This window comes from Arthrobacter sp. R4-81, assembly GCF_054792365.1.
Genome location: NZ_CP096445.1, coordinates 1,947,800 through 2,061,304 on the forward strand (window position 1 = coordinate 1,947,800; position 113,505 = coordinate 2,061,304).

Annotated in this window: 106 protein-coding genes, 6 tRNA genes, 1 other RNA gene, 1 pseudogene and 1 riboswitch (2 of these 115 only partly in view); of the genes and pseudogenes, 72 read left to right on the plus strand and 42 right to left on the minus strand. The window is 62.1% G+C overall.

The genetic code is table 11. The features are described from left to right. Positions 1-445, plus strand: partial view of a hypothetical protein gene (locus M1E05_RS09150; RefSeq protein WP_461165056.1) — the end only. The gene continues 479 nt to the left of window position 1, outside the view; 445 of the gene's 924 nt are visible here — the last part of the coding sequence; its start codon lies off the left edge, out of view; the stop codon is at positions 443-445. A 24-nt stretch (positions 446-469) separates the two neighbouring features. On the opposite strand, the gene M1E05_RS09155 is transcribed toward M1E05_RS09150, so the two are convergent. Both M1E05_RS09155 and M1E05_RS09160 read right to left on the minus strand, forming a co-directional pair. After that, a complete protein-coding gene (locus M1E05_RS09155; protein WP_461165057.1) occupies positions 470-1,525 on the minus strand; it encodes a D-2-hydroxyacid dehydrogenase in 1,056 nt (351 codons plus the stop codon). 69 nt (positions 1,526-1,594) lie between these two features. Continuing rightward, the gene (locus M1E05_RS09160) at positions 1,595-2,320 is read right to left on the minus strand and encodes a FadR/GntR family transcriptional regulator (RefSeq protein ID WP_461165058.1); all 726 of its coding nucleotides are present in this window, start codon (positions 2,318-2,320) and stop codon (positions 1,595-1,597) included. A 239-nt stretch (positions 2,321-2,559) separates the two neighbouring features. On the opposite strand from M1E05_RS09160, the gene gndA reads away from it, so the two are divergent. Further along, positions 2,560-3,996, plus strand: coding sequence for an NADP-dependent phosphogluconate dehydrogenase (gene gndA / locus M1E05_RS09165; RefSeq protein ID WP_461165059.1), 1,437 nt, complete (start codon positions 2,560-2,562; stop codon positions 3,994-3,996). A gap of 92 nt (positions 3,997-4,088) precedes the next feature. Here the strand turns inward: gndA and epsC are convergent, their stop codons facing one another. The 3 genes from epsC to msrA form a co-directional block, all read right to left on the minus strand. Next, a complete protein-coding gene (gene epsC, locus M1E05_RS09170; protein ID WP_309105415.1) occupies positions 4,089-4,673 on the minus strand; it encodes a serine O-acetyltransferase EpsC in 585 nt (194 codons plus the stop codon). Positions 4,674-4,714: 41 nt separating this feature from the next. Then, on the minus strand, positions 4,715-5,650 hold the full coding sequence (gene cysK / locus M1E05_RS09175; protein ID WP_461165060.1) for a cysteine synthase A: 936 nt from the start codon (positions 5,648-5,650) through the stop codon (positions 4,715-4,717). Between the two features lie 65 nt (positions 5,651-5,715). Beyond that, entirely contained in the window at positions 5,716-6,240 is a 525-nt protein-coding gene (gene msrA / locus M1E05_RS09180) for a peptide-methionine (S)-S-oxide reductase MsrA (RefSeq protein ID WP_458111169.1), read from the minus strand. 99 nt (positions 6,241-6,339) lie between these two features. On the opposite strand from msrA, the gene M1E05_RS09185 reads away from it, so the two are divergent. Further along, the gene (locus M1E05_RS09185; RefSeq protein WP_461165061.1) at positions 6,340-7,263 is read left to right on the plus strand and encodes a Nif3-like dinuclear metal center hexameric protein; all 924 of its coding nucleotides are present in this window, start codon (positions 6,340-6,342) and stop codon (positions 7,261-7,263) included. Between the two features lie 120 nt (positions 7,264-7,383). Continuing rightward, on the plus strand, positions 7,384-8,121 hold the full coding sequence (locus tag M1E05_RS09190; RefSeq protein ID WP_458111167.1) for a zinc ribbon domain-containing protein: 738 nt from the start codon (positions 7,384-7,386) through the stop codon (positions 8,119-8,121). A 26-nt stretch (positions 8,122-8,147) separates the two neighbouring features. Here the strand turns inward: M1E05_RS09190 and M1E05_RS09195 are convergent, their stop codons facing one another. Further along, positions 8,148-8,912 (minus strand): YaaA family protein, encoded by a 765-nt coding sequence (locus M1E05_RS09195; RefSeq protein ID WP_458111166.1) that lies wholly within the window; start codon positions 8,910-8,912, stop codon positions 8,148-8,150. Positions 8,913-9,018: 106 nt separating this feature from the next. On the opposite strand from M1E05_RS09195, the gene rnpB reads away from it, so the two are divergent. The 4 genes from rnpB (at position 9,019) to M1E05_RS09215 (ending at position 12,411) form a co-directional block, all read left to right on the plus strand. Beyond that, positions 9,019-9,412: RNase P RNA component class A (gene rnpB, locus M1E05_RS09200), an RNA gene on the plus strand. 315 nt (positions 9,413-9,727) lie between these two features. Beyond that, a complete protein-coding gene (locus tag M1E05_RS09205; protein WP_461165219.1) occupies positions 9,728-11,170 on the plus strand; it encodes a glyceraldehyde-3-phosphate dehydrogenase in 1,443 nt (480 codons plus the stop codon). A gap of 63 nt (positions 11,171-11,233) precedes the next feature. Continuing rightward, on the plus strand, positions 11,234-11,446 hold the full coding sequence (locus tag M1E05_RS09210) for a hypothetical protein (RefSeq protein WP_458111165.1): 213 nt from the start codon (positions 11,234-11,236) through the stop codon (positions 11,444-11,446). A 167-nt stretch (positions 11,447-11,613) separates the two neighbouring features. Further along, a complete protein-coding gene (locus M1E05_RS09215) occupies positions 11,614-12,411 on the plus strand; it encodes an HNH endonuclease family protein (RefSeq protein ID WP_461165062.1) in 798 nt (265 codons plus the stop codon). A gap of 6 nt (positions 12,412-12,417) precedes the next feature. Here M1E05_RS09215 and def read toward each other — a convergent pair whose 3' ends face one another. From def to orn, 3 genes are all read right to left on the minus strand, one after another. Beyond that, complete coding sequence (gene def, locus M1E05_RS09220) at positions 12,418-12,990, minus strand: peptide deformylase (RefSeq protein ID WP_458111163.1); 573 nt, start codon at positions 12,988-12,990, stop codon at positions 12,418-12,420. A 103-nt stretch (positions 12,991-13,093) separates the two neighbouring features. Beyond that, positions 13,094-13,166: transfer RNA gene (locus M1E05_RS09225), tRNA-His, on the minus strand. Positions 13,167-13,297: 131 nt separating this feature from the next. Further along, on the minus strand, positions 13,298-13,927 hold the full coding sequence (gene orn, locus M1E05_RS09230) for an oligoribonuclease (protein ID WP_461165220.1): 630 nt from the start codon (positions 13,925-13,927) through the stop codon (positions 13,298-13,300). A gap of 201 nt (positions 13,928-14,128) precedes the next feature. Here orn and mptB point away from each other — a divergent pair, with 201 nt between their 5' ends. The 3 genes from mptB to M1E05_RS09245 all read left to right on the plus strand — a co-directional run bounded on the left by mptB (position 14,129) and on the right by M1E05_RS09245 (position 17,483). Next, positions 14,129-15,682 (plus strand): polyprenol phosphomannose-dependent alpha 1,6 mannosyltransferase MptB, encoded by a 1,554-nt coding sequence (gene mptB / locus M1E05_RS09235; RefSeq protein WP_461165063.1) that lies wholly within the window; start codon positions 14,129-14,131, stop codon positions 15,680-15,682. A gap of 28 nt (positions 15,683-15,710) precedes the next feature. Beyond that, positions 15,711-16,478: a type I methionyl aminopeptidase gene (gene map, locus M1E05_RS09240; protein ID WP_458111161.1), complete on the plus strand. Its 768-nt coding sequence runs from the start codon at positions 15,711-15,713 to the stop codon at positions 16,476-16,478. Positions 16,479-16,580: 102 nt separating this feature from the next. Beyond that, the gene (locus tag M1E05_RS09245; RefSeq protein WP_461165064.1) at positions 16,581-17,483 is read left to right on the plus strand and encodes an aldose 1-epimerase family protein; all 903 of its coding nucleotides are present in this window, start codon (positions 16,581-16,583) and stop codon (positions 17,481-17,483) included. On the opposite strand, the gene M1E05_RS09250 is transcribed toward M1E05_RS09245, so the two are convergent. From M1E05_RS09250 to M1E05_RS09260, 3 genes are read right to left on the minus strand one after another with little or no spacing between them, the layout of a single operon-like run. Next, on the minus strand, positions 17,473-18,090 hold the full coding sequence (locus tag M1E05_RS09250) for a GNAT family N-acetyltransferase (protein ID WP_461165065.1): 618 nt from the start codon (positions 18,088-18,090) through the stop codon (positions 17,473-17,475). The two genes, M1E05_RS09245 and M1E05_RS09250, sit on opposite strands and share 11 nt — an antisense overlap. Positions 18,091-18,122: 32 nt before the next feature. Further along, positions 18,123-18,941, minus strand: a complete 819-nt coding sequence (locus M1E05_RS09255) for an alpha/beta hydrolase (protein WP_461165066.1) — start codon at positions 18,939-18,941, stop codon at positions 18,123-18,125. After that, positions 18,929-20,092: a LacI family DNA-binding transcriptional regulator gene (locus tag M1E05_RS09260; RefSeq protein ID WP_461165067.1), complete on the minus strand. Its 1,164-nt coding sequence runs from the start codon at positions 20,090-20,092 to the stop codon at positions 18,929-18,931. Before M1E05_RS09260 ends, M1E05_RS09255 begins: the two co-directional genes overlap by 13 nt. Before the next feature lie 166 nt (positions 20,093-20,258). Here M1E05_RS09260 and M1E05_RS09265 point away from each other — a divergent pair, with 166 nt between their 5' ends. The 4 genes from M1E05_RS09265 to M1E05_RS09280 all read left to right on the plus strand — a co-directional run bounded on the left by M1E05_RS09265 (position 20,259) and on the right by M1E05_RS09280 (position 23,798). Then, positions 20,259-21,428 carry a Gfo/Idh/MocA family protein gene (locus M1E05_RS09265; RefSeq protein WP_461165068.1) on the plus strand — a complete coding sequence of 390 codons (1,170 nt, stop codon included), beginning with the start codon at positions 20,259-20,261 and terminating at the stop codon, positions 21,426-21,428. Continuing rightward, positions 21,428-22,642, plus strand: coding sequence for a dihydrodipicolinate synthase family protein (locus M1E05_RS09270; protein ID WP_461165069.1), 1,215 nt, complete (start codon positions 21,428-21,430; stop codon positions 22,640-22,642). Before M1E05_RS09265 ends, M1E05_RS09270 begins: the two co-directional genes overlap by 1 nt. Continuing rightward, positions 22,639-23,478, plus strand: a complete 840-nt coding sequence (locus M1E05_RS09275; protein WP_461165070.1) for a sugar phosphate isomerase/epimerase family protein — start codon at positions 22,639-22,641, stop codon at positions 23,476-23,478. The genes M1E05_RS09270 and M1E05_RS09275 overlap by 4 nt, the downstream gene beginning before the upstream one ends. 188 nt (positions 23,479-23,666) lie before the next feature. Next, on the plus strand, positions 23,667-23,798 hold the full coding sequence (locus M1E05_RS09280; RefSeq protein WP_461165071.1) for a hypothetical protein: 132 nt from the start codon (positions 23,667-23,669) through the stop codon (positions 23,796-23,798). Positions 23,799-23,897: 99 nt separating this feature from the next. Here the strand turns inward: M1E05_RS09280 and M1E05_RS09285 are convergent, their stop codons facing one another. Continuing rightward, complete coding sequence (locus M1E05_RS09285; RefSeq protein WP_458111152.1) at positions 23,898-24,344, minus strand: LapA family protein; 447 nt, start codon at positions 24,342-24,344, stop codon at positions 23,898-23,900. Positions 24,345-24,568: 224 nt separating this feature from the next. Between M1E05_RS09285 and M1E05_RS09290 the strand changes: the two genes are divergently transcribed. After that, positions 24,569-25,105, plus strand: coding sequence for a PRC-barrel domain-containing protein (locus tag M1E05_RS09290; protein ID WP_458111151.1), 537 nt, complete (start codon positions 24,569-24,571; stop codon positions 25,103-25,105). A 39-nt stretch (positions 25,106-25,144) separates the two neighbouring features. Here M1E05_RS09290 and M1E05_RS09295 read toward each other — a convergent pair whose 3' ends face one another. Together M1E05_RS09295 and M1E05_RS09300 are read right to left on the minus strand one after the other, a co-directional pair. Further along, positions 25,145-26,341 carry an MFS transporter gene (locus M1E05_RS09295; RefSeq protein WP_458111150.1) on the minus strand — a complete coding sequence of 399 codons (1,197 nt, stop codon included), beginning with the start codon at positions 26,339-26,341 and terminating at the stop codon, positions 25,145-25,147. Positions 26,342-26,434: 93 nt separating this feature from the next. Next, positions 26,435-26,507 (minus strand) — tRNA-Arg (locus M1E05_RS09300). A 219-nt stretch (positions 26,508-26,726) separates the two neighbouring features. Between M1E05_RS09300 and M1E05_RS09305 the strand changes: the two genes are divergently transcribed. The 3 genes from M1E05_RS09305 to ettA all read left to right on the plus strand — a co-directional run bounded on the left by M1E05_RS09305 (position 26,727) and on the right by ettA (position 29,764). Further along, complete coding sequence (locus M1E05_RS09305) at positions 26,727-27,320, plus strand: single-stranded DNA-binding protein (RefSeq protein WP_461165072.1); 594 nt, start codon at positions 26,727-26,729, stop codon at positions 27,318-27,320. A 192-nt stretch (positions 27,321-27,512) separates the two neighbouring features. Further along, the gene (locus M1E05_RS09310) at positions 27,513-27,998 is read left to right on the plus strand and encodes a DUF6993 domain-containing protein (RefSeq protein WP_461165073.1); all 486 of its coding nucleotides are present in this window, start codon (positions 27,513-27,515) and stop codon (positions 27,996-27,998) included. Between the two features lie 83 nt (positions 27,999-28,081). Then, positions 28,082-29,764: an energy-dependent translational throttle protein EttA gene (gene ettA / locus M1E05_RS09315; RefSeq protein WP_309105393.1), complete on the plus strand. Its 1,683-nt coding sequence runs from the start codon at positions 28,082-28,084 to the stop codon at positions 29,762-29,764. 98 nt (positions 29,765-29,862) lie between these two features. Here ettA and M1E05_RS09320 read toward each other — a convergent pair whose 3' ends face one another. Further along, positions 29,863-30,840 (minus strand): acyl-CoA thioesterase, encoded by a 978-nt coding sequence (locus M1E05_RS09320; protein WP_461165074.1) that lies wholly within the window; start codon positions 30,838-30,840, stop codon positions 29,863-29,865. Positions 30,841-30,903: 63 nt separating this feature from the next. On the opposite strand from M1E05_RS09320, the gene M1E05_RS09325 reads away from it, so the two are divergent. Further along, positions 30,904-31,569, plus strand: coding sequence for a hypothetical protein (locus M1E05_RS09325; RefSeq protein WP_461165075.1), 666 nt, complete (start codon positions 30,904-30,906; stop codon positions 31,567-31,569). Between the two features lie 10 nt (positions 31,570-31,579). Here the strand turns inward: M1E05_RS09325 and M1E05_RS09330 are convergent, their stop codons facing one another. Further along, positions 31,580-32,050, minus strand: a complete 471-nt coding sequence (locus M1E05_RS09330; protein ID WP_461165076.1) for a globin — start codon at positions 32,048-32,050, stop codon at positions 31,580-31,582. Positions 32,051-32,052: 2 nt separating this feature from the next. Next, complete coding sequence (locus tag M1E05_RS09335) at positions 32,053-32,718, minus strand: mechanosensitive ion channel family protein (protein WP_458111144.1); 666 nt, start codon at positions 32,716-32,718, stop codon at positions 32,053-32,055. A gap of 135 nt (positions 32,719-32,853) precedes the next feature. Between M1E05_RS09335 and M1E05_RS09340 the strand changes: the two genes are divergently transcribed. Then, positions 32,854-33,864, plus strand: coding sequence for a Rossmann-fold NAD(P)-binding domain-containing protein (locus M1E05_RS09340; protein WP_461165077.1), 1,011 nt, complete (start codon positions 32,854-32,856; stop codon positions 33,862-33,864). Positions 33,865-33,867: 3 nt separating this feature from the next. Here M1E05_RS09340 and M1E05_RS09345 read toward each other — a convergent pair whose 3' ends face one another. Then, entirely contained in the window at positions 33,868-34,347 is a 480-nt protein-coding gene (locus M1E05_RS09345) for an OsmC family protein (RefSeq protein ID WP_461165078.1), read from the minus strand. A 3-nt stretch (positions 34,348-34,350) separates the two neighbouring features. After that, positions 34,351-36,906, minus strand: coding sequence for an aminopeptidase N (pepN, locus tag M1E05_RS09350; protein WP_458111142.1), 2,556 nt, complete (start codon positions 36,904-36,906; stop codon positions 34,351-34,353). A gap of 145 nt (positions 36,907-37,051) precedes the next feature. Between pepN and M1E05_RS09355 the strand changes: the two genes are divergently transcribed. The 4 genes and pseudogenes from M1E05_RS09355 to M1E05_RS09370 all read left to right on the plus strand — a co-directional run. Continuing rightward, positions 37,052-38,044, plus strand: a complete 993-nt coding sequence (locus M1E05_RS09355; protein WP_458111141.1) for a hypothetical protein — start codon at positions 37,052-37,054, stop codon at positions 38,042-38,044. A gap of 68 nt (positions 38,045-38,112) precedes the next feature. Then, on the plus strand, positions 38,113-38,607 hold the full coding sequence (locus M1E05_RS09360) for a ribose-5-phosphate isomerase (RefSeq protein ID WP_309105384.1): 495 nt from the start codon (positions 38,113-38,115) through the stop codon (positions 38,605-38,607). Beyond that, complete coding sequence (locus tag M1E05_RS09365; RefSeq protein ID WP_461165079.1) at positions 38,607-39,503, plus strand: Fpg/Nei family DNA glycosylase; 897 nt, start codon at positions 38,607-38,609, stop codon at positions 39,501-39,503. Before M1E05_RS09360 ends, M1E05_RS09365 begins: the two co-directional genes overlap by 1 nt. Positions 39,504-39,530: 27 nt before the next feature. Then, positions 39,531-40,093 (plus strand): annotated as a pseudogene (locus M1E05_RS09370) (squalene cyclase); the annotation flags it as partial. Positions 40,094-40,155: 62 nt separating this feature from the next. Here M1E05_RS09370 and M1E05_RS09375 read toward each other — a convergent pair. Continuing rightward, positions 40,156-40,229 (minus strand) — tRNA-Gly (locus M1E05_RS09375). Between the two features lie 147 nt (positions 40,230-40,376). Between M1E05_RS09375 and M1E05_RS09380 the strand changes: the two genes are divergently transcribed. The 6 genes from M1E05_RS09380 (at position 40,377) to M1E05_RS09405 (ending at position 45,607) form a co-directional block, all read left to right on the plus strand. Further along, positions 40,377-40,451 (plus strand) — tRNA-Pro (locus M1E05_RS09380). 80 nt (positions 40,452-40,531) lie between these two features. Then, positions 40,532-41,914 (plus strand): trigger factor, encoded by a 1,383-nt coding sequence (tig, locus tag M1E05_RS09385; RefSeq protein ID WP_458111139.1) that lies wholly within the window; start codon positions 40,532-40,534, stop codon positions 41,912-41,914. Positions 41,915-42,158: 244 nt separating this feature from the next. Next, complete coding sequence (locus M1E05_RS09390) at positions 42,159-42,755, plus strand: ATP-dependent Clp protease proteolytic subunit (RefSeq protein WP_309105495.1); 597 nt, start codon at positions 42,159-42,161, stop codon at positions 42,753-42,755. A gap of 36 nt (positions 42,756-42,791) precedes the next feature. After that, positions 42,792-43,451: an ATP-dependent Clp protease proteolytic subunit gene (locus M1E05_RS09395; protein WP_066291976.1), complete on the plus strand. Its 660-nt coding sequence runs from the start codon at positions 42,792-42,794 to the stop codon at positions 43,449-43,451. Between the two features lie 184 nt (positions 43,452-43,635). Further along, entirely contained in the window at positions 43,636-44,925 is a 1,290-nt protein-coding gene (gene clpX, locus M1E05_RS09400) for an ATP-dependent Clp protease ATP-binding subunit ClpX (RefSeq protein WP_458111138.1), read from the plus strand. A 67-nt stretch (positions 44,926-44,992) separates the two neighbouring features. Further along, positions 44,993-45,607: a mycothiol-dependent nitroreductase Rv2466c family protein gene (locus tag M1E05_RS09405; RefSeq protein ID WP_461165080.1), complete on the plus strand. Its 615-nt coding sequence runs from the start codon at positions 44,993-44,995 to the stop codon at positions 45,605-45,607. Between the two features lie 320 nt (positions 45,608-45,927). Here the strand turns inward: M1E05_RS09405 and valS are convergent, their stop codons facing one another. Continuing rightward, complete coding sequence (valS, locus tag M1E05_RS09410; RefSeq protein ID WP_461165081.1) at positions 45,928-48,606, minus strand: valine--tRNA ligase; 2,679 nt, start codon at positions 48,604-48,606, stop codon at positions 45,928-45,930. A 90-nt stretch (positions 48,607-48,696) separates the two neighbouring features. On the opposite strand from valS, the gene M1E05_RS09415 reads away from it, so the two are divergent. From M1E05_RS09415 to ndk, 5 genes are all read left to right on the plus strand, one after another. Continuing rightward, entirely contained in the window at positions 48,697-49,461 is a 765-nt protein-coding gene (locus M1E05_RS09415) for an SDR family oxidoreductase (protein WP_458111135.1), read from the plus strand. Positions 49,462-49,920: 459 nt separating this feature from the next. Next, positions 49,921-53,259 carry an isoleucine--tRNA ligase gene (gene ileS, locus M1E05_RS09420; RefSeq protein ID WP_461165082.1) on the plus strand — a complete coding sequence of 1,113 codons (3,339 nt, stop codon included), beginning with the start codon at positions 49,921-49,923 and terminating at the stop codon, positions 53,257-53,259. A 3-nt stretch (positions 53,260-53,262) separates the two neighbouring features. After that, positions 53,263-54,624 (plus strand): bifunctional folylpolyglutamate synthase/dihydrofolate synthase, encoded by a 1,362-nt coding sequence (locus M1E05_RS09425; protein ID WP_461165083.1) that lies wholly within the window; start codon positions 53,263-53,265, stop codon positions 54,622-54,624. Positions 54,625-54,627: 3 nt separating this feature from the next. Next, a complete protein-coding gene (locus M1E05_RS09430) occupies positions 54,628-55,092 on the plus strand; it encodes a DUF4233 domain-containing protein (protein WP_458111132.1) in 465 nt (154 codons plus the stop codon). 39 nt (positions 55,093-55,131) lie between these two features. Then, complete coding sequence (ndk, locus tag M1E05_RS09435) at positions 55,132-55,548, plus strand: nucleoside-diphosphate kinase (RefSeq protein WP_458111131.1); 417 nt, start codon at positions 55,132-55,134, stop codon at positions 55,546-55,548. A gap of 112 nt (positions 55,549-55,660) precedes the next feature. On the opposite strand, the gene M1E05_RS09440 is transcribed toward ndk, so the two are convergent. Continuing rightward, complete coding sequence (locus tag M1E05_RS09440) at positions 55,661-56,338, minus strand: vitamin K epoxide reductase family protein (RefSeq protein ID WP_458111130.1); 678 nt, start codon at positions 56,336-56,338, stop codon at positions 55,661-55,663. A 488-nt stretch (positions 56,339-56,826) separates the two neighbouring features. On the opposite strand from M1E05_RS09440, the gene M1E05_RS09445 reads away from it, so the two are divergent. The 16 genes from M1E05_RS09445 to M1E05_RS09520 all read left to right on the plus strand — a co-directional run bounded on the left by M1E05_RS09445 (position 56,827) and on the right by M1E05_RS09520 (position 74,162). Then, on the plus strand, positions 56,827-60,045 hold the full coding sequence (locus tag M1E05_RS09445; protein WP_461165084.1) for an Rne/Rng family ribonuclease: 3,219 nt from the start codon (positions 56,827-56,829) through the stop codon (positions 60,043-60,045). 120 nt (positions 60,046-60,165) lie between these two features. Then, positions 60,166-60,263, plus strand: a riboswitch (TPP riboswitch). Beyond that, a complete protein-coding gene (locus tag M1E05_RS09450; RefSeq protein WP_461165085.1) occupies positions 60,246-61,817 on the plus strand; it encodes a bifunctional hydroxymethylpyrimidine kinase/phosphomethylpyrimidine kinase in 1,572 nt (523 codons plus the stop codon). Its footprint overlaps the riboswitch before it by 18 nt. Positions 61,818-62,159: 342 nt before the next feature. After that, positions 62,160-62,468, plus strand: coding sequence for a 50S ribosomal protein L21 (rplU, locus tag M1E05_RS09455; protein ID WP_247045937.1), 309 nt, complete (start codon positions 62,160-62,162; stop codon positions 62,466-62,468). Positions 62,469-62,528: 60 nt separating this feature from the next. Further along, positions 62,529-62,792 carry a 50S ribosomal protein L27 gene (rpmA, locus tag M1E05_RS09460; RefSeq protein ID WP_247045811.1) on the plus strand — a complete coding sequence of 88 codons (264 nt, stop codon included), beginning with the start codon at positions 62,529-62,531 and terminating at the stop codon, positions 62,790-62,792. A 119-nt stretch (positions 62,793-62,911) separates the two neighbouring features. Then, positions 62,912-64,501, plus strand: a complete 1,590-nt coding sequence (obgE, locus tag M1E05_RS09465) for a GTPase ObgE (RefSeq protein ID WP_458111127.1) — start codon at positions 62,912-62,914, stop codon at positions 64,499-64,501. After that, positions 64,491-65,642 (plus strand): glutamate 5-kinase, encoded by a 1,152-nt coding sequence (gene proB, locus M1E05_RS09470; RefSeq protein WP_458111126.1) that lies wholly within the window; start codon positions 64,491-64,493, stop codon positions 65,640-65,642. The genes obgE and proB overlap by 11 nt, the downstream gene beginning before the upstream one ends. A gap of 26 nt (positions 65,643-65,668) precedes the next feature. Next, positions 65,669-67,024 (plus strand): glutamate-5-semialdehyde dehydrogenase, encoded by a 1,356-nt coding sequence (locus M1E05_RS09475; RefSeq protein ID WP_461165086.1) that lies wholly within the window; start codon positions 65,669-65,671, stop codon positions 67,022-67,024. A gap of 80 nt (positions 67,025-67,104) precedes the next feature. Next, positions 67,105-67,350 carry a hypothetical protein gene (locus M1E05_RS09480; RefSeq protein ID WP_458111124.1) on the plus strand — a complete coding sequence of 82 codons (246 nt, stop codon included), beginning with the start codon at positions 67,105-67,107 and terminating at the stop codon, positions 67,348-67,350. A gap of 55 nt (positions 67,351-67,405) precedes the next feature. Next, positions 67,406-68,020 (plus strand): nicotinate-nucleotide adenylyltransferase, encoded by a 615-nt coding sequence (gene nadD, locus M1E05_RS09485; protein WP_458114513.1) that lies wholly within the window; start codon positions 67,406-67,408, stop codon positions 68,018-68,020. 11 nt (positions 68,021-68,031) lie between these two features. Further along, the gene (locus tag M1E05_RS09490; protein ID WP_461165087.1) at positions 68,032-69,327 is read left to right on the plus strand and encodes a hypothetical protein; all 1,296 of its coding nucleotides are present in this window, start codon (positions 68,032-68,034) and stop codon (positions 69,325-69,327) included. A 30-nt stretch (positions 69,328-69,357) separates the two neighbouring features. Continuing rightward, positions 69,358-69,759, plus strand: a complete 402-nt coding sequence (gene rsfS / locus M1E05_RS09495) for a ribosome silencing factor (RefSeq protein ID WP_309105363.1) — start codon at positions 69,358-69,360, stop codon at positions 69,757-69,759. Positions 69,760-69,906: 147 nt separating this feature from the next. Further along, positions 69,907-69,979 (plus strand) — tRNA-Ala (locus M1E05_RS09500). Positions 69,980-70,166: 187 nt separating this feature from the next. Further along, positions 70,167-70,239: transfer RNA gene (locus M1E05_RS09505), tRNA-Ala, on the plus strand. Positions 70,240-70,468: 229 nt separating this feature from the next. Then, entirely contained in the window at positions 70,469-71,599 is a 1,131-nt protein-coding gene (locus M1E05_RS09510) for an NAD(P)-binding domain-containing protein (protein WP_461165088.1), read from the plus strand. Next, the gene (locus M1E05_RS09515) at positions 71,583-72,770 is read left to right on the plus strand and encodes a class I SAM-dependent methyltransferase (RefSeq protein WP_461165089.1); all 1,188 of its coding nucleotides are present in this window, start codon (positions 71,583-71,585) and stop codon (positions 72,768-72,770) included. Before M1E05_RS09510 ends, M1E05_RS09515 begins: the two co-directional genes overlap by 17 nt. A gap of 186 nt (positions 72,771-72,956) precedes the next feature. Next, entirely contained in the window at positions 72,957-74,162 is a 1,206-nt protein-coding gene (locus M1E05_RS09520) for an ROK family transcriptional regulator (protein ID WP_461165090.1), read from the plus strand. Positions 74,163-74,208: 46 nt separating this feature from the next. Here M1E05_RS09520 and M1E05_RS09525 read toward each other — a convergent pair whose 3' ends face one another. Beyond that, a complete protein-coding gene (locus M1E05_RS09525; RefSeq protein WP_247045837.1) occupies positions 74,209-74,412 on the minus strand; it encodes a hypothetical protein in 204 nt (67 codons plus the stop codon). A gap of 162 nt (positions 74,413-74,574) precedes the next feature. Between M1E05_RS09525 and M1E05_RS09530 the strand changes: the two genes are divergently transcribed. The 8 genes from M1E05_RS09530 to metE all read left to right on the plus strand — a co-directional run bounded on the left by M1E05_RS09530 (position 74,575) and on the right by metE (position 83,509). Continuing rightward, entirely contained in the window at positions 74,575-75,582 is a 1,008-nt protein-coding gene (locus M1E05_RS09530) for an AAA family ATPase (RefSeq protein ID WP_461165091.1), read from the plus strand. Positions 75,583-75,625: 43 nt separating this feature from the next. After that, on the plus strand, positions 75,626-76,465 hold the full coding sequence (locus M1E05_RS09535; protein WP_461165221.1) for a DUF58 domain-containing protein: 840 nt from the start codon (positions 75,626-75,628) through the stop codon (positions 76,463-76,465). After that, positions 76,455-76,919, plus strand: a complete 465-nt coding sequence (locus M1E05_RS09540; protein WP_461165092.1) for a hypothetical protein — start codon at positions 76,455-76,457, stop codon at positions 76,917-76,919. Before M1E05_RS09535 ends, M1E05_RS09540 begins: the two co-directional genes overlap by 11 nt. Beyond that, complete coding sequence (locus M1E05_RS09545; protein WP_461165093.1) at positions 76,910-77,911, plus strand: vWA domain-containing protein; 1,002 nt, start codon at positions 76,910-76,912, stop codon at positions 77,909-77,911. Before M1E05_RS09540 ends, M1E05_RS09545 begins: the two co-directional genes overlap by 10 nt. Beyond that, positions 77,908-78,939: a vWA domain-containing protein gene (locus tag M1E05_RS09550; RefSeq protein ID WP_461165094.1), complete on the plus strand. Its 1,032-nt coding sequence runs from the start codon at positions 77,908-77,910 to the stop codon at positions 78,937-78,939. Before M1E05_RS09545 ends, M1E05_RS09550 begins: the two co-directional genes overlap by 4 nt. Beyond that, complete coding sequence (locus M1E05_RS09555; RefSeq protein WP_461165095.1) at positions 78,929-79,669, plus strand: hypothetical protein; 741 nt, start codon at positions 78,929-78,931, stop codon at positions 79,667-79,669. The genes M1E05_RS09550 and M1E05_RS09555 overlap by 11 nt, the downstream gene beginning before the upstream one ends. Positions 79,670-80,090: 421 nt before the next feature. After that, on the plus strand, positions 80,091-81,059 hold the full coding sequence (locus M1E05_RS09560; RefSeq protein WP_461165096.1) for a methylenetetrahydrofolate reductase: 969 nt from the start codon (positions 80,091-80,093) through the stop codon (positions 81,057-81,059). Between the two features lie 107 nt (positions 81,060-81,166). Further along, positions 81,167-83,509: a 5-methyltetrahydropteroyltriglutamate--homocysteine S-methyltransferase gene (gene metE, locus M1E05_RS09565; RefSeq protein WP_461165097.1), complete on the plus strand. Its 2,343-nt coding sequence runs from the start codon at positions 81,167-81,169 to the stop codon at positions 83,507-83,509. A gap of 78 nt (positions 83,510-83,587) precedes the next feature. Here the strand turns inward: metE and M1E05_RS09570 are convergent, their stop codons facing one another. From M1E05_RS09570 to M1E05_RS09625, 12 genes are all read right to left on the minus strand, one after another. Then, a complete protein-coding gene (locus M1E05_RS09570) occupies positions 83,588-84,094 on the minus strand; it encodes a DUF2004 domain-containing protein (protein WP_458111111.1) in 507 nt (168 codons plus the stop codon). A 46-nt stretch (positions 84,095-84,140) separates the two neighbouring features. Then, positions 84,141-85,058, minus strand: coding sequence for a LysR family transcriptional regulator (locus M1E05_RS09575; RefSeq protein ID WP_458111110.1), 918 nt, complete (start codon positions 85,056-85,058; stop codon positions 84,141-84,143). 87 nt (positions 85,059-85,145) lie between these two features. Further along, a complete protein-coding gene (locus M1E05_RS09580; RefSeq protein ID WP_461165098.1) occupies positions 85,146-86,120 on the minus strand; it encodes a ribokinase in 975 nt (324 codons plus the stop codon). A gap of 19 nt (positions 86,121-86,139) precedes the next feature. Further along, a complete protein-coding gene (locus M1E05_RS09585; RefSeq protein WP_461165099.1) occupies positions 86,140-87,705 on the minus strand; it encodes an FGGY-family carbohydrate kinase in 1,566 nt (521 codons plus the stop codon). A gap of 10 nt (positions 87,706-87,715) precedes the next feature. Then, complete coding sequence (locus tag M1E05_RS09590; RefSeq protein ID WP_461165100.1) at positions 87,716-89,350, minus strand: fucose isomerase; 1,635 nt, start codon at positions 89,348-89,350, stop codon at positions 87,716-87,718. Between the two features lie 43 nt (positions 89,351-89,393). Next, positions 89,394-90,272 carry a dihydrodipicolinate synthase family protein gene (locus tag M1E05_RS09595; RefSeq protein ID WP_458111106.1) on the minus strand — a complete coding sequence of 293 codons (879 nt, stop codon included), beginning with the start codon at positions 90,270-90,272 and terminating at the stop codon, positions 89,394-89,396. Continuing rightward, positions 90,269-91,408 carry a sialidase family protein gene (locus tag M1E05_RS09600; RefSeq protein WP_461165101.1) on the minus strand — a complete coding sequence of 380 codons (1,140 nt, stop codon included), beginning with the start codon at positions 91,406-91,408 and terminating at the stop codon, positions 90,269-90,271. Before M1E05_RS09600 ends, M1E05_RS09595 begins: the two co-directional genes overlap by 4 nt. After that, positions 91,405-92,961 carry a tripartite tricarboxylate transporter permease gene (locus tag M1E05_RS09605; protein ID WP_461165102.1) on the minus strand — a complete coding sequence of 519 codons (1,557 nt, stop codon included), beginning with the start codon at positions 92,959-92,961 and terminating at the stop codon, positions 91,405-91,407. Before M1E05_RS09605 ends, M1E05_RS09600 begins: the two co-directional genes overlap by 4 nt. Beyond that, complete coding sequence (locus tag M1E05_RS09610; RefSeq protein ID WP_458111103.1) at positions 92,958-93,533, minus strand: tripartite tricarboxylate transporter TctB family protein; 576 nt, start codon at positions 93,531-93,533, stop codon at positions 92,958-92,960. Before M1E05_RS09610 ends, M1E05_RS09605 begins: the two co-directional genes overlap by 4 nt. A 2-nt stretch (positions 93,534-93,535) precedes the next feature. Then, on the minus strand, positions 93,536-94,510 hold the full coding sequence (locus tag M1E05_RS09615; RefSeq protein WP_461165103.1) for a tripartite tricarboxylate transporter substrate binding protein: 975 nt from the start codon (positions 94,508-94,510) through the stop codon (positions 93,536-93,538). A 57-nt stretch (positions 94,511-94,567) separates the two neighbouring features. Further along, the gene (locus M1E05_RS09620) at positions 94,568-95,260 is read right to left on the minus strand and encodes a GntR family transcriptional regulator (protein ID WP_458111101.1); all 693 of its coding nucleotides are present in this window, start codon (positions 95,258-95,260) and stop codon (positions 94,568-94,570) included. Between the two features lie 196 nt (positions 95,261-95,456). After that, positions 95,457-96,014, minus strand: coding sequence for a dihydrofolate reductase family protein (locus M1E05_RS09625; protein WP_461165104.1), 558 nt, complete (start codon positions 96,012-96,014; stop codon positions 95,457-95,459). A gap of 460 nt (positions 96,015-96,474) precedes the next feature. Between M1E05_RS09625 and nrdH the strand changes: the two genes are divergently transcribed. The 7 genes from nrdH to M1E05_RS09660 all read left to right on the plus strand — a co-directional run bounded on the left by nrdH (position 96,475) and on the right by M1E05_RS09660 (position 104,248). Continuing rightward, the gene (gene nrdH / locus M1E05_RS09630) at positions 96,475-96,720 is read left to right on the plus strand and encodes a glutaredoxin-like protein NrdH (RefSeq protein WP_247045862.1); all 246 of its coding nucleotides are present in this window, start codon (positions 96,475-96,477) and stop codon (positions 96,718-96,720) included. Positions 96,721-96,764: 44 nt separating this feature from the next. Next, positions 96,765-97,238, plus strand: coding sequence for a class Ib ribonucleoside-diphosphate reductase assembly flavoprotein NrdI (gene nrdI, locus M1E05_RS09635; protein WP_461165105.1), 474 nt, complete (start codon positions 96,765-96,767; stop codon positions 97,236-97,238). Positions 97,239-97,309: 71 nt separating this feature from the next. After that, positions 97,310-99,385: a class 1b ribonucleoside-diphosphate reductase subunit alpha gene (gene nrdE, locus M1E05_RS09640; RefSeq protein ID WP_461165222.1), complete on the plus strand. Its 2,076-nt coding sequence runs from the start codon at positions 97,310-97,312 to the stop codon at positions 99,383-99,385. 85 nt (positions 99,386-99,470) lie between these two features. Further along, a complete protein-coding gene (gene nrdF / locus M1E05_RS09645; protein WP_458111097.1) occupies positions 99,471-100,445 on the plus strand; it encodes a class 1b ribonucleoside-diphosphate reductase subunit beta in 975 nt (324 codons plus the stop codon). 690 nt (positions 100,446-101,135) lie between these two features. Then, positions 101,136-102,491, plus strand: coding sequence for an extracellular solute-binding protein (locus tag M1E05_RS09650; RefSeq protein ID WP_461165106.1), 1,356 nt, complete (start codon positions 101,136-101,138; stop codon positions 102,489-102,491). A 3-nt stretch (positions 102,492-102,494) separates the two neighbouring features. Beyond that, positions 102,495-103,376, plus strand: a complete 882-nt coding sequence (locus M1E05_RS09655) for a carbohydrate ABC transporter permease (protein WP_461165107.1) — start codon at positions 102,495-102,497, stop codon at positions 103,374-103,376. Beyond that, on the plus strand, positions 103,373-104,248 hold the full coding sequence (locus M1E05_RS09660) for a carbohydrate ABC transporter permease (protein WP_461165108.1): 876 nt from the start codon (positions 103,373-103,375) through the stop codon (positions 104,246-104,248). Before M1E05_RS09655 ends, M1E05_RS09660 begins: the two co-directional genes overlap by 4 nt. Positions 104,249-104,460: 212 nt before the next feature. Here M1E05_RS09660 and M1E05_RS09665 read toward each other — a convergent pair whose 3' ends face one another. After that, the gene (locus tag M1E05_RS09665; protein ID WP_309105335.1) at positions 104,461-104,898 is read right to left on the minus strand and encodes a hypothetical protein; all 438 of its coding nucleotides are present in this window, start codon (positions 104,896-104,898) and stop codon (positions 104,461-104,463) included. Between the two features lie 52 nt (positions 104,899-104,950). Between M1E05_RS09665 and M1E05_RS09670 the strand changes: the two genes are divergently transcribed. After that, positions 104,951-105,568, plus strand: a complete 618-nt coding sequence (locus tag M1E05_RS09670; protein WP_461165109.1) for a MerR family transcriptional regulator — start codon at positions 104,951-104,953, stop codon at positions 105,566-105,568. Between the two features lie 452 nt (positions 105,569-106,020). Here M1E05_RS09670 and M1E05_RS09675 read toward each other — a convergent pair whose 3' ends face one another. The 4 genes from M1E05_RS09675 to M1E05_RS09690 all read right to left on the minus strand — a co-directional run bounded on the left by M1E05_RS09675 (position 106,021) and on the right by M1E05_RS09690 (position 110,483). Further along, positions 106,021-106,119, minus strand: coding sequence for a hypothetical protein (locus M1E05_RS09675; RefSeq protein ID WP_461165110.1), 99 nt, complete (start codon positions 106,117-106,119; stop codon positions 106,021-106,023). Between the two features lie 139 nt (positions 106,120-106,258). Next, entirely contained in the window at positions 106,259-107,797 is a 1,539-nt protein-coding gene (gene amaB, locus M1E05_RS09680) for an L-piperidine-6-carboxylate dehydrogenase (protein WP_461165111.1), read from the minus strand. A 26-nt stretch (positions 107,798-107,823) separates the two neighbouring features. After that, positions 107,824-109,236 (minus strand): 2-oxoadipate dioxygenase/decarboxylase, encoded by a 1,413-nt coding sequence (gene hglS / locus M1E05_RS09685; RefSeq protein WP_458111090.1) that lies wholly within the window; start codon positions 109,234-109,236, stop codon positions 107,824-107,826. A gap of 41 nt (positions 109,237-109,277) precedes the next feature. Then, positions 109,278-110,483, minus strand: a complete 1,206-nt coding sequence (locus M1E05_RS09690; protein WP_458111089.1) for an NAD(P)/FAD-dependent oxidoreductase — start codon at positions 110,481-110,483, stop codon at positions 109,278-109,280. 93 nt (positions 110,484-110,576) lie between these two features. Between M1E05_RS09690 and M1E05_RS09695 the strand changes: the two genes are divergently transcribed. The 4 genes from M1E05_RS09695 (at position 110,577) to M1E05_RS09710 (ending at position 112,654) form a co-directional block, all read left to right on the plus strand. Further along, complete coding sequence (locus tag M1E05_RS09695; RefSeq protein WP_461165112.1) at positions 110,577-111,479, plus strand: LysR family transcriptional regulator; 903 nt, start codon at positions 110,577-110,579, stop codon at positions 111,477-111,479. A 71-nt stretch (positions 111,480-111,550) separates the two neighbouring features. Beyond that, positions 111,551-111,967, plus strand: a complete 417-nt coding sequence (locus M1E05_RS09700; protein ID WP_461165113.1) for a hypothetical protein — start codon at positions 111,551-111,553, stop codon at positions 111,965-111,967. Positions 111,968-111,994: 27 nt separating this feature from the next. After that, positions 111,995-112,330: a dienelactone hydrolase family protein gene (locus tag M1E05_RS09705; protein ID WP_461165114.1), complete on the plus strand. Its 336-nt coding sequence runs from the start codon at positions 111,995-111,997 to the stop codon at positions 112,328-112,330. Positions 112,331-112,405: 75 nt separating this feature from the next. Beyond that, complete coding sequence (locus M1E05_RS09710; protein ID WP_247045912.1) at positions 112,406-112,654, plus strand: hypothetical protein; 249 nt, start codon at positions 112,406-112,408, stop codon at positions 112,652-112,654. A gap of 34 nt (positions 112,655-112,688) precedes the next feature. On the opposite strand, the gene M1E05_RS09715 is transcribed toward M1E05_RS09710, so the two are convergent. Continuing rightward, positions 112,689-113,505 carry the 3' portion of an HNH endonuclease gene (locus M1E05_RS09715; RefSeq protein ID WP_461165115.1) on the minus strand. Its footprint extends 737 nt past the window's final position, so only the last 817 of its 1,554 coding nucleotides appear in the window; its start codon lies beyond the right edge, outside the window; it ends in the stop codon at positions 112,689-112,691.

The window sequence follows — 113,505 nt, forward strand, 5'->3', positions numbered from 1 at the left end:
TGTGGCCACTTACACGGACAGCCTGTCGCCTGAGACCGCCACCGATGTCATCTGGGGCACCGCAGGGGAAGGTGGAGAGAGAGCGGGCCTGGTACGCGGCCATGTTTCCGCCGCTGAGGCATGCTTCACTTTCGAAAACAGCACAGAGAAGGTCTACCTGCGCTGGCTGCGGGGATTCACGGCAGCCGTCAGACCAATGTCAGCGGATGCGGAAGGAAACGTTCGCTATCGTGGAGCATTTGAGGTCGACAAAGCAGTCACTCTCAATGAATGGGGATTCATCTCCATGACAGACGGTGACCCGGGGCCGCTGGTCAAGGGACGGTTGAGTCTCGAAACTGCCTCTTGCGCCGGCGAGACCCTCCCGGTTTTCGACGTTATGCCGCCAGGGACAGGGTTCAGCCCCTTCCAGAAGGGCCGCAGAGTGGTGCCGGCGACGCCCTGATTTCCGGGATCTGCCTTCTGAGATTTAGTAGAAGTGCACGGTATCAACCAGGTGCGGGAGTTCCCCGCCGTCGAGGTAGGTGCGCAGGTTGCTGCAGAAGCGTTCGGCGATGAGCCGGTTCTCAGCGGCGCTAAGTGCAGACGTGTGGGGTGAAACCATAACTTTCGGGTGGTTCCACAGCGGACTCTCCTCTGGGAGAGGCTCGACGGCGAAGACGTCCAGGCAAGCATAGGAGACCTGGCCGTTGTTCAGGGCTTCAAGCAGGGCGTCCTCGTCCACCACGGTTCCGCGTCCCACGTTGATGAAGACCGTACCGGGCTTCATGGCCGAGAAGATCTCCCGGTTAAATAGCTTTTCTGTGTAGGGAGTGCCCGGCAGCGTGTTGACGACGGCGTCTGCCGAAGCCACAAGCCTTGCCAGGCCGCTGTTGTCTGCTACTTCCTCAATTCCGTCGATCGGTGCCACCGAGCGCTTGGTGCCACTGACCTTCATGCCCAAGGCCCGGGCGATCCTGGCCGTCTCAAGGCCGATCTCACCCAGTCCTGCCACCACCAGCCGGGAGCCGTTGACCAAGCGGGTGGGAATCCGGAGTTCAGGCCACGCTTTGGCAGCCTGGTCCTGCGCCAGTTCAGCGCTGCGCTTGAATCCGTTGAGGATGCCGAGGGCAGTGAATTCCGCAAGGGGGAGGGCGTGCACGCCGGCAGAGGTGGTGACCTGGAACTTCTGGAGTGTCTGACTGTCCAGTCCCGAGGCCTTGACTGCGCCTCCTGCTCCCGCGGCCATGGCATGGATCCATTGCAGATGGGGGTTGCTGCCGGCGATTCTGGCCAGGCCTCCGGGGCTTTCGTTGGGAAAGCCGTACAGGACCTGGGCCTTATTGAGCATCGCCCAATAGCGTTCTTCCTGCTCCGGGCTTCGCTGAAAATCCGGATCGCCTGAATGGTCCGCCGGGAAACGTTCCGGGGGAAGAAGGTCGGGTTCGTACAGCACAGTCACAGTGGGATCCACGGCACGGATCCGCTCCACATGCTCAGCTTCGAGCGGGACGGCGATCGCGACGATGGTTTCAGGAGGCGTCATGTGTTCATCATACTGAATTCAGTCAAGAATACTGAACACTGGACCAAAGGATGTCCCCAGCTTACGGCCTCATCTGCGAGGCTCCAGAAACACCCGTGGCTGATCCCGCCAATTGGGCTCCAGCTCTGCCAGGGAATGCCGCATGATCTTGTCTGCAGCTTCCCGTGCCGCGGCAGAATCTGCAGCCGCGATCGCCTCCGCCACCTCCCTGTGCCATCCCAAGGCAGCTTCACTCGGGTGATCGGGCATCAACCCAAGGACAGTCCGGCCAGTCAGCGTCTCGGCCACCTGCCCCACAAGATTTGCGAACATCTCATTGCCCGAACCAGTCAGCAGCAAAGAATGAAACCGGATGTCCAGGTTCAGGAACTGGGGGAGGTCGCCTGCCTCGCCTGCGGCTCTCATGGCGTCGGACACCTCAAGGAGCTCCCTACGAAGGGCCTCCGGCGCGTTGAGAGCCGCAAGCTCTGCAGCTATTGGTTCAACCGCCGAGCGGAGCTCCGCAAGTGAGCGGAGCTGAGCTCCGCGCGCGTCCCCGGCCAGGCGCCACCGGATCACTAGCGGATCAAACGGGTTCCAGCGATCGGCGGGAAGGACCCGGATGCCAACTCTCTTAATTGTTTCGACCAAGCCGAGGGACTGCAGGACCCGGACGGCCTCGCGGACCACTGAGCGCGATACTTTGAGTTCATCCTCCAGCTGCTCAGCCAGGACAACATGGCCTGCGGGAAGGCTTCCTCCGACGATGCTGGTCCCCAAATGTTCAATTGCACGATGGTGGAGGCTGGTTGACATAGTGGTAAGCATAATCGTGCCCGTGTTGTTTCCTTCAGCTGGTTGCCGGCAGTTCGGGAGACGTACCCGGGCAGGCCTTGGGCCTTTTTATGACGCAAAGCCTTCCATTACGTGGGCTGAACTTCCCCGTACTGACCGGCAATACATATGCTTTATTCATATCCACTGGTTCTCAAACTGTGTTCCCCAGGAAGTGCGGGACTGGATGCAAACCTGCACATGAATGAATTGGAGTTTTGATGTCTGCACACATCGGTGTCACCGGCCTCGCGGTCATGGGTGCCAACCTGGCCCGAAACCTCGCCAGGAACGGCTTCACCGTTGCCCTGCACAACAGGTCCGTGGAGAAGACGGATGTTCTGCTGGAAAAGCACGGGCACGACGGCGATTTTGTCCGAACCGAAACCCTGCAGGAGCTGGTTGATTCCCTGGAGAAGCCGCGCCGCGTGCTCATCATGGTCAAGGCGGGCAAGCCCGTCGACTCAGTGATCGAGCAGCTGGAGCCCTTGCTTGAGCCCGGCGACATCATCATCGACGCCGGCAACTCCCACTACGAGGACACCCGTCGCCGGGAAGCTGCCCTTGCTGCCAAGGACCTGCACTTTGTGGGCATCGGCGTTTCCGGTGGAGAGGAAGGCGCCCTTAACGGACCCTCCATCATGCCCGGTGGCTCAAAGGAGTCCTACGACGCCCTCGGACCGCTGCTCGAGAAGATCGCAGCCCAGGTCGATGGCAAGCCGTGCTGCGCCTGGATCGGCACGGATGGCGCCGGTCACTTCGTCAAGATGGTCCACAACGGTATCGAATATGCCGACATGCAGGTTATTGGTGAAGCCTTCGACCTGCTCCGTTCAGGGGCGGGCATCGAGCCGGCAGAACAGTCGAAGATCTTCGCTGAGTGGAACCAGGGCGATCTCGCTTCGTTCCTGATCGAGATCTCGGCCGAGGTTTTGGGCCACGTGGATTCCAAGACGGGGAAGCCGTTTGTCGACGTCGTCGTGGATGCCGCCGGCCAAAAGGGGACCGGCCGCTGGACGGTCATTTCCGCGCTCGAACTCGGTTCACCGACGTCGGGCATTGCCGAGTCCGTTTTCGCCCGGGCACTGTCCTCACAGTCGGAGCAGCGCAAGCTGGCGCAGGAGCTCCTCGCCGGCGAGGAAATCGACGTCGAGGTTCCCGCGACGTTCGTTGAGGACGTCAGGCAGGCCCTCTACGCTTCCAAGCTTGTCTCCTACGCCCAGGGCCTGGACATGCTGACTTCCGCTGCCAAGGAATACGGCTGGGACCTGAAGCTGGACGAGATCGCTTCGCTGTGGCGGGGCGGCTGCATCATCCGCGCCGAGCTGCTCAAGGAAATCACCAAGGCCTACGCCGCCGAGGAGAAGCCCGCAAACCTGCTCTTCGCGCCGGCGTTCACCAAGGCAATCGCCGAGGTCCTTCCGGCATGGCGCCGTGTTGTCGCAACCGCCGTTCAGCTGGGTATCCCCGTTCCGGTATTCTCCTCGTCACTGGCTTACTACGACGGCCTGCGCCGCAAGCGCCTCCCGGCCGCTGTGATCCAGGGCCAGCGCGACCTGTTCGGAGCCCACACCTACGGCCGTGTTGACGCCGAAGGTACATTCCACACCCTGTGGGGCGAAGACAAGTCCGAAATCGCGGCCGTGGACACACACTAGTTCCTGCCATAAACAGAACGGCCGGCGACTCCCGAGTGGGAGGCGCCGGCCGTTCTGTTTATGCGTAAGTGGTTCGAGGTTCCGGAAAGCTGTTAGATCCGGTATTCGATGTAGTACTCGGCAGGGTCAACCGCTGCCTTTGTTTCGCGCTGGGCATCCCGGTGGCGCCACGTAGCAGGAACGCCGGTGACGATCGATTCAGCAGGTGCATCCTTGACGACGACGGCGTTGGCACCCACCGCACTGTCGCGCCCGATGGTGATGGGGCCCAGGATCTTGGCCCCCGCACCGATGGTGACGCGGTCGCCAATGGTGGGGTGGCGCTTAACTTTGGCAAGGGAACGCCCGCCGAGGGTCACACCGTGATAGATCATCACATCCTCGCCGATCTCGGCAGTCTCGCCAATGACCACACCCATCCCGTGATCGATAAAGAACCGTCGGCCGATAGTGGCTCCCGGGTGGATTTCGATGCCTGTGAGGAACCGGGCCAGCTGGGAGATCAGCCGGGCCGGAAAGCGCAGCGAAGGAGTTTGCCAGAGCCGGTGGGTCAGGCGATGTGCCCAGATGGCGTGCAAACCCGAATAGGCGAAAAAGTTCTCAAAAGAACCTCGAGCCGCCGGGTCGTGTGACCGGGCGGCGTCGAGGTCTTCCTTAAGTCTTGCGAAAAAGCTCACAAAGGTCTTTCTACAGGAAACGGGGGAGAGCGGGCGAAGTGTCAGCCGCGGATATCGTCATAGAGCACGGTGGAGATGTAACGCTCGCCGAAGTCGCACACGACTGCCACAATCAGCTTGCCTGCGTTTTCCGGGCGCTTCGCCAGTTCGAGCGCACCCCACACGATGGCTCCTGAGGAGATGCCGCCCAGGATGCCTTCCTTGACGCCGAGTTCGCGTGCGACCCGTACGGAGTCTTCGAGGGTTGCGTCCAGGACCTCGTCATAGACGTTGGTGTCCAGGATCTCCGGAACGAAGTTCGCCCCGATTCCCTGGATTTTGTGCGGGCCGGGTGCGCCGCCGTTGAGGATGGCCGAGTCTTTCGGTTCCACAGCGACGATCTGGACGCCGGGGTTACGCTCCTTCAGGACCTGCCCGACGCCGGTGATGGTTCCGCCGGTGCCGATGCCGGATACGAAGATGTCGACCTTGCCGTCGGTGTCCGTCCAGATTTCTTCAGCCGTGGTGGTGCGGTGGATCTCAGGGTTGGCCTCATTGGCGAACTGCTGCGCCCAGATGGAGTTCTCGGTGTTGGCGACAATCTCCTGCGCCTTTTCAACTGCCCCGCGCATTCCCTCAGAACCTGGCGTGAGCACAATCTCTGCACCAAAGGCGCGCAGCATGACACGGCGCTCGGTGGACATGGTTTCCGGCATGGTCAGGATGACCTTGTAGCCGCGGGCTGCGCCCACCATCGCCAGGGCGATGCCGGTGTTGCCCGAGGTTCCCTCGACGATGGTTCCGCCGGGCCTCAGCGCACCGGACTTCTCGGCTGCGTCGATGATGGCAACACCGATGCGGTCCTTGACGCTGTTGGCCGGGTTGTAGAACTCGAGCTTGACCGCCACAGTTGCATCAAGGCCTTCGGTCAGCCGGTTGAGCCTGACCAAGGGGGTGCCGCCTACCAACTGGGTAACGTCGTCATAGATCCGTGCCATGTATCTGAGCCTGTTCTCTGAGGTGGGAATACTGAGGTCAGCCTAACGAGGCCCGGGAACCCTTGCTAAGCGTTAAGCCATGCAGAGTAATATTTCCGGGCCTTTGCCAGCTTCGGGTTGATGATCACCTGGCAATAGCCCTGCTCAGGATGCTTGCCGTAGTAGTTCTGGTGGAACTCCTCCGCGACATAAAATCGCGGCAGCCTGCTGACCTCGGTAACAATCGGATGCGACCACAGCGCCTGGTTGCGCTCAATCGCCTCCTCAAAAAGGATCTTCTCTTCCGTTGTCTGGTAGAACATCGAGGAACGGTACTGGGTGCCGACGTCGTAACCCTGCCTGTTCAGCGTGGTGGGATCATGCAGGGCAAAAAACATGTCAAGAATGACGTCTGCAGGGATCACTTCCTCGTCGAAGGTAACGGCAACAACTTCAGCGTGTCCGGTGGTGCCGGCACACACTGAGTAGTAATCGGGATGGGGATCGTGGCCTCCGGTATAGCCGGAGACAACGGAGCTGACACCCTTGGTTATCTGGTAGACGGCGTCAAGGCACCAGAAGCAGCCTCCGCCAAGTACAAACGTTTTCATGTCCTCTTCAATGGTTGAAGCAGTCCGATGATTCCCGGACAACCTTACGAGAGTGCAACGCGTGCAGTCGAGGCCCTGCAATAGGGTAAAAATGGGGGTATGGAACCAGTGAACATGGATGTTTCAACGGCGCCCTCCGCCCAGGGCTCGCCCACTACGGACCCCACGGGGACCGAGAACGTATCCTTGACACCGACGCTGGGTGAAATTCTGCTCGCCGTGGAGGAACTCTGGCCGGAGTCCCTCGCAGAAGAATGGGACGAAGTGGGCCTTGTGGCCGGGCATCCGTCTGCATCCGTCAAGCGGATCATGTTCGCTGTGGATCCCACCCTTGAAGTCATCGAAGAGGCCATTGAATGGGGTGCCCAGCTCCTGATCACCCACCACCCCCTGCTGCTTAAGGGCGTCAGCTCTGTCGCAGCCACCACGCCCAAGGGTGCAGCCGTCCACCGGCTGATCGAGTCCGGTACCGGGCTTCTCACGGTTCACACAAACGGTGATTCCGCCGTCGGGGGTGTCTCGGACGTCCTTGCTGATGCCCTGGGTCTCCAGAATGTGGTCCCGCTAATGGCCGCTGCAAATGGCCTTCCGGAAGAAGGCATTGGGCGCGTGGGCGATCTCGCCGACGTTATGACCCTGGGGGATTTTGCCGCCCGGGTGTTCGGCATCCTTCCTTCAGTTGCAGGCGGCGTCCGAGTCTCCGGGGACAAGGACGGCCTCATCCGCAGGGTCGCCGTCTGCGGCGGGGCGGGGGACTCTCTTTTCAATGAGGTCAGAGCCAGCAACGCCGATATCTATGTCACGGCCGACCTGCGCCACCACCCTGCCTCAGAAGCGCGCGAGGCCGCTGTTAACGGCAGGCCCTACCTGATTGACGTTTCACACTTCGCCAGCGAGTGGCTGTGGCTGCCGGCGGCCGCGGAAGCACTGGGCAACGTCCTGAACGACCAGGGCCACGAGGTGGAAATCCAGGTGAGCACCACCAACAGTGATCCGTGGGACTTCATTCTGACTCCCGGCTAAGCCTGAGGTGCGAGGGGCCCCGGGTGAGCGCAGCGAGGCAGGGGAGCAGCGCAGGCGCTAGAGTCTAAAGAGCGCCGCACGGCGTCCGGCTCCGGCCGGTTGGAACAAGCGGAGGTAGCAGTGGCCAAGGCAGCACCGGCGGAACAGTTGAAGTTGCTGGAACTTCAGGGGCTTGACGCCAAACTCAAGTCACTGTCCAACCGCCGTCGTACCCTTGAAAACGATCCCCGTATCACGGACCTTGAGGCGGCCCTTAACGTCGCCAACGGCGAGCTGGGGGCGGCAAAGATGGCCGTTCACGACGCCGAGACGGAGCTTAAGCGCGCCGAGGACGACGTCGAGCAGGTTACCTCGCGGATCGCTCGGGACGAAGCGCGGCTCAACAGCGGCACGGGTTTGTCAAAGGATCTTGTGGCGCTTCAGAAAGACATTGCCTCGCTGAACAAGAGGCGGTCAGACCTCGAGGACGTTGAACTCGAGGTAATGGAACGGCTCGACGCCCTGCGGGAACGTCAAGCGGCCCAGCAGCAGATCGTGGACGATATCAAGGCTTCCTTCAGCGTGATCCGGGCAGAACTCGATGCCGCCCTGGCCGAAGTGTCTGCTGAGGAGCACACAGTTTCCGCCCAACGTTCCGCTTTCGCTTCCGGACTCGACGCCGGGATGCTGGCGGTCTATGAAAAGACCCTCGCCAAAAGGGGAGTCGGGGCCGCGCGGCTGTTCCACGGCAAGTCTGAAGGTTCGGGTATGCAGCTCAGCCCGGGCGACCTCGCCGAGATCAAGGCAGCGGCAGAAGACGATATCGTGTTCTGCCCGGACTCAGGCTGCATCCTTGTCCGCTCGGCCGAGTGGGCCTAACGCGGTCACCAGCCTTTACTACTTCCTTAGCCGGGCAGGATGATGTTGAGCGCGTGAGCCTTGCGGGCGGTGCCTTCAACGAGTTCGCAGCTCCACTTCTCGCCCGCAGCTTTCAGCAGCTGCGCCGGGGTGGCGGGAGCGTTCCCTCTACGCGTCAGCAGGTGCCGGGCCACCTCACCACGGGTGTGCTTGGCGAAGTGGCTGACCACCTTGCGCACTCCTGCCACCTCGGTGAGGACATTGACCGCTACGGTCTGGCCGGCCGGCGGCGCCCAGGCCGCGGCGTAGGTGCTTGAGCGGCAGTCCACGAACAACTCGCCGGCTGTCAGGCCGGCCAGGGCTTCCGTAATCCTGGGCTTCCAAAAGGAAGCCAGGCGTCCGACGTCGGGAAGTGCAGTTCCCATGGACAACCGGTAGGCGGGCACCCGGTCATCGAAACGAATGGCTCCCCACAGGGCCGAGATGACCACCACAGAGTCATGCGCCTTTTTCCGTTGCGCCGGAGTGAGGGACTGGTAGCCCAGTGCGTCGTACAGCACGCCCGAGTAGACCTGGTGGGCGGGAGCTGCTGGCTCCCGGTGCAGGCGGGTGTTGCGGTCGACGTCGTCCTTGAGCGATGCCCCAACGCCCAGAAGGGCGAGGGCGTCTTCATGCGCGCTCACAGTACCGAGCGCCTCCAGTACTTCTGCCCGGTGGGTATTCAGTTCGGGGAAACTCAGCGTGGGCCAGTGGACGGCGTCGCCGCGGACGGCGGGGGTCTTGCCTTCGGAAGGGGGGAGCAGAATCAGCACCGTACGATCTTAGGGGCCGCAATGGAGGCCTCCAAAGATGACAAAGGCCAGGCAGTGGATCAGCGGTGCAGCCGCTGGAGCGGCTGCCAGTAGAATGGAACGTGGATGGGTTGACCAGGCGGCCGCGCGTCACGAAAGTGGCTCGAGGAACGTCCGGGCTCCGCAGAGCAGGGTGGTGGGTAACGCCCACTCGGGGTAACCCGCAGGCCAGTGCCACAGAAAACAGACCGCCTGCAGTTCGGTTGTGTCCGCACAGCCGGACGCGCAGGTAAGGGTGAAACGGTGGTGTAAGAGACCACCAGCTTCCCGGGTGACCGGGAAGGCTAGGTAAACCCCACCCGGAGCAAGGCCATACAGGGCGCGTTTGAGGGCTGCTCGCCCGAGTGCCCGGGTAGGCCGCTGGAGGGCGTCGGCAACGGCGTCCGTAGATGGATGGCCGCTACTCCCGTGCCGGTAACAGCACGGGAGCACAGAACCCGGCGTATCGGTCAACCCATCCACATAACGCGCCTGGTTCCCGGTAAGGGAAGGCTACGCACTCCATGTGAGTGACTTCACGCTCAGCCGAGGCAGGAAGTCAAGCCCTTCGCCTCTAGAATGGAGAGTGAACGTAGAAGTTCTGCCGCCGGATCTGCGTTTGCAGCGGCGGTTTTTCTTTGCGCTTCTCCAAGGCACCCGGGGTGGACCGAATCCCCGCTGGTGCCTGTGCCCCGGAATACCTCCGGCGGCCGACATCTTCATACGAAGACGTATGCAGTTGACCCAAGGAAGGTAGTTCTGTGAGCCAGACGTCAGATTCTTGTCTTGATACGTGGATGGGCCGGGAGGCGCTTGCTGAGGCCATGATCCCCGTGATCGGCCGGCTGTACCGCGAGAACAACGTGGTCACCAGCATCCACGGACGCAGCCTGATCAATAAGTCCACCATGAACATCCTGAAGGCACACCGGTTTGCACGCCGGATGAGCAAGGACGAACTGCTTCTCGAAGAGACAGCTCCTCTGCTGAATGTCCTGTCCCAGCTGGAACTTGGGGCTGCGGCAATCGACATCGCCCGCCTCAACCAGAAGTACAAGGTCGAGGGCAACGGCGCCACCCTTGAAGACTTCCTGCGCGACGAGCTTTCGGACATCGTGGGCAAGCGCGGCGGCGACGACCGCACCAGCACCGACGTCGTGCTCTATGGTTTTGGACGCATCGGCCGCCTCCTGGCACGCCTGCTCATCGAAAAGGCCGGTGGAGGCCATGGCCTGCGCTTGCGCGCCATCGTTGTGCGCCGCGGCTCGGACAACGACCTTGCCAAGCGGGCCAGCCTGCTTCGCCGTGATTCAGTGCACGGTTCGTTCGAAGGCACCATCCGTGTTGACGAAGTCAAGAACACCATCACGGCCAACGGTGTCCAGGTTCAGGTCATCTACTCTGACAATCCTGCCACCATCGACTACACCAGCTACGGCATCCACAACGCACTCGTGGTAGACAACACGGGCCGCTGGCGCGACGCAGAGGGCCTGTCCCAGCACCTGCAGAGCAAGGGCGTTTCCCGCGTACTGCTGACAGCCCCGGGCAAAGGCGAGCTGAAGAACATTGTTCACGGCATCAACCACGGGACCATCCTGGACTCGGACAAGATCGTCACCGCGGCATCGTGCACCACCAACGCCATCACTCCGGTCCTGAAGGCCATCAATGACAAGTACGGTGTGGTCCACGGGCACGTCGAGACAGTCCACTCCTTCACCAATGACCAGAACCTGATCGACAACTTCCACAAGGGTGACCGCCGTGGCCGTTCGGCAGCGCTTAACATGGTGATCACCGAGACCGGTGCGGCCAAGGCCGTGGCAAAGGCCCTACCCGAGCTGTTGGGCAAGCTCACCGGCAGCTCCATCCGCGTTCCCACGCCGGATGTCTCCCTCGCCATCCTGAACCTGAGCCTCGAAAACGGCACCACGAAGGAGGAAGTCAACAACTACCTCCGTGAAATGTCCCTGCACTCGGAACTGCGCAAGCAGATTGACTACATTGACTCTCCTGAAGTTGTGTCCACCGACTTCGTCGGATCCCGCCGTGCGGGCATCGTCGACGGTCTCGCGACGATTTCCAATGAAAAGAACCTCGTACTGTACGTCTGGTACGACAACGAATTCGGCTACAGCTGCCAGGTAGTCCGCGTTATGGAGGAGATGGCCGGAGTCAATCCGCCATCGTTCCCGGCCAAAGAGCCGGCCTCTGTGCTTGCGGCCATCGCCGTCTAGCATTTCGGGAGATTCCCGGCTGACACTCTGGTATCAGCCGGGAAAGGTGCCCAGAATGGTGTCATGGATACAGACTCAGCTCTCGGAGAACATGACACCACCCTTGAACATGCGCTTGACGTAGCCCGCGCCAACCATAAAGAAGCCAAACGGCTGTTGGACCAGGCCCGGGCCGCACATGCTGCCGGAGAAATCGGCGACGAGAGGATCAGGCAGCTCGAGGACCTGATGAACCTCGCCGAGGAAGACCTGCGAAGGGTGACAAGGGAGCAGTAATCGGAGGTCGCTGTACCAGGCTGGCCGTACCTTCGCCTGGCACTGTTCCTCCACACTGTGGATAGCGCCGGAATTGTCGGTGGCCTGCCCTAGGCTTTTCGAGTGCCCCACAGACTTCCGCTGAACTTAAAAAGTCCAAATACGCGAACCAGCATGGCGGGACAGCCATGACCATTCACTGGTCGGCTTACCGCCGTGCCCGACGCCGTTCCCGGCAGGCGTGGGCCGTGCTGTCCGTCCTCATTCTGGGAATCGTCTGTGTCATCGGCTGGTTCTTCACCGCTGGACAGTTCGCCATCGCGGAGCCCCGCGTCAATGGGCCTTCGGAAGCTCCGGTGCTGGACCGTGAATGGATGAGACCGGTGGTGCCCGTTCAGCCTGTTCCTGTCGGAAGCGCAGCCGGCGCTCTGGAACAGCTGCCAGTCAAGGGTCGGGCACCCAAGAACGAGTACGATCGCAGCGCGTTCGGACAGGCGTGGTTCGACGCCGACCACAACGGCTGCGACACCCGCAACGATATTCTCAGGCGCGACCTGACAGGGGAGTTGTTCGCGGAGGGTTCAGGCTGCAAGGTGGCAAGCGGCGATTTCCACGAGCCCTACACCGGATCCATGGTCTCCTTTCGCCGAGGCTCGGAGAGCAGCATGGAGGTCCAGATCGATCACGTAGTGGCCTTGGCGGATTCCTGGCAGAAAGGCGCCCAGCAGCTGACGAAGCAACAGCGGCAGAACCTGGCCAACGATCCCCTGAACCTCATCGCGGCTGACGGCCCCGCTAACCAGGAGAAAGGCGCCGGGGACGCAGCAACCTGGCTCCCCGGCAACAAGGCTTTCAGATGCCACTACGTGGCACGGCAGATCTCGGTCAAAGCGGCTTACCGGCTTTGGGTGACGCAGCCCGAGAAGGACGCAATGAAGCGGGTGCTTGATTCCTGCCCGTGGCAGCAGACCATTGTGGCGAAATGAGCCGTGTCAGTGCCCGAACGGGTCAGGGTCCACGCCGGGCATCCAGGTAAGGCCCGGCACGCCCCATCCGCTCTTCTTGGCCTGCTTCAGGGCCTTGCGGGAGTATCTGTCAATCAGGCGGTTCACGTACAGTTTGCCGTCGAGGTGATCGTATTCGTGCTGGATGACGCGTGCGAACCAGTCAGTGGCTTCGAAATCCACAGGCTTGCCGTCGCCGTCGAATCCTTGCACCCGAACCCACTCAGCGCGCTTTAGCGGATACTGCCCACCCGGGAAGGAGAGGCAGCCCTCGACTTCCTCATCCGGATCGGGCAGGGCCCCGGAGACCTTGGACAAGGTCAGGACGGGGTTCACCACCACTCCGGTCGGCGGGACATCGTCATCGTTCGCGAACTTATAGATGAAGACCCGCTTGCCGATGCCGATCTGGGGCGCTGCGAGCCCGACGCCGTTGGCTGCGTCGTTGGTTTCGAACATGTCCGCAATGAGACTGCGGAGTTCGTCGTCGAAGACGTCGACCTCGGCGGCCCGGCGGTGGAGTACCGGCTCGCCCCAGATGGTGATTGGCAGAACGGTCATCTCGGCGGATTCCTTCAGTGCAGGGGCAACAAAAACAACAAAGACCGTACCGGATTCCGGTACGGTCTTTGGCGAAAGCCGGCGAGATGCCGGTCTTCCTGAGGGTGAGCGACGGGGGTTGAACCCGCGACCTCCTGGACCACAACCAGGCGCTCTGCCAACTGAGCTACGCCCACCATGCGCCCTGTCATGCCTTCCGGTGGACCGGCTGGCTGAAAAGGCAACGTCAAATAGTTTACCTGCTGTCAGGGGGTGCTTTTGCCACTTTTGCGTGTTTTGCCAAAAAATCCCTCAAACGTGGTGCACATTACTTTTCCTGTGCTGCCGGGGAGGTGATAGCCGAGGCTGTATCGGGTGCTTCAGTGGCCGGAGTATTGCCCGCCATCACAGCCCTGGAGATCCTCTGGGCCGTGGCGCTGTCTGGTCCGGGGGCGGGAACGAAGACAGCCTCGCGGTAGTACCGGAGCTCATCGATGGAGTCCTTGATGTCGCCGAGGGCCCTGTGGCCGCCAAGCTTCGCGGGCGCCTGGAAGTAGGCGCGCGCGAACCATCGACGGGACAGCTCCTTGATTGTGCTGACGTCGATGACGCGGTAGTGCAGGTGCTCCACCACGGAAGGCATGTCCCGGACCAGGAAGACCCGGTCCGTTCCCACCGAATTCCCTCCCAGTGGTGCCTTGCGCGCATCGGGCACCCATTTCCGGATGTATTCCAGGATGGCGGTTTCGGCTTCGGCCATGGTCTTCCCATGGGGCAGCTCCTCGAGGAGGCCCGATCGGGTATGCATGTCGCGGACAAAGTCGTTCATCTGGGCAAGAGCGGAATCATCCGGCTTGATCACGACATCAACGCCGTCGCCAAGGATGTTCAGCTCGGAATCAGTCACCAGCGCGGCCACTTCAATGAGGGCATCATTGACGGGATCCAGGCCGGTCATTTCGCAGTCGATCCAGACGATGCGTTCGTTAGATATAGGCACCCGTCCAGCCTACCGTTACGCTGCCTAAGGCCCGTCCGATGCTAGGATTTTTGGGTACGCGGCCGGATCAATTACCATGCTGCGCTCAGCTATGAGCCGGTAAGCCCGCCCGGCCTTCCGGCGAACCCTGTACCACCAAACAGATTGGACCCTCCTGAGATGACGGCGCCCGTACCCGCTTCGGGGGAGCTGGCTGCCGTTAAGTCTCCCGAGCCGGCTGTGGTTGAAGTTGACAACCCGGCGTCGCCACTGCTGGCAGGTTTTGTCGGTTCCCTTTTTATGGCTTTTGGATCCGTGGGAGTGGGGTGGCTGGCCCAGGCTTCGGAGCTGTGGCGGCTGCCGCTCTTCATCTGGATGCGCACAGAGGGACTTGGAGTTGCCCTGTCCATTGTTCTGCTGGCGATCGGTGGCATGCTGCTGGTTCGCGCATGGCTTCGACTGGGACAACGCGTGAAGGTCTGGGGACCTGGCGCCCGGAAAGCCACTCTCCAGGCCGTTGCTCTGTGGGGCCTTCCGATGATGTTGTCGGTACCGCTGTTCAGCCGCGACGTCTACGCCTATATCGGCCAGGGCCGGCTCATGGTGGAGGGCTTTAATCCCTATGAGAACGGGATCTCCGCCTTGTCCAACTACTTCCAGCTGGGCGCCGACAAGATGTGGACGGAGGCACCGGTTCCCTACGGTCAACTGTTCCTCTGGATCGAACAGTTCGTGGTGTGGTCCACAAATGTCCACCCGGAGGCGAGCATCATGCTGTTCCGGCTGGTGGCACTGTGCGGCGTCATCCTGTGCATCATTTACGTCCCCAAGCTGGCCGAACTTCACGGCGTCAATCCACACCGCGCATTGTGGCTGACTGCGGCCAACCCGCTCTTCCTGACCAATTTTATTGCCAGCGTCCACAACGATGCGTTGATGATCGGACTGGCCCTGGCCGGGCTCTACTATTGCGCCACCAAGCGGATGTTCCTGGGACTGGTGCTGGTCACCTTGTCCATATCCGTCAAGCCGATCACCATAGTTTTCCTGCCCTTCATAGGGCTGCTCTGGGCAGGAAAGAACGCAGGCTGGGTGAGGAAATTCCTCTTCTGGGGACTCACCGCAGCGATCAGCCTGGGGATTCTGTATGCCCTGAGCCGTGTCAACGGTTTCGGCTTTGGCTGGATCAACGGCCTCTCCGCGCCGGGCAGCATCTGGATCTGGTACGCCCCTGTGGGTCTTTTAGGGCTGATCGTCGCGTCCATCCTGGACGCCTTCGGCCTTGACGGCTGGGCACTGGCGAAATGGGTCTACGACGCCGGCAAGGTCCTGGCGCTCGGAATAGTCGCCTGGCAGATCTTCCGTGGGGACCACGATCGCCTCATGCGGCGCCTTACGCTGGCCTTCGCCGCCATCGTTGTGCTGGCCCCGATGATCCAGTCCTGGTATGTCGTATGGCTGATCCCGCTTTTTGCCGTCACAGGCATCCGTGATGACTGGCAGGTCAAAGCGCTGTATTTCATCGTCTCGTTCTTCATGATCTACGCCATTTCGGACCAGTTGGACGTCTTTCCCTACCAGGCTGAGGATCTGGGCCTTGCTCTTGCATTGGCGCGTATTGCTGCCGCGGTCATTGCTGTGCTGTTTGCCCTGTACCTGATTTTCCTCGATCCCAGAACCAAATGGCTTTTTACCAAAATGCAGGAGCCAATCCCTACGCGCCCTATCATTTGAGCGCCCTTACACGTCCGGAGAACCAGCAATGTCCATGATCAAGAGCCCCGATGAGATCGCGCGGATGCGCGAGGCCGGGAGGGTCGTGGCCAATGCATTGGCCGCCGTGAAATCCGCTGCAGGAGTCGGCGTGGCACTCAAGGAACTGGATGAGGTGGCAGCGGCATTAATTTCCGACGCCGGGGCTGCTCCCGCTTTTCTCAATTACCATCCGCGGTGGGCAAGTGTGCCGTTTTCTGGCGTGATCTGCACCAGCGTTAATGACGCAGTGGTGCACGGCGTGCCAAACGAATACAAGCTCCAGGACGGCGACCTGCTGAGCGTTGACTGCGGAGCGTTCGTGGACGGTTGGTGCGGCGATGCGGCCATCAGTTTCGTCGTGGGTACAGCCAATCCGGAGGACATCGCGCTGATCGAGGCGACAGAGGCAGCACTGGCGCGCGGAATTGATGCCGCCAGGGTCGGCAACAAGATGGGGGACCTGGCGTATGCGATCGGCGGCGCTGCGCGGAGGGCAGGGTACGGCTTGCTGGCGGATCACGGCGGACACGGCATCGGCCGCACTATGCATGCTGATCCTGCCGTCCCCAACGAGGGCAGGCCTGGACGTGGCATCAAGCTCACCAAAGGATTGGTCATTGCCATTGAACCCATGCTGATTCTTGGGGGCAAGGATGATTACTACCACGACGACGACGAATGGACCTTGCGGTCCACCAGCGGCCGCCGCGCCGCCCACAGTGAGCACACCGTGGCCATAACCGCCGACGGCCCTGTCATCCTGACGCTTCCTTAACGCAGCTGGGCCCAGCATTCCTCTCTCGTAACCATTGCAAGGCGGTCTCCCGGTCGCACTATAGTGGTTAGCGCTAACAGCCCTCAGTCACAAAGGAACGCCATGGCACTCACAGAGCACAACATCAGCTTCGGGCCATACACGGCCATTGTGACGTCCAGGAGCGGGGCCCTGCGGGAGCTGCGCCATGAAGGCCGCGACCTGGTGATCAGCTTCGGTCCGGAAGGTGGCATTCCTGACTACCGAGGGACGATCTGTGCCCCTTGGCCCAACCGGCTTGCTGACGGTATGTACAGCTTCCACGGAATGCATTATCAGGCTGAGATCAATGAACCGGAGCGCGGAACGGCGCTCCATGGCCTTGTTATCGGCAAGATCTGGGAAGTGCGTCACGAGGGATCTTCTTCGATCAGTCTGGGCACCACGGTGACGGGCGGGCCAGCTTATCCGGGCGATCTGGACATCAGCGTCACTTATGAGCTCCAGGAAGACGGTCTGCACAGCACGGTCACTACCCGGAATACGGGAGACCAAGCCGCCCCCTATGGTGTTTGTCCCCATCCCTACCTCGTTGCAGGCCCTGCCCCCTTGGACGAATGGACACTGCAAATGCCCGCCGCTGCTTTCCTGGAAGTCACCCAGGACAGGTTGCTGCCTGTGCGGACGGTAACAGTTGAGGGGCATGACTTTGATTTCCGCAGTGAAAGGCTTTTGGGATCGGTGGAGATTGACCATGCCTTCACCGATATCGAAATGTCCTCCGGCTCTGCGTCCGTTCGCGTCTTTGATCCTTCAGGCTCGGGCGTCGAGCTCGAATGGGACCATCAGTGGCCCTGGTTGCAGATCCACACAGCTGACAAGCCCACGGGCCCATCGCGGCTCGGGCTGGCAGTGGAACCCATGACCTGCCCGCCGGATGCCTTCAACACCGGTGTGGACGTCGTCGAATTGGCCCCCGGCGCTACCCACGAGGGTGCCTGGATCATTAGGGCACTTAGCCGCTGACCTTGTCCAGCCTCACCACGGCGCGGCCCGGCGTCGTGGTGTCCACCAGCCTGAAGCCGGCGGTCAAGAACAAGGATAACGGGCCGTGATAAAGGTCGGCGGCACCGGCCTTCGGCCTTGCGGCCGGATCGATCGGGTAGCCCTCCACCATGGCGGCACCATGGGTGAAGGCGTGTTCCACGGCCGCCTGTAGTAAGGCCGCTGCAATTCCCTTGCGGCGGTGTCCGGAGGCGACGACGAAACAAGTGACTGACCATATGTCGCCAGGAACGGGAAGTTCAGCCAGACGCGGAGCCGCATCGCGCATCAGCTGCGAACGTTCGATGCGGGGATAGCAGGAGCGGGGTTCCACCGCGCACCATCCCACCGGCTTGCCCTCGAGGTAGGCCATGACTCCTGGTTCCGGTTTGGGGGAGTCGAAACGGGCGCGTAACTGACTTTTCCGCTCCTCTGGAGAGGTGTTGTTGTATTCAGAGGAAGTCAGGGTGAAAAAACGGCACCAACAGCGGGAGGCGTCACCGCGAATTCCGAACAGGGTCTCAACGTCGGGCCAAAGAGCCGGGCCAGTGGTGACCGCTGAATCCGGAACATCGTTCATCTTCGGCATGCCAAAAGGCTAGACGCCCTGCACGCCGTTGACTACGGCCTGTGTCCCGCGCTGACAGCAGCGGGAGTTGCCTCAGTGACTAATCCTGCTTCCGTTGAGATCCAGCCGCGGCTTAGGAGCCATCGTTCACAGAGCCGGGTCCATTGCCTGACGCTGGCGTCATCGGAAGCCAAGCCCAAACCATGGCGGCCGTGCGGAAACACATGCAGCTCCGTGGGTACGCCGGCCCTGGTCAGGGCTGAGACGTAGCCCAGACTGTGTTCGGCATCCACTGCCGCGTCATCTGCCGTGTGCCAGGCGAACGTGGGGGGTACGGTTGGGGTGACATTCAGCTCTGCTGACAGGTCTATGAGGGAAGGGGCGGAGGGGGAGACGCCCAACAGATTATCCACGCATCCTTGATGCACGGCGGACGTGAACGAAACCACTGGATAGCAGAGGACGGCGAGATCAGGCACAGACGTATCGGTGTCCAGTGAGGCGTCTCCGGTTGCAACGGAGGTGGACAGTGTCGCGGCTACATGGCCCCCGGCAGAAAAGCCCAGAACCCCGACCCTTTCCGCATCCACCGGCAAACCATGTGTGCCTGAGCGGATCCATTGCACTGCACGTTTGGCGTCTATCAGGGGAGCCGGGTGCCGGTGCGGTGCAACTCGGTACCGCAGCACAAAGGCGTGCACACCCAAGGAAGCGAGCCAGCGGGCAACTGGTTCTGCCTCGTGTTCTGCATGATGGGCATAACCGCCGCCTGGGAGCACCAGCATGGCCGGCAGGGCATGAGCTGCCGGAGTGTCCGCAGCCACTACTGTCATTCCTTCCGGCGTGGAGAAAGCCTGGGCTACGGGGTCCATTGCGTGCTCCGACGAAGCTTGACCTCGCCGGTAACCGCTGGCCCCTGACCGTCACCAAGGTGGGCTGCGCCAGTACTTCCTGGCTGGTGCCCCGACTCGTCCGCCGTCTTTGATCTGGCCAAAGTTTCCTTCCGGCTGTGACCGGCGGTGCTCATGGTTGCCAGGCGGCCGATTTCTTCCAAAGGTAGCCGGACCGTGGAGAGTGCGGGACGGAAATCCCTGAGGGTCTCAATGTCGTCGAACCCTGCGACAAGGGTGTCACGGGGAATGCGCAAACCCTCCTCCCGCAATGCAGCAACGACACCTATGGCCATGACATCGTTGGCAGCGAAGATACAAAGCCTGGATTTCTTTGTGTCAGCGGGATCTGCGCCGTCCTGTGCTTCCTGGGAGGAGCGGATGCGATCGGCCAACTGGCCTCCGGCGTCATACCCCCCGGCCCGGTTGAAGGATGTGTTCACAACCTCGGCGGGGGCGCGGCCTGCATTGGCAAGCCCCTTCTGGAAACCGCGAATGCGGTCATCCGAGGTAACGAGTCCCTCCGGGCCACCGACTATTACAAACTCGCCGGTGTGGAGTTTGGCAAGTTGGCCGGCAAGCTCTGAGGCAAGCTGCTCATTGGGAAGCTCCACGAGGTGATAGCCCTCGGATCTCCCCGCCCCGACAATTGCCTGACCGACAATTCCCACATGACCGCCGTTGCGGCAATACCTGTCCAGCTCGGCGGCCAGTTCGCTGTTGGCCTTCTGGTCCTCCGGCCGCGAGGACCGGGAACCGGCTATGACGATCGCATCGGCCCGACGGGCAGCAAAAGCAGCGACGGCCTCCTTTTCGTCTGCCGGAGTTCCTCCAGTGGTTGCAAGAAGCACCATCTTGTTCTGGGTCTTGGCTACGCTTTGGACCCCTCGCGCGATGGCGGAAAAGTAAGGATCTGCAATGTCGTGGACGATGAGTCCGATGAGTCCGGAACTCGACTTCGCCAACGCCTGGGCTTGTGCATTGGGAATGTAGCCCAGCTCCTCAGCGGCCTGACGCACACGTTCGGAAACGCCAGGTCCCGGTTTACGGTCGGATCCGTTGAGCACCCTTGAGGCTGTGGCTGGTGACACGCCAGCCAGGCGCGCCACCTCGGTCAGGGTACTTGCTGCCACGGGGAAATCTCCTGTTCGGCAAAACTTCTGCGTTTTCCACATTATGACAGGTGTGAGGACTTTCAGGAAAGCGCTTGCCAAGTCTGGCTGGAAAGGGCATCATGAATGAAACGGGAATGCGCTTTCCCACCACTACTGCGTTACAGCAATGAGCTGTGGAGGACACATGGGCTACGAAACAAAGACGATCCGCATCGCCATGAACGGCATCACCGGCCGGATGGGATACCGGCAGCACTTGCTCCGTTCCATCCTGCCTATCCGGGACGCCGGGGGATTCACTCTTGAAGATGGCACCAAGGTCCAGGTCGAACCCATCCTGGTAGGCCGAAACGAAGCCAAAATCCGTGAACTTGCCGAGCTCCACAAAGTAGCTGAGTGGAGCACCGATCTGGACGCCGTCATCAATGACCCCACTGTGGACGTTGTCTTCGATGCCTCCATGACCAGCCTGCGTGCTGCCACCCTGAAAAAGGCCATGCGGGCCGGCAAGCACATTTTCACTGAGAAGCCCACGGCCGAGACGCTTGAGGAAGCCATCGAACTGGCACGCATCGGCAGGGAATCCGGCGTTACCGCCGGCGTTGTCCATGACAAGCTCTACCTGCCCGGTCTCGTTAAGCTCCGCCGCCTTGTGGATGAAGGCTTCTTTGGACGCATCCTCTCTATCAGAGGCGAATTCGGATACTGGGTCTTCGAAGGCGACGTCCAGGCTGCGCAGCGGCCTTCCTGGAACTACCGAAAAGAGGACGGCGGCGGAATGACCACCGATATGTTCTGTCACTGGAACTACGTTCTTGAGGGCATCATCGGCAAGGTTAAGAGCGTCAGCGCCAAGACAGCTACCCACATCCCCACCCGCTGGGACGAGTCGGGCAAGGAGTACAAGGCCACCGCAGACGACGCCTCGTACGGCATTTTCGAACTGGAAACGCCTGGTGGCGATGAAGTAATCGGCCAGATCAACTCATCCTGGGCCGTGCGGGTTTACCGCGATGAGCTCGTGGAGTTCCAGATCGACGGAACGCACGGCTCAGCAGTCGCAGGCCTGAACAAGTGTGTTGCCCAGCAGCGTGCGCACACTCCGAAGCCTGTCTGGAACCCGGACCTCCCCGTGACGGAATCCTTCCGCAGCCAGTGGCAGGAAGTTCCGGCAAATGCCGACCTGGACAACGGCTTCAAGCTGCAGTGGGAAGAGTTCCTGCGTGATGTCGTCGCTGGACGGGAGCACCGCTTCGGCCTCCTTTCCGCTGCCCGTGGCGTGCAGCTCGCCGAGCTGGGTCTGCAGTCCTCGGACGAACGTCGCACCATCGACATCCCGGAGATCACCCTCTGATGACTTCCCTGATCCTTCCCACTTCCGACGGCGGAACGCGCGGGTACCGCCTCCAATCGGCTCCTTCCTGGCCTAAGCCGACAGCTCCGCTGACGTCGCGCAGGGCTTACGCTGCAGCCCATGTCATTCCGGAAGTAACGGCCGACAATACCCCCGGCGCGCCTGCCCGCCTCGACTGGGAAGCCACGCTGGCCTACCGCCACGAGCTGTGGTCCTATGGCCTTGGCGTTGCCGATGCCATGGATACGGCGCAACGGGGTATGGGCCTGGACTGGGCAGCGACCCAGCAGCTCATCAAGCGCAGTGGTGCCGAAGCGGCGTCGGTCGTGGCAAGCGGAAACGCAGCCACCGCTGGAAAGTCCGTTCGTGATCTCGTTTCATGCGGCGCCGGCACAGATCAACTGGATCTGGATTCGCTGCTCCCCGGCCCGGAGGGCGTCCAGGCTGTCCTCAACGCCTACCGTGAGCAGATCGCCGTCGTCAGCGAAGCAGGACCTAAAGTCATCCTGATGGCTTCCCGTGCCTTGGCCAAGGTGGCCTCGGGTCCTGATGACTACCTCCACGTGTACGCAACCCTCCTTGCAGAAGTGGACCGGCCAGTTATCCTGCACTGGTTGGGCACCATGTTCGATCCCGCCCTGGCGGGATACTGGGGATCGAATGACGTCGCTCAGGCCACTGAAACCTTCCTGGGCCTTATTCGGGAGCACGCGGACAAGGTGGACGGGGTAAAGGTCTCGCTCCTCGACGCCGGCCATGAAGTGGCCCTGCGTGCGTCGCTGCCTGAAGGAGTCCGCCTCTACACCGGAGACGACTTCAACTACCCTGAGCTCATCCACGGTGATGGCAGCAGCCACTCAGATGCCTTGCTGGGAATTTTCGCCGCCATCTATCCTGCGGCATCGGCCGCCTTGCAGAGCTACGACGCGGGAGATGCGGAGAAGGCCCGGGCCATCCTGGACTCCACCCGGGAGTTGGGCAAGCACATCTTCAGTGCTCCGACTTTCTATTACAAGACCGGTATCGCCTTCATGTCCTGGCTGAACGGCAAGCAGCCTGGTTTCCAAATGGTGGGCGGACTGCATTCGGGTCGTTCCGTGGTCCATCTGGCCCAGACGTTCGAACTCGCTGACCAGGCCGGCCTTTTGAAGGATCCTGCCCTCGCAGCTTTCCGGATGTCCGACTACCTGAGGATCAACGGGGTGGGAGTATGAGCGACTTCTCGAGGCTTTCACTGAACAGTGCCACCACCAAGAAGTGGACGCTGGCCGAGGCTGTGGAGGGTTGTGCCCGGGCCGGAATCCCGGCGATCGGCCCGTGGCGGGACCGCGTTGCCGAGGCAGGGCTGGAAAAATCGGCCAAGCTGATCAAAGACGCCGGGCTGCGGGTTTCATCGCTCTGCCGTGGAGGGTTCCTGACTGCACCGGATGCAGAGGGACAAGCCGCAGCGTTGGCGGATAACCGTGCCGCCATATTGGAGGCAGTTGCCCTGGACACCAGGGAGCTTTTCCTCGTGGTTGGTGGGCTGGCCCCGGGGGAGAAGGATGTTGTGGCCGCCCGCCAGCGTGTGGCCGACCGTTTGGAGGACCTGGTGCCTTTCGCCGTCGAGCACGGCGTTCGGCTCGTGTTGGAGCCTCTTCACCCCATGTACGCCGCGGACCGCGCACTCATCTCCACCCTTGGCCAGGCACTCGATCTTGCGGCACCGTACGGGACGGACGCTGTCGGTGTCGCCGTCGACACTTTCCATGTGTGGTGGGATCCGGAGCTGCATATGCAGATCAAGCGGGCGGGCAGGGAGAACCGCATCGCTTCTTATCAGGTGTGCGACTTCAACCTGCCCATCGCCGCGGACGCCCTGTTGTCCAGGGGCATGATGGGCGACGGCGTCATTGACTTTGCGACTATCGGCACCTGGGTCAGGGATGCCGGTTACACCGGAGACATCGAAGTCGAAATTTTTAATCAGGAGATCTGGGACGCCGATGGTGACAGCGTCCTGGCTTCCATGAAGCAGCGGTACGCGGAGCTTGTTCTCCCGTACGCCTGAGTGGCCTGAGTCAGACTGCGGGCCCTTGCTTCGTCACGGCAAGGGTCCGCACCCCACGAAACGGTCCTGCATCGCCTTTGCGGTGCGGGACCGTTCGCGTTCCCCACGCCGAACTGTCGAGCTCGCCGGTAGAGGAGTCTGCGAGACTCGCCCTCGACATAGCCGCGCCACGGGTTTAGCTTGGGCACATGACTGAGATTCCGGATGAATACCGGGCAGTGAGCGGCGATGGTCAGATTCAGGAAAATGAGGAAGATACTGGCCGTGAATCCCTCGAGGGGGACCTGGCCAGGAATGTTGACCCTGACATCTCCGCTTGACGACGAGGCCCCTGACGGGAATCCGGTGAATCGCGATCCCTGAGCGGCGCTATTTAGTGTCCGGCGTCTTGATGTCCGGCGTAGAGATGTCCGGCGTCGCTATCTGACCGTGGGCGTTCGGACAGCCTGAGCCCGGCGGTGCGCCGCGGTGCGCAGCTGGATGATCCGTGCAGCGCCTGCGATTGCCACTAGTACCCCGCCGGCGACTGCTGCGATGAACAGAGCCATCCCCAAGGACACAGCCCCCTCGAGTCCCAGGAACCTCACCTGCACATAGTCTTGGTTCTGCAGGATGAAGACGATAAGGAGCACCAGGACCACGAGGGCCGTGGCCACGGAAACCCACACCATTCCGGCTCGGGTAACCCGTCTCTCAGCCGGCGCCGCAGCCGGGACCGGGCGCTCGGAAGCCTGGATGCGGCTGGCTTCGGTGCCGCCTGCCGTCCCTGCCGCAGGTACACTTCGGCCTGGACTTTCCGGCGTGACATAGCCCGCCCGGGCTTCGCGAGGCTCGGGCGGATCCTGATGGTTGGGTTGTTGTGTCATGGCTTTTCATCCTCCCCAAAGGCAGCTCTCCAGAGGCAGCTACCCCTGGAATGGCGGGGTTGCCGGCGGCGGCCCGACCGCCCTACTTCGAATCATAAGCCCAATCAATGAAATTACTAAGCATGCTTGCCAATAGGATGATAAGCATGCTTATTATGGATGTCCGGACCGGGGGAGGCTGCCTCATTTTCCAAGCTGGAAAGACGAGATCCAAGGAGAGAAACATGCTCACCAGGGACAATATCGACGAACTGCTTGACAGGGGCGGCAGTGTGCTCACCACTGACGGAGACAAGATTGGCTCCATCGGGCAGGTGTATATCGACGATGACAACGATCAGCCCACCTGGGTCACTGTAAAGACCGGGCTGTTCGGTACATCGGAGTCATTCGTCCCCCTTGAGGGCGCTCGTCTTGAAGGCAACGACATCCTTGTGCCTTACTCAAAGGACCAGGTGAAGGACGCTCCGCGCGTCGAGAACGATGGCCACTTGGAGCCCACCGATGAAGACCGGCTCTACGAGCACTACAGCCTGGGCCGCACCTACAGCGAAGCAAAGGCCGGTATAGGTGGCGTCGGGCCCGCTGAGGCAGACGATGACAGAACAAATGCAGCCGGCACCGTCGGCCGCGACACGTCCGGACCTACCACCGACGACGCCATAACGCGCTCCGAGGAGCGGCCCCATGGTGAGACCGGACGCCCGGAGACTGGCAGGGCAAGGTTGCGTAAGTATGTGACCACCGAAAAGCGTGACTAAAACAGTTCCCGTCCAAAACGAGGCCTCTGCTGTTGGTGGTCAGACCAGAGACTGGTCGTCGGTTTGCGTCCGGCGGTCCCCGGCGAGTCGTGGGAGACTTGCCGCCGCAACCACTAGTGCGAGCGCACCAAGCCCGAGTGGAAGACTGGTGAGCGTCGCGATTCCGCCTACCAGCAAAGGCCCGCCGGCATCTCCAAGTTCCCGGCCGAGCTCGGCGGAACCCATGGTCCTGCCGATCCGTTCAGGTGGAGTGGTATCTGCCAGGTGGGCAAAGCCAATTGGTGTGGCGGCGCCGACCCCGGCGCCAATCGCCACTGCTGCGATGAAGATCGTTATAGGCCCTGGGGCGACCGCCAGGACCCCGACTCCTCCTGCCGTCAGCAAAAGTCCTGCTGTCATGCCCTGGGTGTCGGAGATGCTTCCCCTGTCGCGGAGGTGGCCGACCCTTGGCTGGATGAGTACTGAGGCGATGGCCAGGACGCTCACTGCAGCAGTGCCGGCAAGGGGATCAAGGCCATGGCGGGTAGCCAATGCGGGAAGAAACCCAATAGCCGCACCGAGCGCCGACGTCGACGCCGCCAGCCCCAGTGTGGGGACGAGGAACCGCCGTTCCGTGGCCTGGCGTGCCAGATCCAGCACTGTGTAGCGGTGCCGGGGAAGCGGCGGAAGGTTGGGTACGGCCACCACCACCCACACGGCCGTGGCAGCTGCCAGTACTGACAATGCGCCAAACAAAAGGGCAAAGCCGCCCGCGAGAATCAAACCGGCTCCCAGCAGCGGCCCGATGACGTATCCCAGGCTCTTCCAGGAACCGTAACGGCCGAAAAAGGTTCCGGCATTCTTTCCTCGGGCCAGTCTGGCAACCATGGCGGAGGACGCGGGGGAGAAGGCCGAAGCAGCCGCTCCCTGCCCAAGACGGGCAAGACCCAGCATGAGCGGATCGGCTCCCCACAGCCCGATAAGTGAGAGTGCGGCGAAGGCCAGGAGCCCCCCGACAATAACGGGCTTCGTGCCTATCCGGTCGCTGAGGGCGCCGAAGACTGGTTTGAGGAATACCTCCGAGATGTCGTACACGGCGAGGAGGATGCCCAGGTTGAGCAAGGTCAGGCCGATGTTTTCGCTTTGTGCACCCATTCCGGCGGCAATGCTGTGGGCGCCAAAAGCGGTCACAAAACCTGCCGCATACAAAGCGGCCGGGGGTTTCCGTGCGGTCAGTTCGGGAGCAGCCGACTTCATAAGGGGCAGCTCCTGGTTGGACGAGGGAGGCACGAACGTATTCAACGGAATCGGCTCTGGCCTGTGTCTCCACAGGCCAGAGCCTCATTCCTGTGCCCCAGGAGGGAATCGAACCCCCGACCGGCGGATTAGAAGGCCGCTGCTCTATCCCCTGAGCTACTGGGGCAGTACGTGTCCTCGAGGCTGTCCAAGAGGCAACTCAAAAAGTTTACAGTGACTTGCTCCCGGAAACCGCCAGCTGTCCCATGCGATTTTCACTTGTCCCCAACACACTCTCATGAGCGGAGTTTTGCACATAGCCACGTTGATCCCTCGCTGCGGCTGACACCCTCGATGAAGCTGGAAGTGCCCGCTTGGGCAGCACACTTCGAGACAGGACATCACCATGACTGACAACATTACGGTCCGTGGCTTCGTGGTCACCGAGATCAAGACTTCAACGACGCCAGGCGGAACGGCCACCGCGTCCTTTCGGATTGGCTCCACGGACCGCCGCTTTGACCGCGCCACCAGCGCCTGGGTGGACGGCAATACCAACTGGTTCACTGTGCAGGGGTACCGGCAACTGGCAGGCAACCTGGCCTGCAGCATCAAGAAGGGGCAGCGCGTCATCGTGGTTGGCCGCCTCAAAATGCGCAGTTGGGAGAAGGACGGGCGTATCTACCACGTGGCGGAAATTGACGCCGAATCCGTCGGTCACGACCTCATGTGGGGTTCAGCCAACTTCATCCGGACCTCTGGGCAGAACGGACAATCCAGTACCCAGGCTGTGCAGATTGCCCCTGAGGGAGATTCCGGGCGCGCGTCCGGCGAATTCGTTGCAGAGCCGGACGACGACGGCCCGGGACGCGAACCCGGCGACGCTTCCGACGTGCCGCCAGGGATGGAAGAACCACCCTCAGTTTTCGTCGATGAGGAAAGCGGAGAGCTGTTCGCCGTTGATTCCAGTACTGGCGAGCTGACGGGCGCCGCGGCCTGATAAAGAACAGGATCGCTGTGTCACGGCTTCTCAAGGCAGTTTCGGTGAAAGGCGGCGCCGCAGCTGCAGCGGCGTCGCCGGGCGCAGGGCGCCCGGGTGCCGAAAGGGGCGCGAACTGCATGGCAGAATGGCAAGGTGATGCGAGCGACTAAACCTCTGAGGCCGACCCGTCGTACGCCAACCCTTCGTATTTTGCCCGCACGCCATCAGCGCGCAACAGTTCTGGCATTTCTCGTGCTCATCGCGTCGTCTGCCTGCACGCCCCCCGCCGGTACGGATGTGGGCGGCCCGGCTTCTCCTGGGGGCTCCGCCACGCCGAATGCTGGTTCTCCCTCGGGTGCAGGCTCCGCGCTCCCCACTCCTTCCGCCGCAGCCCCGGCCCCCGCCACCGCCCTCCTGAGGGACAAGGTTGAACACGCCCTCAAGAATCTGGCGGCCGGTTCGGCCAAGCCCACGAGGGACCAGATGGTTGCCGCGCTTACTGCTGCAGGGGTGTCGTCGTCCGCGTTGGAAGTGTCAGCCAGCCAGACTCCTACAGGCCTGGAAGTTGATGCGATAGAAGCTGCGGCGCTTCAGGATAAGGACTGCGTGATCGGCCAAGTACGCGAGGGAAAGGTCACGGTGATCATTCTGCCCGTGCTCTCTACCGGCAAATGCTTCGCAGGTACACAGCTCTGAACTGTCAGGACGCCTGGTTCCTTCCATGTCCTTAGACCGTCCCGAATGTGAGTTATCCCGGCCGACCCACTAGATTTGGAACCATGGCGGAATTTATCTACACAATGACCAAGGCCCGTAAGGCTGTTGGCGAAAAGCTCATTCTCGACGACGTCAGCATGTCGTTCTTTCCCGGAGCCAAGATCGGTGTGGTCGGCCCCAACGGCGCCGGTAAATCCACCATTCTCAAGATCATGGCCGGCTTGGACACACCTTCCAATGGCGAAGCGCGGCTCAGCCCCGGCTACTCTGTGGGCATCCTGCTTCAGGAACCGCCGCTGAACGAAGAGAAGACAGTCCTCGGCAACGTCCAGGAGGGCGTCGGCGAAATCATCGGAAAGATCGAGCGTTTCAACGCCATCTCCGAGGAAATGGCCAGCCCCGACGCCGACTATGACTCCCTGCTCGAGGAAATGGGCCACCTCCAGGAAGCGATTGACGCCGCCGACGCCTGGGACCTGGATTCACAGCTGGAACAGGCAATGGATGCTCTTCGGTGCCCGCCAGCGGACGCCAACGTGACGCTCCTTTCCGGCGGTGAGCGCCGCCGCGTGGCCTTGTGCAAGCTGCTGTTGCAGAAGCCTGACCTGCTGCTTCTCGATGAGCCCACCAACCACCTCGACGCCGAGAGCGTGCTATGGCTCGAGCAGCACCTTTCCAACTATCACGGCGCTGTTCTGGCCGTAACCCACGACCGTTACTTCCTTGACCACGTAGCCCAGTGGATCGCCGAAGTGGACCGCGGGCACCTCTACCCGTATGAAGGCAACTACTCCACCTACCTGGAGAAGAAGCGTGCGCGCCTGGAAGTTCAAGGCAAAAAGGACGCCAAGCAGGCCAAGCGACTGACAGAAGAGCTTGAGTGGGTCCGCTCGAACGCCAAGGGCCGCCAGACCAAGTCGAAAGCCCGCCTGGCTCGGTACGAGGAAATGGCGGCGGAAGCTGACCGCACGCGCAAGCTCGACTTCGAAGAGATCCAGATTCCGCCCGGACCGCGCCTGGGCGGACTTGTGCTCGAAGCCAAGAACCTGCAGAAGGGCTTCGAGGACAGGACCCTCATTGACGGACTGTCCTTCTCGCTGCCCCGCAACGGCATTGTCGGCGTCATCGGCCCGAATGGTGTGGGTAAGACCACCTTGTTCAAGACCATCGTCGGGCTTGAGCCCCTCGACGGCGGCGACCTGAAGATCGGTGACTCCGTCAAGATTTCCTATGCGGACCAGAGCCGCGGTGGGATCGATCCCAACAAGACGCTGTGGGAGGTAGTTTCCGATGGTTTGGACTACATCCAGGTAGGCCACGTCGAAATGCCCTCCCGGGCATACGTGGCAGCTTTCGGATTCAAGGGCCCGGACCAGCAGAAGAAAGCAGGAGTGCTTTCCGGCGGTGAGCGTAACCGTTTGAACCTGGCTCTGACCCTCAAGCAGGGTGGAAACCTTCTGCTCCTTGACGAGCCCACTAACGACCTCGACGTCGAAACGCTCAGCAGCCTTGAAAACGCCCTCCTGGAATTCCCTGGCTGCGCTGTGGTCGTCTCTCACGACCGCTGGTTCCTCGACCGGGTGGCAACCCACATCCTGGCCTACGAAGGTGATGAGGAGAACCCGTCCAAGTGGTACTGGTTCGAGGGCAACTTCGAGTCCTATGAGGAGAACAAGGTGGAGCGGCTCGGTCCCGATGCCGCGAAGCCGCACCGTGTGACTCACCGGCGCCTCACGCGCGACTGATCCTTACGGGAAAAGTCCGGAAACGAAGAAGGCCGGCTTGGCGGATATCACCCGCCGAGCCGGCCTTTCGTTTTGCCCAATGCTGTTGCCTGACTGTTTTACCGTTCGGCTTTTCGCATCTGGTGCTTGAGAACCTTGGACTGGACAGCACCCACCACCTTATTCTTCAGGTCGGTAGGGATCCGGACCATGCCTTCCTGCGCCACCGAAGCAACATGGCGGCCTTCCCGGTCGAAGATCTTGCCGGTGGCCAGGCCCCGTGCACCCTGGGCGCTGGGAGACTCCTGCACGTAGAGCAGCCACTGGTCAACCCGTACCGGGCGGTGCCACCACATGGCATGGTCAAGGCTGGCGACGCTCATTCCGGGGGTGACCCAGCTCAGGCCGTGCTTTCGCAGGATCGATTCCAGGATGGTGTAATCGCTGGCGTAAGCGAGGGCGGCCCGGTGCATGTTGGCGTCATCCGGCATGGGTCCGAACGTTTTCATCCAGACCGCGTTCCTGGCTTCTTTGGTGCCGTTGGCTGACACATACAGTGCGGGGTCGACGTGCCGGATGTCTATGGGACGCTCGTAGGCCCAATGCCTGGCGACGGGATGATCGTACTTGCCCAGGAGGTCGGCGGTGCTGGGCAGCGATTCAGGTTCCGGAATTCCCAGCGGCATCTCGGACTGGTGGTCAAGGCCCTCGTCGTCCTCCTGAAAGGAGGCGATCATCGAGAGGATCGGTGTGCCGTCCTGGTAAGCGTGGACACGGCGGGCCGAGAACGACCTCCCGTCGCGGAGACGTTGCACGCCGAAAGTGATGGGTTGGTTTGCATCCCCGGGACGGAGGAAATAACCGTGCATCGAATGCACATGGCGGGCCGGATCCACGGTGCGGTTTGCGGCAATGAGCGATTGGGCCAGAACCTGGCCTCCGAAAACACGTTGCCGCGGCTGCCGCTGTGACGGACCCATAAAGATGTCCTCATCCGTCCGGGCACCTTCGAGTTCCCCCAGATCAAGAAGTTCGATCAAGGAGGTGGTGGGGTCCTGCGTGGGCAATGCCTGCAATCCGGCTTCCGCTTCAGTCATGGTTTGACTCTAGACGTCACCCCGGTACTGCTCAACCGGACACCTGGCGGTAGAGTCCTTAAGGTGTCAGATGTTCTCACCCAACCTTTCCGCTTCGCCGATCCCCAGGATCTGGCGGACCTCCGTACGTACGTGACCCGTGCAAAGGCGGTGGACGACGGCGCCATCCGGCTGCAGGCGTCCGGATCGGTCCTTGCTGCTTATGTGTGCGTATTGCGGCCGAGGCTGCTCGGCGAAGCCACGCCCACCATCCTCGGCCTGCGCACTATGGCTTTGGCGGAGCCAGCCGAAGCTGACGTTACTGTCACACTCGCGGCGGTCCTTGACCGTCTGGCACGGGCAGGGGAGTCCGACGTCGAACTCCCGGTCCCGCCGTCGACGGTCACCGAGTCCTGGGCGGGGGTCGGCGCGCCGCGGACCGGCTGGGAGCTCCTGGGCTCACTGACAGACTCTGCGCTGAAGGATGCCGCGCAATCCGGGATCGCCGAGGTCGCGCAGATTGTTCCGGATAAGCCCGGTGCCCTCATCGTCAACAACGCAAGGGCATCCGTCTGGGGGCGTGATCTTCCCGGGGCCGGGGGACTCCCCACCGGAGCGGCCTTCGCCGCCCTGACTTTGGGTTTTCTCGGCAGCGGTGAGCACCAGCTTTACCGCGCCGGGCGCTGGTTCAGGCTCAGCAGCCCCAGGGGGCATGTCCTTGCCCGGAGCGGCGCGGGACTCGGGCTCTGACCGTTACTCTCTAAGCGCGTGAGGGGCCGTTGCCGGAAGGGCTGTTAACCATGGACAGTGCGGCGCGCTCCATGTAGTCCCACAGGGTATTTTCGTACAGCGGCGGAAGTTCGAGGGAGTCAACAGCCGTCCGCATGTGGAGCAGCCACCGGTCCTTCGCTTCAGGAGTGACGCTGAACGGCATGTGCCGCATCCGGAGCCTGGGGTGGCCGCGTTCTTCGCCGTAGGTGGTGGGCCCACCCCAATACTGTTCCAGGAACATCAGGAAGCGGCGCTTGGCCGGTTCAAGATCCTCTTCGGGATACATCGGCCGCAGGATCGGGTCCGTTGCAACGCCGTCGTAGAAGACGTCAATGAGCTTCACGAACGTGTCGTGGCCCCCTACGGCATCGTAAAAGTTGTCAGTGTAGCCCGGCTGGCTGAATGGATCATTCTGCATCAGCATCTTCGGCTGCCCGGGCTCGACGGGGGGATTGGTCATAACTACTCTCCGGCTTTCTGCGATGTTGGTGCTTCATCGTCGTCTGCAACTTCCGGCTGCGGTTCCGGGGGAACATAGGTCCCCTGCGACCGGTTGCCCACCCGGAGGATCTCGCCATTGCGCAGGTACCAGATGGTGCCGTCCTCGGCGAGTACCCTGGTGATCCGCAAGCCCATGGACTCCACTGTGCCCACCACTTCGCTGGTCTCGATGACGTCACCGATTCCGTACTGGTCCTCAATGGTGATGAAGATCCCGGCGAGGAAGTCACGGATCAGCTGCTGGGCGCCGAAGCCGATGGCGATACCCAGGATGCCGACACTCGTCAGCAGTGGCGCGATGTCGATATCCAGGTTGCGGAGCACATACATGGTGGTGATGGTTGCGACGAGCACCCCCACCACGCTGTTGAGCAGGGAACCGATGGTGTTTGCCCTCTGCACTCGCCGCTCATGGTCAAGGGCACGCAACGCCGGCGCCACCCACCGGAAATGGGGCTTCTTAAAGAAACTGCTCCCGGATGCGACGCGTCGGGAGATCCGGGAAATCACGAAGGTCGCCGCCAGCCAGATGGCGACACCAACACCCAGGCTGATCACAATTCCCGGAACGCTGATTCCGTCCGTGGCGGACGTAAGGGGCGGTGCGATCGACAACGTGCTGTACATCTGTGGATGTTCTCCTCACTGCACCGGCTGGTGCCGGGCGTACTTCTACGGGGGGTATTTCTACCGGACTTCACCGGCGTTCACCCGGCGCATAAACTCTGGTTACTTTCAACACTAGCGCCGTAGCGTGGCCACATGCGCATCCTGATTCTTGGCGGTACAGCTTTCCTTTCGGCGGAAATTGCCCGGCAAGCGGTAGCAGGCGGCCACAACGTGACGTGCCTGGCACGGGGCTCAACCGCGGAACCCCCGGCCGGCTCCCACTGGATCTCAGCGGACCGCAGCGAAGGAACTTCCGCCTATGCTGAAGCCGCCCGGGAATGGGACGCAGTCATCGACGTGGCACGCGATCCGTACCAAGCGGGGGCTGCCCTGGAGTCGTTGGGGGACCGGGCTGCGCATTGGACCTTTGTGTCGAGTTGTTCAGTCTATGCAGATCATTCAGTACTGGGAGCCGGCGAGGACGCGAGGCTGCTGGACCCGCTGCCCGACAGCACACCATTCTCTCCCGAAGTCTATGGAGAGGCCAAGTCGGCCATCGAGGCGCTGACCCTCAGGATGCGTCCAGCCCATCTCTGCAGGGCAGGCCTGATCGGCGGCCCAGGCGACGAAACCGACCGCTACGGGTACTGGCCTGCCCGGTTTGCGCGGGCCGCCGCCGAGCGCACCGGGCCCGCTTTGGTGCCGGACATTCCCGACGCAGCCACCCAGATAATCGACGTCAGGGATCTCGCCGCGTGGGTCCTCTATGCAGCCCGGCAGGGGATCACCGAACCCTTGAATGCGGTTGGCGCAGTGGTCCCCTTCCGGGAGTACATTGAGGAATCGCAAAGGCTGACCGGTGCCACGGATACAGTCAAAGCCCCCGAAGACTGGCTCATCAATCAAGGAGTTGCTCCTTGGGCTGGCCAGGATTCGCTCCCGCAGTGGCTGCCGCCGGACCACGAAGGATTTTGTGCCCGCAGCAACTCAGCCGCCGTTGCGCGCGGGCTTACCCTGAGGCCCTGGCAGGACACCCTCCGTGACACGCTTGAGGATGAACGGAGCCGCGGACTGGACAGGGAGCGGAAAGCCGGGCTCAGTCCCGCGACTGAACACCGTCTGGTAGCAAGCCTGCTCCCTGCGGGCCAGGGCCGGGCGTATTGACGACTAGGCAGCGGCGACCTCGGAAGTCGGGGAATGACGAACGGGAAAGTTCACGCTCCGTGCGATGAAGCACAACTGGTTGGCTTCGTGATGCATGTCCGCCAGCAGCCCGTCCGGCGTAGCCTCAGCTGTGGTCACATGGGGATTGAGGGTGGCCTCCTCGAACTGGCCGCTGCCGTCCCGGTTGAGGCGCATCATGGCGTCGGCATGGTCCTCGTAGGCCGTCACTACAACCCCGCGCTTCACTGCCACGTGAAGGAAGGAAAGCATATGGCATTGTGACAGGGCGGTGAGCAACAGCTGTTCGGGGTTGTAGCGGGTCCTGTCCCCGTGGAACGTGGGGTCCGCCGAACCCTTCAGGACGGGCAACCCCTCAATCCGGATGTCGTGGTCGCGGGAATACGCCCGGTAGGCCGATGTTCCGGTACCGAGGTTGCCTGTCCAGCGGACAGTGACGGAATAGCGGTGTTCAGCCAATGTCATGTCCTAATCCTCATCAGCCTTCCGGGCTCGCAGTGCCCGGGCCACGGCGTCGCGGTTTTCCAGCATCATGCGCCTGAGCGCTGCGCTTTCTTCGGGAAGGGCGGCGATGAACTCGTCCGTCCTGTCCACCGTGGCCTGCGTTGTCAGCTGGGAGGGGTAGAGCCCGACGACGATCTGCTGGGCCAGCGCATGGGTGCGGGACGCCACGATGCCGGGGACGGCGTCGAAATACTTCTCCACGTACGGCTCGAGGAGCGAGGAGTCCAGGACCCGGGAGAAGCCGGCAACAGCCGAGGCCTGCAAGGCGTTGGAGAGCTCTCCGTTGACCACGATCGAATCCCAGGCCGCCGCTTTGGCTTCCGGGGTGGGAATGGCCGCTTTAGCCAGTGCTGCTGCGTTCTGGCCATTGGAGGTGTTGTCACGTTCAAGTTCCTCGTCAATCCGGCCCTGATCAGCCCTGCCACCGGCAACCAGCGAAACCAGGAGCTCCCACCGGAGGTCCTGGTCAACGGTAAGCCCGTCAAGGACCACGGAACCCTCCAGCAGTCCGGCCACGGTGTCCAGTTGACCGGCGCTCCTGGCGAGGAGGGCGTAGGACTTGACGAACTGCAGCTGGGCGTCGGAGGCCGGCGGGACCGCACCTGCGAGTTCCCACAACCGGTCCGCTGCCGAAATTGCCGTTGCTTCCTTGTGGGCTTCTGCCACGTAGAAGTTCAATGTAGTGGCAAGCTGGCGCAACTGGACCAGGATGACCGACGAGTCCGATTCCTGAGCGATGTTGGCGAGAACGAGCTCAACGTAACCGCGGGCGGGGGTTTCGCCGTCGCGGGCGGCGTCCCAGGCTGAACCCCAGACCAGCGTGCGTGGAAGGCTCTCGCTGAAGTCCTTGAGGTGCGCCGTGGCCGTGGCCAGGGATTTAGGGTCCAGACGGACCTTGGCATAGGCCAGGTCATCATCGTTCAGCAGGATGAGGTCAGGCTGCTGCAATCCGGCCAGGGCGGAAACTTCCGTGCGCTCGCCGTCGACGTCGAGCTCTGCGCGGTGGACCCGTTCCAGCTTGCCGGCGTCCGTGAGGTTGTAGAACCCCACAGCCAGCCTGTGCGGCCGGATGGTGGGCTGGTCCTCAACAGCGGACTGGAGGATGGCGAACGAGGTGACGGCGCCTTCGTCGTCGACTTCCAGTTCGGGCTTGAGCGTGTTCACTCCAGCCGTTTCGAGCCAGAGCCGGCCCCAGGCGTCCAGATCCCGCCCGCTGGCAGTCTCCAGCTCAGCCATCAGGTCGCTGAGCTCCGTGTTCTGCCAGGCGTACTTACGGAAATACTCCCGCACGCCAGCCATGAACTGTTCCGGGCCCACCCAGGCCACCAGCTGGCGCAGTACCGACGCTCCCTTGGCGTAGGTGATGCCGTCGAAGTTCACCTCAACGTCCTGCAGGTCGTTGATTTCGGCAAAAATGGGGTGCGTGGTGGGCAGCTGGTCCTGACGGTACGCCCAGGATTTCTCCACGGAAGCGAACGTGGTCCAGGCGCGATCGAACTTGGTGTTCTCCACCGCCGCGAGATGGGACATGTACTCGGCGAAGGACTCATTCAGCCACAGGTCGTTCCACCACCGCATGGTCACGAGGTCTCCGAACCACATGTGGGCCAGTTCGTGCAGCACAGTGATGGCACGGCGCTCCACCTGCGCTTCGGCCACCTTGCCCCGGAAGATATAGCCCTCCAGGATGGTCACCGCGCCGGCGTTCTCCATGGCTCCCGCATTGAATTCGGGAACAAAGAGCTGATCGTACTTATCGAAGGGATACGGGCAGCCAAACTGGGTTTCGAAAAACTCGAAGCCCTGCCGGGTCAGGTCGAAGATGTTATCGGCGTCGAGGTACTGCATCAGCGATTTCCGGGCGTAGATTCCCAGGGGAACAACCCTGCCGTCGGAGCTCTTCACCTCGCTGCTGACTGACTGGTACGGCCCGGCGATGAGGGCAGTGACGTAGGACGACAGCCGTGGTGTCGCGGCGAATTCCCACACGGACCGGGCACCGCCGTCGACGGCCGGGATGGTCTCCACCGGCGCTGGTGTGGGCGAGTTGGACACCACATTCCAGTGTGAAGGGGCAGTGACAGTGAACGTGAAGGTCGCTTTGAGGTCCGGCTGTTCGAACACAGCGAACATTCTCCGTGAATCCGGGACCTCGAACTGGGTGTAGAGGTAGACCTCGTTGTCTACCGGATCGACAAAACGGTGGAGGCCTTCGCCCGTGTTCATGTAGGGCGCATCCGCAACAACCAGGAGTTCGTTCCGCTCCGCAAGTTCGGGGAGCTGGATCCGGACACCGTCGGCCACAACGGAAGGATCCAGGGCCAGCCCGTTGAGGGTGACACTGTGGACAGTCTCCGTCACTGCATCGATAAAGGTGGACGAACCGGGTCTTGCAGCGAAATTCACGGCGGTGGTGGTGCCGAAGACCTTGTCCCCTTTGGTCAGGTCCAGGCTGACTTCGTACGACTCGACGGTGATCAGTTCGGCGCGCTCGCGCGCTTCGGCGCGCGTCAGGTTCATACCTGGCAAAGTGTTGCCTCCAAAAAGGTTGCGGCTGCCGGTGGGAAACTGCCTCCACCAAGCACTGTGAAGTCATTCTTTCATTTAGGGCAGCGTTGGCAAGTTACACAGCTCACACGCCCGCCGGCAGGGGTAGCGTTGAACCATGGGAACGTTCCGTGACGCTGTGGATGCCAAGGCTCTGCGGTTCGCTTTGGGATTTCCGGTGTTGTTGGCCGCGGCATTCGTGGTCTGCGCCGTTCTCCTCCGTCCTGACCTGCCCGAGCCCTTGGCTGTCCTGTGGACGTCCGACGGCGTTACGGGCTTTGCGCCGTTTCCTGCCTTTGTGGGGGTCGGCGGAGGCCTCATTGTGATCATCAGCTGGCTGGTCCTGCTCCAGGCCGTCCCCGTCTCCAGGCCGGTGCTCATGCGCAGGATCATGATGGGAACAGGTATCTCACTGAGCCTGTTCATAACCGCTGTCCTGGCTGCGGTGCTGGTTGGCCAGGCAGGCGTGGCTGACGCCCGGGCGGCGCAGGTTGACGCCATTGTGCTCGCGATGGGAAGCGGCTTTGCCCTTGCCATGGGTGTGGTGGTGGGCTTTGTCTTCAAGGCAGATGAGCAGTGGTCGGTTGACGATGACCGCGCGCTGGAACAGGCCCTCGAGCAGCAACTCGATCCTGATCTTGCGCGCGACAACGTCAGGCTTTGGGTCCATGCCCGCAGTTCGGTCTTTGTGATGCTCATTGTGGCCACGCTGTTCCCGGCGTCGCTGATTGCACTGGCCCTGCCATGGCTTAGCGGCCTGCTGGTGGCGGTGGCGGCAGTGCTGGCAGCGTTTCTGTTTGCGCGTATCACTGCTGACCGGAGCGGCCTTCGCGTCTTTGTGGCCGGTTTCGTCCGCGTTATGAACGTGCCCGCAGCCACGATTTCCTCTGCCGCCGCCTCCAACGTACGGGCCGCCGAATACGGGGGATGGGGATACCGGAGCCACGGGGACACTACAGCAGTGCTGGTCAGCAGTGGTCCCGCTGTGGTGCTGAAGCAAACTGACGGACAAAGGGCAGTTGTCAGCGGCGGCAATCCGGATTCCGCACAGAGGCTGGCCGAGGTGTTGTCACGAGTGGCCGCACGGGCGCGGGGGGAGGGCCGTTCCTAGTAGTCTTAGCTTCAACCCCAAGACAGCCCGGACGCTTCCCGGTGCTCACGACCAGAACGGACAACGCCGTGACCACATCCCCTTCATTTCCGCGGGTTCATATCGCCACAGACCACGCCGGTATGGAGCTCAGCGCCCACCTCGTCCGCCACCTCACCTCGCAGGGGTATGACGTAGTGGATCACGGACCCAAGGTCTACGACGCACTCGACGATTACCCGTCCTTCTGCATCAACGCAGCCCTGGCTGTTGTTGCAGACCAGCAGGCGGGTGTCCACGCTCTCGGGATTGTCCTGGGCGGTTCCGGGAACGGTGAACAGATCGCGGCAAACAAGGTCAAGGGCGTAAGGGCCGCACTGGCCTGGAACCACTCCACGGCCACCCTCGCCCGCGAACACAATGACGCGAACGTCGTCGCAGTCGGTGGACGCCAGCACAGTGTCGAGGAAGCCACCGCGCTCATCGAGGCATTTCTCAAGGAACCTTTCAGCAACGACGAACGGCATGTCCGCAGAATCTCGAAGATCGCCGCCTACGAGACCACCGGTGAGGTCATCGACTAGTGCCCGAAGGGCATTCGGTACACCGCCTCGCCCGGCAGTTCCGGGACATCTTCCTGGGAAAACAGCTCAGCGTCAGCAGCCCCCAGGGAAGGTTCTCCGCCGGTGCCAGGCTCCTGGACGGACACACGCTCTCCGCTTCGCAGGCTCACGGAAAGCATCTCTTCCTTGAGTTCAGCCATGGCCTTTTCCTGCACGTCCACCTGGGCCTGTACGGGGCCTGGAACTTTGGTGGAGATGATTCCTTCCGTGGCGCCTCGAGTATCGGTGCTCCCCGCACAGTGGGGGAGCAGGAAGTGTTCGACGACGGCGCTCCCGTCATATATGCCGGCCCGCCGGAACCGGTAGGCGCTGTCAGGGTACGGCTGGTGGACAGCCACGGCTGGGCTGATCTCAGGGGAGCCACGACGTGTGCCGTCATTACGGCGGAGGACCTCGCCACTGTGCTCAAGCGGCTGGGCCCTGACCCGCTGCGGAACATGCCGGGGGACAGGGAAACCTTCGTTCGTGGCGTGCTGACCAGACGAACCCCCATTGCGGCGTTACTTATGGACCAAAAGGTGATTGCCGGCGTCGGAAATGTCTACCGGGCGGAACTGCTCTTCAGGCAGCGGCTAAACCCTTGGCTGCCCGGGACGTCGCTGACACCTGCCGCTGCTGAAGAGTTGTGGGATGACGCAGTGTCGATGATGTCCGACGGTGCCCGGGACGGGAGGATCATCACCACCCCTTCCGCATACTGGTCCGCCGGGCCCGATCTCCTGCCGGATCAGGAGGAGGCCCATTTCACTTATCGCCGCCAGGGCCTCGAGTGCCGGGTCTGCGGCACGCCCATAGCAATGACCGAACTCTCGGCCAGAAAACTTTATTGGTGCCCTGTCTGCCAGCAAACCGGTTGAGGTAGCCTGACAACGATGGCCCCCGAACCAGCCCTGCTCGAGGATGCAGGGCAACCGTGGACCGCGACGACTTATGCACTCAACACTCTCCGGGACTGCGGGCTGGATGCTGGCGGGCTCGCCGGTACAGCCGGGCTGCTGGCGGCCAACAGCCGGTGGGAGTATGACAACCTCCCGTATTGGGGCGGAGAGGTGGACTGCTGCATCAATGCATTCACACTTTCCAACGGTCTCTGGCTCGGGGCCGACGTCTCCGGGGTCGCCCAGTGGTTTCTCGACCACCGGATGGCCGACGCCGGCTGGAACTGCGAGTGGATGGAGGGCTCCACCCGCTCCTCCTTCCATTCCACGCTTAACTCGCTGAAGGGCCACGATGGCAAAGCACCCGATCCGCGGCTCGCAGAAGCGATGGGAGTGATCCGCGCAGCCCGACGTCCCGACGGAACGTGGCTGCAGGAACGCCGTCATCCAGGGCGGTGTGGTTCGAGGTCGACGTGCCTCCTGGCCAGCCGTCCAAGTGGCTCACTTTCTACGGCACCCGCGTACTTGCTTGGTGGGACGAGGAGAACGGCGCGAGTCAACCAGCCTGATTTCAGCCACTGATTTTAGGCAAAAAAAAACACCCTGGTCCGGGGACCAGGGTGTTGGCAACTGGAGGGGACGACGGGAATCGAACCCGCGTAATCAGTTTGGAAGACTGAGGCTTTACCATTAAGCTACGTCCCCGGGAAGGCGCAACAACAGCGTCTGTAGCCATTCTCGCAGATCTTTCCGGTGGCTTCTTCAAGCCGGATACAACTAAACCTAATTCATGCCCCAAGTGTCAAATGTGCATTCCAAGCCAAAATCCCCGTAGACTGTCCTGTGCACTAACGGGGTGTAGCTCAGCTTGGCTAGAGCGCCTGCTTTGGGAGCAGGAAGTCGCAGGTTCAAATCCTGTCACCCCGACTCTGCAGTCCCGGCCGACGGCCGGACAGGACCTTGAGTTCGCAGAAATCCATCCCACAAAAACCAGGAGTACTTAGACTGTGAAGAGCGCTGTCGAGAACCTCACCCCTACACGGGTCAAGCTCAATGTTGAGGTCCCTTTTGAGGAATTGAAGCCCAGCATCGAAGAGGCATACAAGACTGTCGCTTCGCAGATCCAGGTCCCCGGTTTCCGTAAGGGCAAGGTTCCTTCCAAGCTGATCGATCAGCGCGTCGGCCGCGGCTACGTGCTGGAGACTGCCATCAACGAAGGCCTCAACGGCTGGTACCAGGCTGCTGTTCAGGAGTCGGGAATCCGTCCCCTGAGCCGTCCCGAGGTTGAAATCACCGAGGTGCCGGACCCGTCCTCCACCGACGGCGAACTGAAGTTCCACGCCGAGGTTGACGTTCGTCCCGAGGTTGAACTTCCTGACTACGCCGGCATCAAGGTTGAGGTCGCTGCCGCTGCTTCTTCGGACGCCGATGTCGACAAGGCCCTTGATGAGCTTCGCGGCCGCTTCGGTACCCTGAAGCCCGTTGACCGCCCGGCCGCTGATGGTGACTTCCTCACAATCGACATCACAGCCACCATTGATGGCGCTGAAGTCGATTCGGCTTCCGGCCTTTCCTACCAGGTGGGAACCGGCACCATGCTCGAAGGCCTCGACGAGGCCGTCACCGGCCTGAGTGCCGATGAGGACGCCATTTTCGAAACCACCCTCGTTGGCGGTGACCACGCCGGTGAATCCGCGCAGGTCAAGGTAGTAGTCAAGTCCGTGAAGGAGCGCGAGCTCCCTGAGGCCGACGACGACTTCGCCCAGCTTGCATCGGAGTTCGACACTCTTGCAGAACTGCGTGAGGACCTTGCCAAGCAGGCAGCTGAGTCCAAGGTTGTGGAGCAGGGCGTAGAGGCCCGCGACAAGGTCCTTGACAAGCTGGTCGAGCTGGTTGAGGTTCCCGTTCCGGACTCCGTAGTGGAAGAGCAGCTCGAAGCCCACTTCAAGGCTGAGAACTCCCACGGTGAAGGCGATCACGACACCGAAGAGCACCGCGCCGAAGTAAAGGCCAACACGGAGCGGGCGTTCCAGAACGAGATCATTCTTGACGCCATTGCGGACAAAGAAGAGGTCGGGGTCAGCCAGAACGAGCTCATCGACTACATCGTGACCACTGCCAGCCAGTACGGCATGGACCCGAACCAGTTCGCGCAGATCATCGATCAGAGCGGCCAGGTGCCCATGATGGTTTCCGAGGTCCGCCGTCGCAAGGCTCTCGCTGTTGTGCTGGGCCAGGCGGAGGTAACCGACACCGACGGCAAGGCTGTTGACCTGAGTGACTTCGTGCGCCCCGGTACCGAAGAGGCACCTGTCGCCGAAGGCGAAGAGACCGATGCCCCGGCAACCGAGGTCGCTGCCAGCGACGACCCGGCAGCCGTAAAGTTCTAAGCTATGTTGCAAGGCAGCCCCTGGATTCCTGATCCGGGGGCTGCCGCATTTAACCACCGTTTTGACGCACGGAACCAACTGCGTGAGTACGATGCGCCGTCAGCGAACAGCGCGATTCCTGAGAACAAAACGGCCGCGAAAACGGTTAGTGTCCAAGTAGTGAAGTTCAGTGATGTCGTTCAGTGACGTCACCGTCACCAGCGAGAGGTAAGCACATATGTCACAGCAATCAGCGGCTCCGAGAATGGCCACTGTCGATCCGGCCGCCCAGGACAACTACATCTACAACCGACTGCTGAAAGAGCGCATCATCTGGCTCGGCTCCGAGGTCCGTGACGAGAACGCCAACGCGATCTGCTCCCAGCTGCTGCTCCTCTCGGCAGAGGATCCCGATAAGGACATCTACCTCTACATCAACTCTCCCGGCGGCTCCGTCACCGCCGGCATGGCTATCTACGACACCATGCAGTTCATCCCGAATGATGTTGTCACCGTGGCTACAGGCCTCGCGGCTTCCATGGGCCAGTTCCTGCTGTCCTCGGGCACCAAGGGCAAGCGCTACGCCACACCGAATGCCCGCATCCTGATGCACCAGCCTTCAGGCGGCATCGGCGGCACGGCCTCGGACATCAAGATCCAGGCGGAACTCATTCTGCACATGAAGAAAGTCATGGCCGAACTCACGGCAGAGCAGACCGGCCAGACCGTCGACACCATCCTCAAGGACAACGACCGCGACAAGTGGTTCACCGCCGTAGAGGCCCTGGAATACGGCTTCTTCGACAGAATCTCCGCCCACGCCGGATCCGTTGCCGGTGGCGGCGGAACCGCGCAGAACTAACCGGTACAGACAGAACTGAATTCAGGAGCAATGGACATGACTTACAACTTCGGATCGTCTGCCGGTAATTTGCCTACCAGCCGCTACGTACTGCCGCAGTTCGAAGAGCGCACCCCCTATGGCTTCAAACGGCAGGATCCTTACACCAAACTGTTCGAGGACCGTATTATCTTCCTCGGCGTCCAGGTTGACGACGCTTCGGCCGACGACGTCATGGCACAGTTGCTCGTACTCGAGTCCACCGACCCGGACCGCGACATCACGCTGTACATCAACTCGCCGGGCGGCTCCTTCACGGCCATGACAGCCATCTATGACACCATGCAGTACATCCGTCCCGAGATCCAGACCGTGTGCTTGGGGCAGGCTGCCAGCGCCGCAGCAGTGCTCCTCGCCGCAGGAACCCCGGGCAAGCGCCTCGCTCTGCCGAACGCCAGGGTCCTCATCCACCAGCCCGCCCTCTCCGGCGGACAGGGCGGCCAGGCTTCGGACCTCGAAATCCAGGCCGCGGAGGTCATGCGCATGCGCTCCTGGCTTGAGGATACCCTCGCCCACCACTCGGGCCGGACGTCCGAGCAGGTCAACAATGACATCGAGCGCGACAAGATCCTCACCGCAGAGGAGGCCATGAATTACGGCCTCATCGACCAGGTTCTTGACTCACGCAAGATCAAGCCGCAGGCTATCACGCGGTAGCAATTCCGCCCGACGCCGGTACGGTTCAGATTTTTTTGGACCGTATCGGCGTCCGGTTTCCACCCTTCAGGCCCAATGTGACCTAGAGTGGATGTTGTCACTGCGGGGCTTGTCTCAGGCACGTCGGTGATTCCAACAACCGGTGCAAAGCTGCTTTCGCGGCAAGATACTAAGGGGTTTCCATATGGCTCGGATTGGCGAGAGCACCGATTTGCTGAAGTGTTCTTTCTGCGGAAAGAGCCAGAAGCAGGTGCGCAAGCTCATTGCCGGGCCGGGTGTCTATATCTGCGACGAATGTATCGAGCTTTGCAACGAGATCATTGAGGAAGAACTTGCGGAAGTAGCTGATCTTGGCAGCTTCGAGCTTCCCAAGCCCCGCGAGATCTTCGACTTCCTGCAGGAATACGTCATCGGCCAGGAGCCGGCCAAGCGATCGCTGGCAGTGGCTGTCTACAACCACTACAAGCGCATCCAGGCCGGGCACGCACCCAAGAGCGGCAGCCTTGCGGAAGGCGTCCACCATGACGACGTAGAGATTTCAAAGTCCAACATCCTGCTGATCGGTCCCACCGGCTGCGGAAAAACCTACCTTGCCCAGACCCTTGCACGCCGGCTTAATGTTCCGTTCGCCGTCGCCGATGCAACGGCGCTGACCGAGGCCGGCTACGTTGGCGAGGACGTCGAGAACATCCTGCTGAAGCTGATCCAGGCAGCGGACTATGACGTCAAGAAGGCCGAGCAGGGCATTATCTACATTGACGAGATCGATAAGATCTCGCGGAAGAGCGAGAACCCGTCCATCACCCGTGACGTCTCCGGTGAAGGCGTGCAGCAGGCGCTCCTGAAGATCCTGGAAGGAACTGTCGCGTCAGTTCCGCCGCAGGGCGGACGCAAGCACCCGCACCAGGAGTTCATCCAGATAGACACGACGAACGTTCTGTTCATCGTCGCCGGCGCGTTCGCTGGCCTGGAGGAAATCATCGGTTCCCGCTCCGGGCGCAAGGGCATAGGATTTGGTGCCCCGCTGAACGAGGTCAAGAACAAGGTCGACTCCTACGGCGAAGTCATGCCTGAGGACCTGTTGAAGTTCGGGCTTATCCCGGAGTTCATTGGCAGGCTCCCCGTTATCACCACCGTCTCCCACCTGGACCGTTCGGCGCTGATCCAGATCCTCTCCACCCCCAAGAACGCCCTCATCAAGCAGTACCAGAAGATGTTCCAGCTGGACGGCGTGGAGCTCGTGTTCGATGACGAGGCCCTGAACATCATCGCCGATCAGGCTTTGGAGCGGGGCACCGGAGCCCGCGGCCTGCGTGCCATCCTGGAGGAAGTCCTGCTTCCCGTGATGTTCGATCTGCCCAGCCGTGATGACATCGCCAGCGTTGTCATCACGGCCGACGTTGTCTCCAAGAAGGCCCAACCCACCATGATCGCCCATGACGTGGTGGCGAAACGGCGGAATAAATCCGCCTAGGCCTTCGCTGTGCTGAGCGTGCGCCTGTATCGTGCCATGCCCTGACGCCTTTTCGAGGAGATTCACTGTGCCTGAAACCACTGCCAGTAAAGCCGACTTCTGGTTCGACCCCGTCTGCCCCTTCGCCTGGATCACGTCCCGGTGGATCGGTGAGGTGGAGGAAGTCCGCGACATCGCCACGGAATGGCACGTCATGAGCCTGGCCGTCCTGAACGAGGGCCGCGATCTTGACGGCGGCTACCGCGAACTGATGGACAAGGCATGGGGTCCGGTCCGCGTCATCATTGCCGCCAGCGAGCAGCATGGGGCTCAGGTTATCAAGCCGTTGTATGACGCGATGGGCACCTTGATCCACGACGGCGGCGAGAAGGACTACGGGCTCGTGATCGCGAAAGCACTGGCAGAATGCGGCCTGCCGTCGGATCTTGCCAAGGCGGCCGCTTCGGATGACTTCGATTCGCAATTGCGTGCAAGCCACGAAGCCGGAATCTCCCTCGTGGGCCAGGACGTCGGAACCCCGGTTGTTGCCTTCAACGGCACCGCCTTCTTCGGCCCGGTCCTGACTCGGATACCGCGGGGTGAGGAAGCAGGCCGGCTGTGGGATGCAACGGTAACTCTTGCAGGGTTCCCGCATTTCTTCGAGCTCAAGCGGAGCCGGACGGAACGCCCGGAGTTCAACTGAAGCTGTCGCAAGGGCACCGGAAAACTACCATGTTGTAGTTCTCCCGGTGCCCTTGCGCATCACTGACCGCGGGACAACAATAGGTCTTACCCACTTCGAAAGAAGTGGGACGCAAGAACCAAAGATTCAGTGACATGCATCTGACGCAGCCTTCGGCAAAGTCAGAAGCAGACTACCAGTGACGGGGTAGGAAGACCTGAAAATCTGAGGATCTTGCCAGACTGTCAAAGACGTCACCAGACAGCCGAAAAGTCGAAGCCCCACCAACGGCAAAACGCTGATGGGGCTTCCCCTTTGCCCAAAAATAGCTCCTGACGCTCCTAGGCCTTCTGCACCTCTTCAGCGGGAGCCAACTCCACGGCACTCACAGTCAATTCGCCGTTCGAGGCTTCGAGGGTCAGTTCGCGGGCATTCGAGGCAGCTTTCAAGTCGCCAAGGCCAGCCCGCAGCTGCGCTGTCAGGGCCTCGGACGCAGTGATCGTTGCGGAAAGAACCTCGGTGCGCTGTTTGACCTTGGCCTCGGACTTCGCCTTGCGGATTCCGCTCAGTGCTGTGCCCACGGTTGCGAGCATGGTGGTGTCGCCGTCGGAAACCTCCAAGGCTGACGGCCAGGCTGCACGGTGAACTGAACCTGAGCGCCACCAGCTCCACACGTCCTCGGTTGCGAAGGGCAGGAAGGGGGCGAACAGGCGCAGCAGCGTGTCCAGGGTGGTAGCGAGGGCAGCAAGAACTGATGCCTGTTCCGTAGGCCCGGACGCACCGTAGGCCCGGTCCTTAATGAGCTCCACGTAATCGTCTGTGAACTGCCAGAAGAAGCTCTCGGTAATCTGCAGCGCACGCGCGTAGTCGTAGTTCTCAAAAGCCTTGGTGGCCTGCTGCACCACGTCCGAAAGCTGCGCGAGCACTGCCCGGTCCAAGGGGTTGGTCAGGGCTCCCGACGCGGGTGCTTTTTCCGGGGCGGGCAGACCAACCCCGGGATTGGTCAGCACCGACAGGTCGCCGGAAACCACGGAGTTCTCGGTGGCGCCAAGGTTGAGGACGAACTTGGAGGCGTTCAGCAGCTTGATGGCCAGCCTGCGGCCGATCTTCATCTGCGCGATCTCGTAGGCCGTATCCGCTCCCAGCTTCGCTGACGTAGCCCAGTACCTGACGGCATCGGAGCCGAACTCTTCCAGGATGTCGGTGGGAACCACCACGTTGCCCTTGGACTTGGACATCTTCTTCCGCTCCGGGTCCAGGATCCAGCCGGAGATTGCAGCGTGCTTCCAGGGTGCGGTGTTCTGCAGGGCATCGGCGCGGACGGCGGAGGAAAAGAGCCAGGTCCGGATGATGTCGTGGCCCTGGGGGCGGAGATCGAACGGGAAGACCTTGGCGAAGAGTTCCTCGTCACGGCTCCAGCCGCCCACGATCTGCGGCGTCAGGCAGGAAGTCGCCCAGGTGTCCAGGATATCTGCGTCTCCGGTAAAGCCGCCCGGAACGTCGCGCTGGGCTTCTTCATAGCCGGGTGCCGCATCGGCTGCCGGGTCCACCGGCAGCTGCTCGTCCGCCGGAAGGATCGGCGCGTCATACTGCGGGTTGCCGTCAACATCCAGCGGGTACCAGACAGGAATGGGTACGCCGAAGAAGCGCTGACGGGAAACCAGCCAGTCTCCGTTCAGCCCGGAGATCCAGTTCTCGTAACGTGAACGCATGAATGAGGGGTGGAATTCGATCTCACGCCCGCGGGCTATGAGGCGTTCGCGGCGGTCCTCGTCGCGTCCGCCGTTGCGGATGTACCACTGGCGGGAGGTGACCACTTCGAGGGGCTTGTCGCCCTTTTCGTAGAAGTTGACCGGGTGCATGATCTTCTTGGGCTCGCCGTCGAGCAGGTCAGCCTCGGAAAGGAGTTTCACTACCGATTCCTTCGCGCTGAACACCGTCTTGCCGGAGATGGCTTCAAATGCTTCACGGCCCGCGTCTGTGGTGATCCATTCCGGCGTCTCGCCGATGATCCGGCCGTCCCGGCCAACAATGGCGCGGGTGGGCAGCTGGAGCTCCCGCCACCAGGTAACGTCGGTGAGATCACCAAAGGTGCAGACCATGGCAATGCCTGAACCCTTGTCCGCTTTGGCGAGATGATGGGCCTTCACCTCCACCTCCACTCCGAACAGGGGCGAGGTGACCTTCTTGCCGAACAGCGGCTGGTAGCGCTCGTCGTCGGGGTTTGCCACCAATGCGGCACACGCGGCCAGAAGTTCCGGGCGGGTGGTCTCGATGTAGATCTTTTCGCCGTCTTCAGTGAAGAACGGGTAGCGGTAGTACGCGCCGGCCACCTCGCGGTCCTCCAGCTCAGCCTGCGCCACAGCAGTGCGGAAAGTCACGTCCCACAGCGTGGGGGCCTCGGCCATGTAGGCGTCACCGGCGGTCAGGTTGGCCAGGAAAGCTCGCTGGGAGACGGCGCGGGAGTTGTCGTCAATCGTCCGGTAGGTGAGGTTCCAGTCGACGGACAGCCCCAGGGTCTGAAAGAGGTTCTCGAAGACTTTCTCGTCCTCAACCGCCAGCTCCTCGCATAGCTCAATGAAGTTCCGGCGCGAGACGACGTCGAAATCGCGCTGGTTCTTGGCTGGCACCGCCGGCGGCTGGTAATCGGCATTATAGGGAACGGCAGGATCGCAGCGCACGCCGTAGAAATTCTGCACGCGGCGTTCCGTGGGCAGGCCGTTGTCGTCCCAGCCCATGGGGTAGAAGACGTTCTTGCCGGACATCCGCTGATAGCGTGCCAGCGCGTCTGTCTGCGTATACGAGAACATGTGGCCCACGTGAAGGGACCCTGATGCCGTCGGCGGGGGAGTGTCTATGGAATAGACCTGTTCACGCGTCGTCTGCGGATCGAACTTGTACGTACCTTCGTTCAGCCAGCGCTGCGTGAGGGCAGCTTCCAGCCCTTCCAGCGCGGGCTTGTCGGGAACGTTAATAGGGGCAGTGGTGGGCGTGTCTGTACCCTGATTTGCTTGAGCCATGGAGCAATTGTTTCATGGTCTCTTCCATGGCCCGCACGGGAGCTGGTCACACTCGAATCGCGGAGCGCGCAATCCCGCTAGGGTGGTGCCATGACTGAGGAGACACCGAACAAGACGGCAGTGGTTACCGGGGCAAGCACAGGGATCGGCGAGGCTACCGTCCGTGCGCTCCGAAAGCAGGGCTGGAACGTTTTCGCGGTAGCCCGCCGGGAGGAAAGGCTGGCCTCACTGGCGGCCGAGACTGGTGCGGTCGCTATCGCGGCGGATATTACCCAGGACGCCGACGTCGCACGGTTGCTGGCTGTGGTCACTGAGGCCGGAGGCGCTGACACGCTGGTCAATATTGCCGGCGGTGCCCGCGGCACCGACAAGGTCGGGGAGGCAAAGACTGAAGAGTGGACCTGGATGTTCGAGGTGAATGTCCTGGGAACCATGAAACTTACACGCGCCTTCCTGCCGATGCTCCGGGCCAACGGCAAAGGCACAGTGCTGAACCTCACATCCACCGCCGGGCTGGTCGCCTATGAGGGCGGTGCGGGCTACAACGCAGCGAAGTTCGGGCAGCACGCCCTGACCGGGGCACTCAGGCTGGAAGAGGCAGAGCACAACATCCGCGTCATCGAAATTGCGCCTGGGATGGTCCAGACCGAGGAATTTTCCCTCAACCGCCTCGGTGGAGACCGCACCGCCGCCGAAAATGTCTACCAGGGCGTCGAGAACCCGTTGACAGCCGAAGACGTGGCCGACGTCGTCCGCTATGCAGTCACGGCCCCGCACCATGTGAATCTGGATCAGATTGTGATCCGGCCGGTAGCGCAGGCTGCCAATCACAAAGTCATCCGGAAGAGCCCCTGATCCTCGTCAGCCGACCCCCGGGACCCGGAGGGTAGCGCTTTGCACGTGTCCGCTTTGCACGTGTCATAGGCACGAGCCCAAGGATGATTGCCTCGTCACCACCTCCCTCGCCGGGAGGAATTCCGGTTAGCAGGGCCCCGGCGGGAACAGTTAGACTTGCTGCAACAGCTTTGACCCGGCAATCACCGGCGAGCTTCCGGAAGAACGCCTTCACCGAACGTCATGCGCGGAGAAGGTCAGTAGAGCCGGACGGGTAAGCCCGTTACAGCAGTAATGAGCGGCCGACGCCGGCCAGCTCCTCCACGGGGGAGCCAGACGGTGGAGGTAAGTGAGGTGGTACCGCGGTGCCGGGCTACGTTGGAAAGTATCGCAGGACAGCGAGACTGGACAATCTGCCAGGAGCCGTCCTCGCATCCTGAATGAATCCACTTATTCACCAGCTCAACCCAGGATGTCGAAATGACCCATTACCCCAAGGCCTTGGCCGCACCCGCCGGTGCAGCTTCCCCTACCTCAGGTGTCTCCGCCTCCGTGAAGTTCCCGGAAATTGAAGAGCGGATCCTGAAGTACTGGGACCAGGACGGGACATTCCAGGCGAGCATCGACCAGCGCCCTTCGGATCTCCCGGACGGTGCCCCAGGCAGCAACGAGTTCGTTTTTTACGACGGCCCGCCCTTCGCCAACGGCCTGCCTCACTACGGCCACTTGCTCACAGGCTATGCCAAGGACCTGGTGGGCCGTTACCAGACCCAGCGCGGGAAGCGCGTCGAACGCCGTTTCGGCTGGGACACCCACGGGCTTCCTGCCGAGCTCGAAGCCATGAAGCAACTGGGTATGACGGACAAGACCCAGATCGAAGCCATGGGCATCGATAAATTCAACGAGGCCTGCCGGGCCTCCGTAATGAAGTACGCCGATGAGTGGAAGAACTACGTCACCCGCCAGGCCCGCTGGGTGGACTTTGAAAACGACTACAAGACGCTCAACGTCGAATACATGGAGTCTGTGCTCTGGGCGTTCAAGCAGCTTCACGAAAAAGGCCTCACCTATAACGGTTACAGGGTGCTGCCCTATTGCTGGAAGGACGAGACACCGCTCTCCAACCACGAACTGCGTATGGACGACGACGTTTACAAGAACCGCCAGGACCAGACCGTCACCGTGACGTTCCCCATCAAGGCCGGAGCATCGGAACTGTCCCGGCGCCTCGAAGGGGTGCAGGCGCTCGCCTGGACCACCACCCCCTGGACGCTGCCCACCAACCTGGCCCTCGCCGTCGGGCCGTCCATCACGTATGCCGTGCTTCCGGCCGGTCCCAACGGGATCAAGGCCGCCTCCCCGGAAGCTCCCGTTACGGGAAGTTTCCTTCTCGCTGCCGATCTTCTGGGCATGTACGCAAAAGACCTCGGATACGGCGACGGCACGGCGGGTGTTGAAGCTGCCGAGGCCGCGGTGACAGCAACTGTCACGGGCGCTGAGCTTGACGGCGTTGAGTACCAGCCGCTCTGGAACGACTTCAGTGACGCCGAAAAATTCGGCACGGAGAATGCCTGGCGGTTCCTGGTGGCCGATTACGTCACCACCACCGACGGCACGGGTATCGTCCACCAGGCCCCGGCCTACGGTGAAGATGACCAGAAGGTCTGTGAAGAGGCCGGCATTCCAGTGGTCCTGTCCGTGGATGAGGGCGCCAAATTCCTGCCGCTGTTCTCCCACGGAGACCTTCACGACATTGTCGGGCTACAGGTGTTCGACGCCAACAAGCCCATCACGCAGGTGCTCCGGGCACAGGGCCGCCTGGTCCGCCAGGCCAGCTATGAGCACAGCTACCCGCACTGCTGGCGCTGCCGCAACCCCCTGATCTACCGCGCCGTGTCCTCCTGGTACGTGGAAGTCACCAAATTCAAAGACCGGATGTCAGAGCTCAACCAGGAAATCAACTGGATCCCGGGCAACGTCAAGGACGGGCAGTTCGGCAAGTGGCTGGAAAACGCCCGCGACTGGTCCATCAGCCGGAACCGCTACTGGGGCAGCCCCATCCCGGTGTGGCAGTCGACTGACCCCGAGTACCCGCGCACCGACGTCTACGGCTCCCTAGCTGAAATCGAGGCCGATTTCGGCCGGCTGCCGCTGAACAAGGACGGCCAGGTTGACCTGCACCGGCCCTTCATCGACGAGCTGACCAGGCCCAACCCGGACGATCCCCGGACCCCGGAAGAGGGCCAGTCGGTCATGCGCCGTGTCGAGGACGTCCTGGACGTCTGGTTCGACTCCGGTTCCATGCCCTACGGCCAGGTCCACTACCCGTTCCAGAACGAGGAATGGTTCGATACCCACAACCCCGCAGATTTCATCGTGGAGTACATCGGGCAGACACGCGGCTGGTTCTACATGCTGCACATCCTGTCCACGGCACTGTTTGACCGCCCGGCTTTTCGGAACGTCATCAGCCACGGCATCGTGCTGGGCTCTGACGGGCAGAAGATGTCCAAGAGCCTGCGAAACTACCCCGACGTGTCCGAGGTTCTGGACCGCGACGGCTCTGACGCGATGCGCTGGTTCCTGATGTCCAGCCCCATCCTGCGCGGTGGCAATCTTGTAGTCACTGAACAGGGAATCCGCGACGGCGTCCGCCAGGTCATCCTGCCGCTCTGGAACGTTTACAGCTTCTTCACGCTGTACACGAATGCCTCCGCTGGTGGCGACGGCTACGAAGCCAGGCTCCGCTACGACGGCTACTCCGACACCCTGGACCAGTACCTGATGGCCAACACCGGTGACCTGGTGGGGAATATGACCACACAGCTGGACAGCTACGACATCTCCGGTGCCTGCGATGAACTGCGCAGTTACCTGGATATGCTCACCAACTGGTACGTCCGCCGCAGCCGCCAGCGGTTCTTCGACGAGAACGTTGATGCCTTCGACGCGCTCTACACCGCGCTTGAGGCTGTCTGCCGCGTCTCAGCATCCTTGCTGCCGCTCGTGTCCGAGGAGATCTGGCGCGGACTGACAGGCGGACGTTCCGTGCATCTGGCCGACTGGCCGGACGCGGGGCTGTTTCCGGCAAACGGGGGCCTCGTCGAGGCCATGAACCGCGTGCAGCAGATCTGCTCCACGGGCTCGTCCCTGCGCAAGGCAGCGAACCTCCGTGTCCGCCTGCCGCTGCAGGAACTCACTGTGGTGGCACCCGGCGCGGACGCGCTGGAAGGTTTCGCCGCCGTCGTCGCCGATGAACTGAACCTGCGCTCAGTGCGGTTGCTAGACGCCGCCAGCGCCTCCCCGGAGGAGTTCGGCATCGAGCAGAAGCTCGTGGTCAACGCCCGGGCCGCGGGTCCGCGTCTTGGGAAAAACGTCCAGCAGGCCATCAAGGGCTCAAAGTCGGGAGACTGGTCGGTAGATGAAGCCGGGGTTGTTACTGCTGGTGGGCTGGAACTTGAGCCGCAGGAGTACACGCTGGAGACTGTCGTGGCGGAATCCGCAGCAGGCACCGGCTCCCGGGCAGCCGGGGTTCTGCCAGGAGGCGGATTCGTGGTCCTCAACACCGAGGTCACGCCCGAACTCGAGGCCGAGGGACTGGCTCGCGACATGGTCCGCGCCATCCAGCAGGCACGCAAGGATGCCGGACTGAATGTCAGTGACCGTATCCGGACCACTGTCACAGCCGCCCAGGGCGTAGTTGACTCCCTGCTGGCAAATGCGGTTCTGGTCAAGACCGAGACGCTGACTGTTGATCTCGTCGCCACTCCCGCTGACTCAGCAGAACCGCAAATTTCCGTCGAAAAAATAGGGGCCTGAGCAATGACCGACGAATTTTCCGTGGAGAGTGTCTACGCCGAACTGTTGGGCCGAGCCCCCGAAAACAAGATGGAGCCGCGGCTTGCTCCCTTGTTCCGGGCGATGGAAATCCTGGGGGAGCCTAACAAGGCTTTCCCGATCATCCACATCACCGGTACCAACGGTAAGACGTCCACCGCCCGCATGATCGAGGCGGGCCTGCGCGCCCATGGCCTCAGCACCGGCCGTTACACCAGTCCGCACCTTTCCAAGGTGACGGAGCGGATCAGCATTGACGGCTCGCCGGTACCGGATGACACCTTCGTGCGGATCTGGGATGAGATCAGGCCCTACCTGGAGATAGTGGACAAAGAACTCGTTGCCGAAGGGCAGCCCCGGCTGACCTACTTCGAATGCCTCACCATCCTCGGGTTCGCCGTTTTTGCCGACCAGCCGGTCAACGTTGCGGTCATGGAAGTCGGCTTGGGCGGCATCACCGACGCGACGAACGTGGGCGACGGTCAGGTCGCCGTCATCACACCGATCTCGCTGGACCACACCGACCTTCTCGGTGACACCACCGAGGACATCGCCTACGAGAAAGCGGGCATCATCAAGCCCGGCGGATTCCTGATCAGCGCAGGCCAGCCAGTGGACGCCGCACAGGTGCTGCTGGAAAAGGCGAAGGAAGTCCAGGTTCCCTTCCGGTTCGAGGGCGTTGAGTTCGGTGTAGCGTCACGCACCGTTGCTGTCGGCGGCCAGGTTGTCACCATCCAGGGACTCGCAGGGCGTTACGAGGACCTGCTGTTGCCGCTGCACGGCTCGCATCAGGCAGAGAATGCCGCAGTGGCAGTGGCAGCGCTCGAAGCATTCCTCGGCGGAGGGGAGAAAGAGCTCGACGCCGAGATCCTCCAGGAGGCCTTCGCCTCCGTGACCTCGCCCGGCCGCCTGGAAGTGGTACGGACTGCGCCCACCATCATCGTGGATGCCGCTCATAATCCCGAAGGGATCCGGGTCTCGGCCGAAGCCATCCATGAAGCCTTTACCCTGACCAAGCTCGTGGTGGTGGTCGGAGTGCTCAAGGAGAAGGATGCGGAGGAGATTCTCCGCCAGCTCAAAGAGTCGCTGGGAGACCTCGCCGCTGAATATTGCTTTACGCAATCCAACTCGCCCCGCGCCGTCCCGGCAGAAGACCTCGAAGAGCTGGCCCTGGACCTGGGATTCGGCGAGGACAACGTCCACGTCGCCGCCCAGTTGGACGACGCCCTCGAATGGGCCGTGGAGCGCGCCGAGTCTAATGACGACCTCTCCGGCGGCGTCCTGGTGACCGGCTCCATCACCCTCGTTGCAGAAGCCCGCATCCTGCTGGGGAAGACGGAGGTATAAGCGGTGGCCAGACTCACCAAGGCCCAGCGTGAATGGCAGCCAGGCATGCCCAAAAAACGCCGCTCCACGAAAGTGATGTTCGCCTCGACAGTCCTGTTACTTGAGGGTTTCGTGGCGTTCTTCGCCACACTCGCGGTATTCGGGCTCAGGCGCGGGGAGATTTCACCCGTGCTCATTCTCTCCGTCGGCATCGGGCTAAGCCTCGTCCTGGTTTTCACGTGCGCTGTGCTGTCCAAACCCTGGGGCGTAGGCCTGGGCTGGGCCCTGCAGCTCGTGCTGATCCTTACCGGAATCGTGGAACCCATGATGTTCCTCGTTGGGGGGCTGTTCGCGCTTGCCTGGTGGTACGGCATCCGCACAGGCATCCGGCTTGATTCGGAAGCCGCCCAACGGGAGCGCGAACAAGCCGAATGGGAGGCCTCCCATCCCGTCGGGAGCGAGCCCGAAGCCGGCAGCGAAACCCCGTAGACTTACCGGGAACCCCACAACCACTACCTTGGAGCAACTGTGAGCGTTGAGCGCACCCTCGTTTTGATCAAGCCCGACGGCGTAGTCCGTAACCTGAGCGGCATCATCCTGAGCCGGATTGAGGCCAAGGGCTATACTCTGGCCGAGCTGAAAAAGGTCAACGCCAGCAGGGAGCTGCTCGAGCAGCACTATGCCGAGCACGCCGGCAAGCCTTTCTATGAGCCCCTCGTGGAGTTCATGCTCAGCGGCCCGGTCGTGGCTGCCATCTTTGAAGGCCACAAAGTGATCGAGGGCTTCCGTTCACTGGCGGGCACCACGGATCCCACCACCGCGGCCCCCGGAACCATCCGCGGCGACTTTGGCCGTGACTGGGGCCTGAAGGTCCAGCAGAACCTGGTCCATGGCTCCGATTCCGTCGACTCGGCCGAACGCGAGATCGGCATCTGGTTCCCGTAGGCAAGCAATCTTCTGGGGCCACTAGACCACCCCGCGAGATGACAGATAAGGCCAATGTTCGTAAAGAACATTGGCCTTATCTGTCATCTGAGCGCCTTAGAGGGAAGCCCGGTTACATACCGCCGTTGCCAACAAACATGTTGAGGAACGCAAAAAAGATCGAGGCGATCACGGCTACATACAGGAGTGCCGTGATAATCCAGCCATAATCGCCGAGTGTCTTGGCCAGACCGGCGGGAACGGGAATGACTTTGTGGCTGACGTTGCGGACCGTCACCCAGACGAACAGCGGAATCATGGCGGCCCAGACAACCATGCAGAAGGGGCACAGGACGTGGATGTCGTAGAGCGCCTGAGACCAGAGCCAGATCACGAAGATGAAGCCTGATGTCACGCCGGTCTGAAGGCCCAGCCAGTACCACCGGCCGAAAGTGGCCCCGGCGAGCAGTCCCACGCCCGTGGTGATAATGATGGCGAACGCCACGATCCCAATGAACATGTTGGGGAATCCGAAGACAGAGCTTTGCCACGTCTGCATGACCTGACCACAAGAGATCCAAGGGTTGACGTCGCAGACAGTGGTGTAGTTGGCGTCTTTGAGAGTTTCGAGTTTCTCGAGAACCAGGATTCCGGAGGCTATCCAGCCGATGATGCCCGTGGTGACCAGGAGCCAGGCGAACGGGCGGGCACGGGTCATCGGAGGCAACCCCTGCTCCTCGGGGCTTCCGGCGGAGTCGGCGAAACCCTGTGCAGGCGCAGCGCCGCCAGTGGTCTTGGAGATGCTGGGCATGAGCTTGATGCGTCCTTTGTGTTGAATGGTCCTTGCCCGATTGTAACGCCGGACTCTGGGTGCGGGGTGTGACGGCGGTGTACCGGTGTGATAGTCCACCCAGAGTCCTTGCACCGTGGCCCCTGTTGTGCGCGTCCCCGGTGAATCGACTTCCCATGTGAGAGAATGAACGTGGCTGGAAGACGAACCACATTCGGATTCCGGTCCGGTGACTTGTTTCCCAAGACCGCCAATGATGAGCAGGGCACGCCGGGGATCCTTCGATCACGGCCTATCCCGCAATGCCATTGGACGGCACCTGGTTGTGGCTGGTAGAACAACGGGTTTTCAGAACAATTTCGCCGGCTCTCCAGGGCTGCCGCACCCCACTGCCGGTGCGAACCTGAGGGTATTCAATTGACTTCTGTCAATGCCTGCGGGTTTTGACAATAAGTGCCCCAATGGGTGCCGAATGTGGCGGTACGTCAGGGGCAGGAGTATCGCCACATATGGATAAAGACCAAGTTGCAGCCGTTAACGTCGAAGCTGCGGAAGCACCCGAAGCGCCAAAGAAGGCCACCCGGACCCGCCGCAAGGCCATCCCCAAGACCCAGGCCGTCACCGCAGAGGGCATCCCCATCGATCCCGACGCGACCCGCACGGACACGGGCGAAGCAGCGGCACCGGAAAAGGCTGCCCCCGCCAAACGGAGCCGTGCACGCAAACCTGTTGAGTCCGCCGTCGCCGAGGAAGCAGCCGTCGCTGGGGAAGCAGCTGCCGCCGACGAACCCGCAGTGACAGACCCTGCGCTGGAAGACGCCCCGAAGAAGAAGCCCGTACGTCGGCGCGCCAGCCGCGCAAAAGCAGCTGTTGCCGAGGTGGAAGACGAAACCACCGAGACCGCTCCGGAGGCTGAAGAAGCACCAACTGACGCCGTCCAGTCTGCCGGTGCGGCTGTTACTGCTCCCGGACAGGAAACCGAAGCTGCCGAGGAACAACCGGAAGCCCAGGAAGCTGCGGACGATGAGCAGCCCAAAGCTGAGACCCCCGCGGTGGGCTCCCTCTTCCTGGAACCCGGCTCGGTAACCTCCATGATTTTCCAGGCACCCGATCTCAGTACGGTTGTCAGGCCTGTCCCGGCACCTGTTGTCGAGGATGACGATGAAACCGAGAACACCTCTGACGAGGGCGAGCTGGACGAATCCGGCAACCGTCGCCGTCGCCGCAGCCGCGGCCGCCGTGGCCGCAGCCGCGGAACCGAGCGTGAAGCCGGAGACGAGACAGAGGACACCGACGGTGACGCCGGTGAAGCGGAAGCTGATGAGCAGGGAACTGCAGGTTTGGGCGACGGCGTCACCTCGCGCCGCCGTCGTCGTCGCCGCCGTGGTGACCAGGACATCGAACTTACCGGCGGGGGAGACGACGATCCTCCCAACACCGTAACGAGGGTCCGCGCACCCCGGGCCGTCACCGAGGCGCCGGTGAGCAACCGCGTCACCAGCGTCAAGGGTTCTACCCGCCTTGAGGCGAAGAAGCAGCGCCGGCGCGAGTCGCGCGACACGGGCCGTCGTCGCACGGTCATCACTGAAGCTGAATTCCTGGCACGCCGTGAATCAGTTGACCGGCAGATGATCGTCCGCCAGCGCGATGACAGAATTCAGATCGCCGTTCTCGAAGACGGCGTCCTGGCCGAGCACTTCGTGTCCAAGACCCAGCAGGATTCACTGATCGGCAACGTCTACCTGGGCAAGGTCCAGAACGTGTTGCCGTCCATGGAGGCTGCCTTCGTCGACATTGGCCGCGGCCGTAATGCCGTGCTGTACGCCGGCGAGGTCAACTGGGATGTGGCCAGCCTGGAAGGCAAGCAGCGCCGCATCGAGAACGCCCTTAAATCAGGCGACTCCGTGTTGGTCCAGGTCACCAAGGACCCCGTAGGGCACAAGGGCGCACGCCTGACCAGCCAGATTTCCCTTCCCGGACGCTACCTGGTCTACGTGCCTGGCGGCTCCATGACCGGAATCTCCCGCAAGCTTCCCGACGTCGAACGGAACCGGCTCAAGCGAATCCTCAAGGACCGCCTGCCCGAAGATGCGGGCGTCATCGTCCGCACCGCTGCCGAGGGGGCTTCCGAAGAGGAGCTGACCCACGACATCAACCGCCTTCGGGCGCAGTGGGAAGGCATCGAAAGCCAGGCGACCTCCACGAAGGTCCTGGCACCGGAACTGCTTTACGGGGAGCCGGACCTCACCATCAAGGTTGTCCGCGACGTCTTCAACGAGGACTTCTCCAAGCTGATCGTCTCCGGCGAGGAAGCCTGGGACACCATCGAGGCCTACGTGACCTACGTGGCTCCGGACCTTGTTGGCCGCCTGGAAAAGTGGACCAAGGACCAGGACATCTTCTCGGCCTGGCGCATCGATGAGCAGATCCACAAGGCACTGGACCGCAAGGTCTTCCTGCCGTCAGGCGGCTCCCTGGTGATCGACCGTACCGAGGCGATGACGGTAGTCGACGTCAACACGGGCAAGTTCACGGGCAGCGGCGGAAACCTCGAAGAGACCGTCACCAAGAACAACCTGGAAGCCGCCGAGGAAGTAGTGCGCCAACTGCGCCTGCGGGACATCGGCGGCATCATCGTGATCGACTTCATCGACATGGTCCTGGAGTCCAACAGGGATCTGGTGCTCCGCCGGATGGTCGAGTGCCTGGGCCGGGACCGGACCAAGCACCAGGTGGCTGAAGTTACCTCCCTCGGCCTGGTCCAGATGACACGCAAGCGTATGGGCACAGGCCTCCTGGAGGTCTTCGGCGAGCAATGCGAACATTGCACCGGCCGCGGCGTGGTCACCCACGACGAGCCAGTGGAGCACCGCAGGGCCAACACCGTCGCCGCGGAGCACTACGTGCCGCGCGCCGAAGTGCAGCCCGCTGCGCGGACTGAGCGCAAGCGGCGTCGCGGCAAAGGCGGGCAGGCCCTGGGAGAGCCGCTGACGCTTCCGGCACCCGTTCACGCCGAACCCACCGACGCCGAGCGTCACGCTAAGGCTGAAGCAACCCGGGCAGCGTTGGCCAACATCGCCGCCGCAGCCCACGCCGCCCACCTTCATGACGACGACGTTCAGGCCGCCCGGGCCAGCGCAACCGGGGCGGAACGGGAAGCTGTCCGGTCAGAACCCGCTGCCCAGGCACCGTCCCGCTCCCGTGAAACCTCACGCCCGCAGGCCACAGAGCCTGTTCAGGCAGGTTCCGACGCCGGGCGCACCGGCCAGGGCGACGACACGTCAGGCGGACGTCCCGCTACTGTCCTTACTTTCGGTGGTGAACGAGTGGTTCTTCCGTTCGTGGACCACGCTGGTGAAGCGTCAACGGGGACACCGGAGTTGACCCTGGACCTGCTGGCCGAGGCCTTCGCCCACTTGGGTGAACAGAGCGATCAGCCACAGGAGACTGAGGAAACCCGGAAGCCTGTCACAGCGCCGGTCACTGCCCCCGAGGTCCACGCCGCTCCGATCGCAGCAGGATCCTCCTCAAGGCGCGGACGCCGTAACCGCAGCGCCAGCCGCGCGCAGGGAGCTGCGAACGAGACCGCCGTCGAGCAGAACCAGGATGCGCCTGCCGCCACAGGTTCCACTCACGCGGCCAAGGCCCCGGCAGCGCCGGCCAAGCCTGCCACCACTGCAAGCGAGCCCATCATCCTGGGTGTGGGAGTGCCTGCCTCAGAGCTGTGAAGGTGAGTTGTCCCAAGGGGAACTGCAGCCAATAGGCGACAGTCAATGTCTGAAGCCCGGACCGGATTATCCCGGACCGGGCTTCGGCTGTTTAACACTCACCTACACCCGCTAGGCTGGGATCCTGACACGGGGTGCCGCGCAAAGGGCCGGCTGAGATCCACACCCGTTGAACCTGTCCGGTTAGCACCGGCGAAGGGATGTCTCCTTTGTCCTCAACGTTTTTGCCGTCACCTGCGGCTGCCGATTCCGCCAGCGCAGTTCTCCGCACTATTCCCCGGGTACTGGCGATAGCCGGCTCTGATCCTTCCGGCGGCGCAGGGATACAGGCAGACCTCAAGAGCATCGCCGCCAATGGCGGCTACGGGATGGCCGTCGTAACGGCCCTTACGGCGCAGAACACCCAAGGCGTCCGTGCCGTCCATGTGCCGCCCGCCTCCTTTCTGGCCGAACAGCTGGAGGCCATTAGCGACGATATCGTCGTAGACGCCGTGAAAATCGGGATGCTCGGAGACGCGGACGTCATTGGTGTGGTCAGGGCCTGGCTCACGAAGGTCCGTCCCGGCGTCGTCGTCCTGGATCCTGTCATGGTGGCCACCAGCGGGGACCGGCTGCTGCAGGAATCCGCCGAAACAGCACTCCGGGCGCTGCTGCCGCTGGCTGATTTGCTCACGCCGAACCTCCCCGAGCTGGCCATGCTGCTTCAGGAGCCCCTGGCAAAGGACTGGAAAGCGGCACTCGAGCAGGGCAAACGCCTTGCAGCCGTCACCGGCGCCACGGTATTGGTAAAGGGCGGGCATCTCGACGGCGGGGAGTGCCCCGATGCCCTCGTGAGTGTTTCGGCTGGGTTTCAGGCGAAGGTGGTGGTGGTTCCGGGCGAGCGTGTGCCCACGCGAAACAGCCACGGTACTGGATGTTCACTTTCATCAGCTTTGGCGACAAGCCAGGCGCGGCTGGGAAACTGGGAAGAGGCCCTGCGGGAGGTCAAGCCCTGGCTGCGCGGAGCCCTGGAAGGATCAGACATCCTGGAAGTGGGCAGGGGAGCCGGCCCTGTTCATCACTTTCACCACTTTCCGGCCATGCCCGTAACGGAGCCCAAAGGACAGACAGAAGTGCAGTCCGGAAGAGCCTTCATGGAGGAACTGCGCGAGAGCGCCGATCATCATTTGGCGTCCATCTACCGCCTCGAGTTCATCCGTGGCCTGGTTGAAGGCTCACTGCCTGAACAGCAGTTCGCTTACTACCTCAGCCAGGACGCGATCTACCTGAATGGATACTCAAGGGTGCTCTCAAGGGCCTCCGCAATGGCTCCCACCGAAGAGGAACAATTGTTCTGGGCGCGGTCCGCACAGCAGTGTCTGGAAGTCGAATCCGAGCTCCACCGCAATTGGCTCAGCACCCGCCCTGTTCAATCTGAGCTGGGACCAGTGACAAAGTCGTACGTGGACCACCTCCTTGCCAGCTCTCTGGCGGGAAGCTACGGAGTGCTTGTTGCTGCTGCTTTGCCATGCTTCTGGCTCTATGCAGAAGTAGGGGCCACCCTTCACTTGGAATTCCAGGCCAACGGAGCTCCGGCGGAACATGCCTACGCCGACTGGCTACGGACGTACGCGGACGAGGATTTTGCCGCCGCCACGCGTCAGGCCATCGGGTTTACGGAACGCGCTGCTCTCGCAGGTTCCGAAGCCGAGCGCCGAGCCATGGCGGTGGCGTTCGGGCAGTCCTCCCGCTACGAGGTGGAATTCTTTGACGCGCCGCGCCTGCACGCATGAACGTGAAGCGGGCGGAGAGCCTGTAAGATCATGGGGCAAGGTTCGGGAAGTCGTGAGGTAAGCCCATGTGGCCCCTATCACGTACTCAGCCCCGGAACCAGCCTCATTTGCGACCGAAGGCAAAATTAGCGTAAACTAGATCTTCGGTGCTTACGCCAACACTTGGGTTTTGACCTCGGGAACGGGCCACTTAGAAAACGGGTGGACATTGTTTCCGGGCTAGCTCACGGATTTCCTTGAGGAATCCACGGCGTTGAGGCACAGCGTGAGCCAGGCCAAACAACCGGACCCAGGTTCCGCACGCAAATTTAGTAAGAAACGTCGAGAGAAGTGAGTTCCCAAGTGGTGTACGCGATTGTCCGCGCAGGCGGCCGCCAAGAGAAGGTTTCCGTTGGAGACTTCGTTACCCTGAACCGCGTCACCGGTGGAGCCGGCAGCACCATTCAGCTGCCCGCACTGCTCCTGGTAGACGGTGACAAGATCACGTCCGCAGCTGCGGACCTGGCTAAGGTAACGGTTACGGCTGAAATCCTTCAGGACCTCCGTGGTCCGAAGATTGTCATCCAGAAGTTCAAGAACAAGACCGGCTACAAGAAGCGCCAGGGTCACCGTCAGGAATTGACCAAGGTCAAGATCACCGGTATCAAGTAGCCACTGGTTACTGTTCAGGTTTTCAGCAGATTCCCCAGAATTTAGAGGCAGGCATTTCAAATGGCACATAAAAAAGGCGCGAGCTCCACTCGCAACGGTCGTGACTCGAACGCACAGTACCTTGGCGTCAAGCGCTTCGGTGGCCAGGTCGTTTCGGCTGGCGAAATCATCGTCCGCCAGCGTGGCACCCACTTCCACCCGGGCGCCGGCGTAGGACGCGGCGGCGACGACACCCTGTTCGCACTGCAGGCAGGCGCTGTTGAATTCGGCACCCGCCGCGGCCGTCGGGTCGTGAACATCGTTACTGCTGCAGCTGCAGAGTAACAAATAGTTTTTGAACCGGTGGAGCGGGCCATATGGTCCGCTCCACCGGTGTTTTAACCGCATTACAATCATCTTGGGCATCTTTCGGACGTCCGGAAATCAGCACTGAGGAGATCCACGTGGCGAGCTTTGTAGACCGGGTAGTACTGCACGTATCCGGCGGTACCGGCGGCCATGGCTGTGTTTCCGTTCACCGTGAAAAGTTCAAGCCCCTCGGCGGTCCCGACGGAGGCAACGGCGGCAATGGCGGCGATGTCATCCTGCGCGTTGACCACCAGACCACCACCCTGCTGGACTACCACCACGCACCCCACCGCCACGCGACCAATGGCGGTCCTGGCATGGGCGACTGGCGCGGCGGGAAGAACGGCGAAACTCTGATCCTTCCCGTTCCGGATGGCACCGTGGTCAAATCCAAGGACGGCAAAGTCCTCGCTGACCTCGTAGGAGAAGGTGCAGAGTACATTGCGGCAGCCGGCGGAATCGGTGGCCTGGGAAATGCTTCGCTCTCCTCCCAAAAGCGCCGTGCGCCGGGCTTCGCCCTCCTCGGCATCGAAGGCGAGTCCAGCGATATCGTCCTGGAACTCAAGTCCATCGCGGACATCGCACTTGTCGGCTTCCCATCGGCGGGCAAGTCCAGCCTGATCGCAGCCATGTCTGCGGCCCGGCCCAAGATCGCCGATTACCCCTTCACCACTCTCATCCCCAACCTGGGCGTGGTCCAGGCCGGCGACGTCCGTTTCACCATCGCCGATGTTCCCGGCCTCATCGAAGGCGCCAGCGAAGGTAAGGGCCTGGGCCATAACTTCCTCAGGCATGTCGAACGCTGCGCGGCCCTGGTTCACGTCCTCGATTGCGGCACACTGGAATCGGATCGCGATCCGTTGTCAGACCTCGCCATCATTGAAGCTGAACTTGAGAAGTACGCCGTCGACATGAGCTACGCGGGAACCGACGGCGAGGTTGTTCCGCTGAACCACCGTCCGCGCCTGGTTGCGCTGAACAAGGTGGACCTCCCGGACGGCAAGGACATGGCCGAATTTGTGCGCCCCGAGCTGGAATCGCGTGGATACCGTGTGTTCGAGATTTCCGCGACAAGCCACGAGGGACTCCGCCAGCTGGGGTTTGCAATGGCTGAAATCGTCAAGGCAGCCCGTGACGCCATCGCCGCCACCCCGCCGAAGGTTCACGCGCCCGTGCTGCGTCCCCGCGCCGTCAATGAAGCAGGATTCAAGATCCGCCGGGAAGAGAAGAACCTGGAACCGCTTTTCCGCGTGCTTGGCGACAAGCCGGTGCGCTGGGTTAAGCAGACGGACTTCACCAACGAGGAAGCCATCGGCTACCTCGCCGACCGCCTGGCCAAGCTTGGCGTGGAAAACGAACTGTTCAAACAGGGCGCTAAGCCCGGTGACACCGTGGTGATCGGCGAAGATGACGGTGTGGTCTTCGATTGGGAGCCCACCATGATGGCGGGTGCAGAGTTGCTGGCATCACCGCGCGGCACCGATGTCCGCTTTGCCGACATTGGCGACCGCCCCACGCGTGGCCAGAAGCGCGATGAGCAACAGGAACGTAAGGACGCCAAGGCCGCCGCCCGCGCCGAACTGGAAGCAGAACGCAAGGCTGGTATCTGGACCGAATCCGTGAGCGGCCGCCGTGTCGCACGCCCGCTCAAGGAGAGTGGACTGGGCGCAGAAGATGACGACTAAGGCGGTGAGCCCGGTCAGGACCTCAACGGTTCCTGACCGGAGCGTCCTTTCGGGTGCCCGCCGCATTGTGGTCAAGGTGGGTTCGTCCTCCCTTACCAGCATCAAAGGCGGTATTTCCGAAGAAGCCCTGACCGGCCTTGCTGATGCTCTGGCCCACAAACGGAACGCCGGAACTGAGATCATCCTGGTCTCTTCAGGGGCCATCGCCGCGGGCCTGGCGCCCCTCGGCTTGGCGAAACGGCCCAGGGATCTTGCCACCCAGCAGGCTGCTGCTAGCGTTGGCCAGGGGCTCCTGATGGCCCGTTACACCCAAGCTTTCGGAGCCCACGGGGTAACGGTGAGCCAGGTGCTCCTGACCGCCGATGACTTCATGCGCCGCAGCCAGCACACCAATGCCTTCCGTGCCCTCGACAGGCTCCTGAATCTCGGCGTGGTTCCGGTGGTCAACGAAAACGACACCGTGGCCACCCATGAGATCCGGTTCGGTGACAACGACCGCCTCGCTGCCCTGGTAGCCCACCTCGTGCGCGCCGACGTGCTGGTATTGCTGTCCGACGTTGACTCCCTCTACGACGGGCCGCCTTCGCACGGTGCCCTGCGGATCCCGCACGTCGCCGGCCCGCACGACCTTGACGGGGTTTCTATCGGCAGCGCCGGCAAGGCAGGAGTAGGAACCGGGGGGATGCTCACGAAGGTGGAAGCGGCATCAATTGCCGCAGGCTCCGGGATCCACGCGCTTGTTACCTCCACCCGGAACGCTGCCGCAGCGCTGGCTGGGGAGGATGTTGGCACCTGGTTCTCCGTCAACGGCTCCCGGAAGCCCATTCGGCTCCTCTGGCTGGCCCACCTCGCCTCAGTGCAGGGGCGCCTGGTTCTCGACGACGGCGCGGTGCTGGCTGTCCGGGACCGCCGGACCTCGCTGCTCCCTGCCGGCATTTCCGCCGTGCACGGCGACTTTGAAGCGGGCGACGCCGTCGAAATGGTTTCCGCCGACAACACCGTAATTGCGCGCGGACTCGTTAACTACTCTGCCTCCGAACTTCCCCAGATGTTGGGCCGCTCCACGAAGGAACTCGGCAAGGCCCTGGGGCGAGGTTATGACCGTGAAGTTGTTCACGTTGACGATCTGGTGCTGGTTTAGCCCGCCCGCTCGCCTAAACTTGAACCATGACTGAGGCCCTGATTCCCACTGCACCTGCGATTTCCGAGGAAACCCCTGTGGTTGCCCCGGTTCCGGACGCTGGAATTACGCCGTCGACTCCTGCCGAAGTAGAAGCCGCCGTCCACGCCATCGCAGACCGCTCCCGCCACGCCGCGCGGCGGATGGCGCGCGCCAATCGTGCGTGGAAAGACAAGGCGCTCCGGGCCATCGGCGATGCCCTGCTCGAGCACCGCGGCCGGATTCTGGCCGCTAACGCAAACGATGTAGCCGCCGGAAAAGCCAACGGCACCTCAATTGCGCTGCTGGACAGGCTGACACTGGACGAGAAGCGCATTGAAGCCCTCGCCGCGGCCCTGGACAGCCTCGCCAATCTGCCTGATCCCGTGGGAAACGTGGTGCGGGGGCAGACACTGCCCAACGGTTTGCGCCTGCGCCAGATTAACGTCCCCATGGGAGTGGTGGCCGCTATTTACGAGGCCCGCCCCAACGTCACCGTTGATATCGCAGGCCTAGCCCTCAAGAGTGGAAACGCCGTCATCCTTCGTGGCGGAACGGCAGCAGCCTCAACCAACGACGCCTTGGTGCAGATCCTGCGCGACGCCCTCGAATCAGTAGGCCTGCCGGCCGACGCCGTCCAGACTGTTGACCAGTTCGGGCGTGAAGGCGCGAATGCACTGATGCGTGCGCGTGGGCGTGTGGACGTGCTTATTCCCCGCGGCGGCCGGGAGCTCATCCAGACGGTCGTGGCGAACTCCTCAGTTCCGGTCATTGAGACCGGCGAAGGAAACGTCCACATCTTCATCGACGAATCCGCCGACGAAGAGATGGCAACCGAGATCCTCCTCAACGCCAAGACGCAGCGCCCCAGCGTCTGCAACACCGTGGAGACCCTCCTGGTGCATTCCGGATCGACTGTCCTTCCCGCTGTTGCAGCGGCGCTCCGCAAGGCAGGTGTCACCCTTCACACCGATGAAAGGACCCGTGCAGCTTTGCCTGCCTCGGTTGACACTGTCCCTGCCACCGACGAGGACTGGGCCACCGAGTACATGGACCTGGACCTCGCAGTGGCAATCGTAGACACCCTGGATGACGCGGTGAAGCACATCCGGACGTGGTCAACAGGCCACACCGAGGCCATTCTGACGAACAACCTCGCTAACGCGGAGCGGTTTATCGCCGAGGTGGATTCGGCCGCAGTGATCGTCAACGCGTCAACGCGCTTTACCGACGGCGGTGAGTTTGGTCTCGGGGCAGAGGTGGGAATTTCCACCCAAAAACTGCACGCGCGCGGACCGATGGGGCTGCCTGAACTGACCACCACCAAGTGGATCGTTCAGGGCGAGGGCCAAATCCGCAGCTAGCAAAGCTGTAACATAGAACAGAAGTCCTGAACGGCGGGACCGCCCGCCGTCGTCATCCTTTGTACTCAGTAGGGGAGAAAATGCTGCTTCAGCAGATCGCCACGTCCATCGCTGCCACCGCCGGCGGCGAAGCCGGCCATGAGGAGCTCGCTCCATTGTGGGCCGAGCCCTGGGTATTCGGCGCGGTGATGTTTGCCATCCTCCTGGCGCTGATGTTTGTGACCCTCTCCTACACGAACCTCGGCAGGCGCCACGAAGCTGTTGACGAACATGCCGATCCCCACCGCCAGCACCCGAACAAGCACGATCACGGCCAAGGTCACTAACATTTCCGCCAAACTGCAGCAGACCGGCGCGAAGCGCCGTCTGCGTCTGGGCGTGATGGGCGGCACCTTTGATCCCATCCATCACGGGCACCTTGTCGCGGCCAGCGAAGTTGCCGCACAGTTTGGCTTGGACGAAGTTGTTTTTGTGCCCACCGGGCAGCCTTGGCAGAAAATGACTAAGAAAGTCAGTGAGCCGGAGCATCGTTACCTCATGACGGTCATTGCCACGGCATCCAATCCCCGCTTCACTGTCAGCCGTGTCGACGTCGACAGGCCGGGACCGACCTACACGATCGACACCCTCCGCGACCTGCACATCCAGCGTCCCGATGCTGATCTCTTCTTCATCACCGGTGCGGACGCCATGGCCCAGATCCTTTCATGGAAGAACATCGAGGAACTCTGGTCGCTTGCCCACTTTGTGGGAGTGACCAGGCCAGGTCATGTGTTGGATGGAATGGGGCGCGATGACGTCAGTCTCCTTGAGGTGCCTGCCATGGCTATTTCTTCAACGGACTGCCGCACCAGGGTCGCCGCAGGGGAGCCGGTCTGGTACCTCGTACCCGATGGGGTTGTCCAATACATTGCAAAATACGGGCTCTACGCCGGGACGCAGCCCGGCAACGAGCACCGCGCAGAATCCACCGCCAGACAAACCAGCAAGCACTGAATGAGTTTTAAATGAGTCAGGAACAGCCACCCGTCCGCAGCCGTCGTGAACTACGTCAGGCAAGAGATGCGCGTCTGGAAGAAACCCGCGACGCCGGAGCACAGGCACCCGGTCAGGCTCCTCTTGTCTCGAAACAGCCGGCAGCCCCCCAGCCCGAAGAGAGCCCGGCCACGAACACCCCGGCCACAGATCCCTTGGACACTGGGAGCACCGGCCGCGTGAGGCGGGTTGCGCCTGAGCCGGTGGATTCGGTCAGGACATCGGCCGAGCGTTCTTCCCAGATCCGCGCCCGGGACCGTGCTGCCCTGCGGACGATTAAGGAATTGGCCGAGAAGGAAGAGCAGCTTTCAGCCGGCGGACCGCCCACGCGGCGTCAGTTGAGGCTTCAGCAGTTGAGGGCTGAGGCGTCTCCTCCAACGGCTGCGAATCCCGTGATCTCCCCACCGCGAGGTAGTACGGATGCCCAGGCCGAGGGCCATAGGCCGCGGCGCCAGGAATCAGCTGGTTCGCCTGCCGAGCGTCAGGACGGCGGCTTGGATGGTTTGAATGTTCCGAACGGCATGACTGTCGAGCAGGCTTTGGCCACGCGCACGCTCATTGCTGAACAGGCCAAGAACCAGTTGGCCAAAATGGAGCACATCGCGGCGAACGATCCGGAGGCCGTTGACCCCGAGATCCTGGCCCAGCAGATTGCCCTTGCAGAGCGCGCCGCCGTGCTCAATAAGCGTGCCATGGCGAAGCAGAAGCTTGCCGAACAAGCGACGGCCCCTCAACAACCACGCCATGATCCAACAGCTGCCAGCAACCTTGCCATGGTGACGCCACTCGAATTTGTGCAGGTTCCCGGCATCGACCGCCCGGTCATGAAGAAGCCGGCTACGTCCTACGTTCCGGTGGTAACCCACCCCGGGCCCCGTGTACCGGCGGAACGGCAGGCCGGTCCACGCAGGCCGGGCCCGCCCCGGCTGAACAGCAGCGGTCCCATCACGGGGCGCTCCGGCGTGTTGGCTCGGGCTGAGGCCGTGGCACAGGCAGCCGCCCCACCAGCCCCTGCAGCCCCCCAGACAACCCCTGTCAGCGTTCAGCGCAGACAGACACAGACCTGGGACGCAGAGGCAGAAGATAATTTCACCGAGCATCCGCGTGTCAGCGCAAATGCAGCGTATGGCCTTGAACCGCTGGATGCCGTCACAGCAGGCCTGGGAAGGGCCCACCGCCTGCGCCTGCTTCAGTTGGCTGTACTTGCCATTGGCATCGTTGCCCTGATTGCCGGCGTCACCATGATTATCAGCGGCCTGACCCGCTGAACCCGCTTTAACCCACTAAAAGGAGTCCCCGTGACTGCATCTGAATCATCCATCGCCACAGCCCGCCTCGCAGCCAAGGCTGCGGCGGAGAAAATCGCCGAGGACATCGTTGCCCTCGACGTCAGTGAGCGACTGGCTCTCGCCGACGTGTTCCTGATCGCGTCGGCACCGAGCGAGCGTCAGGTCAATGCCATCGTTGACGGCATCGAAGAGGAGCTCTCCAAGCAGGAGCTCCGCCCGGTCCGCCGCGAAGGCAGGTCCGGCGGCCGCTGGGTGCTGCTGGATTACTCCGACATTGTCATCCACGTCCAGCACGAGGAAGACCGGGTCTTCTACGCCCTGGAGCGCCTGTGGAAGGACTGCCCTGTGGTGGATCTGCAGCTGGGAAATGACACGTCAGCCAAAGCTGCTGTCTCCTCCGATACGGAGTAACCGCTCGGAAAAGACGAATATGCCCGATTTGGAATTTTCGGAAGGGCTGATCTAAGATATTTGAGTTGCTCCGGAGAAATCCGGACAGGAAATCAGCTGAATGAAACCGATTCACCGGTCGAATTTATGCAGGGGCAACGAAAATTCGGGGCTGTGGCGCAGCTGGTAGCGCACCTGCATGGCATGCAGGGGGTCAGGGGTTCGAGTCCCCTCAGCTCCACCGGATGTCCGCCGGAACCGCAAGGTTCCGGCGGATTTTTTGTTTCCCGGTTTTTGTTCCGGGGCCGGTGGTTTCGATCTGCGCATCCCGTCGTGCAGGTTCCTGCCGGATTCGCATCCCGCCAGTTTGTGCATTAAGCTGATCGAGTTGCTTCCGCGAAGGATAAATCTTCACGGGTCGGCAATGAGGGGCTGTGGCGCAGCTGGTAGCGCACCTGCATGGCATGCAGGGGGTCAGGGGTTCGAGTCCCCTCAGCTCCACCCATCACCGCTGGAACCATGGATTGTCCTTGGTTCTGGCGGTTTTTCTTTGTCTCATTAGCCCCGTCCTGGATCCGCAACCGGCATGCCGTCATTGAGGCACTGGACTACGATGGCAAGGTGAATGAAGCATTGCCCCCTTGCCCTGAACGCCCAAAGTCGACGGCGTGGGTCCCATGCAGCTCAAATCGGGCGTGGTGAAAGAGGTCTGACCACAACCCAGCCGGACGTGGAGGCCGACGTCCTTGTTATCGGCGCCGGCCAGGCGGGCCTGTCCGCTGCCTACCATTTGGCCCGCCGCGGTGTTGTTCCGGCCGCCAGCGTCGTTCCGGCGGCTGGTGTCGCTCCGGCCACCAGCGCGCCAACTGCACCTTGGACTTACGCAGTGCTGGACGCCGAAGAAGGACCCGGGGGAGCATGGCGACACCGTTGGAAGAGCCTCCGCATGGCTACCGTCAACGGGATCAGTGACCTTCCTGGCATCCCGAAACCGGAAGCGGACCCGTCAGAACCAAGCTCCGAGTTCCTCACCCGCTACTTCAGCGACTACGAGCACCAACTGGGCCTGGCGATTCAGCGTCCTGTCAAAGTGCGAACCGTGTCCCGGCAGGACGCTGACCCTTCCGGGCGCCTCCGGATCGAAACATCCGCAGGATTGTGGAACGCACGCACTGTCATCAATGCGACGGGAACGTGGAGCCGGCCCTTCTGGCCGGTGTATCCGGGCCAGTTCACCTTCCGTGGCAGGCAACTGCACGTGGCTGACTACGTCTCCGCAGAGGAATTCCGCGGGCAGCACGTTCTGGTGGTGGGCGGCGGAATCTCGGCCGTAGGGCTTCTGGACGAGATTTCCAAAGTCACCAGCACCAGCTGGTTCACCCGCAGGGAGCCAGTCTGGCGGGACGACGACTTCGACCAGAAGGCAGGCCACGACGCCGTCGCGCTTGTGGAAGAGCGGGTCAGGCTGGGCTTGCCGCCGCAAAGCGTCGTGGCGGTAACCGGCCTTCTGTGGACTCCGACGCTCAGGGCCGCTGAGAAGCGTGGTGCTCTCAACCGCAAGCAGATGTTTACTGCCATTGAACCTGGCGGAGTCCGACTGGCTGACGGCGGTTTCCTCGCCGCCGACGTCATTTTATGGGCCACGGGGTTCAGGGCAGAACTGGAGCACCTGGCCCCGCTGCATCTTCGAGGCCCTGGCGGCGGAATCGCCATGGATGGAACGCAGGTGGCTGCAGAGCCCAGGGTTCACCTGGTGGGCTATGGCCCGTCGTCGTCCACCATTGGGGCCAACCGCGCAGGCAGGGCTGCTGTTGCAGCGATTCTGCGTTTTCTTGAAGGGCAACATGAACCACACAGCTGAGAGCGGCGTTCCCCTGCTGAACCGCCTCCGCAGGTTCCCCGACGTGGAGGCCGCCAACCTGCAGGCGTGGGATGCCACGGACAGCCTGCTGCTCGACACGGCAGCCGGTTTCCTGCCGGAGGACGGAAACGTAACGGTGATCGGCGACCGCTACGGGGCGCTCACTCTTTCGCTGGCACGAACTCATTCACTGGCGCAGCCCCTTGCCGCGCCAGGTTCCCCGGAAGCCACCATGCTTGGCACAATTCGTGTCCACCAGGACCTGGTCACGGGGGAGAAAGCCCTGCGAAACAACGCTGCCAGCCTTGGCATCGGCGGATTTGAGCAATTGCCGTTGGGCCCGTCCCTTCTCTCGGGAGCGCGCCTTGTCCTGATGCAGCTCCCCAGGACCCTGGCCGAACTCGAAGAAGCTGCCGATGCCGTGGCGCGCTATGCCGAACCGGACGTGGTTCTCCTGGCCGGCGGCCGGATCAAACACATGAGCCTGAGTATGAACGAGGTTCTTGCCCGCTGTTTCGAAGATGTGGAGCCGCAGCTGGCACGGCAGAAATCCCGCGTGCTGGTGGCGCGTACTCCCAAGCTCCGGACCGCACCCCTGCCATATCCGGTTGTTGAGGAGAACACCGAGCTCGGCATTACTGTCTGCGCCCACGGCGCCGTGTTCTCCGGCACCAAACTGGACATCGGAACAAGGTTCCTTCTGACGTTCCTTCCCAGAATGGCCTCTGCTTCCCATGCAGTGGACCTGGGCTGCGGAACGGGAATTTTGGCGGCCATGTATGCCCGAAGCCATCCCGATGCCCAGGTCACTGCGACCGATCGTTCCGCTGCGGCAGTCGCTTCGGCCACTTGCACCGCTCAGGCAAACGGACTGTCGGGTCGCATTAGAGTGCTGCAGGATGACGCCATGGAATCACTGCCTGAGGCCAGCGCCGGACTCATCCTGCTCAACCCGCCCTTCCACCTGGGAGCAAGCGTGCATGCAGGCGCCGGCATCAAGCTGTTTGAGGCCGCGGCAAGGGTGCTGGAACCCGGCGGCGAACTGTGGACCGTCTTCAACAGCCACCTGCCGTACTTACCGGCTTTGGAACGGCTGGTGGGGCGAACAACAGTGCAGGGAAGGAACCCAAAATTCACTGTCGCCAGGAGCATTTCGCGGAGAGGAACCTGAAACCGGACAACCGACTTTTCGGTCGGTGCCAGACTGCATGGTCAAGTGCGTGCGGGGGGTCGTGCCGGGACCCCCGGGAGTAACGTACGATGCAGACATCACTAATAAATTTGCCGAGAAAGTGTAGGGGAATCCTTGACTGAGATCCGCCAGCCGTCCCCAAGGCGCGGAACCAATCTGCCCCGGATGGGCGACTTTAATCTCACAGTCATCCTGGACGCCATTCGCCGGTCAACAGCCGGACTGAGCCGGGTGGAACTTGCCCAGATTGTCGGACTTTCCCCGCAGACCATCTCCAACATTTCGCGTCGCCTGCTGGATCAGCATCTGATCATCGAGGCCGGTAAAGAGGGTAATGGGCCTGGGAAACCAAGGACCATCCTGCAGCTTAATCCTTCGGGAATGTACGCGGTGGGCGTTCACCTTGACCCCGCGGTAACCACCTTCGTGGTCCTGGACCTTGTCGGTGCTGTGGTGAAACATTCCAAGATCAACACGCCTGGAGGATCCGACCCCACTGCTGTGATTGCGACGATCGCAGGCGAAATTAGGAAACTCGTGGACGAATCAGGAGTGGATGCCTCAAAGATTGCCGGACTTGGCGTCGCTGCGCCCGGGCCTATAGACCTGGAGCACGGCACCGTTGTGGCCCCTCCGCTGCTGGCCGGCTGGGACCGGGTGCCCCTACGTGATGCTCTTGCCGAGGCCACTGGGCTGTCCACCCTGGTGGATAAGGACGTTACGAGCGCTGCTGTGGCGGAGACCTGGGCGGGTGGTCCCAGCGGCTCGGGGAGTTTCGTCTTTATGTATATGGGCACGGGCATCGGCTGCGGAATTGTGCTCAATGACGAGTTGGTAAGAGGAACGTCAGGAAACGCGGGAGAAATCGGCCACATCGTAGTCGATCCTGACGGCCCGCCCTGTGATTGCGGCCTCCGCGGCTGCGTCAAGTCTTCCTGCATCCCTCAAGTGCTTGTCGCGCAGGCAGTGGAGGCTGGGGTGCTGGAGCACGACGCCGGGAATTCCGGCGCGGCGTCCGCAATTCAGAACAGCTTTGCCAAACTGTTCGAGGCAGCTGAGGCAGGAAACAGTGCCGCGGCGGAGATCATTGACCGGTCGGCAGTCCTGGTCTCGCGGGCTGTGGCGGTCATCACCAACACCCTGGACGTTGAACGTGTTGTGTTCGGCGGCCCCTTCTGGAACCTCCTGTCAGAGCGCTATCTCAACCGGATTCCGGAACTGCTTCAAAGCAACAGCGCTGCGCGGCAGATCCACGGCATCGAGGTAGTGGGCACCGGCGTCGGTGAGGATGTAGGCGCGGTGGGAGCCGCGTGCCTGGTCCTCGAGCACACCCTTGCACCGCGTTCACAGCGATTGTTGCTCGAGGGCTGACACGGCGCGAGGGCCTAACACGCGGGCTCTCCAGGGCTAACCCGCTCTAGTCGATATCCTCCACAATCGTTCCATAAGGCACCGTCTCATCGAGATGGGCCTGGTGGCCGGTGGCCCCGGCGTTGTAGACCACCCGGACGCCATACTTCTGGTCGGCTGCTGACTGCATCAGGATGGGGCGGATCGTGTCCACAACGTGCTGGTCCTGCGCGGCGAGATACTGCTGGTAGCTGGCTGGAAGCTGAATCATGCCATCAGGATAGACCTGTGGCCCGCGCATGGGGAGAGGTCCCCATTGCCCAAAATTGCTGGTCCCGTTTGGATAGGATGGCCGGTGGCGGCGCTTGATGCCGCCGTCGCGCCGCCGGGAGGCACCTCCCCTCGGCTACCAGCAGCTTTCAGGGGGACTTCAGTGCTTCAGACCACGGCGCCCGTCAGGATCGAACCCGCTGAACTCTCCCGGGCCAAGCAGATCATGGGGGACATTTCCCGCAGTTTTGAAGCGAAAGTAGTGGGACAGGCCAGGCTGCGGGAATCGCTCCTCATCGGCCTGATGACCGGCGGGCACATTCTTCTTGAGAGTGTGCCCGGGCTGGCCAAAACAACTGCCGCCCAGACCGTTGCCGACGCCGTCAGCGCTGACTTCCGCCGCATCCAGTGCACGCCGGACCTGCTGCCCAGCGACATCACCGGCACCCAGATCTACGACGCCGCCAAGGGAACGTTCATCACCCAGCTGGGGCCGGTGCATGCCAACATCGTGCTCCTGGATGAAATTAACCGGTCGAGCGCCAAAACCCAGAGCGCCATGCTGGAAGCCATGCAGGAACGGCAGACCACCATCGGGGGAACGGTCCATCGTTTGCCCTCGCCGTTCCTCGTGCTGGCCACGCAGAACCCGATTGAGCAGGAGGGGACCTACGTTCTCCCCGAAGCCCAAATGGACCGGTTCATGCTCAAGGACGTACTGGACTATCCAACGCCTGCCGAAGAGGCTGAAATTATCCGCCGGGTCGATGCCGGGATCTTCACTGATGAACAGAAGCCTGCCGCAGCCGCATCCTTGGGCGCCATTTCAGAGGTCCAGGAGCTGGTCCGCCGCGTATATATCGATCCCGCGATCGTCCGCTACATTGTGGGACTGGTCTACGTCACGCGGAACGCCGCCCAGTACATCGATGCCAGGCTTGCCGGCTTCATCGAGTTCGGCGCCAGCCCCCGTGCCAGCATCGCGTTCAGTCAGGCAGCGCGGGCGGTTTCTTTGCTGAACGGCCGCGACCACGTGATCCCTGAGGACGTAAAGTCCCTGGCACACCGTGTGTTCAGGCACCGGTTGATCCTGGGCTTTGAAGCTGTTGCCGAGCAGGTCCGGGTGGAAACAGTGATCGACGCCATTGTCGCTTCCGTCCAGACACCCTGAGTCCGCCGTGACCACCAGCCTTGTGCAGCGGGTGAAGTCGAAGATGTCCATCTTCGCCCACCGTAAAGCCCGTGGAATGCTCGACGGCGAGTACGGTTCTGTCTTCAAGGGCCGCAGCCTCGACTTCGAGGACCTGCGGGCCTACGTTCCCGGTGATGAAGTCCGCGACATCGACTGGAAAGCCACGGCCCGCCACGGCTCACCGCTGATCCGGCGCTACGTTGCTGTCCGGCGCCAGACACTGCTGCTGGTGACTGATACCGGCCGCAACATGGCAGCCACGGCGGCTGACGGTGAGGACAAGAAGGACATCGCGGCAATGGCCCTCGGGGTCCTGGGATACCTTGCCCTCCGCCACCGCGACGTCGTCGGGCTCGTGGCAGGGGACTCGGCCGGATCACGCTCGCTGCCTGCAAAAGGTGGAGAAGCCCATCTTGAACGGCTTCTTCGCGACGTGCATGCCAGCGCGGGGCTGACCGTTCCTCCGAGTGATCTGCGCGTTCAGCTGGAACATGTGGCGCGGAACTATCGGCAGCGGATGTTGCTGTTCGTCGTGGCCGACGAGTTGCTCGCGGATCCAGGAATGGAGAGGCTGCTCCGACGGCTCCGGGCGCAGCACGAGATCCTGTGGCTGACCATACGTGACGCTGACCTGGGCGCGCCGGGGGAGCAGTATGACGTCGCGGATTCGCGCGTCCTCCTGAGCCATCTGGCGGGATCAGAAGAAGTCAGCCGCGCCTACGGGCTTGCCTGTGCCGAGCGGACAGCCGCACGGGTCGGAATGTTCCGGCGGCTGGGGATAGCTGAAGTGACCGCCGGAAGCAGCCACGAGGTTGTTCCTGCGATTTTCTCCCTGCTGGAACGGCACCGCCATGGACGGTAAGGCGGACTTCTACGGGCCGCTGCTTTACAGTCCCTGGCTGCTGTGGCTCGGGGTCGGCCTGGTGGCCCTGGTAACAGGGTGGTTCCTGTTTGTGTTCCTGAGTACCAGGCGTCCGCAGGTTCAAACGGAGCATCTCCTGCCGGCGTCGGACCTGACCGCATTACAGAAGGACTTTCTGGAACGCATCAACAAGGTGGCCGGTGACGCCCATACGGGCCGGTTGCCGGCACGGCAGGCCCATCAGGAACTCAGTCTCCTGGTCCGGATATTTGTGCAAAGCGCTTCAGGCGTCGCTGCTCCCCGGATGACCCTTGCCGAGTTGCAGGAGAAGGGCCCGCCCCATCTGGCCGCAGCCATCGCGCGGCTCTACCCTGGCGAGTTCGCAGCGGATCCACAGGAATCGCCGGCGGCTGCCGCGGAGACTGCCCGCGAGGTGGTCCGATCATGGAGCTGACTTTCTGGTGGGTTCTCCCTGCGGCACTGGTGATGGCTGGAGCCGCAGTCTGGTGGGAACTAACGCGATCCAAGCACGGGAACGCCCGACGGCGGCCGGTGGCCTATGGCGATCGGCTCACCGCCCTGCCCGAATACCAGTCGGCGCTCCGGCGGTATCGGCGCTGGCTCACGGTGATGGCGGTGGCGGCAGGGATGCTGATCACCGCATGTGCTGTCGCAGCGGCGAGGCCGGCCGAGCGCAGCACCGTCCGGCCCGAACAGCAGAACCGGGATATCGTGCTCTGCCTCGATGCTTCGGGTTCGATGAGCAGTGCCGACTCGGCAGTGGTAGAGACCTTCGGCCGCCTCGCTCAGGAGTTCGACGGCGAGCGGATAGGGCTGACCATCTTCGACAGCACCGCCGTCCAGGTTTTCCCGCTGACTGATGACTACGAGTACGTCGCCGATCAGCTCAAGGAAGCCCGACGGGCGTTTGATGGGGAATCAGAGGCCACCGGCTTCCTCGACGGAACATGGGGCGGTGAGGGGTCATCACTCATCGGAGACGGCCTGGCGTCCTGCGTGCGGAGCTTCCCCGAGGCTGACGGTCAACAGGGGGCTGCGCAACAGCGGTCCCGGTCCATCATTCTGGCAACCGACAACTATCTGTCGGGAAACCCGATCTTCACCCTCGCCGAAGCGGGCGCGTTCGCCCAGGAAAACGGCGTGCGAATCTATGCGGTGAATCCCGGCGACTACGATTTTGGCAGCGATCCCGGGCAGCCGGGAGCCCAGCTGCGGTCTGTTGCCGAGAAAAGCAACGGCGGCTATTTCGTTCTGGACGATCCCCAAGCCGTGGCAGGCATTATCCAGCAGGTGCAGGCCACGGAGGCTTCCAGGTTCCAGGGGTCGCCGCGGGCAGTGATTGCAGACCGGGCGGAGGTTCCGCTGGCTGTTGCGCTGGTGTCCGGATTGGTGCTCGCAGGGGCCTCGTGGCGGCTGAAGCGATGACGTTCAGTCCGATTGTTCCGTGGTGGATGCTGGGCGTGGTCTTCCTGGCCTCCATGGTGCTCGTTTTCCGGATGCTTCCGAGAGGGAGGGTCGGCAGGGGAAGCCCCGCCCAGGCAGCAACCCGCAGGGCAGATGTCAGGGACGGGTTGTTCCGTGGTGGTCTTGTGATCCTGCTGATCCTTGCAGCCCTTCGCCCGGGACTGCCGGGCGGCCACCTGACTGCTGCCGCCTCCAACCTGAACGTCTTCTTTGTCGTGGACACCACCAGCAGCATGGTCGCGGAGGATTTCGGAAGTTCGGAGCCGCGGCTGCAGGGAGTGAAGGCGGACATCCTGTCCATCGCCGGGGAGCTCAGCGGGGCACGCTATTCGGTCATCACCTTCGACTCGTCGGCCGCAGTACGGATGCCGCTGACGGTCGATTTTTCGGCACTGGAAACGGTCATTTCCATATTGGGTCCCCAGGTCACAAATTACTCCACCGGAAGCAGCGTCACCATGGCGGGGAAGGCGCTGCAGGCAAGACTCCAGGCGGCCAGGGAAAGCCATCCCGAAAGGCCCCGGATTGTCTACTACCTGGGCGACGGCGAACAGACCAGTGCCGAGCGGCCCACGCCGCTGGGAGTGGAGACCAGCCTTGTGGACGGCGGGGCGGTACTGGGATACGGCACGCCGGAAGGCGGAAAAATGAGGGAAAACACCGGCGCAGCGGACGACTCCGAAGCGGGCTACATCAAGGACAGGACCGGCGGCGAATCCCGTGATGCCATCTCCAAAATTGATGAGGACCAGCTACGGAAAATTGCGGACCAGCTCGGGGTCCCCTATGTGCACCGCACGGCTGGAGCTTCCGCTGCCCCGATGCTTCAGGATGCCAGTCTCGGCAACCTGGACCGTACCGAACAGGTCCTCGACGGCCGGACCGAGCTGTACTGGATCCCGGCGCTCGCAGCTCTTCTGCTTGCCCTGCGCGAGGGCATTCTGGTCATAGGGCAATTGAGGATGTTGAGGCCGCTCCGTGAGGGATAGGAATTACTGCGCCGACGGGACGAAACGGCTCAGCCGGCGGCGCAAGCTGCTGTTGTGGTCTGCGGTCCCAGTCCTTCTGGTGATGCTTGTCACAGCCAAAATCTTCAGCCTCGGAGCACTTGGGAACGCCGCGGCGGACGGTTTTGACCGGGGCGATTCTGCGGCCGTGGCTTCAGCTGCGTCAGGGTTGGCCATCGCCAACATTTTCGAGCCGCACAAGGCACTCTTTGCCGCCGGGGACGCTTTGGTATTGGAACAGGACTATGCAGGTGCGCGTGGAAAGTTCTCGGAGGCACTGGCAGCAGCTCCGGCGTCGGACGCGTGCCGGATCCGCGTGAACCTTGTGCTGGCCATCGAAGCGCTCGGAGACACTGCGCTGGAGGCCGGGGACAGCATTGAAGCTGCGCGGCTCTATGCAGAAGGGCTCGCAGTGATCAAAGAAGCACCACCGGAATGTTTTCCAGAATCCTCGAGCGCGCAGGGCAGCGAAGGTGAGAAGCTCAATCGTGCCGGCGCACGCCTGAAAGAGAAATCCGGGCAGGGTTCCCAGCAGCAACCGGAGCAAGGCGACGGGGACGACGCCCAGCCAGAGCCTTCCGATGGGGCCAGGCAGAGTCAGCTCCAGAAGCTCGAGCAAAGGGGAAAGACAGCCCAGCAGGAACGCAATACCGGCCGGCAAAGGGACGAGTACCTCGACAGCGACGGCGCCGGCACCGACCGGCCGTGGTGACCTGTGGCCCTGCAGCGCTGGCGGAAAAAGGTCACCATAACCAATCAGCCTGATTCGGTCGAAGATTCTTCTGCTTGCCGCGCCAATGGACCGTAAAACTGCGTCTTAATTCGGAGGTCAACTTGAAGCCGTCCTGCGGGGCCCATAGAGTTCTATACAAGTTACCGAGGTAACGTGTCAGCGATCCTCCGCAGTGCCCGTCGCAAATGCGGCGTGTGAGGAGGGTGTGGGTGCCCCCATGTGGGCCTGACATTTGCTCACGGAGAACTTCCTTCCAGGCGTAACAGTCGCGGCTGCGTCCTGCGGAAGTCTTTTCGTGTTCCCCAAACTCCATTCATTGACGGCACTGCCGTACTGGTATCGGGCTTTCCAGCCACAGGACCGGACGAACGTATCACCAATGTCAAAGCCAAGGACGCAAATGTCACCACCAAGCCTTATAGAGGCACATTCAAATCTTTCGGAAACCGCTCCGGTGGCGCTCTCCTACGAGCTCTTCCCTCCCCGGTCGCCCGCTGCCGCCGAGTCGCTCTGGACCACCATTGGAGAACTGGAGTCCACGGACCCCGACTACGTCTCCGTGACCTACGGGGCAAGCGGCTCCAACCGGGACACCGCCGTCGAACTGATCAACCGGCTCATCCTCGAAACCACGCTCCGCCCGTTGGCGCACCTGACTTGCGTGGGCAATACGCCCGAGGAACTTGCCGGGATCATCGGTGAACTGCTCGACGTCGGCGTCCGCGGCATCTTGGCCCTGCGGGGAGACGAGCCCAAGGACGGCGCAGCGCCGGCCAACGGTTCCCTCCGTTACGCCCAGGACCTCATCGAACTGATCCGCCGCGTGGAGCAGCGCCGTTCTGCCCTGCTCTGTGCAGGCAAGGTGGCTGTCGGCGTCGCTGCTTACCCCACAAGGCACCCTGAATCGCCGAACGAGGCCCATGACGTCGAGGTGCTGCTTGCCAAGCAGCGCTCAGGGGCCGATTTCGCTATTACCCAGGTGTTCTTCCACTCCGAGCAGTACGCGGACCTGATGACAAGGGCACGCCGCGCCGGCGTCACCATCCCCATCATCCCCGGCGTTATGCCGCTGACCAGCCTCCGCCGGGTCACGCGGCTCGGCGAGCTTGCAGGTGTCGCACCGGATCCACGGCTGATGGAACGCCTCGGGTCCGCGGACAGCGACATCGAGCGCCGAAGGATTGGTGTGGCCGCCACAGTAGACCTCGCCAATGCTGCCCTGGACGCCGGTGCCCCTGGCATCCACCTCTACACCTTCAATGAGCATGCGTGTGCCCTCGATGTCCTGGACAAGCTGGCCTTGCCCCGCCCGGCCCGTCCGGCCCGCAGACTAAGTGCAATCGCACGCCGGCAGGTTCTCGCCAGCTGAATACCCGCTGGCACGTGCGGATGAACACCGTCTCCTGACGGGTGAACACCCGTCCGCTTCTTCATACCCTCCAAGAACTTCACCAACACACTTCAAGGAATCCTCACATGACTGAACAGACTGCCACCGCAGCCACAGCCTTCCCGTCCGCCTCGATCCTGGGCTACCCTCGCATCGGCCGCCGCCGCGAGCTGAAGAAAGCCGTTGAAGCCTACTGGGCCGGCAAGATCGATGCCGCTGCCCTGGACGCCGCAGCCAAGGAGATTCAGCTCGGAACGGCCAAGCGTCTGCAGGGCCTGGGGCTCAATGAGGCAGCTGCCGTTCCCGGCACCTTCTCCTTCTACGACCAGGTGCTCGACGCCGCTGCGCACCTCGGAGCGGTCCCGGCACGTTTCGGTCAGCTCCTCAACGCCGACGGCCAGCTGGACATCGACGGTTACTTCACCCTTGCCCGTGGCAACAAGGAACAGCAGCCCCTGGAAATGACCAAGTGGTTCGACACCAACTACCACTACCTCGTGCCCGAAATCGGCCCGGAGACCAACTTCGCCCTCACCTCCAACCGCATCGTTGAAGAGTTCGAGTACGCCCTGGCCAACGGCGTCGAAACCCGCCCGTACATTGTGGGTCCGGTCACCTTCCTGCTGCTCAGCAAGGCTTCCGACGACGCGCCGGCCGGCTTCAGCCCGCTGTCACGCCTCGAGGATGTCCTGCCGGTCTACACCGCTCTGCTGGAGAAGCTGGCTGCTGCCGGCGCCAGCTGGGTCCAGCTCGACGAGCCCGCCCTGGTGGTGGATCAGGACACCCCGGCCGAGGAGATCCAGGCCGCCGTCGCCCGCTCCTACGAGGTCCTTTCCGCCGCGGTCAACCGCCCACAGCTGTTCGTGTCCACGCCGTACGGTGCCCTCAACGGCCAGTTCGCAACGCTTGCCGCCACCGGCATCGACGCCCTGCACATTGACGCCTTCAAGGGCGCTGTTCCCTCCGCCGAAGAGCTCGCCGCCCTGGGCAGCAAGACCCTCGTTGCCGGCGTGGTTGACGGCCACAACATCTGGCGCAACGACCTCCAGGCCTCCGCAGACAAGATCGCTGAGCTGAAGAAGTCCGTGGCCAAGCTGGCTATCAGCACCTCCACCTCCACCCAGCACGTCCCGCACGACGTCGAGGAAGAGACCCAGCTGCCCGAACAGCTCCGCAGCTGGTTGGCCTTCGCCGACCAGAAGGCAGTGGAAGTTGTTACCCTCGCCGGCCTGCTGACCGACGCCGCTGCTGTTCAGCCCGCCATCGACGAAGCCACCCGCATCATTGCTTCCCGCGCGGAGACCGAAGGCGTCCGCCGCGCCGACGTCCGTGCCCGCACCGCGGCCCTGACTGCCGCTGACTTCAACCGCTCCGAGTACTCGGTCAGGGAAGCAGCCCAGGAAGAGGCCCTGCACCTGCCGCCGCTGCCCACCACCACCATCGGTTCGTTCCCGCAGACGTCCGAAATCCGTTCCGCCCGTGCCCGCAACAACAAGGGTGACCTCACCAACGAGCAGTACGAGACGCTCATGAAGGACGAGATCAAGCGCGTCGTGGAGCTCCAGGAAGAGCTCGGCTACGACGTCCTGGTGCACGGCGAGCCCGAGCGCAACGACATGGTCCAGTACTTCGCCGAGAACCTCGAAGGCTTCGACGTAACCGTCCACGGCTGGGTCCAGTCCTACGGCTCACGCTGCACGCGTCCGTCCATCCTGTGGGGGGACGTCACCCGCAGCGCCCCCATCACGGTGGAATGGGCCAAGTACGCCCAGTCATTGACCAGCAAGCCGATGAAGGGCATGCTCACCGGTCCGGTCACCATCCTGGCCTGGTCCTTCGTCCGCGATGACCAGCCCTTGGGCGAGACCGCCAACCAGGTTGGCCTGGCACTCCGCGACGAGATCGCCGACCTCGAAGCCGCAGGCATCAAGGTCATCCAGGTGGACGAGCCCGCACTGCGCGAGCTCCTGCCGCTTCGGAAGGCAGACCAGGCCGCTTACCTTGACTGGTCCGTGAACTCGTTCCGCCTGTCCACAGCCGGAGCTGCGGATGCAACACAGATCCACACCCACCTGTGCTACTCGGAGTTCGGCGCCATCATCGACGCCATCGACGGGCTGGACGCGGACGTCACCTCCATCGAGGCTGCCCGCTCCCGTATGGAGGTCGTCCACGACCTCGAGTCCCATGGCTTCGGCCGCGGTGTTGGCCCGGGCGTTTACGACATCCACTCGCCCCGCGTTCCGGGCAAGCAGGAAGTCACCGAACTGCTGAGCACCGCCGTCAAGCATGTCCCGTCCCGCCAGCTCTGGGTCAACCCGGACTGTGGCCTGAAGACACGTGGCTACGCCGAAACTGAAGAGTCCCTGCGCAACCTGGTTGAGGCCACCAAGACGGTTCGCGCCGAGTTGCTGGAAACCGCCAAGTAGTAATTGACTAAGTACGACGCCGGCCGGTCACCTCACAAGGTGACCGGCCGGCGTCGTACTTAACGTGACTGGTTGAGGTCAGGACTCCCAGACGATTTCGTCGTCCACTACGCCGTCTTCATCCGCCGAGGCAACCAGGACTTCATCAGTGAAGTGCTGGCCGAGGGTGAAATCGAGGACGAAATACCGCTCAGGTTGCCCAGGATAGATCCCTACGTGGCCCAGTTTCAGCGCCTTGAGGAAAACGGCGTTAGTGAGCTCGCTCTTATCCGAGACGCCGAACACCTTCTGGAGGTGCTCCTCTTTGAGTGCGTTGCTGTGGAAGCGGAGGTATTCCTGGGGGCTGGTTCCTTCTTGCTCAAGTTCGATGGCGATCATGTCCCGCACCTCGTCTACGAGCTCGGGAAGGAAGCGCAGCCGGTAGTCCACCTTGTGCATGGCAGCTTCGTCGAAATGGTCATGTGCGTTGATGTTCAGGTCCAGCTCAAGGGTCTGACCCGCCAGCTCGTGTCTGGCCGCGATATTGTGATCCCGGCCGTGATTCAGTTCAATCTCACCAAAGTGCTGGCTCGCTACCTTGTTCATGAGTTCAACATAGCCCCCAAAAGCACCGTATTTCCAGCATCCGGGATTATTTCCCCTTCGCGCCCAGACTGCTGAGTGTTTCGGCCAGAAGATCCACGAAGAGCTGGACGCGGGCGGTCTTCTTTTCGTTGAACAACAGGGCAAAGACGTTCCGGGCAAGTCGGATTTCAGGGACGTCGAGCACGACGACGCCCGGTGGCTGGCGCAGGAGGGCGAGCTCCGGAACAAGGGCGGCGCCGAGTCCCGCAGCGGCCATCTCCAGGCTCGCATGGAAATCGTCGCTGTACGCCACTACTCGCGGATGCAGGTTGCAGCCGGCGAACAGCCGCTCGATAACCGTGGCGTCACTGGTTCCCGGATGGTGCACGATCCAAGGCATCTCGGACAGGTGGTCAGCGGCCATTTTCGCGTCCGTGCGGATTCCCCAGGCGGCAGGGAGCACCACCCTGAAGTTGTCGTCACCGATCCATTGGCGGTTCAAAGTGTGGGGCCAGGCCAGCCCGGACTGACCCACCTGATAGACGAGGGCCAGGTCCAGCTCGCCGCCGGTCCGCAGGCCCTGGATCGTCTGTGACGGTTCTGCCACCGAGACGCGCAGGTCTATGCCGAGATCTTTCCAGGCCGGCTTCTGCAGGATCTTGGGGAGAACGTAGGTGGCCAGGCTGGGGAAGATGCCAAGCCTCAGTTCCTGGCTCGTGACATCGTGCGTCCTGGTGGCTGCTGCCATGAGAGCCTCAATGTCAGTCAGCACTTTGGAAGCATGCCGGGTCATCACCACTGCAGCCTCGGTGGGCAGGATGCTCTTGGCTGAACGATGGAACAGGTCCACCCCGGTGTCGCGCTCCAGGGCAGACATTTGCTGGGAGACGGCGGACGCCGTGTAGCCCAGGCGGGTGGCGGCCGCCGCAAAAGATCCCAGCCGAACCACTTCGACCAGGGTGCGGAGGTGGACGGGGTTGACCATCAGAAGTCCTTTCCTTGGCTACCTACTTGCACCAGACATGCTGATGCAACGCGCCGTCCGATCATCCTAGTTCAAAGACGCGGCGCGTTAGCTCAGAGCCGGTGAACTTCCCGACCGCCAGGGGTACGACTGCTGGGCGCCGTACGAGACCACGGATTCTGCCGCGACAGCAACGGCCAATTCCGCAGCTGCGTGCAGGCTCAAACCTTCTGCCAGTCCGGCAGCAACGGCGCCTACAAAAGCATCGCCCGCGCCGGTCGTGTCTACCGCATCAACGGCTACCGGCGGAACGTGGACGGAGCCCCGTGTCTCGCCGACGACTGCCCCGCGGGCGCCCAGCGTGACGACGACGGATTGAACGCCTGCGGAAACCAGCGAGTCCGCCAGGGCCAACCCGCTCCGCACGGCGTCGGCGTCGTGCATGAAATCGTCGTCGTGCATCTCAGGCCACGTTTGGACTTTTGCCTCCCTGGTGAGCAGCCGCAGGGCTTCGATGGCCTCATGTTCGTTAACGATCAGCACGTCAGCCGAGCGGATGCTTTCGGCTGAAAGGGGGATCACCGGAGCAAGATTCAAAACAATCAGGACTTCCGAGTCCCGCAATTCCCGGACCGTGAAATCCGTCGTGGCCAGAGGCAGTTCGCCTTGGAGCACTATCACATCACACGAGCGCAGGCGAGGAAGCGCAGCCGATACCACCGTGGCATCCACGTGATTGTTAGCCCCGGGAATCACCACGATGCTGTTCTCTGCGTTGCTGTCCACGCTCACCACCGCCAACCCGGTGGGGCCTTCAACTGCAGCTACCAGCTCAAGGCTCACTCCGCTGTCCTGGAGCAGCCTCGTTGCTTCGGAGGCGTTGGCATCACTGCCCACCGCGCCCACCATCAGCACCGTGGCTCCTTGGCGGGCAGCAGCGACCGCCTGGTTGGCGCCTTTCCCGCCCGGCGAAAGTGTCCCGCCAGTGCCCAAGACGGTTTCGCCCGCTGCAGGAAGGCGGTCCACCATCAGCAGAAGGTCGGTATTGATGGAGCCGACAACGGCAACAGTTCCCTTTGACATTGTCATGGCTTCTTTTCCCTTAATGTTGCGTTGCTGGGGGTGCTTCATGGTGGGCTTCGCGATTGCTGGACAGGCGCTGCTGGCGCTCCGCCAGGCGGTGCTGAAGCTCACGGGTTGCCGGATACAGTTCACGGTACAGGCCATAGAGCTCGTCGTAGTTCTGCCTGAGCGCAGGCTGCGGGCATACAACATGGGACGCGGGGTTCCATTCAGCGATCGAAGCGGCTGTACCAGCCTCACCGGCGGTGCCCGTGAAAAACCGCCCTGTGACGGCCTGGGCTGCGAGGAAAGCTGCACCGTAACTCGCGCCGATGGTTTTGGCCGGAACAATTTGCTCGCGTCCGGTGACGTCGGAGACAATCTGGGTCCACAGCCCGCCTTGCGTGCCGCCGCCAACGGCTATCAGTCGATCAATGGAGGCCCCGGCCTCCTCCATTCTGTCGATGTTGTGGCGTACGCCCATGGCTGTAGCCTCCAACGCTGCCCGGTAGAGATCGCCGCGGCCATGGGTGAGGGTCAATCCAGCCATAATCCCGCGCGCTTCAGGGTCGGCGATGGGCGTCCGTTCGCCGGCGAAGTAGGGCAGCATGAGCAGGCCTTTGGCACCAGGCCCGGACTCTTCTGCTTCAGCAAGCAGCTGCGGGTAATCCACCGCACCGAAGAGTTCTTTTAGCCAGCTGGTGATCGCTCCCGACGTCGCCATCCCGCCCGCAAGGGAACGCGTCCCCTCATAGGCGCCCACGGTTCCCCACAGTTCCGGCACGGCGATGCGTTTGGCCGTGGTGTGGACGAGGAACATGGTGGTGCCGTACATCAGCATGAGGTCACCCGGTTCCTGCGCTCCAACACTGACCGATTCCGTCCAGGCATCGATGGTCCCCGTTATCACCGGAATTCCCTGGGGCAGCCCGGTCTGTGCGGCCGCCTCCTCCGTCACTTGTCCGGCTGCTTCCGAGGGCCAGCGCAGCGGCGGCAGGGCAAGGCGCGGTGCAATCTCCTTGACCCAGGGCTGATACCAGTCGAGGGCTCCGGCATCGTAGAGCGGCGTGCATTGGCTGGCCGAGTGATGATCAAGTACGTATTCGCCTGTTAGCTGATACGCCAGCCAGGAAGCCGGCATGAACAGCATCCGTGCTTCCCGGGCAACCTCCGGCTCGAGTTCTTCTATCCAGGCGATTTTCGGACCCACGGCCTGCGTAGACAGCACGGAGCCGCACCTGTCCAGGATCTTGTCCGCGCCGCCGAGGCGTTCCGTCAGCTCCGCGATCTGGACGGTGGCCCGTGTGTCCACGCCGTACAGAATCGCAGGACGCAGGGGAGTGCCGCCGGCGTCGGCCAAAAGGACACACGGCCCCATCCCGCTGACGCCGACGGCGATAACAGAATCCTCGGGCGTGACGACGCTGCGGGCGATCGTCACGAACTCCTCCCACCACACGCCTGCGTCCATTTCGACCCAGCCTGGCTGCGGCCGATCGACCCGGTGCTCCAGGGTCTCGCTGCGCAGCACATTGCCGGCCAGGTCAACCAGCACGCCCTTGCTGCTGGAGGTGCCGATATCGACGCCGAGTACTACGTCCGCCATGACGGATCCCCTAAAGGTTTACGTCGCCGCAAAGGTGCACCTGGACGCCCAGTTCCTGGAAGAGGGCGGCTTTGGCCACCAGGGCCTTGTCTGCAGTCTCCGCGTCGGGCGCATAAACGACCTGCACATGGTTGGCCTTGTGCCGCGCCATGAGCTGGTCGCGCGAGACGCCATGGAGTATCGCGTGCATGATGGGCCATTCCTTGTTTGTCGCATTGAGCCGACGTTGGGTTTCTTCGTCAGGCAGCTCAATCGCGTGGCCCCGGCCAAGGTCCACATGGAGTGCACCGTCCATGATGAAAACCCGGGACCAGACAATTTCGCCGGCTTTCGATGTCCCTGACAGTGTGGAGCCGCCCTTGGGGAAGAACATAGCGGGCTGCCTGAGGCCGTGGGATTTGTCGTAGCCGCCATTGTGCGAGGCAGGAACCGAACCGGAGATCTCGAAGACCCACACGAATTCGCCGTCGTATTCCTCACCCCAGCGGATGTCATGAAGGGTGGTGGCAGGATCCAGGCCCATGGCCGTCCAGATGCGGTTGGTGACCAGCGCATCTACAGCCACACCTTCGTCCACTTCGTTGAAGTGTGGCAGCGCCGCTCCTTCGTACAGTTCCCGGGATCCGTCCCGGGATAGCACGGGCGGGCGGGAGACGTTGTTGAGCAGCCCTTCCACCAGGTCCGAGGCCGGGGTCATGTCCTTGAGGCCCTGCTGGTACTGGATGCCGATCGCGTCAACCCCGAAGTCGTCCGCAATCCTCATTGCAGCGATGTACATCTTCAGCTGTTCATGTACCTGGGCTTCCGTGAGTTCAGTGGCGTCGTCAGTGCCGAAGTGGAAAGTGAACCCCGCATCGTCCAGCCAGGTACGGATTTTCTGCGCCTCATCATCGGCAACCTTCCGCATTTCGGCCACCAGTCCCGACTGCGAAAGGCGCTCCTTGTAGATACCCAGCGGGTTCAGCAGCTCGTCGTCGATGATTGCGTTGTACATGCCCATGCAGCCTTCATCGAACACGCCGATGATGGCCTTTTCCTGCCGCAGCTGCTGTGCCAGGGCCTGGCCCAATCGTGCCTCGTCGGAGTCCGGGAGCCCTCCCAGATCGCGAACATGGCTGACGTCATGCCGGATAGTGCCCGTTTCAAGCCATTCCCCCACTTTTTCCGTTGCCCACTCGTCAGTGAAGTCTTTGCTCCACAGCGAGGAGTACGCCACCCCTGCCTTGGTCAGCGAAGCGGTCAGGTTCAGCAGGCCGACCAGGCCCGGGAAATCGCCGGCCCAGTTGGCCACGATCAGAATGGGTCCCTGGTGTGAGCGCAGCCCGGCCAACACATGATGGCTGTACTGCCACACGGCATCAACCACCACCAGGGGAGCCGTGGCGGGAACGTTCCGGAAAACCTCCAGCCCGGCGCGCTGGCTGTCGATGAAACCGTGGCCGGTCTCCGGATCCACTTCGTGTGCCCGGTGGACCTGGAAACCGAAGCGTTCGACGGCGGCGGAGAAGTCCGCTTCCAGCTTCTGCTGGGTGGGCCAGCCGGCCGTGTTGGCGCTGAGGCGGAGGTCCCCGCTTGCGACGGTGTAGACGGTCTTTTCCTGAAGGGCCGGCAACTGGAGCTGCTCGGGGAATGCGTAGGTGGTCACGTAAATCTCCTCGGGTTTGGAACGGTTTAGGCGCTCGCAGGGTTCAGGAATTGAGGGCAGCGGCCTGGTGGAGCTCGCTGCGCAGAGAGTCATCGATTGCCGGCATCGGCATGCGCGAGGCCCATTCGCCGTCGACGTTTACCGAGACCGCCTCCTTCAGGCGGATGATGGACGGCCCAGCCAAGCGGACCAGCTCCACTACGGTCTTCTGCACGGATTGCGCTTCGTCGCTAATTCCGTCACCCTTCTGCGGGGAGGCGTCGAGGGCAGCGGCGAGGCGGGCGAAGGTCTCCGGGAATGCAGCGGACACGCCGGACACCACTCCAGTGCCGCCGTTTTCAAGGACCTGCGGCAGGGTGGAATCGTCGCCGGAATATACTTCCTGCCCGGGTTGGAGCTCAGCGGAATAGGCCACCAGATCCAAGGTGGCAGCTCCCGAGAGTTTTGTGCCGCGAACCCCTGGCAGTGCCATGATTTCCCGGAACGCACCAGTGGAGACGGTGATGCCTGTGCGCTCTGGGAAGAGATAGACGTAATGATCGATCCCGGGGAGGGAAGCTGTAACGCCGCGGAAGAATTCGACGACGGCGGCGTCATCGGCAGGCAGGTAATAGGGGCTGAGGGTTGCCATCCGGGTAATCCCGAGTGCCGCGGCGGCCTTGCCGAGCCGGACCACCTGGCGGAGGCTGGGGTGGCCGATGTGGCCGATCACGCGTTCCGTGCCGAGAACCAGGCAGGCGCGGCGGAAGGCTTCGAGCCGTTCGTCGTCGTCCAGAGCCGGGAACTCGCCGGTGGTTCCGGCAACCAGGGCTCCGTGCACATGCGGGGAAATGCGTTGCAGCAGGGCGTCGTAGCTGTCCCACTCGATGGTGCCTTCGGCAGTGAAGGGAACGGGGAGGGCGCTGATAATCTGCGCGGTCATGAGGAAGCCTCTCGGTGTGGTTCAGAATGCTGTTGTTCTGGGTCGGTTAACAATTTGAGGGGTACGGTCGCGCAGGCAATGGCCCTGCGCTGCCAGGTGTAGGTAATGATCAGATCCTCGCCGAGCACCACCGCGGCCGGGTAGGAGTATTCGCCGGTACCGTCCGTGCGCACTCCTTCATCCCTAGGCTGGAAGCCCGTGGCGGATTCTCCGGGGAGGCTTGGTTCAAAGCCGTCCAAAGGCGTCAGGCCATCTTCGACGACGACGGCAGGCTCCCAGTGGCGGCCTTCGTCGGAGACGGAGACAACAAGTGGGCACCGTGAGCCCCAGTTTGCGTTGGTGGGGTTGTGGACGCAGGCGAGGGTCCAGTCAGGTAACCGGGCCACCGTGAGGCCGCTGTTGTTGTTGGGCAGCGCGCTCGGTTCTGCAAACGAGAAGGTCCGTCCGCCGTCGTCCGAGAAGGAGACGTAGGCCCGGCCCTCGGTGGACCGCATCAGCGCGCCGACTGAGCTGCCATTGGCCCAGAGCGCCGGCTGGATGATCCCTGCACCTGTAAGCCCATTGCGGGGGAGTGGAATGGGCGAGGAAGTCCACGTCGAGCCGCCGTCAGTGGAGCGGTCAACGAAACACTCCCATACAGCCCCGGCGGGATCCCACTTCTCGGTGGAGCCCGGTGCCAGCCAAGCTCCGTCCGCCGTCTGGATGGGAGGGTTCTTAACCGGTCCGCGCCCACCGCTGTCACCTGGAACAAGTTCCCTGGCCTCGCCCCAGGTGGTGCCTTCATCTGTGCTTGTGCACACCCAGGTGCTCCAGGAGGAGATGCGATCCCCGCGTTTGTGGAAAAGCCAGACTTCGCCGTTGGGGGCGAGGGCAAGCACTGGATTCCAATGGGCAATGTGGGTAGTCCCTGCGATGATGCGCGGCTCACTCCAGATGCCGTCGCTGTCACGTCTGGAGCTCCAGATCCGGTTGTCGGCAGTGCCCTCTTCGGTTCCAGCGAACCAGGCGCACAACAGCCGATCTCCAATAGCGAGCACTGTTGATGCATGGCACTGGCGCCACAGCCTCCCGAACGCATGGTGCGGGGACGCCACCCACTCACGCGCCACCCCGGAGGTGATGGTGGCAGTACTCATTTCTTTTCCGTCACCTGACCGGCTGCTTCCCGCCGCGTCCGCTCTGCGAGCTGTTCTTCGAGGGAGGCAGCGCCGCCCATGCCCTGACGCGCACTGCGAACCTTGGCAATGATGGGCAGAGCCAACGAGACAGTGGCCAGCAACAGCAGCACCAAGGATATGGGATGGGTGACGAGGATCTCAGGACCATCGATCAGGAGTGCACGGCGCAGGTTGGATTCGGCCAGGGGACCAAGCAGCAGCCCCAGCACTACAGGGCCGGCGGGGAACCCGGTCCGCTTCATGATCAGGCCAATGACGCCGGCTATGAGCATGACGATCACGGTGTACATGTTGTTGGTGACGGTGTAGGTCCCTACCAGGCAGAAAATCAGGATGGCTGACCAAATGTAGTGGTTCGGCAAATCCATGAGCCTGACCATCCCACGCATGCGCACTAGGCTCACGATCAGCGAGACAACCGTGGCGATGATCATGATTGCCGCGATCGAGACCACGAGTTCAGGACTGTTGCTGAACAGCTGCGGCCCGGGCTGGAGACCCCAGATGACCATGGATCCGATCATCACTGCCATCACGGAATCACCGGGGATACCCAATGCCATGGTGGTGGTGAGGGATCCTCCCAGCGTGCCGCTGGAAGCGCTGTCTGCGGCGGTAATGCCTTCGATGGAGCCTTTGCCGAACTTGTCCTTTTCTTTCGAGATTGCCCGCGCCCGGTCCCAGCCGATCAGGCCGGCGATATCCCCGCCGGCAGCCGGCACGACCCCCACGAATACACCTATGCCGGTGCCCAGGGCCATGGGCTTGCCCATCTGCTTGTACTCCGCCTTGTTGGGCCACCACCTCCCCAAGGAGGAAATGGGCTTGATCTTGTGCTCGTGGTGGGTGAGGAGCTGGTCAAAGAGCTCCGCGATACCGAAGAGGCCGATGATGATGGCGATGAAGTCCAGCCCACCGGCAAGATCATTGATGCCAAAAGTGAATCGTCGGTCCCCGGTGATCGGGTCCCGGCCGACGGCGCCGAGCACCAGGCCGACGATGCCCGCGAGAAGCCCCTTAATAATGGATTTCGACGAGATAGACACCATGATGGTCAAACCGAAGACCACGAGTGCGAACATTTCCGCTGGACCAAAGTTCAAGGCGACCGCGGCCACAGGTTGCGCCGCCACGATGAAGACAACGATCGAAACGAGGATGGCCACGGTCGACGCGATCGACGAGATGACAAGAGCCAATCCCGCACGGCCATCTTTCGCCATCGGATAGCCGTCGAAGGTGGTGGCTATGGCCGCCGGAGTTCCGGGGGTGTTGACCAGGATGGACGGGACGCGGTCCCCATAGTTGGCTCCGACATAGATGCTGAGGAGTACCGCAAGACCTTGCACGGGTTCCAGCGTCAGCGTGAATCCGGATGCCAGTGCGACGGCCATCGATCCGGTGACACCTGGGAAGACCCCCACGAGTGTTCCCACGGCGAGGCCGATGATCAGGCACAGCAGGGTAACGGGATCCGTGACGGCGCTGAGTCCAGCTTCCAAAGCATTCATAGCGGCACTTTCAGCAGTAGGTTGAACAGGGCATAGATCAGGGCTGCCATTACAACCGGGTAGATGAGCAGCGCCCGGACTCCCCGTCCGCCCCCAATGGCGGTCACCACGGCAATGAACACCGGGGCCGTAAAGACGAAGCCGAGAAGGGGCCATGCCGCGAGGAACGCGATGGTGGCGGCCACTGTGAGGAGCAGCCGCAGCCATCCTGGCCGGGTGGAGGCTTCGAGTTCGGATCGTGATTGTGGCGGACGGAGAACAGCGATGAGCAGCAGCACGATGGAGAGTGCAAGTCCCAGTCCGCCCAGCAACTGCGGCCAGGACCGCGGCGTCATGCCCGGCTGTTCAATCCGAAGCTCGATGGCCCCGCCCAGCAGGTAGACCGCGGCTGTGAGGCCGACGGCGGCAGCAGCCACTGCGATTTCGAGCCACTTTGAGGGGCTGGCGGAGGCAGAAGCAACCGGTGCTTCTGCCTCCTCGCCCGGCGCGACAGTCATACCAGCCGGCTCGACGCCGTTAGGCACCTGCGCCTCGGCCTTACGGTCCCGGCGATTGAGGGGACTGGCGTTCATGATCAGCTCTTCTTCAGGAGCTTGCCGAAGCGCTCGTACTCGCTGTCAATGAAGGAAGTGAAGTCCTCAGGCGACTTGTAGACCGGCAGAGCCCCGCCCTTGGAGATCGTGTTGATGAAGCCTTCTGACTTGGCTGACTTCTCGATTGCACTTGCAAGGCGGTCACGGACTTCAGCGGGCAGATCCTTGGGAGCATAGACACCACCCCAGCCACCGAATTCAAGGTCATATCCAAGTTCCTTTGCGGTGGGGACGTCCTTGATCAGCGGGTGACGCTCGTTGTGGAGCACAGCGAGGGCACGGATCTGGCCGGCATTGTGCGCAGCCTGTGATTCAGAGGTCCCGCCTACTGCCCCGTCCACTTGTTTGCCGATGACGGCTGCAACTGCTGGGGCACCGCCGTCGAACGGTACAGGAACTATCTGGGCACCGGTGGCTTCGGCGAGGCCCAGCTCTGCTGCTTCCCAGATCGAACCGGGGCCTGAGTTTGCCATGTTCAGCGGCTCGTTCTTACCGGCAGCCACCAGGTCGTCGAGTGTCTTAATGGGGCTGTCCGTGGGAACAGAAACGACGCCGGGTGCGAGCATGATCTGTCCGAGGAAGTCATAGTTCGCTGGATCGACGTCGAAGCCCTGGTGTCCGAGCATGGAGATTTCCACCGGGACGAAGCCGATGGTGTAGCCGTCAGGATTAGCATCCGCAACGTACTGCATGGCTGTGGAACCGGAAGCACCTGGACGGTTTTCCACGATTACGGACACGCCGAGGTCCTTCTCAAGCTCGGCAGCGAGGGCGCGGGAGGCAAGGTCGGAACCGCCACCAGCCGCAGCCTGGACTATGAAGGTGATGTCCTTTTCCGGATAGTTAGCCGCAGCGGGCGCACCACCGGTTCCGCCACCTCCTCCCTGGCATGCTGTGAGCGCGAGGGCAGCAGCGGAAAAAACGCTGGCAAAGGTGAGACTGCGAGACTTTTTCATGATCCAACTTCCTTGTTGTTGCGGTGCGGGTGGTGCTTGGCTCTGAGAGCCGTTGTTTCAGGATTCGTTGTGGAGCCGGCTGAAGGCCTTGGTTAGGCGGTCGCGGGAACCCTGCAAATGGAGTCGAAGCATGTCCACAGCCTTTTGCAGCTCGCCCTCGCGCAGCGTTGTATAGAGATCGAGGTGGTCCTGATAGATGGGTTCAAGGTCGCGCTCTTCAGCATTGGTCAGCTGAAGCATCACCGAGAACGTGGGTTCGTATTGCTTCCACATACTCTCCAATCGCTTGGTGCCGCTAACTGTGTAAAACGCCGAGTGGAAGCTGAGATCGGCTCGGGCGAATCCAAGAGAATCCTTCGCCTGTGCACGGTCCTTCATGGCCTCCAGGCTTTGCAGCACTGGCTCCCAGTCGGCATCCTCGGATTTTCCGTAGGCCAGTTCCATAGCTTTGACTTCGAGAAGCTCCCGCAGCTCGTAGAGCTCCTCAACATCTGAGGCACGGAGGCCCACGGCAAAGACACCCCGCCGCCGGCTTTCAACCAGCCCCTCCGCCTCGAGCTGACGGAAGGCATCGCGGATGGGACCGCGGCTAACGCCGAAACTGGCGGACACTTGCGACTCAACCAAGTGAGTTCCGGGAGGGATTTCGCTGGCCACGATTGCGTGGCGCAACTGTGAAACCACTTGGGCGCCCAAGCCCTCTGCTTGGGATATGGGGCGTTCCCCATTGGTGAAAAGCAGGCTCGTCATCGTTGACTACTTCCTCCGTCGCTCTTGGCTTGGCGCTCGGTTTACGGTTAACCGTTTACTGTTTACCAATTTAGAGCGTGACATGAGACACGTCAAGGGTGAAGGGCTACGAACCCTAGGCAAGTTAGAAAGGCCAAGGCGAAGGGAGGGATGCGTCGCGGGTGGGGTCACCCGCCGAACGTCAAAAGCGTTCTTTTCAGGACCTTTTGCGGTACCTGAGATAGACCACGCCGCAGGCGAAGCGGCGCTCCTCCAGCAATTCGACCCCAAGGCGGACGTCGTCGGGCAGGAACTGCTTGCCCCCTCCGACGATCATGGGCGTGACATAGACACGGTATTCATCCACCAGCCCTGCCCTGATGGCCTGGGCAGCAAGAACCGGACCGGAAACAGAGATATCCCGGTCCGCCGTTTCCTTCAACTGCCGGACTGCTGCGGGGTCGAAACTCCGCTCGATTCTGGTCCTGGTGCTGGATACGGTGTCGAGCGTAGTGGAGTAGAGCACCTTATCCGCCTGCTTCCAGATCCGGGCGAAATCCCGTATGGCAGGGGGCTCGTCGTCTAGCTGAAGAGTCTCCCACCAGACCATCACTTCGTACATTCGGCGCCCCAGGAGGAACGTGCCAACGAGCCCTTCATTGTGGTTGATGAACGTGTGGACTTCTTCGTCCGGAGCACTCCAGTCGAAGTTTCCATCGCGGTCCGCTATGTAGCCGTCGAGGGACGTGATCCCGCTGTAGATCAATTTCGCCATGGCCACTCGGCCTTCCTTGTCGGTTCCAGGCTTATCGGTTGCAGGCTCGTGCAGGTGGTTCGACCCTAGGCCAGGGCAACAGTGGCGTCCAGCGTTTCAAGGGGAGGGCCGCGACACGCCGTCCACGAAGCGACACGCTGGGGTTTAAATGTGGCTAAGTACTCCACAGGGTGTGGATTAAGTCCGCCAAAACAGGAGAAATACGGACATTTTGAAGGACCTTGCCTGTGGATTAACGGTGCATTAAATGACATACTTGTAATACATCATCTTGGGGTTCCGCAGAGGAACGTGCACTACATGTAGTATCGAGTTACTGATTGATCGGGGAATCAGCGAAGACAACAAACTGGTTCAGTGTGGCTCAGGCAGCTTGAACCAGGGGCAGTAACGGACAAGGAATCCCAGTTCCGGTTGCGGCCTACGGATAACGAAGAGTTCAACAAAGGGGACAGGGACCATGACCGTTACGGTTTACACGAAACCGGCCTGTGTTCAGTGCAACGCGACATACCGCGCGCTGGACAAGAAGGGCATCACATACCAGAGCGTCGACATTTCGCAGGATGCGGATGCCCTCGAGCGCCTGAAGGCCCTCGGCTACATGCAGGCACCAGTTGTGGTCACCGACCAGGATCACTGGTCCGGCTTCCGTCCGGACAAGATCGAGGAACTGGCCATGCTGGCCACTTCCTCCGTCGCATAGCACGGGCTCAAGCGCCCGAAACAAGCACAGGTGAGGTGACTCCCATGGCAGCACTGGCAATGGCCGATGCTCGGGTTGGAGCACAGGCCGTCAACACCACTCACAGCGCACTTATCTATTTTTCCTCCACGTCGGAGAACACCAAGCGCTTCGTCGACAAGCTTGGACGGGATTCGGCGCGGATTCCGCTCTACGCGAGCGAGAGTCCGTTGGTCGCTACTGAACCTTTTGTGCTGGTGTTGCCAACGTATGGCGGGACCGGGGGAGAGGGCTCGGTTCCCAAGCAGGTTATCCGTTTCCTCAACAATCCGCAGAACAGGAACCTCATCCGCGGGGTTATTGGCGCGGGAAACACGAATTTCGGGGACAACTACTGCATGGCGGGCGACATCGTCGCCGCCAAGTGCAAGGTCCCACACCTCTATCGATTTGAACTTATGGGGACGCCAGACGACGTCCGCCTGGTCAACCAAGGATTGGACAAGTTTTGGACACGACTGTCGCAGACACAGAAGTAACCGCCGTCGCCCCCACTAAGCCGGCGCTGCCGGCTGCCTACAAAGGCCTCGGCTATCACGAACTGAACGCGATGCTGAACCTCTACGGTCCCAACGGAGAGATCCAGTTCGAGGCAGACCGCGAAGCGGCTCACCAATACTTCCTGCAGCACGTGAACAACAACACGGTCTTCTTCCATGACCTTGAGGAGAAGCTCGACTACCTGGTGAAGAACCAGTACTACGAGCGCGAAACTCTCGACCAGTACACGATGAACTTCATCCGCGAACTCTACAAGCGCGCGTACCAGAAGAAGTTCCGCTTTGAAACCTTCCTTGGCGCATTCAAGTTCTATACCTCATACACGCTGAAGACGTTCGACGGCAAGCGTTTCCTGGAGCGCTACGAGGACCGCGTCTGCATGGTGGCCCTGCACCTCGCCCGAGGCGACGAGCAGCTTGCCCTCCAGATGGCGGACGAGATCATAGAGGGGCGTTTCCAGCCTGCGACTCCTACCTTCCTGAATGCAGGCAAGCGCCAGCGCGGCGAGTTGGTGTCCTGCTTCCTGTTGCGTATCGAAGACAACATGGAATCGATCGGCCGCTCCATCAACTCGGCCCTGCAGCTGTCCAAGCGCGGCGGCGGCGTGGCTTTCGCGCTGACCAACATCCGCGAAGTGGGAGCGCCCATCAAGCAGATTGAGAACCAGTCCTCCGGCGTCATCCCTGTGATGAAGCTCCTCGAGGACAGCTTCTCCTACGCAAACCAGCTCGGTGCCCGCCAGGGTGCCGGAGCGGTGTACCTGCACGCCCACCACCCGGACATCTACCGGTTCCTGGACACCAAGCGGGAGAACGCGGACGAGAAGATCCGCATCAAGACCCTCTCCCTCGGCGTCGTGATTCCTGACATCACCTTCGAGCTGGCCAAGAAGGACGAGGACATGTACCTGTTCTCGCCGTACGACGTCGAACGCGTCTACGGGATGCCGTTCTCTGACGTCTCGGTCACCGAGAAGTACTACGAGATGGTGGACGATTCCCGGATCAAGAAGACCAAGATCAAGGCGCGCGAGTTCTTCCAGACCCTCGCCGAGATCCAGTTCGAATCCGGCTACCCGTACATCATGTTCGAGGACACCGTGAACCGGGCCAACCCGATCGACGGCAAGATCATCATGTCCAACCTGTGCTCGGAGATCCTCCAGGTCTCCCAGCCCACCACGTACAACGACGACCTCTCCTATGCCGAGACCGGCAAGGACATCTCCTGCAACCTGGGCTCGCTGAACATCGCGAAGACCATGGATTCACCGGACTTCGGCCTGACCATCGAGACGGCCATCCGGTCCCTCTCAGCCGTTTCGGACATGTCCAACATCACCTCGGTGCCCTCCATCGCCAAGGGCAACGACCAGTCGCACGCCATCGGCCTGGGCCAGATGAACCTGCACGGTTACCTTGCCCGCGAGCGGGTCCACTACGGCTCCGAAGAGGGCTTGGACTTCACCAACATCTACTTCTACTCGGTTGTGTACCACGCAGTCCGCGCCTCCAATAAGCTGGCCATCCAGACCGGCCAGACTTTCGGCGGCTTCGAGAAGTCCAAGTACGCTTCGGGCGAGTTCTTCGACAAGTACACCGAGCAGGAATGGGTTCCGAAGACTGAGAAGGTCAAGGAGCTCTTCAAGAACGTCCACATTCCCACGCAGGATGACTGGCGCGAACTGAAGGCTTCGGTCATGGAGCACGGCATCTACAACCAGAACCTGCAGGCTGTTCCGCCCACGGGCTCCATCAGCTACATCAACAACTCCACCTCCTCGATCCACCCGGTGGCATCCAAGATCGAAATCCGCAAGGAAGGCAAGCTGGGACGCGTGTACTACCCGGCGCCCTACCTCACCAACGACAACCTGGAGTACTACCAGGACGCGTATGAGATCGGCTACGAGAAGGTTATCGACACCTACGCCGCTGCCACCCAGCACGTGGACCAGGGCCTGAGCCTGACGCTGTTCTTCAAGGACACCGCCACCACCCGCGACATCAACAAGGCGCAGATCTACGCGTGGCGCAAGGGCATCAAGACCATCTACTACATCCGTCTCCGCCAGCTCGCGCTGGAGGGCACCGAGGTGGAAAACTGCGTCTCGTGTATGTTGTAACCGAAATCGGTTGATTACGACGGCGGGCCACCGCCCGCCGTCGTACGCTTTACCTTAAGAAGAAACCCAACCTTTAGGGGACGAAATGACCGAGAAGGTCAAGCTGCTGACGCACGTCGAAGCCATCAACTGGAACCGTATTCAGGACGACAAGGACGTTGACGTCTGGAACCGCCTGGTCAACAACTTCTGGCTGCCGGAGAAGGTGCCGCTGTCCAACGACATTCAGTCCTGGGCAACGCTCACCCCGGACGAGCAGCAGCTCACCATGCGTGTGTTCACTGGACTGACCCTGCTGGACACCATCCAGGGCACCGTTGGCGCTGTCTCTCTGATTCCGGACGCCATCACCCCGCATGAAGAGGCCGTCTACACGAACATCGCGTTCATGGAGTCCGTGCACGCCAAGAGCTATTCGTCCATCTTCTCCACTCTGGCCTCCACCAAGGAGATCGACGAGGCATTCCGCTGGTCCACCGAGAACGAGAACCTTCAGAAGAAGGCTCAGATCGTCATGGACTACTACCAGGGCGATGACCCCCTGAAGCGCAAGGTAGCCTCCACTCTGCTGGAGAGCTTCCTGTTCTACTCGGGCTTCTACCTGCCCATGTACTGGTCCTCACGGGCGAAGCTGACGAACACGGCTGACCTGATCCGCCTCATCATCCGCGACGAGGCAGTGCACGGCTACTACATTGGCTACAAGTTCCAGAAGGGCCTCGAGGGACTTTCCGAGGAGCGCAAGCAGGAGATCAAGGACTACACGTTCGAGCTGCTCTTCGAGCTGTATGAGAACGAAGTCCAGTACACACACGACCTCTACGACTCCGTTGGCCTGGCCGAAGACGTCAAGAAGTTCCTGCACTACAACGCCAACAAGGCGCTGATGAACCTGGGCTACGAGGCCATGTTCCCGGCTTCCGTCACCGATGTGAATCCGGCCATCCTCTCGGCTCTGTCCCCGAACGCGGATGAGAACCACGACTTCTTCTCGGGGTCAGGATCCTCGTATGTGATCGGCAAGGCTGTTAACACCGAGGACGAGGACTGGGACTTCTAGTTCCCCTGTTAGCTCGGGGCAATAAGACGCAGCAGTTGGCACCGCGGCATCGTATCGTGGTGCCAACCCTTCGCTCATTGGCGGAGTTCGCAAATAGGCAGGACTCGCAAGGCTGAAGATGTGAGGGCTGGTTGCTCGCGACTGTACCCGCCAGTCGTGCCGGCTTTAGTACCGATGCGATGATGGCCAGCCTGGGGAAGGGGGATCCTCGCATGGACTGAGGCAGAGGATCGTAGCTACCCTCGAGCTTGTGTTTCTTTGATTGGCGCGGCCAACTAACTTGGCCAGCTTATTCGCTTGGCCACTTTCAGCACCGCTTCACGTCCTACTTCGGGGCGCGTTTGCTGCTTGGACTTCCAGGGGCGGCCGCAAGCTTTCCTGGGTGGTCGGAAACTGAAGGCTAGAGGGGGCCAGCTGGTGCCAAGCAGTGCGGGAATGTCGATGACAGTCAAACCAGGGAACGACTCAGGGGAGAGGTCCAACGACCACGCCCTGGAGGACACGGGTTCCGGCGCGAGAGAATCGATGATTCCCAGGTTCTTCCCGGTCTATTCTTTTTATCTGAGTGCTTGAAGGCTGAGGACCGGCTCCCGCCGCTTTGTTTGTGGGTGATATTCAACTGAAATTGCATACAGGCTGGGGCCAGCTGGAGGATATTGGGGGCTGCAGCCGCTCGAAGATTGGAGCGTCATGCACCGCCCTGCCAGATTACTCGTGGCACTGTTGTCTGCGGCAGTGCTGCTGGCATCATCGGCCTGTTCCCCGGAACAGCCGGCCGCAGAAAACCGGACATTGAAGATCGTCTACCAAAAGACAGACTCCTTTACCGCCCTCGACACCCTGTTCAAGGATGCCAAGAAGGATTTTGAAGCTGCCAATCAAGGCACCACCGTTGAGCTGCAGCCCATCGAGGCGAACGACGACGACTATGGCACCAAGCTTGCACTGGCCCTGAGGTCCCCGGAAACCGCACCTGACGTCTTTTACGAGGACACCTTCAAAGTGCGATCGGACGTCGACGCCGGATACCTCCTGAAGCTGGACAGTTATCTCGAGAAGTGGGACGACTGGAAAGCCTACAGTGAAGCCGTCAAAGCTGCCGGCACCGGTGACGACGGCGGAATCTACGCTGTCCCGCTGGGCACTGACACCCGCGGCATCTGGTACAACAAGAAGGTCCTGCAAAAGGCAGGGATCGCCGTGCCCTGGCAGCCCCGGACCTGGGATGAAATCCTCGACGCTGCCCGCAAAATGAAGGCTGCGGATCCGTCCGTGGTTCCCTTCAACATGTACGCCGGCAAGGCGTCCGGTGAAGGTAGCGTGATGCAAAGCTTCTACGAGCTGTTGTATGGCACGGACAGTGAGCTGTATGCCCAGCAGGAGAAGAAGTGGGTGGTCGGTTCGCAGGGCTTCACCGATTCGCTGGCCTTCCTGAAAACCCTCTACGACGAAAAACTGGCTGTTACGCCTGCCGAGGCGCTCGACGCGAATGTCTGGAAGAAGGTCTTCGGCGAATGGTTGCCGCAGGGCAAAATGGGGGCCGTCGTGGAAGGTTCCTACTCGCCGTCGTTCTGGCAGAAGGGCGGCAGCTACGAGTGGGCAGGCTACGCCGAAGATATGGGCGTGGCTAAGTTCCCCACCCAGCGCGGCCAGGAGCCGGGCGGCGTCAGCATGTCGGGCGGCTGGACCCTGGCCGTCGGTGCTGACTCCAAGAATCCGGACCAGGCGTTCCAGTTCCTTGCAACGGCCCTGAACAAGAAGAACTCACTGGCGTTCACCATTGCGAGTTCCCAAATCGCAGTCCGGTCAGACGTTGCCGCCGAACCCGACTATCTGGCGGCCAACCCGTTCGTCAAGGACGTGTCAGAACTCGTTTCCGTCACCCACTACCGGCCCGCAACAGCGGACTACCCACGGATCTCCGCGGCCGTGCAGGTTGCCACTGAAGCAGTGATCACGGGTACGCTCTCGCCGCGGGAGGCAGCCGAGCAATACGACAAGACAGTCAGGGACCTGGTGGGTGACGCCAAGGTTCTGCAGAAATAACGCATGAGTGCACGCAAGTCCATCCGGCAGCAGCTCCGGCTGCTGCCGGTTGTGCCGTCCGTCCTGCTGCTCCTTCTTTTCCTCGCGGCGCCCGTCCTGTGGTCCTTCCACGCCTCCTTCACGAATGCGGCCCTTACCGGCCGGAACGCCAGGAATCCGGCCTGGACCGGCGTCGACAACTACGCGCGGCTGCTGACCGACTCCGCGTTCCCGGCCTCAGTTGTCTTGACGGTTGTCTTCGTGGTGGCGTCCGCGATAGTAGGCCAGAACCTGCTGGGACTGCTGATTGCCGGACTGATGACGCGTGCCCGGAAGCCCGTTTCCGCCGTCGTGGGAACCGCCGTGGTGGCGGCCTGGGTGCTTCCCGAGATTGTTGCTGCTTTCGCCGCTTACGCCTATTTCAGCAAGGACGGGACGCTCAACCAGCTGCTCGCGGGTGCGGGCTGGGCCGGTGCCGACTGGCTGTACGCGTTCCCCATGGTGGCCGTGGTGCTCGCCAACATCTGGCGCGGCACCGCTTTCTCTATGCTGGTTTACCGGGCGGCCCTCGCCGACGTGCCGCAGGAGATCTCCGAAGCCGCCCTCATGGACGGCGCATCCAACCGGCAGCGGCTGGTGTTCATCACGCTGCCATTGATCCGGTCCAGCATTGCCACCAACCTGATGCTCGTGACCCTCCAGACGTTGGCGGTCTTCACCCTGATCTGGGTGATGACGGCCGGCGGACCGTCCAATGCGAGCACCACTTTGCCGGTCCTTGCCTATCAGGAGGCCTTCAAGTTCGGCGACATCGGCTACGGCACCGCCATCGCCTCCGTGCTCATTGTCCTGGGCCTGGTGTTCGGGATTGCATACGTCCGGCTGCTCAAGGGGGCCAATCGATGACGACGGCGGAACAGGCGGCCCGGCGGACCGCTAACCGGAGGTTAACCCCGCCGGAACGCCGCAGGGCCAGTGCTCCGGCAGATGCCGCACTGCTGCTGATCGGCGCCTGCTTTCTGCTGCCGTTACTGTGGCTGGTATTCGCTTCGCTGGATACCAACGCCGGTTACCAGACACAGCTGCCCGCCAACCCCTCGCTCACCAACTTTGCGGCGGTCCTCACGCCGGAGTTGCTGCTCAGGCCGCTATGGAACAGCCTGCTGCTCTCCGGAGGGACGGCAACGGTGACCCTGGCGGCTGCCGTGCTGGCCGCCTACCCGCTTTCCCGGTTCCAGTCCAGGTTCAACAAGCCGTTCCTATATTCGATCCTGTGCGGGACCTGCCTGCCCATCACTGCGATCATGGTTCCCGTCTACGGCCTGTTCGTCCAGTTGCGGCTGCTGGACTCCGTGCCGTCAACCGTTCTCTTTATGGCGGCAACGGCCCTGCCAATGGCCATCTGGATGACCAAGAACTTCATGGACACGGTGCCCGTCTCGCTGGAAGAAGCCGCCTGGATGGACGGTGCCTCCGGGCTGACGGCCCTGCGCACCGTGGTGCTGCCCCTAATGCGCCAGGGCCTGGGCGTGGTATTCATCTTCGTTTTCATCCAGACCTGGGGCAACTTCTTCGTGCCCTTCATACTCCTGCTGTCCCCGTCGAAACAGCCTGCGTCCGTTTCGATCTTCAGCTTCTTCGGCCAGCATGGAGCCATCGCCTACGGCCAGCTGGCCGCATTCTCCATCCTTTATTCGGTGCCGGTCCTGGTCCTGTACGTTCTGGTCGCGCGCGGGGCCGGCGGATCGTTCGCGTTGTCCGGGGCGGTCAAGGGCTAAGCGCGCGGTCGGTCGATTGCCTCGACGACGTTGCGAACGGAGTGGTGTCGTCCACATGTGCCTGGTGACCGGGGTGGGTCCGGGTTGTAGAGAACCCCAGATCCGTGCAGCTTGTCGGCCCGGCCTGGCGGGTCATCGCCTCCCACGTAGCTGAAGGCCCCGCCGGTGGGGAACCGGAATTGTGGGGCACAAAAAGCCACTAGCTCACGGCGTCAAGAGGCCACGCCCTGAAGTCCGCTGGCTCCGGCTATCACCAGGCTGATCCCGGCAGCGAGCAGGCCTGCCGTGAGGCTGGCAGCACCAAGCCACAACAGGGCGATAAGCCTGTTGGGCCGCTGTGGATCCTTGCCCGTCACGGAGAGGAAGAAGCCCGCAGGCATGAGGATCGCCGCGAGGGGCACGCCGTTGCGCGCGACGAGTTCCAGCGGCGTCACTGGTTGAACCTGGTCCAAGACCAGCAGGATCAAGATGCTCAGCATCAGCAGCACCGCCGCGTGGGCGTGGCCCGCGCGGAAGAAGCCCTTCTGCAGGTCGTTCGCCGGAACGTGCTGGCGTACAACCTTCGTGAGGAAGTATCCGCCCGACTCCACGGTCACAAGGAACAGCAGCAGGACTCCAATAAGCAGGACAGTTTGTGGTTGGATAGTCATAGTATCCAGTATTGGATATTAGAACTATCTAATCAAGGGGAACACTTTGCGCATGTCAGAGATAGTCGAACGGTCCGGCGTGCCGGTGGCAACCGTGAAGTACTACCTGCGTGAGGGTTTGCTGCCTCCGGGCGAGTCGACCGGCGCGACGTCGGCGCTCTATGGAGAGGACCACGTCCGTCGACTCGCCTTGATCCGGGCATTGACAGACGTCGTGGGGCTGAGCGTCGCGAAGACCAAAGTGGTGCTGGGCCTCATCGACTCCCCACGGACCGACCTGTATGTAACGCTTGGGGAGGCCGTTGCGGCGCTTCCGCCCTATGCCGAGGACGACGTGGAAGACCTCGCGAGGGCGCGATCGGCGATCGAGACGCTCGGTTGGATCTACGACCCCTCGTATCCCGCTGTTGCCCAGCTCGAGCGCGCCCTCGCTGCTGCCGAGTCTGTAGGGATGCCAATGAGCGCGGAAAGGCTGCAAGGCTATGGTGAGCACCTGCGTGCCATTGCGCAGATTGATATTGCTCAGGTTCCTTCCGGCGACGCAAAGGCTGCGATCCAGTACGCCGTGCTCGGCACAGCCCTCTACGAACCGATTCTCGCGGCGCTGCGGCGCCTCGCCCACCAGGATGTCAGCAGCTCCGAACTCGGCGGCCGCCCCGGTGGGGCATAATCCCCGGCTTATTGTCAGTCCCTTCCCATAAGCTTCAGAAATGCGTCCTACACAGCTTTTGCATATGCGAAGTTCACTCCAACCATTCGGTGCGGACACCTGTCCCGAACCCAGGTTCCCGCAGTTGTGTTGACAGTACGGGGGCTGATTTCGAGCCCCAGCTCACTGAGGAAAAACCCGTCCGCACGGAGAGCAGCAGCCCTTCTCCTGGCAGCGGGGGCGCTGCTTCTGACTGGGTGCCAGACAGTACCGGTGCTGAACCGAACAGTTCATGTCACCCCAGTTGCCCCTCCGACTGCCGATGAAGGCTCCGGACATTCGGCCGGCATGGACGTACCTTTCGGATCCGTCACATTCGGAATCACTTGCGGCGCGGATTCCGTTGGCGACAGCACCCGCGGCACCGCAGCCCTGATGTGCACCTGGAGAACCGAGCACCGCTAGCAAGCGGCTTACACCCCGCGGCCAGGGGTAAGGATTCCCTGCGGGTCAAAGGCCTTTTCTATGCTCAGGTGCGCAGCTCGCGTGGCAGGATCCAGTTGCTTGTCCAAGGAACCGTATTTCAGTGATCCAACGCCGTGTTCACCGCTGAGCGTGCCGCCCAGCTAAGCGCCTGGTCGGTGTCCATCAGCTCAAGGACGTCAGGTACAACAGAGCCAGTTCCCTGGTACTGGTCATGGATGGTTTCCCTTAGAGGAACTTCACACCTTGGGCGAGCGGCAATTCCCCGGAGAAGTTGATGGTGTTGGTGGCCTGGCGCATGTAGACCTTCCAGGAATCGGAGCCGGACTCGCGGCCGCCTCCGGTTTCCTTTTCGCCGCCGAAGGCGCCCCCAATTTCGGCTCCGGACGTTCCAATGTTGACGTTGGCGATCCCGCAGTCGGATCCGCTGGCCGAGAGGAACCGTTCGGCTTCGCCCTGATCCTGCGTGAAGATTGCCGAAGACAGGCCCTGGGGAACAGCGTTGTGGATCTCGATGGCCTCATCCAGGGAGTCGTATGTCATGACGTACAGAATGGGGGCGAACGTTTCGTCGTGGACGACGGCGGTTTGGGTCGGCATGCGTACGACCGCCGGTTCGACGTAGAAAGCACCGGGCTGGTCTTCTGCGAGAACGCGGTTGCCGCCGTAAACCACCTCGCCGCCTTCGGCCAAGGCCTGAGCCAGCGCGGCTTGCTGGGCCCGGAAGCTGCTGGCGTTGATGAGCGGTCCCACCAGGGTTTCTTCCTGGGTGGGGCTGCCAATGTTCAGCGTGCGGTAGGCATCCACGATCCGGCTGACAAGACTGTCGGCGATCGATGAGTGAACGATGAGCCGGCGGAGTGACGTGCAGCGCTGGCCCGCTGTACCGGCGGCCGAGAACACAATGCCGCGCAAGGCAAGGTCAAGATCCGCCGAGGGCGCCACGATTGCCCCGTTGTTGCCGCCAAGTTCCAGCAGGACGCGGCCGAAGCGTTCGGCGATAATCGGCGCGATTTCCTTGCCCATGCGCACGGAACCAGTGGCTGAGACGAGAGCGATGCGCGGATCTTCAACCAGTTTCTGTCCGCCCACACGATCGGTCAGGATCAGCTGGTGGATTCCATCCAGCGCTCCAACATCCTTGACTGCGCGTGCCAGAAGGGCGTCGACAGCAAGGGCGGACAGGCGTGTTGCGTCCGCAGGCTTCCACACAACCGTGTCTCCGGCAACCAGGGCGAGGGCAGTGTTCCACGCGTACACGGCAACAGGGAAGTTGAAGGCCGAGATAATGCCGACCACGCCGAGCGGGTGCCAGGTTTCCCCTAGGCGGTGACCGGGCCGCTCCGAGGGCATTGTCTTGCCATACAACTGACGGGACTGCCCGACCGCAAGGTCAGCAATGTCGATCATTTCCTGGACTTCGCCGAGGGCCTCGGAACGGATCTTCCCGACCTCGGCGGTGATGAGGGTGGCGACATCTTCCTTGTGCTCGGTCAGCAGCTGACCCCAGCGCTTGATCAGCGCCCCGCGGACAGGAGCCGGGACATTGCGCCAGCTCTTGAAGGCTTCCGCGGCTTGAGCGATGGCTGATTCGATGTCGACGTCGTTATGGACTTTGGTGTGCAGGATGGCTTCCCCTGTAATGGGGGAGCGTGTTTCGTGCGTCCCGATGACCGAGGCCGGATCGACTCCGATTGCCTCGAGGCTCTTGCGAACTTCTTCGGCGATTTCAGCAGTCGCCGGGATGGAGGAGATGAGGGTGGTCATGATTGCCTTCTTTCGGTAGGGGCGGGTCAGGAGGAGAGGCCGGTAATGGTGACGCCGAGTTGGCGCTCGGCCTCTTTGACGGACTCAGATTGCTGCGCTGCGTAGAGATCATTGGGATCAAATATTCTGCTTCCCAGAACTTCTGACAGGCGGTGGATGTCGTAGGGGGTGCCCAGTTGTTCCTCGTCACGCGAGCCGTCGTCATCGAGGTTCGACTGGAAGATCCCAGCCGCCGAGCGCGGCAGGAAGTCTTCGTAGACGATGGGCTCGGGGATCAGGACGCCTGCCTCCACGAGCTCACGCAGGGAAGCGGATGGCTGTGCAATGGACTGTCGCGGAGCGGCCACGCGGTAGGTGAAATACCCCAAGCCCTGGAGGGCGAGTTCCTTTTCGCTGTCCGGAAGGATCTTGCGCCAGACCTGCTCGGCCACCTCTACCCGGGTTGCCCCCGGCGGGGCCTCGGCGAGCCGAGTGTCGACGTCGGCCACCATCCTGTCGTAGATGTCCCTGCCGCGTGGGGTCAAAGCGATGCCGCGCTGCTCTACCTCTCCAAAGCGCACGCGGAGCGATCCGGGGCGGACGCCGCCGTCGGCATGGCGGAAGCTCCGTTCCTCGGCAAGGGCGCGGAAGGATGTCTGGCGGAGCAGGACGTCCGGTCCTTCCCAGTTCGGCGGACCCTGGATCTCGTCGATCATGGCGATTCCACGGGCTTCCATCCGGGCGTAGAGGTCATCAATGTCCAGGACGCGCGGTGTGAGGTGGTTGATGTGGGTGGACCGCACGCCGCCGATATCCGCCGCCACCGCGGAGATGCGTTCGAGTCTGAAGTACCAGTCATGGTCGACAGGTTTCCGGGAAAGTTCGAAAGCCGCCGTCGCAAGGTCCAGAAGACGGGTGCCCTCTTCCGCCGCCAATTCCTTCTCCGCGCTCGCCGTGTCCGCCAGCTCAAGAAGTTCCTCACTGAACAGTGTGCGGGCTGCAATGAAGGACTCAAGCAGCTTCTGGGTTTCCTCATCGAAGAACCGCCGGTCGTCGTGAGTGAGCATCGAGGTGAACACCCGGAACGGGTTCTTGGCCAGCTCGCCGCCATCGACAGGACGGAAGGCCGTCGATACAACTGGAACTGAGCTTTTGGACGCGTCCCGTAGGTCATAGAAGCCGACCGGATACATGCCGAAGGCTGCGAAGAGCCGCGCCAATTGGGCAAGTTCCCTGGCTGACCCAACCCGGATGGCGCCATGGCGTTCTGCAGTAACCCTCTGGATGCTCCCCAGCCGTTCCGCATCCTGCCCGTTTTGGCGGATGAAGTCCTCGTTGACCTCCCGTGAGACGTCCACGAGGGTGTTGTAGGCCGGAACTTCATTGCCGTAAAGCGTCGCCAGGCGAAGGGCGAATTCGGCCCGCAGTTCCCAAAGCTGCAGTTTGGTTGTGGTTGACATGGGCTGTTGTCCTTTCTGGTGCTGCGCTTTGCCTGAGCGGCTCAAATGATGTGTACTTCCCTGAGCCGGGAGAGTTCGCCAGCAAACCTTGCGGCGCTGAAATGGGCCGGGTCCATAAAAGATTCCCTCCCCAGATACATGTCCCGGATAAGTTCGCCCACCGCCGGCCCCTGCAGGAAACCGTGGCCCGAGAACCCTGTGGCGTACATGAACCCGGCCACAGTTTCGGAACTACCGATCATGGCATTGTGGTCCGGAGTGTTTTCGTAGAGTCCTGCCCAGCCGACTTCCAGTTCCCGGTTTGCCAGGGACGGCGCTACAACTTCCGCGGCGGTGTTGAAGGCCGGCAGCCACTGGTAGTCGAACTCCCGGCAGAACCCCGGTTCCTGGTCCTGGTTCGAAATCCCCAAGAGCATTCCGTTCAGGTAGTTGTGGAAATAGAGCGTCGTGGAGAGGTCAAGGGTGAAGGGAACGGTGGGGAGTGCTTTGGCCCCCTGCGGAGTCATTCCGATCTGGCGCCGGACCGGCTCAATTGGCAAATGAACGCCGGCCATCGCTCCCAGCCTGGTTGACCAGGCACCGGCCGCGCAGACGACTGTGGAAGTCAGGATCGAGCCGCGGTTGGTATGAACGGCCCTTACCTCACCACCAGAGGCGTCGATGTCCAGGACTTCCGTATCCTGGCAGATGGTCACTCCCAGTTGCTGGGCGGCTTCCGCATAGGCACGGACCACCTTGGAAGGCTGAGCGAACCCGTCCCGCGGGGAGTAAGAGGCAGCGACCAGCGCCTGCGGATCAATGAAGGGATTGATTTGATGAGCTTGGTAAGGGGAAACCATCCGGCTCGAGCCGCCAAGACGATTTTGGATGTGCGTGCTGTCTTCCACCTGCAGAAGCTCAGCTTCATTCCGGCAGAGGAAGAGATAGCCCACCTGACGGAGGCCGATGTCAGTTTTGAACTTCTCGCCGAACCGTTCATAAGCTTCAAGGCTGCGTTGGCCAAGTTTGATGTTGCCGGGATCTGAGAACGTTGCCCGCACGCCGCCAAGCGGCTTCGCAGAAGATCCCGATCCGAGCGCGTGACGCTCGACCAGGACGAGGTTGTTTACTCCAGCCTCAGCCAGATGAAAGGCGATGCTGGTTCCCATGATTCCGCCGCCGAGAATAATGACATCTCCTGCTGCGGGTAGTGGGCATGCGGAGGACCTCACAAGGGGAACAACATTGTCCACGTGCTTTGTCTGCATGCTGATCCTTCCACCGTTCCCTTCATCCAGCTTCGACGTGGCGGCTGTTTAGGTCAATCGATAGATTGTCAACGGTTTGTATAGAATTGCTATATGAAGTGGACGTTCGAGCAGCTTAAGACCTTCAAAGTGGTGGCCGAGGTGGGCACCATGACTTCAGCGGCCGAAGCACTGGGATTAACTCCCGGAGCTGTGTCCCAGCAGATGGCGGCACTTCAGGCTGGGCTCCCGCGTTCCCTCTTTGCCCGCGATGGCAGGCGGGTCACCCTTACCGACGCAGGCGTGACTCTGCTTCGGCATGCCCGCGTCCTCCTTGAGGACGAACGAAAGGCTGCGATTGCCCTTAGCGGACCCCAGTCCGAGCAGAGAACCGTGGTTTCGGTCGGAGTCTTTGGATCCGCAGCGGTTTCGGCCATAGGCCCTGCCATCGAGCATCTGCGAAAAACGTCCCCGAACGTCGTCATCCAAGCCACGGAAGTCGACGTCGAAATAATGCCGCAGGCGATCCTCGACTACCAGATCGACATAGCCTTGGGCCTGAGCTATCAGAACGCGCCCCAACCACCTCTCCGCGGCGTGAAGGTGGAAGTACTCCACCACGAGCCGTTTTTGATGGTGCTTCCTCCCGAAGCCATGGACATTGCCAATGACCGCAGCGCGCTGGTGGATTACGCCAACGCCACAGACTGGGTGCTCCCCCCGGTCGAGACATATTTCGGCAGGGCATGCCGCTTCGCCTGCGCGGAAGCCGGCATAGAGCCAAAAGTGCAACACACGGTGACGGATACTGCCGTTTCGATCGCTCTGGCGGAATCCGGTGTGGGTATTACGCTGGCCACGCCGCTCATGATGGGCCTCCGGCCCACAGACAGTCCCGTCGCGAAGCTTCCCGGCAACACACACCGCAGCATCGTCGCAATTGCCCGCTCGTCGGCACTGCAAAAGGAAAGTGTCAGTGCCGTTAGGGATGCCCTGATTCACGCCTTCTCTGCTTGAGGCAGCCTCAATATGCCTTGCCGTAGAAGGTGCTTCGGAGGAGGATATGCGGCAACTCCAGGAGGTTCCTTATGCTCCAGCTTGGCAAGTTTGAAAAGTATCTCATCGAGGAATTCTTCGATGATTACCGCGCCGGTGAGATGACGCAACGCACGTTCACCAGGCGGGTTGCGTTTATCACTGGGAGTATGGCGGAAGCTTCGGCTGCAATGCTCCTGGTCGGTTGCATGCCGAATGAAGTTCCGCGCAGCACGGACCCGATGCCGACACCGGAATCCTCCTCGTCGCCCACGGGGACAGGTACCGCTCCCGGTGGAGCGGTGCCGGGAGCAAAAAGTCCGCTTTCGGTCCCTGAAGGTTCCCCAGGCCTGATCACGACGACGGTGCGGTTTCCTTCCAGCAAAACCGACGTCAGCGGCTATCTTGCGCATCCGGATGCGGGGGCCACCGGACCAGCTGTGCTGATCTGCCACGAGAACCGCGGTTGACGGCGTGTTGACCCTGAGCGGATCGCCATGACTGGCTTCTGCTTTGGCGGAGGCATCACGTGGCACGCAGCGACGGAATTGCCTGGGCTGAAGGCAACGTCTGCGTTTTACGGGCCTGCTCCTGATCTGGAGAAGGTCCGGGACATCAAGCCGGCTGTATTTGGCGTCTATGCTGATAGACGGATCACCGGAGCAATGCCAGCTCTTCGAGATGCCCTGGCCGCCGCTGATGTCCGCCACGAGCTCAAGGTCTATCCGGGCGTCGACCACGCCTTTCACAATGACACCTCCGACCGCTACAACGAGCAGCAGGCAACTGCCGCTTGGAACGACACTCTGGCTTGGTTCGGCAGGTACGTCTGAGGTGTTCGGCCAACCACAAGTTCGGCCACCGTTAGGGTGTTGAGTTTTGATCGACCGGCTGTCAAAGTAAGGGCCATGATCGCATATTGGACAGTTACCGTTCCTTATTCTGATGCCACGGGCGCACCTCACACACGCGATCAGGCGATTATCAAAGCCCGTCAGGAACTGCAAGCCGGCCTGGCCAGCAAGGGAATATCCGTGACCCTGGAGGACGTCGCAAACAACGCCCTTGTCACCGACTCCTGGAATACCTCAGGCGGGGACGGGCGAGCTGACGCCAGCGAAGCCCACGTGCATCTCTCCTGGCCGGCTAACTTCTAACTTCTTCTTCCCCGCCGCGGTGTCCCTACCCGCTTCAGGCAGCGATTACCGCTGAATTCCGGGCTCGTTTGAGTGCCTTAGCTCGATGCCGGAGTTCTCGCCGTATGCGGAAGGCAGGGGTGTGCTGCCGGTCATGTGGTGGTGTCCGGGGTGGTGATGAGTCGGGTATTGGTGTTCGGGGTTCAGCTACACCCATCGGTGGTGTGCCGGGGAGGGGTGGGGCGGTGGAGTGGTAGGTGTGGCCGGTGGGGGTGTGGAGTTCGGTGGTGTGTCGCGGGCCGGGGTGGGTGTGGGTGGTCCAGCCGGGGGTTTCTTTGGTGTGGTTGCAGGCTTCGCAGAGGCCTTGGCCGTTGGTTGTGGTGGTGGTACCGTTTTGATGCCAGGGGATGACGTGGTCCACGTGGCGGATGGGTGCGTCGCAGTAGGGGGTGCGGCAGGTGTGGTCCCGGGCCTGGATGAAGCGGCGGAGCCTGGGTGGGAAGAGCCGGGCGCGGGAGTCCATGGCGATCAGGTCGCCAGTAGCCGGGGCAGTGTAGAGCCGGCGGAGCCACACGTTCAGGGGCTTGTTTGCGTTGGGGCCGGTGTCGGGAGTGGCCTTGAGAGCTTGCCCGGAGTCCGTGGGCTGCAGGTGTGTGGGGTGGATGGTGGTGCGGGCCCAGTGGGCGGGGACGATGCCGTAGCCGGGCAGGCGTGCGGGTTCGCTGTCACCTTGGAGGAGGGTGCGGTCGGTCATGACGAGTTGGATTTCGATGCCGGTGATCCCGCCGGGGGTTCCGGTGATCCGTTCGACGAGGGTGTCGGCCATGATCTGCCCGCGGGACCGGGTATCCGGGCCGGCACCGGCACCGGCA

What these genes read in the sequence shown, in the direction of transcription:
- M1E05_RS09710 (WP_247045912.1), top strand. Translation starts at nt 112,406, where the DNA reads ATGATCGCATATTGGACAGTTACCGTTCCTTATTCTGATGCCACGGGC.
- gndA (WP_461165059.1), top strand. Translation starts at nt 2,560, where the DNA reads ATGTCTGCACACATCGGTGTCACCGGCCTCGCGGTCATGGGTGCCAAC.
- pepN (WP_458111142.1), bottom strand. Translation starts at nt 36,906, where the DNA reads ATGAACCTGACGCGCGCCGAAGCGCGCGAGCGCGCCGAACTGATCACC.
- M1E05_RS09545 (WP_461165093.1), top strand. Translation starts at nt 76,910, where the DNA reads ATGGAGCTGACTTTCTGGTGGGTTCTCCCTGCGGCACTGGTGATGGCT.
- M1E05_RS09560 (WP_461165096.1), top strand. Translation starts at nt 80,091, where the DNA reads ATGTCACCACCAAGCCTTATAGAGGCACATTCAAATCTTTCGGAAACC.
- M1E05_RS09550 (WP_461165094.1), top strand. Translation starts at nt 77,908, where the DNA reads ATGACGTTCAGTCCGATTGTTCCGTGGTGGATGCTGGGCGTGGTCTTC.
- M1E05_RS09610 (WP_458111103.1), bottom strand. Translation starts at nt 93,533, where the DNA reads ATGAACGCCAGTCCCCTCAATCGCCGGGACCGTAAGGCCGAGGCGCAG.
- M1E05_RS09340 (WP_461165077.1), top strand. Translation starts at nt 32,854, where the DNA reads ATGCGCATCCTGATTCTTGGCGGTACAGCTTTCCTTTCGGCGGAAATT.
- M1E05_RS09700 (WP_461165113.1), top strand. Translation starts at nt 111,551, where the DNA reads ATGCTCCAGCTTGGCAAGTTTGAAAAGTATCTCATCGAGGAATTCTTC.
- M1E05_RS09665 (WP_309105335.1), bottom strand. Translation starts at nt 104,898, where the DNA reads ATGACTATCCAACCACAAACTGTCCTGCTTATTGGAGTCCTGCTGCTG.
- M1E05_RS09695 (WP_461165112.1), top strand. Translation starts at nt 110,577, where the DNA reads ATGAAGTGGACGTTCGAGCAGCTTAAGACCTTCAAAGTGGTGGCCGAG.
- M1E05_RS09215 (WP_461165062.1), top strand. Translation starts at nt 11,614, where the DNA reads ATGACCATTCACTGGTCGGCTTACCGCCGTGCCCGACGCCGTTCCCGG.
- M1E05_RS09280 (WP_461165071.1), top strand. Translation starts at nt 23,667, where the DNA reads ATGACTGAGATTCCGGATGAATACCGGGCAGTGAGCGGCGATGGTCAG.
- M1E05_RS09615 (WP_461165103.1), bottom strand. Translation starts at nt 94,510, where the DNA reads ATGAAAAAGTCTCGCAGTCTCACCTTTGCCAGCGTTTTTTCCGCTGCT.
- M1E05_RS09655 (WP_461165107.1), top strand. Translation starts at nt 102,495, where the DNA reads ATGAGTGCACGCAAGTCCATCCGGCAGCAGCTCCGGCTGCTGCCGGTT.
- M1E05_RS09320 (WP_461165074.1), bottom strand. Translation starts at nt 30,840, where the DNA reads ATGACTGAAGCGGAAGCCGGATTGCAGGCATTGCCCACGCAGGACCCC.
- M1E05_RS09415 (WP_458111135.1), top strand. Translation starts at nt 48,697, where the DNA reads ATGACTGAGGAGACACCGAACAAGACGGCAGTGGTTACCGGGGCAAGC.
- M1E05_RS09245 (WP_461165064.1), top strand. Translation starts at nt 16,581, where the DNA reads ATGGCACTCACAGAGCACAACATCAGCTTCGGGCCATACACGGCCATT.
- nrdF (WP_458111097.1), top strand. Translation starts at nt 99,471, where the DNA reads ATGACCGAGAAGGTCAAGCTGCTGACGCACGTCGAAGCCATCAACTGG.
- M1E05_RS09595 (WP_458111106.1), bottom strand. Translation starts at nt 90,272, where the DNA reads ATGACCGCGCAGATTATCAGCGCCCTCCCCGTTCCCTTCACTGCCGAA.
- orn (WP_461165220.1), bottom strand. Translation starts at nt 13,927, where the DNA reads ATGACCGGCCTGGATCCCGTCAATGATGCCCTCATTGAAGTGGCCGCG.
- M1E05_RS09445 (WP_461165084.1), top strand. Translation starts at nt 56,827, where the DNA reads ATGGATAAAGACCAAGTTGCAGCCGTTAACGTCGAAGCTGCGGAAGCA.
- cysK (WP_461165060.1), bottom strand. Translation starts at nt 5,650, where the DNA reads ATGGCACGGATCTATGACGACGTTACCCAGTTGGTAGGCGGCACCCCC.
- M1E05_RS09705 (WP_461165114.1), top strand. Translation starts at nt 111,995, where the DNA reads ATGACTGGCTTCTGCTTTGGCGGAGGCATCACGTGGCACGCAGCGACG.
- M1E05_RS09690 (WP_458111089.1), bottom strand. Translation starts at nt 110,483, where the DNA reads ATGCAGACAAAGCACGTGGACAATGTTGTTCCCCTTGTGAGGTCCTCC.
- M1E05_RS09515 (WP_461165089.1), top strand. Translation starts at nt 71,583, where the DNA reads ATGAACCACACAGCTGAGAGCGGCGTTCCCCTGCTGAACCGCCTCCGC.
- M1E05_RS09520 (WP_461165090.1), top strand. Translation starts at nt 72,957, where the DNA reads ATGGGCGACTTTAATCTCACAGTCATCCTGGACGCCATTCGCCGGTCA.
- map (WP_458111161.1), top strand. Translation starts at nt 15,711, where the DNA reads ATGTCCATGATCAAGAGCCCCGATGAGATCGCGCGGATGCGCGAGGCC.
- M1E05_RS09210 (WP_458111165.1), top strand. Translation starts at nt 11,234, where the DNA reads ATGGATACAGACTCAGCTCTCGGAGAACATGACACCACCCTTGAACAT.
- M1E05_RS09670 (WP_461165109.1), top strand. Translation starts at nt 104,951, where the DNA reads ATGTCAGAGATAGTCGAACGGTCCGGCGTGCCGGTGGCAACCGTGAAG.
- ettA (WP_309105393.1), top strand. Translation starts at nt 28,082, where the DNA reads ATGGCGGAATTTATCTACACAATGACCAAGGCCCGTAAGGCTGTTGGC.
- mptB (WP_461165063.1), top strand. Translation starts at nt 14,129, where the DNA reads ATGACGGCGCCCGTACCCGCTTCGGGGGAGCTGGCTGCCGTTAAGTCT.
- M1E05_RS09390 (WP_309105495.1), top strand. Translation starts at nt 42,159, where the DNA reads ATGGCCACTGTCGATCCGGCCGCCCAGGACAACTACATCTACAACCGA.
- metE (WP_461165097.1), top strand. Translation starts at nt 81,167, where the DNA reads ATGACTGAACAGACTGCCACCGCAGCCACAGCCTTCCCGTCCGCCTCG.
- M1E05_RS09395 (WP_066291976.1), top strand. Translation starts at nt 42,792, where the DNA reads ATGACTTACAACTTCGGATCGTCTGCCGGTAATTTGCCTACCAGCCGC.
- M1E05_RS09255 (WP_461165066.1), bottom strand. Translation starts at nt 18,941, where the DNA reads ATGGACCCCGTAGCCCAGGCTTTCTCCACGCCGGAAGGAATGACAGTA.
- M1E05_RS09600 (WP_461165101.1), bottom strand. Translation starts at nt 91,408, where the DNA reads ATGAGTACTGCCACCATCACCTCCGGGGTGGCGCGTGAGTGGGTGGCG.
- M1E05_RS09160 (WP_461165058.1), bottom strand. Translation starts at nt 2,320, where the DNA reads ATGTCAACCAGCCTCCACCATCGTGCAATTGAACATTTGGGGACCAGC.
- M1E05_RS09335 (WP_458111144.1), bottom strand. Translation starts at nt 32,718, where the DNA reads ATGTACAGCACGTTGTCGATCGCACCGCCCCTTACGTCCGCCACGGAC.
- M1E05_RS09660 (WP_461165108.1), top strand. Translation starts at nt 103,373, where the DNA reads ATGACGACGGCGGAACAGGCGGCCCGGCGGACCGCTAACCGGAGGTTA.
- M1E05_RS09625 (WP_461165104.1), bottom strand. Translation starts at nt 96,014, where the DNA reads ATGGCGAAATTGATCTACAGCGGGATCACGTCCCTCGACGGCTACATA.
- rpmA (WP_247045811.1), top strand. Translation starts at nt 62,529, where the DNA reads ATGGCACATAAAAAAGGCGCGAGCTCCACTCGCAACGGTCGTGACTCG.
- M1E05_RS09330 (WP_461165076.1), bottom strand. Translation starts at nt 32,050, where the DNA reads ATGACCAATCCCCCCGTCGAGCCCGGGCAGCCGAAGATGCTGATGCAG.
- nrdH (WP_247045862.1), top strand. Translation starts at nt 96,475, where the DNA reads ATGACCGTTACGGTTTACACGAAACCGGCCTGTGTTCAGTGCAACGCG.
- M1E05_RS09575 (WP_458111110.1), bottom strand. Translation starts at nt 85,058, where the DNA reads ATGGTCAACCCCGTCCACCTCCGCACCCTGGTCGAAGTGGTTCGGCTG.
- M1E05_RS09480 (WP_458111124.1), top strand. Translation starts at nt 67,105, where the DNA reads ATGCTGCTTCAGCAGATCGCCACGTCCATCGCTGCCACCGCCGGCGGC.
- M1E05_RS09580 (WP_461165098.1), bottom strand. Translation starts at nt 86,120, where the DNA reads ATGTCAAAGGGAACTGTTGCCGTTGTCGGCTCCATCAATACCGACCTT.
- msrA (WP_458111169.1), bottom strand. Translation starts at nt 6,240, where the DNA reads ATGAAAACGTTTGTACTTGGCGGAGGCTGCTTCTGGTGCCTTGACGCC.
- M1E05_RS09305 (WP_461165072.1), top strand. Translation starts at nt 26,727, where the DNA reads ATGACTGACAACATTACGGTCCGTGGCTTCGTGGTCACCGAGATCAAG.
- M1E05_RS09295 (WP_458111150.1), bottom strand. Translation starts at nt 26,341, where the DNA reads ATGAAGTCGGCTGCTCCCGAACTGACCGCACGGAAACCCCCGGCCGCT.
- amaB (WP_461165111.1), bottom strand. Translation starts at nt 107,797, where the DNA reads ATGACCACCCTCATCTCCTCCATCCCGGCGACTGCTGAAATCGCCGAA.
- proB (WP_458111126.1), top strand. Translation starts at nt 64,491, where the DNA reads ATGACGACTAAGGCGGTGAGCCCGGTCAGGACCTCAACGGTTCCTGAC.
- M1E05_RS09605 (WP_461165102.1), bottom strand. Translation starts at nt 92,961, where the DNA reads ATGAATGCTTTGGAAGCTGGACTCAGCGCCGTCACGGATCCCGTTACC.
- M1E05_RS09535 (WP_461165221.1), top strand. Translation starts at nt 75,626, where the DNA reads ATGTCCATCTTCGCCCACCGTAAAGCCCGTGGAATGCTCGACGGCGAG.
- M1E05_RS09155 (WP_461165057.1), bottom strand. Translation starts at nt 1,525, where the DNA reads ATGACGCCTCCTGAAACCATCGTCGCGATCGCCGTCCCGCTCGAAGCT.
- nrdE (WP_461165222.1), top strand. Translation starts at nt 97,310, where the DNA reads ATGCTGAACCTCTACGGTCCCAACGGAGAGATCCAGTTCGAGGCAGAC.
- def (WP_458111163.1), bottom strand. Translation starts at nt 12,990, where the DNA reads ATGACCGTTCTGCCAATCACCATCTGGGGCGAGCCGGTACTCCACCGC.
- M1E05_RS09450 (WP_461165085.1), top strand. Translation starts at nt 60,246, where the DNA reads ATGTCTCCTTTGTCCTCAACGTTTTTGCCGTCACCTGCGGCTGCCGAT.
- M1E05_RS09345 (WP_461165078.1), bottom strand. Translation starts at nt 34,347, where the DNA reads ATGACATTGGCTGAACACCGCTATTCCGTCACTGTCCGCTGGACAGGC.
- valS (WP_461165081.1), bottom strand. Translation starts at nt 48,606, where the DNA reads ATGGCTCAAGCAAATCAGGGTACAGACACGCCCACCACTGCCCCTATT.
- M1E05_RS09205 (WP_461165219.1), top strand. Translation starts at nt 9,728, where the DNA reads ATGGGCCGGGAGGCGCTTGCTGAGGCCATGATCCCCGTGATCGGCCGG.
- M1E05_RS09355 (WP_458111141.1), top strand. Translation starts at nt 37,052, where the DNA reads ATGGGAACGTTCCGTGACGCTGTGGATGCCAAGGCTCTGCGGTTCGCT.
- M1E05_RS09275 (WP_461165070.1), top strand. Translation starts at nt 22,639, where the DNA reads ATGAGCGACTTCTCGAGGCTTTCACTGAACAGTGCCACCACCAAGAAG.
- ileS (WP_461165082.1), top strand. Translation starts at nt 49,921, where the DNA reads ATGACCCATTACCCCAAGGCCTTGGCCGCACCCGCCGGTGCAGCTTCC.
- M1E05_RS09290 (WP_458111151.1), top strand. Translation starts at nt 24,569, where the DNA reads ATGCTCACCAGGGACAATATCGACGAACTGCTTGACAGGGGCGGCAGT.
- M1E05_RS09440 (WP_458111130.1), bottom strand. Translation starts at nt 56,338, where the DNA reads ATGCCCAGCATCTCCAAGACCACTGGCGGCGCTGCGCCTGCACAGGGT.
- clpX (WP_458111138.1), top strand. Translation starts at nt 43,636, where the DNA reads ATGGCTCGGATTGGCGAGAGCACCGATTTGCTGAAGTGTTCTTTCTGC.
- M1E05_RS09475 (WP_461165086.1), top strand. Translation starts at nt 65,669, where the DNA reads ATGACTGAGGCCCTGATTCCCACTGCACCTGCGATTTCCGAGGAAACC.
- hglS (WP_458111090.1), bottom strand. Translation starts at nt 109,236, where the DNA reads ATGTCAACCACAACCAAACTGCAGCTTTGGGAACTGCGGGCCGAATTC.
- M1E05_RS09650 (WP_461165106.1), top strand. Translation starts at nt 101,136, where the DNA reads ATGCACCGCCCTGCCAGATTACTCGTGGCACTGTTGTCTGCGGCAGTG.
- M1E05_RS09425 (WP_461165083.1), top strand. Translation starts at nt 53,263, where the DNA reads ATGACCGACGAATTTTCCGTGGAGAGTGTCTACGCCGAACTGTTGGGC.
- M1E05_RS09285 (WP_458111152.1), bottom strand. Translation starts at nt 24,344, where the DNA reads ATGACACAACAACCCAACCATCAGGATCCGCCCGAGCCTCGCGAAGCC.
- M1E05_RS09585 (WP_461165099.1), bottom strand. Translation starts at nt 87,705, where the DNA reads ATGGCGGACGTAGTACTCGGCGTCGATATCGGCACCTCCAGCAGCAAG.
- nrdI (WP_461165105.1), top strand. Translation starts at nt 96,765, where the DNA reads ATGGCAGCACTGGCAATGGCCGATGCTCGGGTTGGAGCACAGGCCGTC.
- nadD (WP_458114513.1), top strand. Translation starts at nt 67,406, where the DNA reads ATGGGCGGCACCTTTGATCCCATCCATCACGGGCACCTTGTCGCGGCC.
- M1E05_RS09265 (WP_461165068.1), top strand. Translation starts at nt 20,259, where the DNA reads ATGGGCTACGAAACAAAGACGATCCGCATCGCCATGAACGGCATCACC.
- M1E05_RS09570 (WP_458111111.1), bottom strand. Translation starts at nt 84,094, where the DNA reads ATGAACAAGGTAGCGAGCCAGCACTTTGGTGAGATTGAACTGAATCAC.
- M1E05_RS09270 (WP_461165069.1), top strand. Translation starts at nt 21,428, where the DNA reads ATGACTTCCCTGATCCTTCCCACTTCCGACGGCGGAACGCGCGGGTAC.
- M1E05_RS09540 (WP_461165092.1), top strand. Translation starts at nt 76,455, where the DNA reads ATGGACGGTAAGGCGGACTTCTACGGGCCGCTGCTTTACAGTCCCTGG.
- M1E05_RS09525 (WP_247045837.1), bottom strand. Translation starts at nt 74,412, where the DNA reads ATGATTCAGCTTCCAGCCAGCTACCAGCAGTATCTCGCCGCGCAGGAC.
- M1E05_RS09620 (WP_458111101.1), bottom strand. Translation starts at nt 95,260, where the DNA reads ATGACGAGCCTGCTTTTCACCAATGGGGAACGCCCCATATCCCAAGCA.
- M1E05_RS09490 (WP_461165087.1), top strand. Translation starts at nt 68,032, where the DNA reads ATGAGTCAGGAACAGCCACCCGTCCGCAGCCGTCGTGAACTACGTCAG.
- M1E05_RS09185 (WP_461165061.1), top strand. Translation starts at nt 6,340, where the DNA reads ATGGAACCAGTGAACATGGATGTTTCAACGGCGCCCTCCGCCCAGGGC.
- M1E05_RS09250 (WP_461165065.1), bottom strand. Translation starts at nt 18,090, where the DNA reads ATGCCGAAGATGAACGATGTTCCGGATTCAGCGGTCACCACTGGCCCG.